This window comes from Pseudoalteromonas sp. NGC95, from assembly GCF_015864705.1.
Lineage (GTDB): Bacteria > Pseudomonadota > Gammaproteobacteria > Enterobacterales > Alteromonadaceae > Pseudoalteromonas > Pseudoalteromonas arctica.
The window spans coordinates 230,687-330,520 of record NZ_JADYWR010000002.1 but is presented as its reverse complement, the minus strand read 5'-3'; the positions used below and the strand labels follow the sequence as shown (position 1 = coordinate 330,520).

Below are 99,834 nucleotides of genomic sequence, written 5' to 3'. Positions count from 1 at the left end.
ATTTGCTATGTGAAAGTAGGACATTACCAGGCTTCAAATTGTAGAAAGCCCGAATCTAACGATTCGGGCTTTTTTACGTCTGCAGAAAAGTGAAATGCGCGTAATTAATACACACTCACATCAACACCTATCACGTAGGTCGGGCGAGCATAGCGACTCCCGACGCTAGAATCACAACAAAATCCCTCAATAACTCAGTCGGCCAATAAATTAGCATTTGCTACGTGACTTTCTACTGCTGTGGGCACTATGACATTACACAAGCTTCAAATTGTAGAAAGCCGAATCTAACGATTCGGGCTTTTTTACGTCTGCAGAAAAGTAAATGCGCGCAATTAATACACACTACATCAACACCTATCACGTAGGGCGAGCGAGCGTAGCAACTCCCGACGCTAAAATCACAACAAAATCCCTGTCGGCCAATAAATTAGCATTTGCTACGTGACTTTCTACTGCTGTGGGCACTACGGCATCCTACTGCGTAGCGCACCGACTTCACATTGTAGAGACCGAATCTAACGATTCGGGCTTTTTTACGTCTGCAAAAAAGTGAAATATGGGTAACTAACATTACGCACTCGATTTCTCTCCAATTTATCTAAATGTACAAGTCGAGCAGAATAGCTCCTTACTTCAGTACTAAAGTTTATAACCAAATCTAAAGACTATTTAAAATAGTCCGTAAGCTTGAGTTTCTTCACTTTCAGATTCTTCTAGTTGTGTTGGTTTAAATATTACGCTTGGATCAATTAATACACTGTGCTTTTGTGAAAGCTTGATTAATCCTCGCATCATATTTTTAGTTTGTGGGTCTAGATCAAAACCAACCTCAGTGAGCTTATCTAGTGGTTTAATGTCTTCTTTTTTATAGTCGATATTATCTTCGACTTTATCTACCAATAACCCTACGTGTGGGTTTAAGCCGTCTTTAGTGGTAAAAACAATAATAGGTTTATAGTCTAAGGTTATTTGCTCTTTAGCTGATTCGAATAAACGCTCTAGCTGAATTAGGTTACTACGCTTAATTTTTTCGAGCAGAGCTGATACTTGTTTATAATCGCTTTGATTATGAGCTGATATAGCTTCTTTTACCGTTTCTAGCAATGATTGGAAAGGTTCGTTAAGTCGAGACATTGTTAGTTTTAAGTCTTCATTATCGGTGTTGAACTCTTTGTAAAAAAGAACAAAATCTTGTAGTTCTGCATCATTGCTTGAAATAGAAGCCGAGCTATTTAGCAAGTTACTTTGAAGGGTATTGAACCAGTTTAATAGTTTTTCTTGCCATGTTCTTAGTTGTTTTAGTACATGCGCATTACTTTGTTCGGTTGAGATATTATTTAAAATAATACCTAAATCAAACACAGGCGTTGGTATATCCATATAATCTTTAACACCAATAAAGCTTTTATTATTGTTGGGTAAAGTTGTTAGATTATTGTCAAAGCGTTCTGTTAATAAAATATCGAGTATTTTAAGTGAGATTGTTTTGCAGCCCACTTTAAAGTTTATTAATTCCATGCCTTTATCTTAATTCACCTGTTAATCCTTTAAGGATAGAACAAATTAAATAAATAGCTTAAAGATGGATAAGATTTAATAGAGATAGGTAACTAGGAGTTATTAGATGGCACTAGTGAGGTTTTTTACGGCACGTTTAAATTGATTCTCAAGCTGCTTTTTTCCTAATAAACCTAAGTGTTGAATCACTTTTTCATTACATTCATTTTGCAGCACTAACTTTATTAAAAGTTGTTTATCAGACTCTGTTAATTGAGACATACAAGAAGGAGACTGATTCACTACCTGCCAGAGAGTCGCAGAGATATTAAATTGAGTGAAGTTACTGTTTACGAGTAAGGCTAATCGTTCGCGAGTCTCGGGGCTTACTAACTCATCGCTAAATCCTTCAATTAAAATACTTACAAGTTGCCAGTCTAGTGTTTTAAAATTTGTTAAAAGAGCATAAAAAAAGTCGTTTTTAAACTGCTTTTTCAAAGGTTGGATAATTGCACTTTTATTGCTTAAGCATTTAACCACAAGCGCTGAATGTTCAGCTGTGCTTTTATCGCGTTGATAACCCAGTTTTACGGTATCAAACCCTTGTTTTTGCCAAAAGTTAAGTAGCTGCGCTGTTGCGCCAAAGCTTGCACCAAACCAACTACATTGGCTTTTTACTTGCGACCCGCAATAGCTAAGTAGCTTTTTACCAAAACCCATATTGTGAGAACTCGGATCAATCGCTATTCGTACAACGCGAGCGCTCAACTGTGTTAAGTAGTCATTATTAAAACTAAGTTGTGAGAGGGTTTGAGCCATTAAATGACCCTGTGGGCGGCGCTCTCCGTTTATAACCTGTAGAGCAAGTTCTTCACTTAAACCACCTTCTATTGCGATTAAACATACACCAACTAATTGATTGTTAATTTTGCTGATGAATATTCGTTGCGATGGTGCGTCTAGTAGTTGGCGTAAATCGTTTACACTACTTTGATAGTGAGCCAATGCAAGCAGGGCAATAACTTGTTGCAGTAAAGGCTCATTGTTTACAAGGGATTGCTGAGTTATTTCGCTATGAACTGGCTGCTCTAATTGCTCACTACTTAACTCTTTATATTGTGCACTGAGTGCAAGCAAGGTGCGAATGTGCTTCTCGAGGGGATCGTGTTTAGCAAAACGCAGTGGCTCATCAAGCGTTACAACTTTAGAGGCTTTATAGTGCGCTTTTATATAGTTACTAAAGCGAATGGTATAACCCCTACCATTGCCCTCATACCCAACCAGTGTACTTGCAAAGACTATACGAGGGTAATGAGCTAGCATTTTTAGCAATAACGGTACAGGGATCGCGGCAGCTTCATCAATGAGTAATAAATCGCACTCAGGTAATGCATTTAATAACGCGTCAGGTGCAACGTAGTGCAAGTTGGCGAGCTGTTTATGTTCAGCGTTGTATTGTAGGTCTAACTCGTTGGCTAAATGTTTAAAGCTACTATGGGTCGCTTTAAACTGAGTGCTGCAAATAATTACTTTTTTATCAGCTAATTTTGCGGCTGCTAAGCCAAGTGCTGCCGACTTGCCTCTACCTCTATCAGCATTAATGAGTAAAGGCCTGTTGGCACGACCATTAGCTATTTTTACTATTTGTTCAACGCAGTTTTGCTGTGGTACATAATCAATTTTATTATGCGTAACAGAGCTGACGAGATTACTAATACAGCCATTTTTTTCACTAAAATGAAAAGCGGGTAATTGCTTAATAATAGCCGCGAAACGTTGATTAAATAAACTGTAGTCAATACTCTGACCGTGTGATTGCACTGTACTTAATGAGGGGTCTTGCCAAGAGGCTAAATCATTTAATTCGGGCAGTAATAAAAACAGTATACCGCCTGCTTTAACGGTGCCGGTAAGTGCTGCAAGTTTATCAGGGTGTAAACCACTAAAACCATCGTAAACAGCATGAGCAAATTCTTGCCCTAACATTTGGTGAGTGCGAGTAGGCCAGTACGAATTTTTAATCGCGCACTGCTTTGATACAACAAGTGTATTGTTTTCATCTATTAATGAGTTAAGTAATTCATAACACCAAGCAGGGCTGCCCGTAATCAACACTAGCTGACGATGATACGCGCCAGCTAGTTGTTGTTCTAACTCATTTAGGTGAGCTTTATACAGCTTGTAATCGTGCATAGGCCGTTACTAACCATTTACTGCCAAGGTCGTCAAAGTTAACTTGTACGCGAGATTGCGCGCCACTGCCTTCGTAATTAAGTACGGTACCAACACCAAACTTAGCATGCAAAACTCGTTGCCCTAAGTTAAAGCCACTGTCTTCAAATGCGGCATGGCTAACTGATGCGCTAAAACGCCCGGCGGCAGGCGGGCGAGAAACCTGTGTTTTAATACGAATTTCTTCAACGCAGTCCTCAGGTATTTCGCGTAAAAAGCGTGATGGGCTATGGTATTTTTCTTGCCCGTATAAACGGCGACTCTCAGCATGGCTAATGTATAACTTATCCATTGCTCGTGTCATGCCTACATAACAAAGGCGGCGCTCTTCTTCCAAACGACCAGACTCTTCGTTACTTTGCTGAGAAGGGAACATGCCTTCTTCTACGCCCACCATAAACACTAACGGAAACTCTAAGCCTTTAGCTGAGTGAAGTGTCATCATTTGCACGGCGTCTTCGTGCTCTTCTGCTTGTCCTTCACCTGACTCAAGTGATGTATGTGCTAAAAAGCCTTGTAAAGGCGAGCTGTATTCTTCGTCTTCAGGAAGTTCGTACTGGTCACATGCGCTAATTAGCTCTTCTAAGTTTTCTACGCGAGCACGGCCTTTTTCACCTTTTTCAGCTTGGTACATTGCCATCAAGCCTGAGGTTTGAATTGTGTACTTGGCTTGCTCATGCAAAGTTAGATCGCTAATTTTATCTTCTATTTGTTCGACTAGTTCTACAAACTTACTTACTGCACCAGAGGCACGACCAGATAAGTGCTGTTGTTCTACAATTGCTTTTGCGGCATACCAAAGCGGTAACGATTCTGCTCGTGCACAATCTCGTATATGGCTCAATGTTTTATCACCAATACCGCGTGCTGGCGTATTAATTACACGCTCAAACGCGGCATCGTCTTGACGATTACCTACTAGGCGTAAATACGAAAGCGCATCTTTAATTTCTTGTCGTTCGAAGAATCGCATACCACCATAAATACGGTATTTTAAGCCTTCTTGCAGCATGGCCTCCTCGAGTACACGAGATTGCGCGTTACTACGGTATAAAATTGCGGCATCTTGTAGGGCATTACCTGCATTTAACCAGCTTCGTAGTTTGCTACTTACAAAGCGTGCTTCGTCTAACTCATTAAATGCTGCATAAATAGAGATTGGCTCGCCGTCGTTACCGTCGGTCCACAAGCTTTTACCCATACGTTCTGAGTTATTTTGAATTAATGCGTTAGACGCTTTCAAAATAGTCGCTGTTGAGCGGTAGTTTTGTTCAAGACGAATGGTTTCTGCGCTAAAGTCAGTTAAAAAACGTTTAATGTTTTCGATTTTAGCACCACGCCAACCATAAATGCTTTGGTCATCGTCGCCTACAATCATAATGCTGTTAGTATCGCCAGCAAGTAATTTTAACCAAGCATATTGAATGGTATTTGTATCTTGGAACTCGTCTACGAGCATATGTGCAAAGCGTTGCTGATAATGACGCAGTAACGTAGGGTTATTTTTTAACACTTCGTAGCTGCGTAGTAATATTTCAGCAAAATCAACTAGGCCCGCTCTATCACAGGCCTCTTGATAGGCGGCATAAACACGCAGCATCATTTGCTCATTAATATCGTATGCTTGAATATCTTTAGGGCGAAGTGCTTCATCTTTTTTGGCGCTTATGTACCAGCCAAATTGCTTAGCGGGCCATTTTTTATCATCAATATTCATCGATTTTAATAAGCGCTTGATCATTCTAAGCTGATCGTCAGAGTCTAAAATTTGAAAGGCTTCTGGTAAATTAGCTTCACGGTGATGAGCACGTAAAATACGATGCGATAAACCATGGAAAGTACCAATCCACATGCCACCTACAGGGGCCTTTAGTGTTTCTTCAACGCGGCCACGCATTTCTTTAGCGGCTTTATTAGTAAAGGTAACTGCAAAAATACTGTAAGCGGAGGCTTGCTCAACTTGCATAAGCCACGCAATACGATGAACTAACACTCGTGTTTTACCAGACCCAGCACCTGCTAATACCAGCATGTTTTGTAGTGGGGCTGCAACGGCATCGCGTTGTTTGTCATTTAAGCCATCGAGTAATTGTGAAACGTCCATCGTTACGCCTTTTTAATCAATATTGTGGCCAGTATAACAGGTGTTTTTGTTAGGCTAAATAAAATACTGTTTTTATAAACAGCTATTTATAAAATAGTGTTCAAAACGAGTAACTTGCTAATTAATTAAGCGAATAAAAAAGTGTAAACGGATAACAATAATTGCTAATTTGACCTAATTTTAGCAAAATTTACTAACTCTCTAAATCTAGACTAATTTAACTATTTGATTTGTAAGCTTTAATAAATTGGCATAAAGTGTGTAAGTAAATAATTATAAAATCAAATAAATACAGAGGTTAGTATGGCAGATCAAGGTTCTGGCGGTAACGTAATCGCAGCATTATGTAATATATTTTTTCCTGGTTTAGGGCAGTTAGTGCAAGGGCGTATTTTAGCGGCTATATTTTTTGCACTCGCTATTATAATAAGTTACGCACTAATTTATGTGCTTGTAGGTTTTGTACTTGTGCCTATTATTTACTTATGGTCGATCATTGACGCAGCGCGTTATAGATCGCGAAGTTAACGGTTTTAAAGTTGAGTAAAATAGCGCCCATGTGGCGCTATTTTATTTTATATGTCCTGTGGTTTACGGGCGTTTACGTATATAATTACGCAATTAAAGATTTACAGGCAAACCCTATGGAATATCAATTTATTCGCGACCCTATTAGTGGGCTACGTATTAAAATAAGCAGTGAACACGCTATTATTGGTCGCTGGCTAAACGAAGAAATAGGCAAAGACAAAGTAGCCATGGTGCAAGCGCTTATTGCATCGGTAAGTTCAAGCTATGAGCCGCTAACGCTAAAAGGCCAAGAAATAGATTTAATATTAACGAAAGACGAAGCATTATTTGAAGCCCATGCACTTCATCAAGACAGTGAAGACCTAATAGCGTATCAAGATGACGATTTAGCGCTTGAAGAAAATGGTTTAAGTAGTGGTTGTGGCTTTGAAGATTTCATTGATTTAATTGATTCATGGCATGAGTTTACGGCGTCACGATAAACATAATTAGCACACTAATAAAAATATACAGCAATGCACAATCAGCATTTTATCTGTATTATTACACCAACGAACATTACGCCAACCAAAACGACAGGAATTGATATGTCTGCCAATTTAAACAAGCTAGTAGTGATGCTAGAAATGCAAAACGCCATGAATACTAAAGTACATGAGCAATGGTTTACTCAAGGGTTTGAATGGTACCGCGCTATTTGGGTTGAGTGTGCTGAAATGCTAGATCATCATGGTTGGAAATGGTGGAAAAAACAAACACCAGATACTGAACAAGTTATTTTAGAGTTGGTTGATATTTTTCATTTTGGTCTATCGCTTAGAATTGACGGCGAAACTAGCTACGAAGACTTAGCAAAGCAACTTGAAACTGAGCTTAGTAATGCTCAACAAGCTGATGACTTTAAACAAACACTAGAGATATTAGCGGCGTCTGCTGTTGCTGATAAAACGTTTAATGCAGGTGCCTTTGCCGGCTGTATGGCGCAAATAGGTATGGATATTGATGATTTATATCGCGGCTACGTAGGTAAAAATACGTTAAACTTTTTCCGCCAAGATCACGGTTACAAAGATGGTAGCTATATTAAAGAATGGAATGGGCAAGAAGATAACGAGCATTTAGTTGAAGTAGTTAAAAGCCTTGATACAGAACATGCAGATTTTGCAAAGTTAGTATATCAAGGGCTAGAAGCGCGTTACCCAAAAATTTAAGTCACGTAAGTTGAGTTAGATAATCTTACGATAGTCGGTAACACTTAGGTAATCGGCTATTTCGTTATGTGGTTGTTGGCTATCTGGGTTAGCAACTGCAAGTAAGTGCTCAATGCCGTATTCTCGCGCGGCATTCAAAACCGGCACACTGTCATCTACAAACAAAGTGCGCTGCTTATTAAATCCTAAGTCTTTTTGTACTTGGTGCCACAAACTTTGTTGCTCTTTACTTACTCCATATTCATGAGTCGACACTACGCCATCTAGGTAGTTATCAATCGCTGTATGCTCAAATTTAAGCATGACACTCTCAGGGTGGGCGTTGGTAAGTAAAATTAACTCTTTGCCTGCTTTTTTAAGCTCAGTTAAAAAATGAGGTACGTCTTCGCGCATTTTAATTAAATGCTGAGACTCTCGTTTAAGCTCCATTATAGGCAAGCTTAATTGCTGCTCCCAATAATCTAAACAATACCACTGTATTTGACCGCTCACAGCTTGATAGCGTTTTAAAATATCTGCTTTAGCTGCATCTAGGCTAATGCCCCTTGCTAATGCGTGTTGCGCAGGAATAACGTTAAGCCAAAAATGACTGTCGTAATGTAAATCGAGTAATGTTCCATCCATGTCGAGCAAAACGGTATCGATTTTTGACCAATTTAACATAGGAATTTCAACTTATAAGGTTTATTATTGAACTAACTGCCATGATAGCAAATTAACGCCAATGACACAGAAAAAGCACCCAACACCACCACAAATCCTCAGTAACAATGTTGTCGCTAAAAGCCGCCTGTTTACTGTGGAGTCTTTAGAGCTAAAGTTTTCTAATAACGAAGAGCGCCAGTATGAGCGAATTCGCGGCGGTGGCCGGGGAGCAGTGATGATTGTTCCGTTAAGTGCAGACAACGAATTACTACTTGTACGTGAATACTGTGCGGGCACAAACGATTACCAGTTAGGTTTTCCTAAAGGCTTAATCGATCCGGGCGAAACGCCAGAGCAAGCTGCTAACAGAGAGCTTAAAGAAGAAATTGGCTTTGGTGCTGAGTATTTTAAACCATTAAGAACAGTAACAATGGCGCCGAGTTACTTTAATGCCACTATGCATATTTTATTTGCTAAGCAATTATACCCACAAGCCCTTATTGGCGACGAACCAGAGCCGCTTGTTGTTGTTAAGTGGCCATTAACTCAGTGGCAGTCATTATTAGACCAAGAAGATTTTACCGAAGCACGCAGTGTTGCAGCTTTGCTATTATTAGATAAGTATTTAGCGTCTGGAGCTGCCGATGAATAAATTAATCGAACCGTGTATTGAATTAGCTGAGCGTGCTGGCGATGCAATTATGGCCATTTATAAAAAAGGCGATATTGGCCAACAAGAGAAATCAGATAATACGCCTGTTACCAAAGCTGACTTAGCAGCAAATGACGTACTGGTTGCTGGATTAAAAGTCTTAGCGCCCGATATCCCAATTATGTCGGAAGAAACACCTATACCTGCACTCGCCGACAGACAGGACTGGCAGCGCTATTGGTTGCTCGATCCGATGGATGGTACAGGCGAATTTATTTTAGAAAGTGGCGACTTTGCAGTAAACATTGCATTGATTGAAAATAATCATCCTGTGCTTGGAGTTATTCATTGGCCTGCAAAAGGTGTGACTTATTTTGCTACAGCTAAAAATGGTGCCTTTAAACGTGAAAACTCAATTGATAAGCAAATATCTGTAGCGCCGCCAGAGAACTTGACGCTTGCAGTGAGCCGCCGCCAAAAAATAGAAGCGGTGAGTCAGTATTTAAATAGTCAGTTTACAACTATTGCTATTGGCTCGTGCTCATTAAAAGCTTGTACTGTTGCAGAAGGCAAAGCAGATTGTTTTTTAAGAATTGGTCCAACGGGAGAGTGGGATACAGGTGCTTCACAAGTTATTGTTGAAGAAGCCGGTGGTTGTATTACCGATGCAGAATTTAACCCGCTAACGTACAACCAACGCGAGAGTACTGAGAACCCTGACTTTATAGTGATGGGGCATCCAGACTGGGAATGGCAAAAAATGATTAATCCGCATCAAAGGTTGAGCGCAGAATAGCAATTTGATTGCTTTTTGTCCGGTTGAACAACTTTAATTAGTTTAGGCCTTGCATTAAATGTTTATTCCTATATAGTAGCGCTCTCTTCAAGGCAGGCTNTATTCCTATATAGTAGCGCTCTCTTCAAGGCAGGCTCGTAAATATTACGAAAATGTTTTAAAGAAATTACAGGCGCGGGATGGAGCAGTCTGGTAGCTCGTCGGGCTCATAACCCGAAGGTCGTCGGTTCAAATCCGGCTCCCGCAACCAATTCTTTATAAGATTTGGTTACTGTAAACTCTAGCTTAAGAGATAAAATAAAGTAGTCGATAGACTTAAAAATTACAGGCGCGGGATGGAGCAGTCTGGTAGCTCGTCGGGCTCATAACCCGAAGGTCGTCGGTTCAAATCCGGCTCCCGCAACCAATTCTTTTATAAAGATTTAGTGCAATAGGTAGTTTTAAAAGGTCGTCGGTTCACTCTTCACCTTCACAGCTCCCGCAATAAATTTTTTAATTGGAAGCCAAGTTGTAATGTAAGCAACTTTAAACAAGTCTACAAATTTCAGGCGCGGGATGGAGCAGTCTGGTAGCTCGTCGGGCTCATAACCCGAAGGTCGTCGGTTCAAATCCGGCTCCCGCAACCACTGAAATAAATAAGAATGAAACGACACGCTTAAAGCGTGTTTTTTTATGCCTGAAATTTGATGAGTGTGGTGATTTAGCTTATAGGTTAAAGATAATCTTCACTGCATGAGGCATTCACTTCTCATAAGCGCAAGCTCCCGCCCCCTGAGATACACTTCAAAAATGTTATAAACTTCTTAAAATAAATCGTTATTACTTAAAACCTTGTTTGGTTTGTGTTAAAACGGCACAAATGTTTTTGGGTTGTTACAAATATGACAGAACTTTATCACTGGTTTGATTTAATAGGCATTGCGGTGTTTGCTGTGTCGGGCACTTTGCTAGCGTACGAAAAAAAAATGGATGGCTTTGGAGTCGTAGTTTTAGCGACGGTAACTGCTATTGGTGGTGGTACAGTGCGAGATCTAATTTTAGATGTTCCTGTGTTTTGGTTACACGATCAAAGTTACTTTTTTGCCATACTAGCTTCAGTATTTGTTACAACACGCCTTATAAATAAACAAAAGCCGATACCTCATTATATTTTACAAACAGCGGATGCGTTTGGTTTAGCTTTTTTTGCAGTAATGGGGGCGCAAAAAGCGCAGCTTGTTGGTATGCCCGATATGACTGCGGTAATTATGGCTGTAATTACAGGCTGCTTTGGTGGGTTAATTCGAGATGTGCTTGCACGCGAGATCCCTATGCTATTAAAAGGTGAGCTTTACGCTATTACCTGTATAGCGGGTGGCACTGTTTATACGCTTGGCATTAGTTTTTCGTTAGTAACCGAAATGGCGATGGTATTAGGTATGTTAATGACCTTATTACTTCGTTTAGCTGCTATAAAATGGCAAATCACATTACACGTTTTTAAATATCCTGACTAAACTGGTGTAATCACACCATTTACTAGGATAAGGAATGTCGTTAGCTCGTATATTTTCTCGTGCTCAAGTGGGTATAAATGCCCCTGAAGTTATTGTAGAAGTTCACCTAGGAAATGGTTTACCCGCTTTTCATATAGTAGGCCTGCCCGAAGCGTCCGTTAAAGAATCAAAAGATAGAGTACGTAGCGCACTCGAAAACTCACAATTTGGTTTTCCCGATCAACGAATAACTGTAAATTTAGCCCCTGCCGATTTGCCAAAAGATGGCGGACGGTTTGATCTTGCTATTGCGGTGGGTATTTTAGTCGCCTCTGGGCAAATAGTGTGTCCTGATATTCATAAGTATGAGTTTTATGGGGAGCTTGCTCTTAATGGTGAGGTGCGTGGTGTAAACGCTATTTTACCTTCGGTACTTGCTGCAAAAGAGCAAGATCGTTGCTGCTTTTTACCTCTTGCAAACGACAGCCTAGCAAGCCTAGTTAATGGCGTTAAACGCAAAGCCGTAAGCTCTATTCAAGAAGTGTGGGGGGATTTACTTAATCAACAACCCTTACCATTAAATATAGAATATCCCGACTGCACACAAGCCCCTGACTTTTTACTTGATTTAAGCGATGTGAAAGGTCAGCCCGGTGCAAAGCGAGTACTCGAAATTGCTGCAGCTGGCGGGCATAATTTACTTAATTGAATGACCTAATAGACCCATAAAATAATACAACCTTCAGAGGCCTCTAATGAAGCTTATTTGTCTTTTATTCTTTACAGCTTTCGCATGTTTAACTCATGGGGGAGATATCCCAACCTCATGGTCTAAAGCTAAGCAAATAATCAGGGATAAGGTGTATTTTGACCATAGGATTACTAAGTATTGTGGCTGTTCTTATGAGGTGAAAGGGGTTAGTGGGGGAGTTATTGATACTTCCTCATGTGGTTACAATGGCTCTGAAATGAAGTATCAAAATGCTATAAATGTTCTTGATTGGGAGCATGTTGTGCCTGCCTCTTTGACACCTGCTAAGGAAATGAATTGTTGGGTTAATGGTAGTCGTAATATATGCGAAAGGACTTCTAAAGAGGCTAAAGCTATCATTTTTGACTTTCATAACCTCGTACCTTCAATAGGGCAAACTAATCGAATCAGGTCTAACTCAAGGTATGGGATTATCGAAGGGGAAGAGCAAAGGCTGGGTTTATGTGATTTTGAGTGGTCTAAAGGTATTACTGAGCCGTCGGAACGAATTCGAGGAGAATTGGCTAGAGTGTGGTTGTATATGAGTTATAGACACAATGTCGTTATACCTGAAGATGAGCGCCTAATGTTTCTTAGGTGGTCTCTTAGTGACCCTCCTGATGAGTGGGAATATACTAGGAATGCTAGGATTAAGGAGCTTCAAGGTAACTCTAATATATTCATCGATATGTTTAAATATTAGTTTAATTGAGCAGTAAATCGTGACGAGTGGCGTTAATAACCTAGCGAGCATTCATTAGATAACTGATTACTTAGTGTTTGTTCGTGTTAGCTGTTAACACCTGAAGAGGCATCTTATACAACACTATACGAGTTTATACAGCAAGCTTATCGAGCATAAGTTTGAATATAATCAGGTTTACTGCATGGTTTGAAAACCCCTGTAGACCTTATATATAAAGACCTGCAGAGGAATTCTTATGTATAACTATAGGATAGGGCTGAACTAGAACGCAGCGATTTCCTTCTCTAGTAGCTTTTTAGCTTCTTTCGCCATTTTGACTCGCTCATGAGGCAGTGTGAAGTCATACTCAATCATTGAGTTGTCACATTGAGTGCCATGTTGAGCCAGTTCTTTAAAAGCTAACGTACCACCAACCTTAAAAAACGTGTCATAGACTCCGTTAGCTAGGCGCTCTATGGTTTGTGGCGGGTGATTTGTAATTGTTTGAGTCACAGGGTATCCAAGCCTCTTTAGCTCTTTAGAAAGTGTCGTTGATATATTTACCCCACTTGATGTGAACTCTGTTAAAGCCCCTCCTTTTTTTTGAGGTATTAAGCAAAACTCAGCAGCTAGTAAAGGTAAGTTGTAACGCTCACGACATATGTCTTTAAAGTTGCTGTCAGTTATGTTTTCACCTTTAAGTACGGACTGTTTAGAGGTAAATGGGAAGGGAAGGTTTGAATGCTCTCTGTTGAGTTTTGCAGGTGCAATCATTAGATTAGAGTATGTGAGTTTACCTACAAGTTCTCCTTCTCCTTTGATTGGGTCGATATGGCATAGGTGGTAATCGTAGGTTTTAGTAACCTCTTGACCATCACTTTTAAATCCGCATGCTTGACGGTAGAATTTCCATAGGTGGAGTAGTGCTCTTAGCTCATTGGTATCACTAGGTATCGAATTAGTGCATTGGCGCTGGAAAGCTCTTCGTAGCCACTGACCGAAAGAGCTACTAAAGAATTTATAGTCGATAGTCTTGGAATGGCAGTCTTGGCATATCTTTATGGTAGAGCGACGTTGCTTACTTGTAATTGGGTTGGTTGTGAGGGCTTTTACCCTGCGTTTACCGCACTCTTTACAAGTAACAACCTGTTGTTTTGACATTAATATAATTCCTTAATTGTCTTTATGTTTGATGCACAAACGAATTAGCGAACGATTCAAACTTACGTACCGCTGTGCTGACTTGATGGTCTTTGAGGAAATGAGCTATTTACTATTCTTAGACTCTTTTATGATGCGGCTTACCGAGCTTACTGCAATATTGTGCTTCGAGGCTGTTTTACGTACTGAAAGGCCGTTGTTGATGTCTCTCATTATCTCTTGTCTATCTATGCTCGCGCTACGACCTTTATAAAGACCTTTCTGCTTTGCTGCTTCAATACCTTCACGCTGTCGCTCTAATATGAGTTCACGTTCAAATTGAGCGACTGCACCCAGCATGGTAAGCATTAAGTTATTCATTGAGTTTTCACCACCAGCGGAAAAGGTTAAGTTTTCCTTTATAAACCTGATGCTTACACCTTTTTCTTTTAGGCTTTCAACAATCTCTAAGAGGTCTTTCGTATTGCGAGCTAGTCTATCCATAGAGTGAACAACAACTACGTCACCCTCACGAACATGCTCTAGCATAGCGTTAAGTTGAGGGCGCTCAGTGCTCTTTGCTGAGGCTTTCTCAATAAATTCCTTGTCATAGCTTACATTCACAAGTTGTCTGTCAGTGGATTGCTGAGAGGACGAGACACGAATATATGCGACTGTTTGATGCTTACTCATTATGAGTATGTTCCTTTATAAGTCTAAGACCCATAAATGATATCGTACCGATAATTATAAATCAACTTTAATGAGAACGGTTTTGTGCTCTTTTGAGTGTACTCATTTAGTATACCCAAACAGGTGCACCTCTAAGTTTAGTCTGTTTGGGTTTTAGGGGGGTGGGCTAAATAGAGGTCAATGAGCCGATAGTCTAATTAAGAGTTTAGTTTTAAGTTGTAGGACTCAATTTGAATAGAAAATAATTGGTTATTATAGTATTCAACAGGATTCTTAATGATTTCTATGTGAGAGGCTCCTCTTGCAGTCACGTCGTAGACTAAATAAATATAATAAGAATCCCCATACTTTTTGGCAGCTTGCCATTCATTTGAGGTAATAGTAAGGCTGTTTATGGTAGAGGTTGAGCTAGCTTTAACTTCTATTCTCATTTTCTCACCATTTTCATTGTAAGAGGATATATCCCAGCCAGGTCTATTTTTTTCAGCCTCTTCATGGACTATTTTATCTAAAAGCTCAGGGTGATTAGCTAGTTTACTTCTCTCAAAAGCTAAAGCAATTTTCTCACCCATATCTCCAACCGCTTTTGCGTCCTTAGACCTTCTTTTGCCATTAAAGGAGGGCTTTGAGGGGTTGTTACTCGCTACTTTTTTAGGTGCACGTATCGAGAAGTTAGTTGCTGCTGGTATGTTGAGCTCAGTATTGAGTGGTGAGTTTTCAATTGTTCTCCCAAGCAATGACTCTACGCTAGGAACTAAGGGGTCAACAGCTATCCTTTGGTAAAGCTCAAGGAATAAACCGTAATCCTCAAGCAATGATGACCCTTCCAGTTTGTCGATATCATATGAAAGGCTGTAAATGGAAGCTTGTTCATATCCTTTCTGGAGTTTATGTTTTGAAGTAGGGGGGAGGGTTGATAAATCAGAAGGTTCTCTGTTGAGTTTGGTTATGAATTCCTGGTGTGGGAAATCATTACAAATACTAGTGGTGGCTTCTTGCATCATTAGAGCTGCATCTCTCATTATTTTATAGGTGTTCTTATTTACACCATAAAACTTCGTAAATTGACCTGTAGCAAAGCCGAGCTCGAGTACAATCTTTTTCATGTCAATAGAGAATAGAAATACTAAATAGTACCCTTCCTCTGCCCTGGTTGTAATTCTTTCATCAAAGGTGGCAAACCACGGCCCAGCAGTTATATTTCCTTGCCCTCCTGAAGAGGCAACCAATAGGTGCTTTTTACCTTCATTAAGAGGGCGTAAGGATTTTGGGAGGGTGTCATGGATAAGTTTGTATGCTTTATTTTTACTGTCTTCCTTGGTAAGTGCATAGTATGACGGCCATAATTCAGATAACTCTTTGATTAGATTTAGCACAACGGTTCCTTTTGTTAAGACTTATTTCAGTACAATAAATAAAAAATGAGTAACTCAATACTACGATTTAAGTTTAGATAAGTATACGACGCAATCGCTAAGCTCATCGCACACCCCGACCTCTCCCCCCTAGGTAAGTAGCGGAAAAAGTATTAGCTTGAACTACAAACCAGACACGCGGTTGTACCAATAACGATATGACTAGAAATCAACAATAATCTAACTAAGTTAAACTAGGTGGGGGAGCTCCCTGTTCCATTTACGCATCATGCGTTTTCGGAACACCCTCATTACTAAAGCCTAGCTCGATTAACGCATAATAGTTTGTTATAAATTAGTTGATTATTACGTCTCAACCTTGAAACTCAGCCCATCACCTGAAGTCCATACCTCAGTAACCTCATCATAGCTTAAATGTATATCATCACCATCTCTCACTAAAATATCAATGGACTTCTTCTGAGGGGATAGCACTATAGTCTTTAGTTGTCTCTTTAGGTGCTGGTGGAGCTTTAGTCGTTCAGATTGCTCATTTATGTTCCCTGTGAGTTCCGTAAGGTCTAAAGGTTCATCATTTACAGCATTAGCTGCTTGTATGTCGGCTAGTTCTCGACTTACCTCACTAATGCGGCTTTCTTTGTTACGAATAGCTTTACTAATGTATGTGCTAAAACCATTCTCATCGATGTCTTGAAGTAGTTCATCTATTTGCTTTTGCAGCGTTATTAATTCACCTTCTAGACTCATGGTTCTAGCGGTGTTCTCAGGCTTTTTAGCATAAGGTGTAAGCAGGTTTTGTAGTGCTATTAGGATAACCCATTGGGTATAGTAATAGCGGTGACTGGTATACTTACAGCCTCCACCATGGCGCGCTAGGCTGCACACTAGGTAATACCCACCTTTGAGTGAGCTACCTTTATTAACGAATTGGACAGACGAGCCACACTCGCATGATATAAAGCCAGAGAAGATATTTCTTGTAATCCCCTTTTTGATTGACCCTGTACTACCTATACGCCTACTCTTAATACCTGCTTGGGATTTATACCATAAGCTTTCATCAATAATAGTAGGGTAGTAGTCTTTAATGACCTCACCAGTAGGTTCACGCTTACCTAAAGTATTGGTTACATGGGGGTGGTATTCACCTAGAGCGGTTCGGCCGTTGAGGACTTTGGTGATATAAGATAAATGCCATTTAGTTGCTCTTGAGCCAATAGGGGAAATACCATCATAGTTAAGTTTTCTGACGATAGCGGCTCTCCCATAACCTTCAGCAGAGAGTAGAAATATGTATTTGATTACAACGGCTTTCTCCATTGAGACCAATATCTCTTTTCTATCATCACTGTAGTGTAACCATGCGGGGAGGGGCGACCCCATTGGTTCTGATATAGCTCTACTTTGTTTTTTATGCCAAGCATCACCTACACGTTTACTCTTTGTTGCAGACTCTTCATGTGCTCGACTCATAGACACGAGGGATATCATTAGGGCTTGCATGTTCATCTCGCCCTTTTTATACACCTGCCTATCCATAAGAGTGACGACCGTTATGCCAAGGTCAACTATAGTCATAAGGAGCATTAGGGAAGTCTCAACGGGCTGTCGACTCATTCGATCGAAGCTCTCAATGAGTAAGTAGCTGCCTTGCTCTATAACACCTTCTTTAACAGCCTCTATAAACTTACCTAACTCACCATCTGATGAGTTTTTACCTTTATAACCACTAACCCCTAAGTCTCTAAATGAGAGGCTCTGAAGGGCTAATCTATTACTATTAGCGTATTCTTCTGCGCTTTCTAGTTGGCGTTTAAGACTTCTTCCTTCAATTTGCCCTTTGGTACTGAAGCGAATGTAACTATATGCTTTGTTCATAATTATTGAATACTTGTAGTTAATATACTTATGGGTCTATTAGGGTATTATAACCTATTTTTAGGTCCTCCAGGTACTGGTAAATCGATGCTGGCCCAGCGAATGGCAACTATAATGCCTACTATGTCGGACGATGAAGCTATTTCGACAGCTGCGCTTTACTCTATTATTGGGCAATCCATAGATTTAACTAATTGGCGACAGCGGCCATTTCGTAATCCACATCATACTTGTTCAGCTGTTGCCTTGGTGGGGGGCTCTTCGAATCCCAAACCTGGTGAAATTTCTCTGGCACATAACGGTGTGCTCTTCTTAGATGAGTTACCGGAATTCGAGCGTAAGGTACTTGATTCACTGCGTGAGCCAATGGAAACCGGCACAGTTACTATTTCACGTGCAGCTAGGCAAATGGAGTTTCCGGCGCAGTTTCAGCTTATTACAGCATTAAATCCAAGCCCAACAGGGAGTCATACAGATAAGCGGGCAACTCCCGATCAAGTTATGCGTTATTTATCGCGTGTGTCGGGGCCTTTTATTGACCGTATTGATTTGCAAATAGAACTACCTCGTTTAACGAGTGTTGAACTACAAAGTACTCAGCCGGAGGAAAGTAGTGCTGAGGTTAGAGCAAGAGTTGAAACGGCTTATTACCTACAACTAAAACGTCAAGGTAAGGTTAATGCGAGGCTTAATAATAAAGAAATGAGTGTGCACTGTGTACTGGCGCCAGCAGAGTTGCAGTTTTTAGCCAGAGCAAGCGAAAAGTTGTCTTTATCGCCACGCTCTTATCATAGAGTGATTAAAGTGGCGCGTACTATTAGTGATTTAAAAGGCGCTGAAAACATTAGTTTAAATGAGCTTAAAGAGGCACTTAATTACCGCGCATTTGAGCGCCTTATTGCGCAATTAACTAAGTATTAAATAGAAAGCATATACCCCTTACCGCGTACGGTAACAATGCGTTTTTGATCTTTTTCGTCATTTAATTTTTTACGTAAACGACCAATCAGCACATCAACAGTACGATCGTTTGGACTCCAATCGGGCTGGCCTATTTCTTCTGATATTTTTTCACGGGATGTGGCTTTACCCGCATTACTAATTAAGCAAATAAGCACTTTATGTTCGGCTTCAGTTAAGCGTGATTCAACGCCTGCAGCAGTAATTAGTGTGCGGTTATCGGGGTGAAGTTTAAAGTCAGCATATTCTATAAATTCTTCGCTTTCGTCGTCTTCTAGGTTAACGGCAACACGCTTATAGAGCGCGCGCATGCGAAGTTCTAACTCAAGTAAATCGACGGGCTTACAAATATAGTCATCAGCACCTTGTGCAAGGCCTGCAATACGATCGGCTTGGGAGTCACGACTCGATAATACAATAACGCCAATATCGGTAAGTGTGTTTAATTCTTTTGCCAGCTGAAGCCCATCACGCTTTGGCAAAACAATGTCAATTATGGCTAATGATATAGCACCGCGCAGGTTTACCCGCTGCCTTACAATGTTAAGTGCATCAGCGCCAGTTGGGTCTACCTCTATTGTAAATTCGGTATCTGCAAAGTGATTTTGGATGCGTTTAACGAGTAGTTCATCGTCTTCAACCAATAAAACATTAATAGCCATAGTACTTTATTTTGAATGCTTATAGCTCTGTATGGTAGCACCATTAGGTAAATGCTGAGAAGGGGGGTTTATTAGTTTTAAGTAACTTAATATTTCAAAGGTGTATAAGACGTTATTAGAGGATGAGGTCAGCACCTTTAAACTAATTAAAAGGTGCTAAATAATTAATACTACTATTAATAAATCTGTATTAAGTCGTTATTTTAAAGGTTCAGGCTCAGTCATTTTTATACATTGAGTCCCACCATTGAGGTTCATCTTTTAGCTTTTTATCAAAGTACGCTAACATGGTATTCCACCAATCAAATCGTTTATCACGTGCAAAAATTTGGTGGTCGGCACCTTTGTACTCAATTAACTCTACATCTTTATTAAGTAATTTAAGCGCAGTGTACATTGTTAAGCTTTCGCCAACGGGTACATTAGTATCGCTATCACCATGAAGAAGTAGCATAGGTGTTGTTACTTTATCGGCATGAAATACTGGGCTATGCTGGCTGTAAAGCTCAGGATTATTCCACGGAAAGCTATTTTTTGATGCTTCGCCAGAATATAAGTAGCCCCACCAACCTTCACCCCAATACGAGGTAATATTAGAAATACCCGCATGAGCTATTGAAGCACTAAATATATCGGTTTTAGTTGCCAATAACATGGTCATGAAGCCACCGTATGATGCCCCTAAATTTCCTACCTTTTCACTATCAACATAGTTGTATTTCTTTAAAAAGGCTTGCGTGCCTTCGATAATATCGTCTGCAGTGTAGTCGCCCCAGGCATTAACATGCTGCGCTGAAAACTTTTGTCCAAACCCTGTTGCGCCAGTAGGCTGTACTACATAAACAATGTAGCCATTTTCTGCCCATAAGTTAAACGGATAACGACCTGTAAAACCACGCGTAACTGGTGAAGTGCCGCCGTAGTAATACACGAGCGCCGGGTGCTTTTTAGTTTTATCTAAATTGCTAGGAATATAAACGCGGCCAGTTATTTCAACCCCATGTTTATTTTTAAAATTAAACTCTTCTAATGTAGGGAGTCGTGTATTTGCATAGCTACTTGGTTTTGAATCCCATATTAAATCTGTTTTATTTTTACTGACGTTAAGGCGCTTTAGCTGTTGTGGCGCTAAAGCGTTAGTGCCACTTAATAAAATTTCGGTATTACGGTCGTGTGAGTAACTAAATTGTTCAACAATATCCAATCCTGTATTTAACTTTTTAAAGCGCTGTTTACTTAAATCAAATAGGTAAAGTGGTTGAGTGTCTTGCTCTGTTACTTTAATGAGCGCATCGCCGTTTTCTAAAACTTGCAGTTGGCCAATAGCAGAATCGAATTGTTTACTAAGTGCTTTTACATTTTTACCACCTTCAGTAAGTAGGTAAAGTTGCCCGTCGTAGTTATTAGCAAGCATTGCTTTTGGTAGAGCTCTGCCTGCGCCATTTTTAAAGTCAGGGCCTGCAACTACATAAATATCTTTATTTGCGTATTTGGCTAAATTAAACGTTTTGAATTTACCAAGCGATGAAAGCTTGTTTGATTTTAAATCGAGTTCGGCTAACTCTGTTTCAGGGTGGGTTGATGCTTGCATTGCCATTACTGGGCGGCTCATTAATATTTTGCCACGGTTACTATTTGAATCTTCAAGGCTGTAAGAAAGAGGACCTTGGCTAAGTGCTTTTGTTAAACCACTTTTAGTATCAAGCATGTAAATTTGGCTGGTGGTACGTGCATACGACCAACGATCTTGTAGACCTTTATAGTGCTTGGTTAAGCTGTTAGTGCTCTCAGGTGATTTAGACCAGCTAAACAAAAGACTGGTGTCGTTATAAAAGGTAAAGCCATTGGCTCCTTCTAAATCGTTTGCTAATGTTTTTATTGAGAAGTTTTTACGGCTAAGTTGTTTAAGTTCACTATTTAACAAATACACTAAATATTGGTTATCTGGACTCCAAATAATGTTACTTGGTTGGCCTGCTTCGAAGCGATAAAGCGTTTGATTATCTGAATCTTTAAGTACAGTAACTGTATTTGCTTGGTTTTGTGTTTTATCGCTATAAGTGCGAGTAGTAGTAACGTACTGCTTAGCATTAGGTGCGAGTGATAATTGGCTGATTGTAGGGGCATCAAACAATTGTTTTGCAGATAAGCGTTTTGTTTTTGAGGCGCTAAGCGTAATTTTATCAATGTCGTTTTTAGGTGCAAAATCAAGCATTACGTCGTGCCAATTAGCTACTTGTTGGGCTACTATTAAAATAGAGTGAGTACTGTTATTTAAAGCTAACTTATAGCTATTTTTATCACCTGTTTGTAGTTCGCCATTAATAAATAACTGACCTTGCTCAATCCCTTTTAAGGTAAGCGTACCTTGTGTAAAGCGGGTTGTTTCAATATTAAATTTTAGTGCCTGTAACCCACCTAAAGTGAGCGCATTGATTTTATTAAACGGCTGCCAGTTTTGTTTTTTCCCAAATACAGAAAAACTATCTGAGTCTGCTTGTAGCTGCGGCAATAGGTTATTAATAATGGCATTGCCATGAGGTGTTTGAAAAGGCTTTAACTGCATGTCTTCGGCAAGTGGGCCGATAAACTGAATTTTTGATTTATCCAATGGTGCAGCTATTGCAGCAAAGCTTAAGCTGCTAAGCGTCAAAAGAGTCGCTGCGTACTTAAATAGCTTATTTTGATGACACCATGGTGCGCTAAATTTCATTATTATGCCTATTATTATTGGAAGTTTGGCCAAATATAGCATGTATTGATACCATGCTCACATATCCAATATAGAGGAGAGAAAGTGACTTTACTGATAGTTTATATGGTAGTGGCGATTGTTATTTCGTTTTTATGTTCTGTGATGGAGGCTGTGTTATTAAGTATTTCGCCCAGCTATGTTGCATCACTTAGGAAAGATCATCCTGAGCTTGCTAAACAGCTCGAAAAACTTAAAAACAATATAGATCAGCCTTTAGCTGCTATTTTAACTTTAAATACGGTTGCCCATACTGCGGGTGCTGCTGGGGTAGGCGCACAGGCAGCTGTCGTGTTTTCCGATGCGGCTGTAGGTATTGCATCAGCCATTATGACATTCCTCGTATTAATTCTTTCTGAAATTATTCCTAAAACCTTGGGGGCTAATTACTGGCGAGCTCTAACGCCAAGTGTTACTTACGCTTTGAGGTTTTTAGTTATATTGCTAAAGCCTTTTGTATGGTTTGCACAAAAGCTAACAAATTTAATGGGTCCAAAGCACGATGAGGCTTACTATATTCGTCAAGAGATAGAGGCAATGGCTGATATAGGTACGGAGTCGGGTGCATTACATCAGGATGAGTCCGAAATAATTCGTAATTTATTGCATTTTAGACATGCAAAATTATGCGACTTAATGACGCCTCGAACTGTAATTTTTAAAATCCACAAAGACTTAACAGTAAATCAGTATTTAAACGATCACGGCTCGTCGTCATTTTCTCGTATATTGGTATTTGATAAAGACAGCGACGATATTGTTGGGTTTGTGCATAAAAACGATATTATGCTGGCATTTCACCGTTTAGGTACCGATTACAAAATTAGCAAATTGATTAAGCCTATTTATACGGTGCCGAGTTCTCAAAATGTATCGTCGTTACTGCAAACTCTTTTAACAAAGCGCACACATATATGCCTAGTTGTAGATGAGTACGGTGACGTGCAAGGTATTGTAACGCTAGAGGATATGATTGAAGCTTTAATGGGGCTAGAGATTGTAGATGAGCGTGACCAATCTACTAATATGCGCGCAGTAGCAAGGCAGCGTTGGCACAAACGTTTAGCAAGCAGTGCGCATATAGTCAGTGAAGAAGATAAACACACTCGGGGTGATAATTAGTTAACCAGCCCCGATTAAATATTAATACCGCTTTAAGCGGGGCTGCCATCAGTTTTCAGCCAATCTTTAGCCCAAGATATAAATTCGTCTTGTGGTTTAGGGCGGCTAAATAAAAAACCTTGTATGGCTAGTTTTCTTCTATAATGCCTTAAATAAACAAGCTCTTCTGGGCGTTCAACGCCTTCTGCTACTAAGTCTAAATTATCTTTACTCGTAATATTAAATAACGAACTTACGACCACTTGAGAAAATAAATCTGTTTCTATATGGCTAATAAGTGAACGGTCTATTTTAATTTCAGTAAAAGGAAGATTTCGAAGCTGATTCATATTAGTAAAACCAACACCAAAATCGTCTAGCGATATACCAAAGCCATGCATTCTTAATCTGTTTAGTGTTTCTAATTGCATGAGGCTTGAGAGTGCATGTTGTTCTGTTATTTCTATAATTATATTACTAGGTGTGAGTTGGTTTAGTTCTAAAATGAGCAGTAATTTATTAGGGCAGTTTAAGTCGTCGAGCTGAGTTGGCGATAAATTAAATGCCATTTTAAAATCATGACCTAGTTGCGCTTTCATATTTTTGAATTCGCTGGTGGCCTTTTCAAAAAGAGAAAATGTAATTTGATTAATTAAGTTGTGTTGTTCGGCAGTGTTTATAAAACGGTTAGGTAAAATAATATTGCAGTCTTTACTTGATAAAATACGTGCTAAGACTTCAACGCTTTCAATTTTATTGTTATCAGCGTTTATTTTTGGTTGGTAAAAAGGCGTTATTTCATCGTTTTTTAATGCATCAATAAGCTCATCTTTTGAAATGGCTGACTCTTTTAATAAAGTGTGGCTGTTTAATTGCGCCACTTTAATAAGTAACCTACTAACCTGAGACAGTTGCACTGGCTTTGAAATATTACCAATGAGGTGAGCGTTATGTTGTTTCGCGAGATTGGCAGCTAAGCTAATAACTTTATGGTCCATTTCAGAAACAATTATAATACCGCCTTGATAATGTAACTCTCCTAAGTGGCGGATTAGTTCCATGCCGTCCATTTCGGGCATATTGAGATCAGTAAAAATAGCATCAAAGTAGTTGATATCCTCTTTAACTTTTTCAAGCGCTTCTTTTGCATTCAGGCACGTAGTTATAGTGTTAGACATACCCAATTCGTTAAGTATAGCTTCCATAACGATCAAAATTGCTTTTGAATCGTCAACAACTAAAATATTAGGCACTATTTTGTCCACTGTTATCCCTTTCAATGTATCGCTTGGAGTTACTATAAAAGTAGTAGTGTTTTTTTATTTTGTCAGTATCAAATACTTTTATTTTGAAAATAGTTACCTAGCACCTTCACTCGTGTTTTTAAGCTGATTAGGTATACTAGCGCCATTATTTTAAACGGTCTTAATTATGATAAGAATAGATCTTACTTTAGCCGAGCAACCATTTTCGCTTATGGTGTCTGGGCAAAGAATTGTGCAGGTATTTCACGCGCAACAAGCCATTACCTTTGATAACCCTCGTGAAAACTATTTTCAATTTACTTACGACAACAAAGTAATAGGTATCGATACAGCGGCGGTGAAAGAGCAAAGCATTTCGCTCTTTGTAGATGATCAATTTGCAACACAACTTGCGTTACCAGCACCTACAAATGGGTCACCTAAAAAAGGCTTTTTAGGTCTGGCTGCATTAGGTTTTAAGCTTTTTAAAAGTGCTAAGGTAATTAAAGTAGTGCTTGCAGGGGCTTCTGTTGCAGGCTATGCGTGGTTATTTAGTATAGAATTTGCATTAATGCTAATTGGGTGTTTAGTTGTACACGAATACGGCCATGTGCGAGCAATGAAATACTTTGGCATAAAAACCAAAGGTATTTACTTAATCCCGTTTGTTGGTGGGCTAGCTGTAAGTGACGATAAAATAACGACTCGTTGGCAAGATGTAGTTATATCGCTAATGGGGCCTGCATTTGGTTTAATTACCTCGGTACTGGGTGTCGTTTTATATTACGCCACCGAGATGGAAATATTTGCAGGTGTGGCAGTTCTTAGTGCGTTATTAAATTTATTTAACTTGTTACCTATTTTACCGCTTGATGGCGGGCATGTATTAAAAAGTATTAGCTTTTCAATGCGTTCATGGATTGGCTTAAGTGTATGTTTACTCGGTGTACTGTTTGGTTTATGGCTGAGCTACACATTTGGCTTAATGTTACTGGTATTCTTTTTGTTTGTAGGTGCGCTGGAAATTGTATTTGAATGGCGAGGCCGACATTACTCGCATTTAATGCCACTAGATAAATATGGCCAAGGCTTTTCAGCGGTAATGTATGCAGTTGTAGTCGCTGGGCATGTAGCTGTAATGATGCACTTTGCCGATTCAGAAAATCCAATATTAAGCCTTCCAATGACTATTTTATCGAGCTAGCATTTATCGTTCTAGGTAAAAGCGGGCTGTAATATTTGTTACAGCCCGTTAAAAATTAATAAAAGCTCAATACCAGCGATATAAAAACCCCAGTCACAAACAACTGCACAACACAAAACCCCATAATATCTTTTGCTTTTAGGCCTGCTATAGCCAATACGGGCAACGCCCAAAAAGGTTGAATTAAATTAGTCCAGGCATCACCCCATGCAACAGCCATTGCAACGCGCGATATATCAGCACCTAGCTCTTGTGCTGCAGGTATTACAATAGGTGCTTGTACAGCCCATTGGCCACCGCCAGAGGGGACAAACATATTAACGAGCCCTGCACTTATAAAACTAAAAAATGGCAAGCTATCAGCATCTGCAACGGCAATAAAACCACGTGATATCTGTTGTGCTAATCCGCTATCAATCATTACCGCCATGATGCCTGCATAAAAAGGAAATTGAATAACAATGCCAGCCCCGCTTGGAATTGCTTGTTGCAGACTGTTAAGTAATTTATGGGGTGTTTGATGCAGCGTAATAGCTAAAAACAAAAATACGGCAATAACGCTATTAAGGTTTAAGTTTCCGCCAGCAATAAAAAAGTAATAACCTAAATATGCCAAACCTAATAAGCCAATTGCCATACCGAGTAGTTTACTTTGTTCCAAATGTTGGGCGGGTCTAGTTATTGTTGTGGGCTTAGGTGTTGTCTCTTGTAAAAGAGCTGGGTCGATATATACGCTTTCTTGCTCGCTTGGCAGCATATAGCGATTAACGAGCGGCATAATAATGAATAAACCAACTAATATGGCTATATTAAAGCCCGCAAATAAAGTGTGCTCTGTACTAATAATTCCAATGCTGGCCTCTGAAAAGTGACCATCGGTTGCGATAGTTAAAGGAATCGAACCGGCTAATCCGCCATGCCATACAACAAAACCTGAGTAAGCGCTGGCTACTAATAATCGATAATCAACACGAGTATGTTTAGCAATTGCCTTGGCAAAAAGGGCACCAATAACTAAGCCAAATCCCCAATTTATCCAGCTCGCTAAAAGCGAAATAAGCGTTACCAATATAATTGCTTTAGGTGCTGTATTTGCGAGTGTTGCTAGTTTTTCTAATAACTTACTTATAGGTGGCGTACTTGCCAACATGTAGCCTGTAATTAACACTAGTAGCATTTGCATAGCAAAACTTAATAAGTTCCAAAACCCACCTCCCCACGCTTGTAATACTTCAATGTTGGTTGCGGTTGTAAATAAGCTCGCACTAATAAGAGTAATTATTGTAAGTAAAATTACAAATATAAAAGGGTCGGGAAGATAGCGCTCTACAATTTTAGTAAAAGGGCGGGCTATTTTATTAAGCATAAGCACAACTGTTTTGGTTATTATTTTAACGCTAATTAATCATGAAAAATCACCATTGGCAAACAGCATTTAGTCTTATATTTGTGGTTAAAAGCTTAAACATTGCTTAAAAGCATCGCTTACAGTAACGTACTGTTTATAGATAATTTACTAACGAAGACTTTGTATTATGCCGGTGATATTTAAAAGGCTAGCGTTACTTGTTCGCGCTCATATAGATCAGTTGAGTTGGCAAGCAGTGGCATTAGCTATTTTGACTCATATGCTATTAACATGGAGCTTACTATTTATAGCGAATGAGAAAGCGTTAACCTCGCTTACTACCTTTTTTTACTATTACACAGTAACAACATCAACAGTGGGATATGGTGACTTTAGTCCAACTACTGATCTTGGTCGTTGGGTGGTTGCATTAATACAAATTCCATTTGGTTTAGCTTTATTTGGTGTTTTGCTAGGAAAAGCAGGACAAACTGTTACTTACTTAATTAGGCGCGCTATGACTGGTGATAAAAACTTTGCCCACAGTAACCACCATATTATTATTTTTGGTTGGCACGACACTCGTACAAAAAAGATGATTGATTACATTTTGGCAGATACGAAACGTACTGACCGTCGTATTTTACTCGCGGTAACAGAGCAAATGGATCATCCTTTTTTAGCTAACGAAAGCGTTGATTTTGCACGTTTAACGAGCTTCACTAATTTAGCTGAACTAGAGCGGGTAGCTATTCGTAGTGCTGACAAAGTGATTATTGATGGTCAAGATGACGATCAGACATTTACAACAGCCCTGCGCATAAGTCGCTTAGTAAAAGATGATTGTCATATAAGTGCTCACTTTTTAGATGAAACCAAAGTTGAGATGATGTTAGAGCATTGCCAAAACGTAGAATGTAGTAGTGCAAAATCAGCTGAGATATTAGTACGCTCAATGCAAGATCCAGGTTCGAGCCGTGTGCAAGAGGAGCTGCTATCTACTTTGCACGGCGATACACAATTTAGCTTGAAAGTACCAAGTGGCTGCAAAGATATGGAGTTTGGTACTTTGTTTCATCATTTTAAGCTTGAGCATGATGCAATACTGTTAGGTGTTGCTCATAATTTAAGTGCGCAAAATATGGATTTAAACCCACCATTAGATTACAAAGTAAGTGAAGGCGATATTTTGCACTATATATCGGTAGATCGAGTATTAAGTAGTGAAGTAGACTGGTCGAGCCTAGAAAAATAATGAATGAAGTTGTATTTTTAATTGTTGTTTTAAGTGCTTACATATTACCTGTCGTTATTGTACTCAACAGTAAGCGTACACAGGGTCATGAAAAGAATGGCTGGCTAATGGGAATCATTATATTTTCTTGGTTAGGTTTAATGATGTACTTTACCATTGTGCCCAAGCATAGGCACAAAAAGAAAAAGGCTAAATAGAGTAGTTAGCCTTTATAGCCGTTTTCGTTGGAATAATTACTCTTCCAACTGTTTGAGTTTATGCTCAATTAGAGGGTCGTCAGGTAGAAGTTGCTGGGCGACTTCTAATAGCTGAATAGCATCATTAGGGTGCTCATCTTGGTGCTTAAGTGCCACATCTATTAATGGCTGAATATCAATTTTTGCTTGATGCTCTTGTACATACACTTCTTTTTCATCAGCTAAAATTTTATGCGCTGTACTCAATAATGCTAAACGATGGGGGGAGCCTGCATTAGCCGTATTGAGACTTTGATAATAATCTTCTTTTAAGCGTAAGGTTTTGGTTTGCAGGCGAAACTGTGCAATATTGATTTGCTGATGTTGAATGAAATCAACGGCTACTTGCTTATAAAACCCAAACTTATTCAAATATGTAGCGTGTGTGCCATGTCCCATACCAAATACTCGCAAGTGAGTTAACTGCTTATAGCGCTTGGCGTGCATTCGGTCTATACGATTAGTAGGATCGTAAATAATATAGCCTTGGGCATCTCCTAAATCTAGATCGTGATAATCTTGTTGCCAGTCAAACTGCTGAGCTATATCGGTACTAGAGCGGTCATCCCAGGGTACTAATTCTTTATTTTTAGTACTTACCGGGTGAAAGAACAGTACTTGGTTTAGCTTTAATAGTTTAGCAAAAGCGCCAACAGCAAATCCGCCACGGCTTAAGCCATAGCCTAATCGACAATTAAACGGCGTAAGTAATGTTGATAATTGCTCGAGAAAAAAGATTAAATTGCGATTACGAAACCAATTACTTTTACCTAAATGCTGAAAAGCGATTACGTTTACGTTTTGTTTTTGAGCCAAGTGATAACCCCATGGTGCAAAATCAGGGTGAAGATCTTGCTCTTGCACGTTAGTGCCTGCGGGTGAAAAGGTAAAAAGCAGGGGCTTATTAACGTCAACAAAATCATACTTAACAAATACATCGCCGAGTAAATCACTACCCGTCATGGGTAATCGAGTTTGTTGCTCATTGCGCGGGAGAGTTAACCATTCATCTAACCAATACAGTAATTTCATTAATCCTCCAGCTATAAGTCAGCGTAGATCATATCAAACTCAATGAAATTAGGTCAAACCGAGAGGGTGTTACTGCGCCATTTTGATTATTTCATCCCAGTCATTTTTAGTAACAGGCATTATTGATAGTCGTCCGCCTTTTTTAAGTGCGATTTCAGTAATATTATTATTGGCTTTAATATCTTTAAGGCTAATTAATTTTTTTAAATGGCTTTGGTAAGTAACCTCAACAACAACCCAGCGTGGTTTGTCGCTGGTGGCTTTTGCATCGTAATAGTCGCTACTTAAATCAAACTGAGTAGGGTCAGGGTAGGCATCGTGTGTCACTTCGGCAATACCCGCTACACCTACGTGTTTACAGCTTGAATGGTAAATCATCACTGAATCACCGAGCTTAACGCCATCACGCATGAAGTTTCGCGCTTGGTAATTACGCACGCCTTCCCAAAGAGTCGTTTGTTTTGGTGCGTTTTTTAAATCATCTAATGAAAACGCATCGGGTTCAGTTTTAAATAGCCAGTAAGCCATAACAGTATTCCTAACAAATATTTACTTCCCACTATTGTATAGTATCATTTGGATACTAGGGTAATGAGGAAGAAGTAATGAGCCAAGTATTAGATGATTTATTGTCGTTGTTAACACTTGAAGAAATTGAGCAAGGTTTATATCGAGGACAAAGCCAAGATTTAGGCTTTGGTGCTGTGTTTGGCGGTCAAGTTATGGGGCAGGCGCTTTCTGCCGCTAAAGAAACTCTACCTGAGGGGCGTATAGTTCACTCATTACATTCTTACTTTTTACGCCCAGGCGATCCAGCTAAACCGATTGTTTATGATGTAGAAACTATTCGCGATGGAAAGAGCTTTAGTACTCGCCGAGTAAAAGCGATTCAGTACGGTAAGCCAATTTTTTATATGACAGCGTCGTTTCAGGGTGAAGAAAATGGTTTGTCGCATCAAGCAACAATGCCTGATGTACCCGCACCTGAAGAGTTACGCTCATCACTTGAGTTTTATCAAGATAACGCTTCTCATATCCCTGAAGTCATCCGTAATAAGTTTACGCGTGAAATGCCAATTGAAATGCGACCAGTAACTTTTCATAACCCGTTTAAACCAGAAGTTATGGAGCCGGTAAAGCATATTTGGTTTAAAGCTAATGGTGAAATGCCAGACGATCAGCGCATCCACAATTACTTATTAGCATACGCCTCTGATTTTGAGTTTTTACCAACAGCATTGCAGCCTCATGGTGTATCGTTTATGCAGCCAAATATGCAAGTAGCTACTATTGATCATGCAATGTGGTTTCATCGGCCATTTAGAATGGATGATTGGATTTTGTATTCAATTGACAGTCCAAGTGCGAGTAATGGGTGTGGTTTGGTACGCGGGCAGTTTTTTGATCGCCAAGGCAACTTGGTTGCCTCAACAATGCAAGAAGGGGTTATGCGTCAGCGCTAACCCCCTTTTATAGATATAGTACTAGGGCGTGTTGAACTTTGGTGGGTGAATTTGCAGCAGTATGTTTGGTTTTTAGGCAAGGCAGAGTCTATGCAGTGTGGTTATTCCCCATAAATAGGCGATAACGCAGCATAAAGACCAAACATGCACTGCCCTTTGGGTTCTTTCTAGGGACGATTAATTCTTTGTTGCTCGGTTTTTACTTAGCCCACTAGGTTACAAACCTCGCGCCGCGATTTAATCGCCCCTAGATTGAACAAATTTCAATCCACAAAGATCAACACGCCCTAGTTACACTGATCTTGTACTATATCGCTGATTGACTGCCAGACGCGTGCTGGCAGTAATGTTTTAAGGTGTGCGTAGGTTTCGCAAAGTTGTGTACTGCCTACTAAGCCTTTATCACCCTCTGTTATTAACGACTCGCCACGTAAGTTCTCGATAAAACTAACAAGTACTTTTTTATCAAAAAATTCAGGTGTTTTAATACCATGCAGTGTGCCTAAACGCTGTGCAAGCACTTGGCTCTCTCGTTCTAATTCTGCTTTTTCAATGCCATCACTTGTTTGAATAAAACCAATCACAATAGCGTAACGTTGTAGAGTAAAACTAAGTGCTCGTCCAAGCATTTCTAGCTTAGCTAAGCAGTCATTACTGTTCGTTATATGAATGTTATCGCCATCAAACTCAATTAAATTTTGATCAGCAAAGTTAGCTAAAATACGTGTTATGTAGCTCTCATCAAGAGGCTGTAAATACCATTCTTTAGCAAATAACGGATAAAACGTTTTTACAAGTTGCTGGCATTGCTCAATAGTTGTGCTGTGTTGTTTAAATAGATGTAGTGCAATTAAGCTTGGTACTGCAAACAAGTGCAAAATGTTGTTTCGGTAGTAATTAAACAGTACTTTTTCTTTATCGCTAATAGTAATAATTTCGCCAAATTCATCACTGATAACTTCAAACTTATTCAGCTTTAATGCATGCGTTAGTAATTGCTCTGGTGTTTCGTCTGGCGCGGTTACTTTATCGCTATAGCTTGCATCGCGCTGTAATTGTAGATAAAAATCAAGTTGTGCTAATAGCTTTGGTTTACTCAATGCTTGTTTATCGTTAACCAGCAATATCATCGCTAGTAAGTTAACCGCATTAAGCGCCGCCGCATTATTAATTTTAACCATTACTTGGTCGGCAAGTTTAGTTACTTGTGGCGCTAACCATTGTGGCTTTTGCACATCGGTAGGGTGTATTGAATCACGCCAATCAGGTTGGTTATCGTTTAAGTATTGGTTAATCGAGATTGGATCACCAAAGTTTAAATTACCACGACCGTAGTTTTTAAGGTTTTTGATTGCCTTAAAAATACCAAATATAGATTCGCCTTTTTTATCTTTTCCATCTAGCTCTTTAAGGTAGGTGTTAATTTCCATTACGTGCTCGTAGCCAATGTACACAGGAACGATAGATATTGGTCTGTCTATTCCGCGCAGCATTGCTTGTAATGTCATAGATAGCATACCTGTTTTAGGTGGAAGTAAGCGCCCAGTTCGGCTTCGACCGCCTTCCGTGTAAAACTTAACAGAGTAACCTTTAATAAACAGTTGGCTTAAATACTCTTTGAATATGGCAGAATAAAGTTTATTGCCTGCAAACGAGCGACGAATAAAGAATGCCCCAGAGCGTCTAAATATGCCACCGGCAGGGAAAAAGTTAAGATTTATACCTGCAGCTATATGTGGTGGAACTAAGCCTAAATGATAAATAGAGTAAGTAAGCAGTAAGTAATCCATATGACTGCGATGACAAGGCATATAGATTATTTCATGGCCTTTATCTGTTAGTTCATGAATTTGTTCTGCGTGTTTAATATCAATACCGTTATAGAGCTTATTCCACAACCAAGTTAAAAATCGCTCGGCCACACGTATCATTGCTTCAGAGTAATTAGCGGCTATCTCATCAAGTAGCTTAAGTGCATTTTGGCGGGCTTCTGTTTGGCTAATGTTTTTAGCTTTAGCTTCATCTTGAATTGCTTTTTTTATTGTAGGTGACGCTAATAATGAATTAAATAATTGTTCACGAGAGGGCATTTTAGGGCCTGTAGCAGCTAGCTTTTGGCGCTTAAAGTGAACACGTGCTACACGTAATAATTTATGTGGTAACTCGCTTACATCGGCTTTTTCATTGACTAAAAGCGATAAGTCGAGTGGTTGGCTAAAGCGAATAAAGTTGTCGCGTCCTGAAAACAACACCACAAAAAACTTTCTAAACCAGCTAGGTGTTAGAGAGTGCGTAATTAAAGTGCGTAGCCCCGGCTTTTCTTTACCCGGGTCGCGACCCCATAAAATAGTAACCGGAACCACTTGTACGTTTTGCTGCCCACTTTGTATTAGGTATTCAATAATTTGTTTACCTTGAGCTAAAGCATTGGTGGGCTTAGCTTCATCACCAAAAAGTGGTGGTGGATTTTTAATACCAATAAAACGGTCTAAATCTTGGTTACCTAATACTTGCTCTTCGGTTGGGCTAGGTAGACCATTTTTTTTACACGCATGTGCGAGAGCCGCTAAATCAAATCGTGAATTTAAACGCACTATATAAAATGTAGGGTACTCAGGGTTTAGATCATACTGTTTAATCGGATTTTCTGGCAGCACTTTGCTTTTTACAAATAAGCGGCTAAATCCAGCAGACATAACATTTAAACAATAATTAAAAATACGCATCGACTCACCATATTGAGAGTATTAAGGGCAAAATTAGCGCAGTAGGATACCATAATATCTAAAAATCCCTTAGTTTGCGTAATTAAGGTGTTAACTTGTTTATTGACTAACAGTAGAGGTATTAGTTCAAGTATAGCTAGTAAGCATGTATGGGTGCTTATTTAATCAAATTTATAGGCATTGTATTGTTTCTAAATAGTTGTTGCATTTATCACCAATACCTCTATAATACGCAGGCTTTCAAAATTCCTCTGGGAACTAGAAAGGATAAATTAAGCTTGGATTTCAAGCTAATAAACAGGAGTTCCGATTTGGAACTCAACGTAGATATAATCAAACAGCCGACATCTTAAGTTTTAAGATTGTTTCGGTCGTTTTTTTATGCTCTTTTATATGCTCTTTATATTGAGGTTAAGAATGTCAAATCAACGCATTCGTATTCGCCTAAAAGCTTTTGACCACCGTTTGATTGACCAATCAACGGCAGAAATCGTGGAAACTGCGAAACGCACTGGCGCACAAGTACGTGGTCCAATCCCACTACCTACACGCTTTGAACGTTTTACTGTACTAACTTCACCGCACGTTAATAAAGATGCGCGTGATCAGTACGAGATCCGCACCCATAAACGTCTGATAGACATCGTAGAACCAACTGACAAGACTGTAGACGCGCTTATGCGTTTAGATCTTGCTGCTGGTGTTGATGTTCAAATCAGCCTGGGTTAATCGAAAGATTAGAGAGGTTTTAGGAAAATGGCATTAGGTCTAGTCGGTCGTAAAGTGGGTATGACACGAATCTTCACTGAAGATGGTGTATCTATCCCTGTGACAGTTATTGAAGCGACACCTAACCGCATTGCTCAGATCAAATCTGACGCAACAGACGGTTATAACGCGCTTCAAGTAACCGCAGGCACTAAAAAAGCAAGTCGTGTAAACAAAGCTAAAGCGGGTCATTTCGCTAAAGCTGGTGTTGAAGCGGGTCGCGGTCTGTGGGAATTCCGCCTTAACGGTGGTGAAGGCGATTTTGAAGTAGGCGCTGAGCTTACTGTTGAATTATTCAACGAAATCAACAAGGTTGACGTAACCGGTACTTCTAAAGGTAAAGGTTTCCAAGGTGGTGTTAAGCGCTGGAATTTCAGCATGCAAGACGCTACACATGGTAACTCTCTATCTCACCGTGCTCCTGGTTCAATCGGTCAAAACCAATCACCTGGTAAGGTGTTTAAAGGTAAGAAAATGGCCGGTCATATGGGTGCTGAGCGTGTAACGACTCAAAACTTAGAACTAGTTCGCGTTGACGCTGAGCGTAATTTGCTTTTAGTTAAGGGTGCAGTACCTGGAGCTATTGGCGGTGACGTTATCGTTAAACCAGCTGTTAAAGCATAAGTCCTGGAGATTTAGTGATGGAATTAGCAATTAAAGACGCTTCTGGCGGTCTTGAAGTTTCTGAAGCTACTTTTGGACGTGAGTTTAACGAAGCATTAGTACATCAAGTAGTTGTTGCATACGCAGCAGGTGCTCGTCAAGGTACTCGTGCTCAGAAGACACGTTCTGAAGTAAGCGGTGGTGGTAAAAAACCATGGGCTCAAAAAGGTACTGGCCGTGCACGTGCCGGTACAATCCGTAGCCCAATTTGGCGTTCAGGTGGCGTTAGCTTTGCAGCTAAACCACAAGACCACAGCCAAAAAGTAAACCGTAAAATGTACCGTGGTGCGATTAAAAGCATCTTATCTGAATTAGTTCGTCAAGAGCGTTTAATCGTTGTTGAAAGTTTTGCTCTAGCAGCACCAAAAACTAAAGAACTAGTTGCTAAGCTTAAAGAACTTGAGCTTAAAGATGTTCTTATCGTGACTGAAGAAGTAGATGAAAATCTTTTCTTATCGGCACGTAACCTTTATAAGGTTGACACACGTGATGTAGCTGGTATCGATCCTGTAAGCTTAATTGCTTTCGATAAGGTACTTATTACAGCCGCTGCTGTTAAGCAACTTGAGGAGGCGCTAGCATGATTCGCGAAGAACGTCTTTTAAAAGTGATCCTTGCTCCACATATCTCTGAAAAAAGCACAATTGCTGCTGAAGAAAACAATACTATTGTTTTTAAAGTAGTAAATGACGCAACTAAAGCTGAAATTAAAGTAGCAGTTGAGAAGCTTTTTGAAGTAGAAGTAACTGGTGTTCGCACACTTAACGTTAAGGGTAAAACAAAACGTACTGGCGCACGTTTCGGTCGTCGTAGCGACTGGAAGAAAGCTTACGTTACTCTTAAAGAAGGCAGCGAGCTAGACTTTGTCGGCGGCGCCGAGTAATAAGGGGATAGAATTATGGCACTTCAAAAGTGTAAGCCTACTTCTGCGGGCCGTCGTCACCTAGTTAAAGTGGTTAACTCTGATCTACATAAGGGTAAGCCATACGCACCACTTTTAGAGAAAAACTCTAAATCAGGTGGTCGTAATAACAATGGTCGTATTACGGTTCGTCATATCGGTGGTGGTCATAAACAACACTACCGTTTAATCGATTTTAAACGTACTAAAGATGGCATTCCAGCTACTGTTGAACGTTTAGAATACGATCCAAATCGTAGCGCAAACATCGCTCTTGTATTATATGCAGACGGTGAGCGTCGTTACATTATCGCACCTAAAGGCTTAAAAGCTGGCGATGCAATCCAGTCTGGTGTTGATGCACCAATCAAGCCTGGTAATGCATTACCAATGCGTAATATGCCTGTAGGTTCGACTGTTCACAACGTAGAATTAAAACCAGGTAAAGGTGCTCAAATCGCACGTTCTGCTGGTGCATACGTTCAAATCCTTGCTCGTGATGGTCAGTATGTAACATTACGTCTTCGTTCAGGCGAAGTTCGTAAAGTTGAATCTGATTGTCGTGCGACTCTAGGTGAAGTAGGCAATGCTGAGCATATGCTTCGTTCACTTGGTAAAGCAGGTGCAAATCGCTGGCGTGGTATTCGTCCGACAGTTCGTGGTGTTGCCATGAACCCGGTAGATCACCCACACGGTGGTGGTGAAGGTCGTACATCTGGTGGTCGTCATCCTGTGTCTCCATGGGGTAAACCGACTAAAGGTGCGAAGACGCGTAAGAACAAGCGTACGGATAAATTTATAGTACGTCGTCGTACTAAGTAATATTGAGGAATAGCCATGCCACGCTCTCTCAAGAAGGGTCCTTTTATAGACCTACACTTGCTGAAGAAGGTAGAGAAAGCTTTGGAAAGCGGTGAGAAAAAGCCAATTAAAACTTGGAGCCGTCGTTCAATGATCATACCTAACATGATCGGATTGACCATTGCTGTCCATAATGGTCGCCAGCACGTACCAGTTTTCGTTTCTGACGAAATGATCGGTCACAAACTAGGTGAATTTGCACCAACTCGCACTTACCGTGGCCATGCTGCGGATAAGAAAGCGAAGAAACGATAAGAGGGGAAGATAAATGCAAGCATTAGCTAAACATAAATTCGCCTCTGGTTCGGCGCAAAAAGCACGTCTAGTTGCAGATCAGATCCGCGGGTTACCTGTAGATCGCGCACTAGAAATCCTGGCGTACAGCCCGAAGAAAGCGGCTGTATTAGTTAAGAAAGTACTTGAGTCTGCTATTGCTAACGCAGAGCATAACGAAGGTGCTGACATTGATGAGCTTCGTATAACAACGATCTTTGTGGACGATGGTCCTACAATGAAACGTATTATGCCTCGTGCTAAAGGACGCGCAGACCGCATCCTTAAGCGTACAAGCCATATCACTGTTATGGTTTCAGATAGCTAGGAGTATAAGTAATGGGACAAAAAGTTCATCCTACTGGTATTCGCCTAGGTATATCTAAACCTTGGGTTTCTACCTGGTACGCGAGTTCAAAAGATTTCTCTGCACAGCTTTTTGGCGATCACAAAGTTCGTACATTCCTTACTAAGGAATTGAAAACGGCTTCTGTGTCTAAAATCGTTATTGAGCGTCCAGCAAAATCAATCCGTGTAACAATTCATACGGCTCGTCCGGGTGTTGTTATCGGTAAAAAAGGCGAAGACGTAGAAAAATTACGTCAAGCGGTAACTAAAATCGCTGGTGTACCTGCTCAGATTAATATCTCTGAAGTACGTAAACCAGAACTAGATGCACAACTAGTAGCAGACGGCATTGCCTCTCAACTAGAACGTCGTGTTATGTTCCGTCGCGCTATGAAGCGTTCGGTACAAAATGCAATGCGCATCGGTTCTAAAGGGATTAAAGTTGAAGTTAGCGGTCGTCTTGGCGGCGCTGAAATCGCACGTTCAGAATGGTATCGTGAAGGTCGTGTACCTCTACATACTCTTCGTGCTGATATCGATTACGCAACTTCTGAAGCCTTAACCACTTATGGTATCATTGGTGTTAAAGTTTGGATCTTCAAAGGCGAAGTTATTGGTGGTTTACCACTAGTACAAGAGCAAGAGAAGCCAGCTAAACGCGCACCAAAGAAAGCCAAGAAAAGTGCTAAGTAGAGGTAGCGACTAATGTTACAGCCAAAACGTACAAAATTCCGTAAAATGCACAAAGGCCGCAACCGCGGTTTAGCGCAAAACGGTAACAAAGTAAGCTTCGGTACTTTCGGATTGAAAGCAACTGGCCGTGGCCGTATGACTGCTCGTCAAATCGAAGCAGCTCGTCGTGCTATGACGCGTCACGTGAAACGTCAAGGTAAAATCTGGATTCGTGTCTTCCCTGACAAACCGATTACAGAAAAACCTCTTGAAGTTCGTATGGGTAAAGGTAAAGGTTCTGTTGAATATTGGGTTGCTGAAATTCAGCCTGGTAAAGTACTTTACGAAATGGAAGGTGTTTCAGAAGAGCTTGCTCGTGAAGCATTCGACCTTGCTGCTCGTAAATTGCCATTCAAAACAACTTTCGTAACTCGGACGGTAATGTGATGAAAGCTAGCGAACTAAAAGACAAAAGCGTAGAAGAGCTTAATGCTGAACTTCTAGGACTACTTCGTGAGCAATTTAATATGCGCATGCAAGCTAGCACTGGTCAGTTAGCTCAGACACACACGCTAAGAACAGTACGCCGCGATATCGCGCGTGTAAAAACAGTTATTAACCAGAAGGCAGGTCAATAATGAGCGATAAAATTCGTACTCTTCAAGGCCGTGTAATCAGCGACAAGATGGAAAAATCTTTCACTATCGCTATCGCACGTTACGTGAAGCACCCAATCTATGGGAAATTCATTAAACGTACGACTAAGTTACACGTACATGACGAAAATAACACAGCAAAAGCGGGTGACGTAGTTACTATCCGTGAATGCGCACCAATTTCTAAGAATAAATCTTGGACTTTAGTAGACGTTATTTCTAGTCCAAAACAAGCTTAATTTTTTAATTAAGTTAGTTTTGTAAAAAAGCCCCGGCATTAGCTGGGGCTTTTTGTTTTTAAAGCACCTGCAAACAGTAAACTAGGATGAGCGGGTCACCTGGATTAGTCTTTTATCTGAAAATATAAAGTTATCTTGGGGAATAGTTGAGAGTTTCATTTACCAGTTACTTTTTTGCTAGCAGAACCATCTGCTGAATCAGAAGAAGTTAGATAATAAACTTACATATCTCAGTTAATTTAATGCCAACATGGGGTCATCTAATTCGTGGTGTTACTTTTCTTTTACTATCTTTTAGTCTGAGAACTCACTTACCTTACCTTATTTTATTACAATGATACAGCTTCAAAGTATCGAAAATAGACATCCATACACAATTTTCATTATCAGCTTATCTGGTTTTTTTATGTCTAAAACCTCAATTTATCGCCTTAAATTAATATTCTGGTATGATTAGCAAATATGCGCTTTTGGATGAATTTTTGAGGTAGTAATGACGCGTAGTTTTGAATTTCATTTGACTGATGAAGTAGCCACGGTCGCAATGGGTAATTGCGTTGCTGATATTATAGAGCAAGGTGCGGTTATTTATTTACATGGTGATTTAGGCGCTGGTAAAACAACGTTTACTCGAGGTGTAGTGCAAGGCTTTGGACATACAGGCAAAGTTAAAAGCCCAACGTATACACTTGTTGAACCTTATGAACTCGAGCGCGCAAATGTTTATCATTTTGATTTATACCGCTTAGGTGACCCTGAAGAACTAGAATACATGGGAATACGCGATTATTTTTCACCAGATGCAATTTGCGTTGTTGAGTGGCCAGAAAAAGGTGGTGAATTTATTCCTGTGCCTGATTTAGATATTACTCTAAGCTATATGGGTAACGAACGTAAAATTGTTATTAATAGCGCCAGTGAGCGTGGTGTAGCAATTGTCGAAAAACTAAATAACAAATAATAATATAGTTAAGGCAGTAATTATCAAATGAGCCGAGGTGTAGTTAAACTCTTTATTTACCTTATGGTTATTACCATAAGCTTGCCGCTGTGGGCCAAAAATACAATTAATAGTGTACGCGTATGGCCGTCCCCTGATAGTACGCGTGTGGTATTTGATTTAAATGATAAGCCTGACTTTAGCTATTTCATGCTTAAAAACCCAAGCCGCTTAGTAATTGATTTAGAAAACACTAACGAGTTAAAAATACTACCAGGTGTACCACCAAAACATCAAATAGTGAGCAAGCTACGCTACTCAAAACCTAAAAATAAGCACAGTGTTCGGTTAGTGTTTGAATTAAACGCACCAGTAAAGCCAGTTGTATTTGCTTTAGCGCCTACAGGCCCTTATAAAAACAGGCTCGTTGTTGATTTATACAATAAAAGCCAAGCTGCCACAGTTGTTTCTCCTGCTCAAACAGCAGCTAAAAATCGCCAGTTAAGCCAAGAACGCGATATTGTAATTGCAATTGATGCGGGTCATGGCGGCGAAGATCCAGGTTCAATTGGTCCATCTGGCACGTACGAAAAAACAGTAACACTGCAAATTGCAAAACGTTTAGAGCGCATGATTGATGGCGAACGTGGGATGATTTCGCGCATGGTACGAAGCGGTGACTACTTTGTAAAACTTAATACGCGTACCAATCGTGCTCGTGAAAAAAAGGCCGACTTTTTTGTCTCTATTCATGCTGATGCATTTACGAGCCCGGGACCAAATGGTGCCTCTGTTTGGGTGTTGTCGTTAAGGCGTGCTAATTCAGAGATAGGTAAATGGATAGAAGATAAAGAAAAGCACTCTGAGCTTTTAGGTGGCGCTGCGGATGTAATGAAAGATGCCGCTAACGAAAAATACTTAGCGCAAGCATTACTTGATATGTCGATGGATCACTCTATGAAAACCGGCTTAAACGTAGCTGACGAAGTGGTTAAAGAGCTACGTAAAGTTGCTAAGTTGCATAAGAAAGATCCCCAACATGCGAGTCTTGCTGTACTTAAATCACCAGATATCCCATCAATTTTAGTAGAAACAGGGTTTATATCTAACCCACGAGAAGAAAAGCTGCTTAAAAGTGCTAACCATCAAGAGCGTTTGGCTAAAGCTATATTTACTTCAATTAAAAATTACTATTTAAAAAATCCACCTGATGACTCTTTATTTGCTAAATTAAAGTCGCAATATCCAACAAAGCACAAGGTACGCCCGGGTGAATCTTTAAGTATGTTGGCGAGTCGCTATGGCATTACAGTCACTGAATTAAAACAAGTTAATAAGCTTAGCTCTAATACTTTGTTTATTGGGCAAGAGCTCGATATACCACAAAGTTAGTCATTATTATTAGCGCAATGCTTGCTAGGAAATCTCATGAATATTGAAATATTACCCGCGCGTTTAGCTAACCAAATTGCCGCAGGCGAAGTGGTTGAGCGCCCAGCGTCGGTAGTAAAAGAGCTAGTCGAAAACAGTTTAGATGCTGGCGCTACACGTATTCAGATAGATATAGAGCGTGGCGGTCATAAGCTTATTCGTATACGTGATAACGGTTCAGGGATAAGTAAAGATGAGCTAACGCTCGCGCTTTCTCGTCACGCTACGAGTAAATTAAAATCTCTAGATGACCTTGAAAATATTTGTTCACTTGGTTTTAGGGGAGAAGCGCTTGCGTCAATTAGCTCTGTATCGCGTTTAACGCTGAGCTCAAAACCAAAAGATCAAGAAGCTGCTTGGCAAGCATTTGCAGAAGGTCGCGATATGGCCGTGCAAGTAAAGCCAGTAGCGCACCCTGATGGCACAACCATTGAAGTAAAAGATTTATTTTTTAACACCCCAGCTCGTCGTAAATTCTTGCGTACCGAAAAAACTGAATTTAGCCATATTGATGAGTTGATAAAGCGTATTGCGCTTAGTCGCTTTGATGTCTCTATTACACTAACTCACAACGAAAAAGTAGTAAGGCAGTATCGTGCGAAGACAGATACCTCTCAGGCTATTACACGTGTAGCGCAAGTTGCAGGTAAGGCTTTTGCTGAGCAAGGTTTGCATATTCAATCAGGAGAGGGTGGCTTACAGCTGCATGGTTGGGTGCTACCTGTAGGGTCAGCTAATACGACTCAGTATACTTATGTTAATAATCGTATGATGCGCGATAAACTTATTCTGCATGCTATACGCCAGGCATTTGAAGAAGTAAGCGGAACACAAGAATTACCCGGTTTTGTCATTTATATTGATATAGACCCTCGGCAGGTTGATGTAAATGTTCATCCAGCTAAGCATGAAGTGCGTTTTCATCAAGGGCGCTTAATTCATGACTTTATATTACAGGCTATTAAGCAAGTGGTAGTGCCGCTGCAAGGTGAGTTTACGAATGAACCACTTAGCTCTGAGGTGGAATCTGCGCCTGTGTTTATGGGGTCAGCGCATAGTAGTTCTAATGATACAAAAGCGGATGGAGTATTTGATTACCCTAAATCGCAATTACAGCCCTCTTACTATGGAAGTGCTGGTAGTTCGTCATCAGGTACTAGAAGTGTTGGCGGTGGCGGGGCATACCGTGCTACACCAAGTACAAGCCATCATGATGTAAACGCGTTTTATCAAGGTGTGAGTGAGCAACACGCTGCGCATTTTGATAATGTAGCAAACATACCTGTAGCACAACACCAGTTAGAGTCTGCGCATAATGTTTTAAAGACAGTTTCAATCATCAGTGTTAATGAAGGTGCGTGTGTATTTAGTGTTGAGCAGCAATTGTATTGCTCACATTTCAAATATGCATTGGTAGATGATTGGCATAATCAAATTAAAGAGTCCGGAAGTTTAGAAGGGAAAGCTCTTTTGCTGCCCGTAAGAGTAAACTTATCAAAAGAAGATTGCTTACTTATAGAAGCTCAGCAATCGTGGTTTACTTTACTTGGTTTTGAACTCGTAATAGAAAAACAATTTGTAATGGTTAAAAAATTGCCAGCGTGCTTATATTTACTTGATGTAAGTACAGCGATAGGTGAGCTACTCGATGGGTGTAAAGCAGGGCTTGAAAATATAGAGAATTGGTTAGAGTGGCAGATAAAATGTGTACCTCCCCGGTTTTATTTAAGCAATGTGTTTTTAGCGCAACAAATGCGCTTACAAAATAATCCGCAAACTATTGAACGCTTACGCGAAAAAGCAGTTAAAATAGAGCTAAATCACTATTTAATGCAATTAGATTAAGGTATCAGTGTTGAGTAATTTACCAGTCATATTTTTAATGGGTCCAACTGCTGCTGGTAAAACAGCATTGGCAATCTCACTGTGCGAGCATTTAAATACAGAAATAATCAGCGTTGATTCAGCGTTAGTGTATAAAGATATGAACATTGGTACTGCAAAACCCGATGCAGAAGAACTTGCTAAAGCTCCGCATCATCTGATCGACTTACTTGACCCGAGTGAAACATATTCAGTTGCTGATTTTAGGCGCGATGCAGTACAAAAAATTGACGAATTTCATAGACAAGGTAAAGTACCTGTATTGGTTGGAGGTACAATGTTGTACTTCAAATCTTTAATTGATGGTTTATCGCCTTTGCCTGAAGCAGATACAGTAATAAGATCAGAGCTAGAAGCACAAGCTAAAGAATTTGGCTGGCCTCATTTATATAAAGAATTAGTTAAAGTTGACCCAAAAGCAGCCGAAAAAATAAGTGAGAATGACTCACAAAGAATTAATCGAGCTTTAGAGGTTTACAGGTTAACTGGTAAGACCATGACTGAGTTGCAAAAGCAAAAACAGCCGGCTTTACCCTATACTTTTCATCAATTTGCGATTGCACCGCAAGAACGTAGCGAATTACATCGCCGAATTGAAGAAAGGTTTAAAATAATGATTGATCAGGGGTTTGAAAATGAAGTTTCGACCCTATATCTACGTAAGGATTTACACCCCAATATGCCTTCTATTCGTTGTGTTGGTTATAGACAAATGTGGGATTACCTTGCGGGTGAAACAAGCCATGATGAAATGGTTTTTCGTGGCATCGCAGCAACACGTCAATTGGCAAAACGTCAGTTAACGTGGCTTCGTAGCTGGCCTGATGTTACTTGGTTAACAACGGGTGACGAAGAAAACTTGCATCGTGTAGTAAGTTCGCTAAGCTAGTAGTAGTTGAATATTGTTTTTTATCAAATAAGTTCAGCCACTTAATTATAATAACACCTAGAACGAAGGAACAATAACATGGCAAAAGGCCAATCGTTACAAGACCCATTTTTGAATGCACTACGACGTGAGCGCATTCCAGTATCAATCTTTTTGGTAAATGGCATAAAATTACAAGGCAAAATTCAGTCATTTGACCAATTTGTTATTTTACTAGAGAACACCGTAAATCAAATGGTTTATAAGCATGCAATTTCAACAGTTGTCCCTGCTCGCGCAGTTAACTTCCAAGCAGTTCAAGGGAGTGAAGACACTGAAGAACCAGAAGCTGGTAACTTTTAATTAGGAGCATAATGTTTGTTTGACCGCTATGAATCCGGCGAACAGGCAATTTTAGTTCATATCGACTTACCTAAAGAAGGGGATCGTGAAGATCTTCATGAATTAGAAATGTTGGTATCTTCTGCTGGTGTTAGTAGTTTGGCGGTTGTGCAAGGCAGCCGTCAAGCACCACATCCGAAACTATTCGTCGGTACCGGTAAAGCAGAAGAAATAGCTGAGATTGTCAAAATCCACAATGCAGATGTCGTAATTTTCAATCATCAACTCAGGCCGTCACAAGAGCGTAATTTAGAGCGTGTTTGTCAGTGTCGTGTGCTTGATAGAACGACGCTAATTCTTGATATTTTTGCCCAACGTGCACGTACCCATGAGGGTAAGCTGCAGGTTGAATTGGCACAACTTCGCCATATGTCGACTCGATTAATTCGGGGCTGGACCCATCTTGAACGCCAAAAAGGCGGGATTGGTTTACGTGGACCTGGTGAAACCCAACTTGAAACAGATAGACGATTACTTCGTGCCCGAATTCAAAATATCCGTGCGCGTTTAGCTAAAGTAGCAGTGCAACGCGAACAAGGTAGGCGAGCTCGTACTCGTAACGAAATACCTACGGTATCGTTAGTTGGCTATACCAATGCGGGTAAATCTACATTATTTAATCGAATTACGAATTCAGATGTATACGCGGCCGATCAGTTGTTTGCAACGCTTGACCCGACTCTACGTAAGCTTGAATTAGGTGATGTTGGTCCTGTTATCTTAGCTGATACAGTGGGCTTTATTCGTCATTTACCGCACGACTTAGTTGCTGCTTTTAAAGCAACGCTAACTGAAACTCGTGAAGCTGATTTACAGTTACATGTAATTGACGCAGCAGACTCTCGTCTTCAAGAAAATATTGAACAAGTACAATCGGTGCTTAAAGAAATTGAAGCCGATGAAGTACCACAGCTATTAATTTATAATAAAATTGATGCGCTGGATAACGTAAGCCCACGTATTGATCGAGATGACGAAGGCCAACCTATAAGAGTATGGCTTAGCGCTCAGACTGGTGAAGGGTGTGAATTACTTAGTGAGGCTATTAGTGAACTGCTTGCTAAGAAGATGTTTAACGAAACATTATTTCTTACGCCATTGTATGGTCGCCTAAGGGCTGCATTGTTTAGTTTAAATGCAGTACATGAAGAACGCTTTGATGAGCAAGGTAATTGGCTGTTAGATGTTAGAATACCAATGGTTGAGTGGAATCGTTTAATTAAAGAATTTGGTCCTGAAATTGCTGGTTTTATCAACCGTAATTAAAAATTGACGTTTTAATGTCGGTTTTTGTATGAGAAACGCGGTAGATTTGTTAGATTTAACACAATTTCCTAATTTATTTAGATAACAATGGAGTATAGCTATGGCCTGGAATGAACCGGGTAATAATGGCAATGACAAAGATCCGTGGAATAATAAAGGCGGACGTGATCAAGGCCCACCTGATTTAGACGAGGTGTTCCGCAAGTTTAGTAACAAGTTCGGCGGCTTATTTGGCGGGAAAAAATCCGGCAATGGTAGCGGCGGTGGACTTGGCGGAGCCGGTATTTCATTTATACTTATTATCGCCGTTATTGTATGGGCGTTAAGTGGTATTTATACGGTTAAAGAAGCCGAGCGTGGTGTGGTTCTTCAATTTGGTAAATATGACCGAATTGCTGATCCTGGTCTGCGTTGGAAAATGACGTTTATTGAAACGGTAATCCCAGTAGATATTGAAGCAGTTCGTTCATTATCGGCTTCTGGTTTTATGCTTACTGAAGACGAAAACGTAGTGAGCGTTGAGTTTCAGGTGCAATACCGTGTTATTGACCCATACCTTTATGAATTTAGCGTAACTAACGCTGATAGTAGCTTAGAAGAAGCACTAGATAGTGCACTACGTTACGTTGTGGGCCATGCAAAAATGGACCAAGTATTAACTAATGGCCGTGAGGTTGTTCGTCAAAATACATGGGATGAGCTTAATAAGATTATCGAACCATATAACTTAGGTTTAATTGTTACTGACGTGAACTTTAAAGACTCTCGTCCGCCAACTGAAGTTAAAGATGCATTTGATGATGCGATTGCTGCACAAGAAGATGAAGAACGTTTCATTCGTGAAGCAGAAGCATATGCTCGTGAAATTGAACCGCGTGCTCGTGGTCAAGTAACGCGTATGACTCAAGAAGCGGAAGGTTACCAAGAGCGTATTACATTAGAAGCACAAGGTGAAGTAGCTCGTTTTGAAAAGCTATTACCTGAATATCAAGCAGCTAAAGAAGTTACTCGTGAGCGCTTATACATTGATGCAATGGAAGAAGTGTTAGGGAGTAGTTCTAAAATATTGGTTGATGTTAAAGGCGGTAATAATATGCTTTATTTACCACTTGATAAGATCATGGATAAGCAAGGGACAGCAACACGTGTTGCACTTCCAAGCTCTAGTGATATTCAAGATTTACGCAATAAAGTAAATACGTCGCGCAATAGCTCTGTTAATAGTGGCAATGACCGCTTTAACAACGACCGCTTCAATGATGGGAGATAATCATAATGAAAAACTTTAGTTTAGTAATACTATTAGCTGCCATTGTTATGTCTTTTTCATCGGTATTTGTTGTACCTGAAGGGCAAAAAGCAATTGTAATGTTATTCAGTAAAGTACAAAAAGACAGCGACGATCAAGCGATTGTATATGGCCCAGGCCTACAATTTAAGGTGCCATTTTTTAGCCAAGTACGTCGTATTGATGCACGTATTCAAACGCTAGATGGTGCGCCGGACCGCTTTGTTACTAGTGAGAAAAAAGACTTAATTGTTGATTCGTTTGTAAAATGGCGTGTTAATGACTTTAGCGCTTTTTACTTACGTGCCCGTGGCGATAAGCAATATGCTGAAACGCTACTTAAACAAAAAGTAAATAATGGTCTTCGTACAAACTTTGGTACACGTACAATTCGCGAAATTGTATCGGGTGAGCGTAGCGAGTTGATGGAAGAAGCGTTAGTACAAGCTTCTGAAAGTGCACGTGAGCTTGGTATTGAGGTGCTAGACGTACGTGTTAAGCAAATTAACCTACCACAAGAAGTGAGTAGCTCTATTTACCAACGTATGCGCGCTGAGCGTACTGCTGTTGCAAAAGAGCATCGTTCTGAAGGTCAGGAAAAAGCCGAGACTATTCGTGCGGGTGTTGACCGTCGTGTAACAGTAATGCTTGCCGATGCAGAGCGTAATGCGCGTTCTGTACGTGGTCAAGGCGATGCTGATGCCGCAGGCATCTATGCAAGCGCGTATAACAAAGACCCTGAGTTCTTTAGTTTTGTGCGTTCGCTTGAGGCTTACAAAAAGACTTTTAAAAATAAGCAAGACGTTATGGTGCTTTCACCAGATAGCGACTTCTTCCAATATATGAAAGGCGCTAAAGCTCAATAGGTTTTACGTTAATTATTTAGAAGTTAAAAAGCCTCGCATTTGCGGGGCTTTTTGTTAAACACAGTCTAGTGCTTTAAATCACTGTTATTTATGTGGTTATTAGCTAATATTTGGATATAACAAATGCGCGCAGAAAAAATAAGCTGAACAGGGGTGATCTTTACTTTAGTTTTCTGGTAAAATCTCGTCCTAATTTTCTCTAAGTGAATTTACGATGGGTAAAAACGTTGTTGTATTAGGCACCCAATGGGGTGACGAAGGAAAGGGTAAGGTAGTTGATCTCCTTACAGACAAAGCATCTTTAGTAGTTCGTTATCAAGGTGGCCACAATGCGGGTCATACTTTAGTTATCGAAGGTGAAAAGACGGTTCTACACCTTATTCCATCGGGTGTATTACGTGACAATGTTAAATGTGTGATTGGTAATGGTGTAGTTTTATCACCAGAAGCGCTAATGAGAGAAATTGGCATGCTTGAAGAACGCGGCGTACCTGTACGTGAGCGTCTTTTAATAAGTGAAGCATGTCCGCTAATCTTGCCTTTCCATGTTGCATTAGATGTAGCCCGCGAAACTGCTCGTGGCGATAAGCCAATTGGTACAACTGGCCGTGGTATCGGTCCTGCGTACGAAGATAAAGTGGCTCGCCGTGGTTTACGCGTAGGCGATTTATTTAATCCTGAATTATTTGCAGCTAAATTAAAAGAAGTTCTTGAATACCATAACTTCACTTTAGTTAACTACTACAAAGTAGACGCTGTAGATTTCCAAAAAACGTTTGATGATGCAATGGCTGTTGCTGATATCTTAAAAGCAATGGTTGTAGATGTAACTGAGCTTTTAGATCAAACGCGTTTAGCAGGCGAAAACATTTTATTTGAAGGTGCACAAGGTACGTTACTTGATATCGATCACGGTACTTACCCTTATGTAACATCTTCAAATACTACAGCTGGTGGCGTTGCTACTGGTGCAGGTTTTGGTCCATTAAACCTTGATTACGTTTTAGGTATTATTAAAGCGTACACTACACGTGTTGGTTCAGGTCCTTTCCCTACAGAGCTTTACGACGGTCTTGAGAAACAAGATCCAGTTGGTAAGCACTTAGGTGATAAAGGCCATGAGTTTGGCGCTACAACAGGTCGACTTCGTCGTACTGGTTGGTTAGATGCAGTGGCTATGCGCCGTGCGGTTCAAATCAACAGTATTTCAGGTTTTTGTTTAACTAAGCTTGATGTTTTAGATGGCTTAGAAACGCTTAAAATCTGTATTGGTTACAAGCTTGAAGATGGCACAGTTACTAACGTAACACCATTAGCAGCTGAAGGTTATGATAAAGTAACGCCAGTATACGAAGAAATGCCAGGTTGGTCAGAAAACACTGTTGGTGTAACGAGTCTTGACGGTTTACCAAAAGCTGCGATTGACTACATCAAGCGTATTGAAGAAATTACGGGTGTTCCAATTGATATTATTTCTACAGGTCCAGACCGCGTAGAAACTATGGTACTTCGCAACCCGTTTGCGTAATTACCATTAGATTAAAAAAAGCTGCCTAGTGCAGCTTTTTTTGTATCTAAAATTCACCTTGGAACGATCTTTGTATATATTTTAATAAGTTTATTTTTATAAGTGGTGAGCATGCGTTTATTTTACCGTAATTGCGTATTAAGGCTTTCATTAATTCCGCTGTCTTTATTTATAGCAACCAACAGCTTAGCTACAGAAAGCCCTGCTGCTGTACCGCTGTATACAGAATCTGAGCTAATTGCGTTAATAAATAAAAATACGCATTTAGCGCGGGTAAAGGCAGATGATTGCCAGTTAGTGCAAGATATAGAAGCACGAGCCAATAAAATGGCATTGCCGTCTTATCAATTTTTATACGGCGATATGCTGGCTTATAACGTGTGCGTGGATCGTAATGTAGAGTTAGGTGTGTATTACATGCGAAAAGCGGCTGAACAAGGCTTAGCGGCAGCGCTAGAGCAGTTAGGGCGTTACTACGACACCGGGCGTTTAGTTCAGCAAGATAAAGCAATGGCAATTACGTATTTGCGTGAAGCGTCGTCGCAAGGCAATTTAAAAGCACAACTACGTTTGGTTAAATTATTTAATGATGGCTATGGCAGCCCGCGTGATTTTGAAGATGCATACCGTTGGCTATTTAATTCTATGGTCGCAGATAAAGCGACTCATAAAAAAATTGAGCGAGCGCTGACTAAGTTAGCGCAAAAAATGCCAGATAGTGTGGTTGCGCGAGCTCGCCTTCCTATTTAATGGCTCTTAAAAAACAAAACCCTAACTCTTTAAGTTAGGGTTTTTGAGTTTTTACAGGTAGTAAAAGTGTTTAACTTTCTTCTTTAGCCTTTGTTTGCGGGTCTTTTAAGACCGACATTTTAGGCGGCTGTAATGCAACAACACGCTCGCCTTCTTGCGGCGGTTTTTCCATGTTGATTGTAAACGGTCTTAGCTTAATTGGCGTATCGTCGTCGCTGTCTTTATCACCTTTAAGAATAAACAAAGGGATAGCCTCAGGGTTCATTTCTAGATATTGCTCCCAGCTAAACTCATCCGAGATGCGTGTTGAACTAACCTTACCGCCTTTAGCTATAATACTGCTTAAACGTGCATACGAGCCTTCGTCTCCAAACAATATTTGTCTAGATAAAAACGTTGCGCTGTCTTTATTTGCTTTAGCATGCGACGTTGATGAGCGAAGCGAAAATACATTTTTTTCATTAAGTAAATGCGAAAAGTATTGAACGCCTAGCGCATTATGATGACGGTTTGGCGATAGCGCTAAGACACTACGAATAGTTGTTAGAGGTAAGTAGCGTTCAGCATGCTCTGATTGCGGGTTACCATAATAACAAGCTAAGCCATCCATACGTGCCATTCTGCAGTTTTCCCATGCAGGATCTGAAAGGTGAACCGGAATATTCTGCTCTTGTAAGCCACGTCCAATTGCACGCGATACATGGTTTGCACCAATAATTAATATTGTATTTGGTGATGGTTGGCGTACGCCTAATAGCTTAGCAACAGGAATGGCTGTTAAGCTTTGCAGCACAACCGTAATGATGATCACCGTAAATATAAGTGGCACCATTTTTTCAGCATCAGCAACGCCAGCTTCCATCATACTTAGTGCAAATACTGACCCAACGGCTGCGGCAACTATACCGCGTGGAGCAATCCAGGCAAGTACCAAGCGAGACTTCATTGGTAAGTCAGTACCAAAGGTCGAAATAGCAATACACAGTGGGCGTGCAACAAAAAGCACAATAGCTAAAAATATAAATACATCGCTGTCGAGCATCATCAAATCAGAAAGCTGTAAGCGTGCTGCAAGTAAAATAAATAGCGTCGATATTAATATCATCGACAAGTCTTCTTTAAACTCAAGTACAGAATCTATTTCTAAATCGTCTTGGTTCGCAAGCCAAATACCAAATACAGTTACTGCTAATAAGCCTGATTCATGGCTTAAATAGTTTGATACAGAAAAACTAATAAGGACTAGTGCTAAAATCCCAAACTTATGTAATTCAAATGGCAGCCACTCGCGACGCATTAATAGGGTTGTTAGCCAACCTGCAGCAACACCAATACTTAAACCAACACCCAGGGTTTTAACTAAAGCAATAATAGTATGACTAAATACTTCGCCTTGGCCTACAAGCATTACAGCTTCAAATACCAATACAGCAAATAATGCGCCAATAGGATCTATTACAATACCTTCCCAGCGAAGTATGCGGTCTATGTCTTGTGTTGGACGCATTGAGTTTAATAGCGGTGCTATAACTGTAGGGCCAGTAACAACGAGTACTGCGCCTAGTACCGCAGCAACACGCCAATTGAGCTCAAGCAACCAGTAGGCGCTTAAGCTAATAATAATGCAGGTAGTAAGCATACCGATTGAGCAGAGATTCCTTACAACTTTTCCTATCCCTTTTAATTCTCTGAAATGCAGAGTTAAGGAACCTTCAAATAAAATGATGGCAACGCTTAGTGATACTACTGGAAACAGTAAATCACCTAAAAGTGCATCAGGGTCTAAAACACCACTAAATGGTCCAAGTAAAAGACCAGTAAGCAATAAAAAAAGAATAGCGGGTACTCTAAAAGCCCACGCGACCCATTGGGCAAGCACAGAGCAAAGTGCGATACCGGCTATGTAAATTGCTGACATAGATTAAGAATTCCTTATTTATGACGATATGTTTAGAAAGTATAACTTTTGTTAATTATTAATACAGGGGTATACACCGGAAACTCAAATATTACTAATCAATTTTAGCTGCTTATAAAAGATTAGTAGGCTTAAATTATTTAGCGAGAACTTAGCCACCTTATTTTAAAGTGTATTAATTGTTTAATTTATTGAATTTTAATAACAATATAAAGGGTATGAGTGTTTCGTATTAACTTAGTTCGAATTTTAACCTTGATTTTAAAGGGGTATTTGGTGTATTATACTTCGTGTTCTAATAATTAGTCATCTAACGAAGTTTATTGAAGATAAAACAGGCTTGTTAATCTTAACGTCATTTTTAATCTTTATAATCATGTGTTAGTGATGTTTCTAGTATTTGAGCATTACAAAATATCATTTGCCGAATTCTTGGTATGGTTTTGCCAAACAAGTTTATTTAATTATTTAAGTAAATAAAGGTTTGAGTTGAACTATTACTTTCAATATTTAGCCCCCCATCGTGGCGGTTAAATCTCGGTCCTTTGGTCTTCACCCTATCTGTTGGTGTATCAGACTTTAGAGGCTCTATGTATGTTGTTAATAAAAAAGCCACACACAGCTTTTTACAGCGATGCATAAACAACACTTTTAAATTTTTTGATTAGTGCTGCTCAATATTTTTGGGTTGTTGCTACTTTTACTTGACCTCAAATCTAAGCTTCTTGTTTTAGATATGGTTTTTGCGTGTGTGTAAAAAAGTGTTGCCTAAATGAAAAGAAAAATTCGAAGCTATGTTTTAAACCTAGCTACTTAGTTTTAGCTCGTCTAATTAAGATGAGCGCAGATAAAATGGAAAGTTGAGCATTTATGCAAAAGTTAAATTGGCGACGTATCGTACTTAAAGTAGGTAGTGCATTAATTGCACCAGATCAAGATGGCTGCCGTTCGCGTTACATATTAACCATCGCACAGTTCATTGTTCGTTGTCGTGCCCGTGGAATCGAGGTGATTTTAGTATCATCGGGTTCTGTAGCGGCTGGAGCGCATTTATTCCCATCAGACAAACCTCGCTCTGTGGTGATGAAAAAAGCAATGGCAGCAGCAGGCCAAACAGAAATGATCGCCATGTGGGACCGCTTTTTTGACTTTCCATCTGCGCAACTATTATTAACGCACGGCGATTTACGTGACCGCGAGCGTTACCAAAGTATTCGCGAAACAGTGTTTACTTTGCTTGAGCATGGTGTTTTTCCTATCATTAATGAAAATGATGCTGTAACTACCGACGACTTAAGAGTGGGTGATAACGACAACTTATCAGCAATGGTCGCAGCAGCAGCCGATGCCGATGCGTTATTAATATTCTCAGACGTTGATGGGTTATATGATAAAAACCCTAACTTACATGATGATGCGGTGTTACTGCCTGAAATAAAATCAATTGATGAATCTATTTATGCTATGGCAGGATGTGCTACAAGTGCTGTTGGTACTGGTGGCATGAAAACCAAAATAGAAGCGGCAGAAAAAGCAACGTCACACGGTATCGCGACTTATATTATAAACGGCTTTAAAGAAGAAACATTTACGAAACTGCTAGCTGGGGAAAATCCTGGTAGCGTATTTTTACCGTACGAAAAGCCGATGCAAGATTCTGTACATTGGATGACACACACAGCAAATGAGCAAGGTGAAGTTGTTGTTGATGGATCATTTGATGAATCCCTTGAAGGTGAAAGTGGATGTATTCGCGGTGATGAAATCATGGAAGTCCATGGTGAATTTGCTGTTGGTGATACCATTTTAGTACGTAGTGAAGACGGTACGCGTTTAGCTAAAGCGACCGCAAATTATAGTAGCTGTTTGTTAAACTTTATTGCAGACAACGAACAGAGTGAATTCAGCGAAAAAATGCAGGATTCAATTGGACCAGTTATATCTGAAAAACATATCGCATTATTGGAGAAGTCATGAGTTTAATTACGGACATTTCACGCCAGACAGCTAAAGCTGCCCATACACTTGCTTTACTCGATACCGAGACTAAAAATCAAGTACTAGTTGAAATGGCAGCGGCACTAAGAGAGCAAAAAGCATTTATAATCAAAGAAAACGAAAGTGACCTAAGCGCAGCACGCGACAATAACTTAGCAGCCTCAATGATCGACCGCTTAACGCTAAACGATGAGCGTATTGAAGCAATGGCAGAAGGCATTGAAGTAATCGTAAGCCTGGACGATCCTGTTGGTCAGCTACGTGATATCACAGAGCGTCCAAATGGCATTAAAATTCGTAAAATGCGCGTACCTCTTGGCGTTGTATGTATGATTTACGAAGCACGCCCAAATGTAACAGCAGATGCTGGCGCATTATGTTTTAAATCAGGTAATGGCGTAATTTTACGTGGCGGTAAAGAAGCACTTAAAAGTTCGCAAGCTATCGCAAGTGTAATGCACAGCGTACTTGAAAAGCATAACTTACCAGTATCACTTATTTCAGTGATTCCAGATCCAGATCGTGCACTATTAATGGAATTAATGCAGCAACGTGAAAGCATTGACTTAATAATTCCACGTGGCGGTGAAGGCTTAATTAACTTTGTTACTGAAAACAGTACGATCCCAGTAATTCAGCATTACAAAGGCGTTTGTCATCTATATGTAGATAAAGATGCAGACCTAGAAATTGCGCTTAACTTACTACTTAACGGTAAAACGCAGCGTACCGGTGTTTGTAATGCACTTGAGGGCTTAGTAGTTCATCAAGATGTTGCAGATGAGTTTTTAAATCTGTGCGCAGTTGTATTACGCCAAGAAGGTGTAAAAATAAATGCTGACAGCTTTGCAGCTAAATACTTTGATAATGCAACTGTGTTAGCCGATAACGAATTTGGTGAAGAATATCTAGACCTAGAAATCGCTATTCGTGTTGTACCAAACTTTACGGCAGCGGTTGAACACATTGCACAGTTTGGTTCAAACCACACTGAAGTAATTTGCACTAAAAACGCAGCCGCTGCAGAGTTATTCCAGCGTAGTGTTGATGCCTCTGTAGTGATGGTTAATACATCATCTCGCTTTTCTGATGGCTCACAGCTGGGTCTAGGCGCAGAGATTGGTATAGCAACTTCTAAGCTTCATGCATACGGACCTATGGGACTTGAGTCACTTACTACTGAGAAGTACTTAGTGAATGGTGAAGGCCAAGTTCGCGAGTAACCGCTAAAGCTTAATTTCATTAAAAAGCCGAGTATGGAAATACTCGGCTTTTTTTTTTCAGACTACTCTGTAATTAATTTAGTTTTTCAAGCCAGTCGCTTGCAGGTTCAGGCCTGTGTAAATAATAGCCTTGAAGAATAACTTCTGGATATTCTTGCAATAAATCAAAGTGGGACTGGTTCTCTACACCTTCAGCAACTATCTCGAGTTCAAATAAACGGCCTAAGCTTACAATCATATCAATAATCAACTTATCGTTATTATCAGTCGGTGCTTCCAATACAAAAGAACGGTCAATTTTTAGTTCTTGTATGGGTAATTGTTTAAGGTAAGTTAAACTCGAATATCCAGTACCAAAGTCATCAATTGATACCCTAATACCTAGCTTCTTGAGAAAGTGAACAGCCTCAATAGCCGCTTCCATGTGGTTAAGCAATGTACCTTCAATTATCTCAATAGTGAGTTGCTGAGGATTAATGCTATGTTGCTTTATTTGTTGGCTAATAAAGCTTAAAAAACGCGCTTCATGAAAGTGCCTGCCACTTACATTAATTGATAGGTTTAACTCAGGGTGAGTTTTACTAAGTTGCGTTAATATTTCAAGTGCATTTGAAGTTACCCAGCAATCTAAGTCATAAATTATATCTGACTCTTCGGCTATAGATATAAACTCACCAGGGCTAATGAAGCCTTTTTGAGGATGCTCCCACCTTAATAAAACCTCAGCCCCTTTAAGGGTTTGGCTTCGGTCAAATTGGGATTGTAAATATAGGGATAACTCATTATTTGAGATTGCTTTACGTAAATCTTGCTCGATTTCAAAACGGCGTTTTGCTTGCTCGCCAAACGAAGTATCAAAAAAGGTAACTCTATTACCGCCTTTTTCTTTTGCTTTGTAACAAGCCGCCTCACAGTTACGGATTGTTTCTATAGCACTTTCCCACTGATCTTCCCGAGGAAAAATATACGTGCCAATACTTACTGTTAAGCTAACGTCTTGTTCATCAACGACAAAGGGGTGGTTTACACTTATGATCAGTTCTTGGGCTTTATTTTCAGCCATAGCTTGGGCTCTGATCCTGCCAACGCCTTTTTCAACTGTACACAGTACTGCAAATTCATCACTGCCTAAGCGAGCAATAACATCTTTTTTATTCACCTTAGAATGAATTCGTTTAGTTAATTCTTTTAAAATGTTATCGCCAGCGAGTAGGCCTAATCCATCATTTATTGAGTGGAAGCTGTCTATGTCAATAATATAAATATAGGCATAACTATTTTCGGTACTACAAACCTGAAGTTGCTGCTCCAACTGCTTTAAAAAACCATTTCGGTTGGGCAAACCTGTAAGTTCATCATGCCATGTGAGGTAGTGAATTCTTTCTTGCGTTATCTTAACGCTAGAAATATCACTAAATACACCAATATAGTGCACGTTGGTATCTTGCTCGCCTCTTACCATACTAAGAGTTAATAACTCAGGATAAAGCTCGCCATTTTTTCGTCTGGTTACTAGCTCTCCACTCCAATATCCTGCTTGGTTTGCATGATGCCATACTTGATCAAAGCTAATACTAGGGTGGTTATTTTGTTTAATATCGTGCAACTGCATTTGCAGGGAGTCAGATTCAGAGTAACCTGTAATCCGGCAAAATGAAGGGTTTACGGCAATGATTTTTCCGTTACTGTCGGTAATAACAACACCATCGGCAGTTCCCGTTAGGGCTTGATAAAATAATTTTTGTTTTGATGAGAGCTCTTTTAATTCTTCTTCTCGCTGGCTTAGCTCTTGTATTAGTGATTCTATTTCAAGTAGCTTGTCGTGCAGGTCAAAGTTTTTTTCGATAAGCCTATCTAGCATGCCTTGAGCGGTAATATGAGTGCGAATGCGTGCTCTAACGAGCGCTAGCTTGTAAGGTTTGTGTATGTAGTCAATTGCGCCCATAGCAAAGCCTTTTTCTTCAGACTCTTCCTCGGTAAGCGCAGTTACAAATATGACGGGGATGCCTTTGGTATTTTGTTTCGCTTTGAGTATATTACATACTTCGTAGCCGTCCATGCCAGGCATCATTATGTCTAATAAAATCAAGTCAGGCCGAGTTGACTCAATAAAGATCAAAGCCTGCTCACCACTAGTAGAAATACGTACATCGTAGTCAGTTAAAAGTCCTTCTACTAATACGTGTAAATTACTAGGTTCGTCATCAACAATAAGAATTAAAGGTTTATGTTTTTTCTCTGTGGTTAATCCATTACTGTTTGCGAGGTAATTTGAATGCACTATCTGTCCTTCTCTGCGTTCTTTACAATATTAAATCTAGTTCAGGTTAGTGGTTATGCCTAATTTTTATTATCGTTTCTATACTTATCAATAAGCTCAATTACTAACGCGTAGTTAAAATGATCAATTGCTTCTTTGAGCTTAAATAGAGAGTGGCCTCTATCATATTGATTCATTTCTAGCTGTCTAACCAAACTGCTAGGTACGGGGCGAGCCGTTAATGCTAATGAGTATATATTATCAATAACCGAGTCTTCGTTTTCTAGTTCATGTTGCTGTATATGTTCTTTTTTGAAGCTATCAGCTATCAAAAATTGTTTTACAGCAAAAAGTGTAAGTATTAATTGCTCATTAAAATGAGATAAATTAATACTTTTCTTATCTATTAAGCTTTTCTCAACACTTTGCGCACTTTGTTGCAGTAGCTCAAAGCCTAATGTGCCGGCCAAGCCTTTGAGTGTATGTACTAGTCGAATTAAGCTTTCTAACTCTCCATTTTTGATTAATATATCAGCTTTAATCGAAAAGTCATTGTAATCGTTGACAAACTGAGTAAATAATTTAGCTAACAATTCGTCATTGTTTTCTAGGTTTTCTTTTGCTAAAGGCAGGTTTATAGTGCTCAGAGATTCGCTACTTTGCAGATGCTTTTCTATACTTTCGTAAAGCGCATCAAAAATAATCGGTTTTACTAAAAAGTCATCCATACCCGCTCTAAACGCTGCTTTTTTATCATTAGGATCTGCGGCTGCCGTAATGGCAATTATGGGAGTTTTGTAGCCTCTCTCTCTTAATATGCTTGTTGCTTCAAGCCCATCCATAACTGGCATTTGAACATCCATAAAAATAATATCGATGTCATTTATCTCTACTTTATCTAATGCATCATGTCCATTATCAGCAATGATCACGGTCATATCTAATTTTGCTAAAAGGGCGGAGGCTATTTCTTGGTTAATTCTATTATCATCAACAACTAATGCATTAAAACCCGAGAATTTAGGGTGAGGCTTTAATTGCTTTTCTTTAAAATTATTTGGTGAAAGCTTTCTTAAAATTTCAACTTCACTATTTTTATTACCAATAATTATAATGTCTATATTTTCATTTCTTGCAATTGGCTCAGGAGACTCTTCATCGGTAATTAATAAAATCAGTGTCAATTTTTCATTAACGTTTTTATTTTGAGCGTACAGTTGTTGTAAAATAAAGTTATCGTTGAGCTCTTTTTTTTCTATCGACATTATTACAATACTAAATGGGCTACTAGGCTGAGACATTTTTGCAATGGCCCTTAATGGTTCTTGTGTTGTTTCTGTCGTTATATTTATATCACTTAGTAAGTCCATTAATTTTTTAATTTGCTCATTATCGGGGCTAATTAATAAGGCGTGTTTTTTAAGCTTTTGTTGCTCAGATAAAGTAAAGGGTAGAGTAAAGAAAAACTCGCTACCTTGATTAATCGTGCTCCTTACTTGTATATCTCCGCCCAGCAATTTAGTTAATTGTTTGCTTATAGTGAGTCCTAAACCGGTCCCACCATACTTTCTTGTTGTGCTTGAATCACCTTGCGAGAAAGACTGAAATATAATTTTTGATTGCTCTTCAGTCATCCCAATACCCGTGTCTTTTATACTAAAGCGTAGGTTTATTGTTTTTTCGTGTTGAGATGTCGCTTCTATAATTAATGATATTTCACCATGCTCTGTAAACTTAATTGCGTTACCTACACAATTATTTATTATTTGGCTTAAGTGCATTGGGTCGCCAATAAGTTCAAGTCCTGCATCAACGTGTAAAGTGAAATTTAGTAGCAAGCCTTTTTGCTTGGCATTTGTTGAGAATAAATTTTGAACGTTAGAAACAATAGTATGTAAAGTAAAAGGGATTTGCTCTAACTGGACTTTTTCCGATTCTAGTTTAGAAAAATCTAGAATATTATTTAAAATCTGCAATAAATTTTGAGCACTTGAAAAAGCTTTATCTGCATAATGTTTTTGTCTTGAGGGAAGCTCACTGCTTTGTAAAAGCTGCAGCATACCTAATATGCCATTCATTGGGGTGCGAAGTTCATGACTCATATTGGCTACAAAATCTATTTTTGTTTTATTGGCTTTATCGGTTTGCTCCATAGCACTCGTCAGGTCGGCATTCATTGCTTCCATTTGGGAATTTAATACGCGGGTTTCATTGAGTAGCTCTTTGGTTTGCTTATTTTTTAAATATAAAGCGTTTGCTGCTTTTATTACCGATGCTATTTCAGTTTGATTTTGGCTGTTATTTGAAATAGTTACTGGCTTTTCGCTATTCATATCTTTAAGTAATAAAGTGAGCTGAGTAATTGGTTTTATAACCGATCTAAAAATAAAATAGCTTAATAATAAAATGATTAACATAATTAAAACGGCAAATATATTTGCCTGTTCTGTATTTTTTGCTAAGTGGCTACTTAGTAGCTCTTCTGTGTCGGTTAGTTTATTTTTTTCTATATTTTTAATTTCATTAGTTAAATACAGCAATTCGTTTTCTATGCCTGTAAGCACTACATTTACAGAAAAAGTGTAGCTACGGGTGAGTAATACAAGTTGGTTATAAGCTTGTTTTAAGCTTGTTGTTTTATTGGAGAGGGATTCATTTATTACAGAGGTGCTCGTTAGTTTTTTATGTAAGTGATTTAAGTTTTGTTTTACATTTTGTGCTTCATCAAAATTAGGTTTATAGAGATAGCTTATAATTGCGTGTTTTAAATTACTTATTGTGAGTAAAACATCGTTAAAAATAACTTTATTATCATTGTTTGAAGACCCTTCTAAATCACTAATTGTTACCTGTAGGTCATCAATTGGCTGTTTGAACTGAGTAGTGTAAAGGTGTTCGCGTTTTTGTCTGTTTACGACAACTTGGCCAAATGTATCTTGGTAATTATTTAGATACTCGCCAAGGCGTATTAGTGAGTTTTGATACTCAGAGGTCTGGTTTTGAGTGTTTGTTTTTAGCTGCTCGAGATTTAGATTTGCCTTATTTAAATAAAAATTAAATTTGGTAATTGTATTTTCATTTGCATTGTCAATAAATGAAACTGCATGCCCTTGCAGGGAAATAATATCGTTTTCTAAGTGATTCACAGCTTCACTTTGAATAAGCGCGTTATGCTGCGACTTTTGCAAGTTAAGTAAGGACGTTTGCGAATAGTTAAACAAATAGCTTTGTAAAAGAAGTAATCCAATCAGCGAACACAAAGCTAATATTATTTTTGATTTAATTGAATTTATTATCATTATCGGCTAATCAACTCATACCATTTTTGCAGGCTGTAGTCATAGGTTGGCATAACTGTATTCCATACTGCTACATTGCTAAAGCGTTTATGGTAACTACCGCCATTACGTTGTCCACCTGCTTTTACTGCTACGTCGCCATTTGTATTTAATAAATCTATACTTGTTACTTTTCCACCGTACCAGTAATCCCATTCGGCTGGCGATAAGAGTAGTTTAGAGCGTTGTGGGTTACTAATGTAATAACCTTGGCGAGCAATAAATGCACCAGGCCAGCCTGAAAGCCACCAATTCATATAATCGTAAGCTGCATCTTTTACGCTACTTTGTGTTTGTGACGATAAACACATAACACCATGCCAGCCTCGGTAGCCTTCTTTTGGCGCGGCAAAACGAACATTAATATTTTGGCTGTTTAACGCAGAGACGGCAGGCGAAAACATACTTTCTATATGGGCTCGCTTACTTCTCATAAATTCAATCGACTCAGGAACCGAGTTCCAATAGCCACTAAAGTGACCTTGGCGTTTAAAGTCGAGTAATATACTAAATAATCTATCAAGTTCTGGGCGAGTCATCGCACCTATATTGTTAAATTTTATAAGCCCTTTACTTTGCGCTGCTAGGGCTAGGTCAAAGAGTCCAATGGTAGGCGCATTTACGATAGCTACTTTACCTCTGTTCTCGTCATCAAGCAGCCAACTCCAGCTTTCTGTTTCGTATGCTATACCGGGCTTAATAAAATCGGTGTTGTAACCAAAAGAGTCAACATTATGCACATAAGGTAAAAAGCTAATATGATCGCTTTCTTGTGCGCTTAATGTGCCATCGGGTTGAACATTTAATAATTTATAGGGAGCATCACCTGCACCAATACTTGCAGTTTCGGTTAATTTTCCCGTTTTAGTAAGTGGATTTATCTCGTTAAAGTAGGTGAGTCGTTTTTTTTCTATTGGCTGTATAGAACCTGCATCCCAAAGCACATTAATGCTGTTTGACCATTGTTCGTATAAATCAAAGGAGCTAGGGTCCATTGATGCCTTTTGCAAAACGGCAGCGCTGCCTGCGGGAGTAAATTCTATATTAATACCCAAGTCACTCATCGCTTGTTTGCGGATAGCCTCTTGGAGTGTTACATGCGTACCAAGCACTCTTAATGTGACTTTTTTTCGGGCAAAAACATAAGGCGCATGTGTTATTGCACCAGCTGTTAAACCTATAGCAGCTAGCTTTTTTAGCGTCGAACGCTTAGGGTTGTCCATGTTAAGCCTAAAGTACTAATGTGTGACATTATGTATAGCTAAGAACTTGTAAAGACACAAGTTGAATGGATAAATTTAAAATTATATATAATGAGAAATTAAAATAGTAGGGTATCAAAAAATAATAAAACAATGGAAAAATAGAAGAGTAGAGCGAATTTGAAAAGGAGTAGGAAAGTGGTGGAGCTAAGCAGGATCGAACTGCTGACCTCCTGCGTGCAAGGCAGGCGCTCTCCCAGCTGAGCTATAGCCCCACATTCCTAAGTTACATATAATGTAACTGCTTGACTGCTGAGTTCCAAGCGGGACGAACTTTAAGTTTTTTTATAAAATTGGTCAAGTATTTTTTCGTAAATTTTCACTGTTTACGTCAATTTTTGTTAGACTCGGCTTAATTCAAAACTAAAACGATAAAAAACAATGAAAAAATGTGTTCTAGCGCTTATGGTTTTACTCGCTGGCTGTGCCTCAAATGATGAGCCGCCTTTTGAAATAAATAATAAACAGTTTCACGAAAAGCAAGATGAGCAAGGCAATAAGCTTTTTGCTTATGTTGTTTCGGTAAAAGCTAAGCATCGTGAAAACTTTAACCTAGACCGTGGTCCTAACAATAGACCAAGCCGTGGTGAGGTTAAGCAGTATATAGAGAAAGAGCATTTTGAAGAATCGAGCATTCTAAAGTTACAGCTAGAAGACCAAGCAGTTGAATTATTGAACCAAGAGCTAAAAGAGCGTAAATACTGCGATAACAAACATGAAGTTAATGATGTTTTATGGCGAGATTTGAGTGTACAGCTAAGAGGGCGTTGTTTGTAATATGTTGGCTGATAAAACTAAGTTAGCAGAGCTTTTGGCGCACCTAGATATTAACTATGATGTAATAGAGGATCCGCCGCTACATACTAGCTTAGCGGCTGATGAGTTTATGATTGAGCGCCCAGGTACTCGTCTTAAAAACCTGTTTTTACGCGATAACGAAGGCAAGCGACACTTTTTAGCCATTACAGCGCACAATAAGCAACTCGATTTAAAGGCACTATCAAAGCAACAAGGGCTTTCGCGTTTAGGGTTTGCATCGAGTGAACGCTTAGCAACGTATTTAAAAGTGGCTCCTGGGTGTGTATCTATGTTGGCTCTTTTAAATGATAAGCAAAACGAAGTGAGCTTATGGGTTGATCAAGATATTTGGGGTGGTGATTTGTTTCATTGTCATCCGTTTGAAAACACCCAAACATGGTTGCTTAGTAAAGCTGATTTAGAAACATTTTTTTATCACACAAAGCATCAACCGCGCGTTGTATTTTTACCCTCAAAATAAGCCCACATAATTAACGATAAACCGCATAAGCAAACCGCGAGCAGCGTAAACATAAACGCTGTTTGCCCATGATGTTGGTATACCACACCGGGTAATAACGACCCCAATGCCCCACCACTGTAATAAAACGATACATATCCGCCATTGGTTACGCTTGGCGGGGCTTTACTTATTTTATTAACGAGCGGTGCGGCAGTTGAATGAATCACAAACATAGCACCACAAAACAAAGTAAATGCGATTAAAAATAAGCTAAGCTGGTGGCTCATTAATAAAATAATACTCACACTATAAAAACTAAATACCGCAGTTAATAAATGCCAAGGCGAAGGGACTTTTTTAAGTAACCAAGGTGCAGCAATAGAGGCGAGGGCACCAACTAAATAACCACTGTAAACTAAACCTATGTCACGAGTATTGGTAATTAAAAACGTGTTTTGTAATATAAACGGTAAGTAATTAAGTAATTAAGTAATGCAGCAAAACAAAAAAACATACAAAAGACGGCACCGTACACTTTAAGGATAGCGCCTTCTTTAAGTTGTTTAATGTAATCCAGAGGGGAGAGCTGCGACGGTGTAGCTGGGTTTGTAAAGCGAGAATGCTTAATTGTCAAAGCTAAGCAAATAAGCATAAAAGCAATTACGTAATAAAAGCTCTGCCAATTCCATAAGTCGCTAAACAAAGCTGCGAGCACACGACCAAAGTAACCACCAACTATACTGCTACCAATATATAGGGTCATGTTTTTTTGAAGTGTATCAGCGCTATAGCTCATACCTATATAGCTAGTCATTGCTGTTAAAGCTGCGGGGAGCGTTAAACCTTGTAAAAATCTGACTAATAATAAAAGCTCAAAGCTAGGTACATAAATAAAAAGTAAGCAGCTAAGGCCTAAAAGCACCATTGCAATACGTAATATAAGTAGTGGATTTATTTTTGCTAAAAATAAACCATAAACGAGCGGGGCAATGGCTAAGGGCAGCATAGTTGCAGTCATTAAGCTGCCAGCTACCGCAGGTGCTACATTAAATTCGCTCGCAAAAAGGCTAAGTAGGGGTTGGGGTGCATAAAGCACAAAAAATATAAATACCGAGCAAACGAGTAGATGAGGTAAACGCATTATATGGCTCGTGCATTTGCTGATTGGTTGCGTGGTATTGTATTAAAAATTGCTTTTAATTCATAATTAAAACCATAGTCATTGCGCTATATCATGGTTTGTTTTAACTAGTTTGCTAGATTAATGTCGATAGCGCTGTTATTTGAACTCGTTGGTGATTAAAATAGCGATAATATTAGTTTTTAGTGGAACAAAGCCATGGGTTCATTACAAGACCAATTGCTTCAAGCAGGATTAACAACATCGCATAATGCTAAAGTTGCTAAATCAGAAAAGCGTAAGCAACAAAAAAAGCAAAAGAAAGGGGCTACTAGCAACCCAAGTGATCTGCAAAAGCATATTCAACAAACCAAGCTAGAACAGCAAAAAAAAGCTGAAGAGCTTAACCAAACACGCCAAGTGAGCTTAAAGCAGCGCGAGCAAGAAGCGCGTGTTAAACAAATTTTAGAGCACCACAACCAAGACGCTATTCGTGGTGAGCGCACATTTAATTTTACTTATCAAAATAAAGTAAAAAATATCGACGTAAACGAGAAAACGCAAAAAGCGTTATCGGGCGGTCGTTTAGCTATTTGTGTACTAGAAGGGCAATTTTACGTATTAGACGACGAACCAGCACGCAAAGTGGCTGAAGTTGACGAAAAGTATATTGTTTTTCATGTAGAGCCAGAAAACAAACCAAAAGATGAAGATGACCCGTACGCAGACTTTGAAGTACCAGATGATATAGTGTGGTAATAGTCCATTAAGGGTAAGCTCATTTTTATTTGATAAAGTATATAAAAGTGAGACAGAAACGAGTTAGCGGTTTTTGGTTAAGTTGATCGTCTAGCGTCGTTTCGTACGTATGCTTTTTATTTGATTGTTTACTACAATCAATAGAACAGTTTTTCTAACCGTCAAAAAAGAAGAGTAAATACAATGAGCAAGATGAAAACACTACTATTAGGCGCGGGCATTACTTTAGCCGCAAGCTTCTCGTTTAATGCAGCTGCTGCCGATGGCGCTGCACTTTATACCGCTAAGAATTGTCAAACTTGTCATGGCGCTGAAGGTAAAGCACCAATTATGGGTATGTACCCTAAACTAAACGGTCAAAACAAAGACTACTTAGTAGCGCAAATGAAAGACATCAAATCAGGTGCACGTAATAACGGTATGACCATGGCTATGAAAGCAATGGTTGCAACGGTAACTGATGAAGAGTTTGAAGCAATTGCAGATTACCTAGCTAACGTAAAATAATTTACGCAGCTATACCATTTTAATGCAATTGGTATTTTAGTTTTATAAACAGCCACACAATAGTGTGGCTGTTTTGTTTGGTGTTTGCTATAAAATAGAGACTGCTTTAGACTTCTAAACATCTGTTCGTACAGGTTAATAATGTACGTTTTTAAAAGGCTTATTATGTTTGATTTACCCCAACTCGATTTAAAAAATAAAGTATCGGCACAAGAGTGGCAACTGCGTATTGATTTAGCCGCGTGTTATAGGCTGGTAGAGCACTTTCGTTGGGGGGATTTAATCTATACGCATTTATCAGCACGTTTGCCTGGCACCGATCATTACTTAGTGAATGCCTTTGGTTTAACCTTTGATGAAGTAACTGCGTCTAATTTAGTAAAGGTCGACTTAGACGGTAACATTATTGACGATACGCCATTTAGTATTAATCCAGCTGGTTTTACTATTCACAGTGCGATTCATGAGGTACGCGAAGACGCTCATTGTGTTATTCACCTTCATACTAAAGAAACAATCGCAGTCGCTACACAAAAAAATGGTTTATTACCGCTTAGCCAGTATTCAATGTTTTCACTGCCATCGCTTTCTTATCATGGCTACGAAGGGCTTGCAGTAAACGACGACGAGCGAAAAGTGCTGCAAGATGATTTGGGCAGTACTAACCATATGTTATTGGTAAATCATGGTGGCTTAACAGTAGGGCCAACGGTAGGCGATGCGTTTATGCGCTTTTATGATTTACAGCGAGCGTGTGAAATCCAATTAGCGCTACAATCAAGCTCGCAAGAGGTGATTGAAGTACCGCAACCTATAATCGACAATATTTATAATCAAGCAAACGTAGTACACAGTGGCAGCACTGGCGGGCAACTTGCGTGGCCTGCGATGTTACGTAAAGCGTATCGACTTGACCCTAGTTTTGCAAAATAACCCATAGCGGTTAATAAGGAATTTTAATGAAAGTAAATCGCGTTGAAGTATTTGATATTCACTGTCCTGATAGACCTTCTTGGACACCTGTGTTTGTACGTATTCATACTGACGAAGGTATTAGTGGTGTTGGCGAAGCGGGCCTTGCATACGATTTAGGTCACAGTGCTGCAGCGGCTATGATTAAAGAAATGGCCGACGCCTTTTTAATCGGCCACGACCCTTTTCAAACAGAAAAACTATGGTCACGTATGTTACGTGAGAGCTTTTGGGGTTTAGGCGGCGGACCAGTTGTATATGCTGCAATGAGCGCAATTGATACCGCACTTTGGGATATAAAAGGTAAAGCGCTTGGTTTGCCTGTATATCAATTATTAGGCGGTAAGGTTAACGACAAACTACGTACGTACGCTTCGCAATTACAGTTTGACTGGGATAGCGAATTTAAAGCGCTAGTACAACCGCAAGAATATGCAGAAGCGGCTTTAAAGGCGATGGCCGAAGGTTACGATGCAGTAAAAGTAGATCCAATTCAGTACGATAAAGACGGCAATACTTATTACGACCGTACAAAAATAATCTCACGTACTGAAATGAAGCTATACCGTGCGCGTATGCAAGCTATTCGCGAAGCAGTAGGCGACGAAGTAGACATTATTTTTGAATGCCACAGTTTACCGGGTGTTACAACCGCCATTCAGTTGGGTGAAATTGCAGAAGAATTTGACTGTATGTACTTTGAAGAGCCAGTTAACTATTTAAACCATTCATTACACGCAAAAGTAGCAGATAAAGTTAATGTGCCTATTGCTGGTGGTGAACGTTTGTATAATCGCTGGGGTGTACGTCCGTATTTAGAAGATCAAAGTATTGATGTACTACAGCCAGATATTGGTTTGTGTGGTGGTTTTACCGAAACCAAAAAAGTATGTGATTACGCTGATATTTTTGATGTGCGTATTCAAGCTCACGTATGTGGCGGGCCTGTTGCAACAGCAGCATCACTGCACTTAGAAACGGCTATCCCTAACTTTTTGATTCATGAGCACCATACTTATGCGATTAAAAAGTGGAACCGCGAGTTATGTTTACAAGACCCACAACCTAAAAATGGTTTCTTTGAAGTGTCAGAAGAGCCTGGGTTAGGTATTGAATTAAACGATGAGATTGTTATGCGTTCTCAACGCGTAGAAATAAAATAATAGCCTTTTAACCTAACTTTAGGTTATGCATTAAAAAGCCGGTAAGTGATTAGTCACTTACCGGCTTTTACTTGTTTGGGGGAGGTAAAGCTTGTTATAACTCGTTGATTTTACATTCTACGTCTTTAAGTTCAATAGTTGCTTTACTATCAAGGTGGCGTATATAGCATTGCTTGCCTTTTATCATCAATTCAAACTGATCGGGTGTATTGCGACTTTGCGTGTCGATAATATTATTACCATCTACATTACTAAGGGTTACTGTGCTGCTGGTAGTAAATACATCATCAGCTAATTGAGTCTCTTGCATATGTACAAGTGTTTTAATTGCTCTGCTAACGGCTGTTTTATTTGGCTTTGCCAGTAGGGCATGTTGCAGCTTAGGTGTCGGGTCCGGGTTTTGAGATATGCAGCCATTGAGAAGAAGCGCTGAAAATACAACGATTAGTAAAAAGTACATTTTCATAAATTGGCCGTATTATCATAAAAAGAGAGTTTAATATAACTAGTTTTACTTACACTTGGTAGTAGTGCTTAGCGTTTATATAGCTAAGGTCATGCCATGTCTTATCGTTTGAGCATAACGCCTTATGGCAGTGCCATAGGTTGTTGTAGCTTGTATTTATTTGGCACACAGGGAAGTTGCTAGCAAACATAATACGCTGCTTGCCAAAGTGATTAAAAAGAAAACTAAAACACGCTGCTTGTTGCTCGCTGGTGAGCCTAAGTAATTCAAAACCAGAGAATTTAATTGCTATGTTGTCATGCTGAGCAAGTAACTCAACACCTTGTCGCCAATCATTTAAATTACTTGGCAGTCCTGCATGATTAATTATAATTTGAAGCTGCGGTAGCTGTTTAGCGTAGTAAGCTATTTGTTTGGTTATTTCGCTATTTTCAATATCAAATTGAGCTTCAAAATGCAGTTGGGTATCTGATAATATTGTTAGGTTTTTAAAACTATTAGCATCTAATAAACGCTTTGCGTCAGTACCTTCGGTTATATCTCTAATGCCACACAAACTCAGATGAGCTAAAGCTTCTAACGAGTTTATAAACTGATCAGCCGATGAGTCAATTTGGTTGTAACTAATAGCCTTAAATGAAAGGCTTTTTAAATGCGAGCTTAGCCAGTTTAGCTCGTTAATAGGGGAGGTGTTATCAAACCCTGCTTCTATATGAACAAGCCCTACTAGCTCAAAGTCAGTACTTTTAACAAGTTGCTGTGCACTTACTGGCTGTTTTATTTTTTCTAAATTTGGCCACGCTGGTGGGTTAGCGCCTTGTAACCATGAGTATTGACCTTCTACTAAATTAAAAAAGTGTACGTGTGGGTCAATAATTTTTAGGCTCATTGCACATTACTCATTGGGCAGTGTAGCCACCGTCAATGCTTTGTAGGCTGCCAGTAATAAAGCTGGCATCGTCGCTTGCTAAAAAGCTCACAAGGGCAGCAACCTCATCGGCTTGACCTAATCGGTTAAGCGGTTGAAGACTTGCTTCCTCGGCAACTATTTCAGCTTTGTTTGCGCCACTTTTTGCGCAGTACGCATCTATCGCGTTATGAAAAAGCGGGGTTTCTATTGTGCCAGGGCATACCGCATTTGCTCTAATATTAAAACCCGCGTAATCAAGCGCTGTTGTTTTAGCCATTGAGGCAAGGGCATGTTTTGTTAGGTTATACGCAAAAGAGTTTTGCTTACCTATAATTGCCTGATCGGAAGCGACTAATATAATAGCGCCGCCATTTTGCGCTTTCATGCTTGGCAATACGCTTTGTATTGCGGCATAAGCGCCTTTAACATTAAGCGCAAAAAGTGCATCGAGAGTTTGCTCGTCGGTGCTTTCTATATTTGCGCTTAAGTGTTTTCCAGCATTAGAAACAAGTACATCAATACGTTTGCTTTGTTCACAGATAGCGTTGATACAGCTTTGTACCGCCGATACATCACTTACATCACACTGATGAAATATACCGATTTCGCTCAGCTCTATATCAAGGTTATGTACTTCATAGCCGTTGTTTAGCAAACGCTTAACTACGGCTAAGCCAATACCTTTTGTACCACCTGTAACGACTGCAACTTTAGACATACTTACTTCCTTTATTGCTAACTAGTGAGAGTGACCACAGCCGCCTTCAGCGTGCACGTGTCCGTGAGAAACTTCTTCACTTGTTGCTTCACGTACTGATATAACTTCAACGTCAAACGTTAGCGTTTTACCAGCAAATGGGTGGTTTAAATCACAATCTGCGTTAAAACGACCAACCTTAACAATAGTAACCTGATGACGACCTTGGTTAGAGCTAACCATTGCTGTCATACCTGGTTTCCATACTTTAACGTCGCCTTGTAGGTGCTTAAGCGGAATACGTTGAATTAAGTCATCAACACGCTCGCCGTATGATTCACTTGGCTCTAGAGTTACACTAAATTTTTCGCCAGCTTCTTTGCCTTCAAGTGCTTTTTCTAAACCAGGAAGCATGCCTTCACTGCCATGAATGTAAGTAAGTGGCGCTTCGTTTGTGCTACTTTCAATTTGCTCGCCCGCTTCGCTAAGGGTGTAATGAAATTCAACTGCTGAATTTTTGCTAATTTGCATGCTTGTCTCTTCAAATAATAACTATGTTAGGGCGCAATTTTACGCGAAATATACTTGTTTATAAACTTAACGTGGCTGATTTAGTGTTTTTTGTAAATTTAGCAGAAAATCTTTTTTTGTTGGGGCTGCTTTTTGCTTTTCAGCCTGTGGTATAAACAGCACTAATTGAGTACCAGGCTTTAAAATGCTAGATGCAGAGAGTTTGTTCCATTTTGCCAAGTCGCTATGAGGTACATCGTAAAGCTGACTTATACTCCAAAGGCTATCGCCCGACTTAACTTCGTAATCTATTTCAATGGTGGGAATCGCAATCTCTTGGTGTTCTAAATAAGGGCTAATTTTGTAATCAACTGTTAATGTGCTTGGCAGGGTTTTAGGTTGTCCAACTAATAACTTTTCTCCAACGCCTATTAAATTATTATTTTTGTTATTAAGTTGTTTTAAAGCTTTTACCGACATACTAAAACGTTTAGCAATACCGTAAAGCGTGTCGTTTTGTTTAACGATGTACTCTCCAGCAAAGTTTGATTTAAAAAACTGACTTTTTAATAAAGCCTCTTGTCCTATAGGAAGCAGTAAAGTATGCGGCCCGTTAGGTGAGCTTTGATTTTTTAAATATCCCTGATTAATCGCGTGTAACTGCTTTGAACCTATACCAGAGAGCTTAGCGATGACTGAAAAGTCGAACTGCTGGCCTATATTCATCTGTGTTGTAAATGGCTTATATGCAAGCTTTGGGCGTTTTATGCCCTTTTGTGGGTGCTTAACTAAATAGCTTAAAGCGAGTAACTTGGGTACGTAGTCGGCGGTTTCTTTTGGCAGACTGAGTGACCAGTAATCGGTGCTTTTACCGCGTTTTTTATTTTTTTCGATTGCGCGTTTAACGCGGCCCTCACCACTGTTATAAGCGGCCAAAGCATGTAGCCAATTACCATCAAAGCGTTTATGTAAGTAGCTTAAGTAATCAAGTGCTGCATCGGTTGAAGCAAGTACGTCTTGGCGACCGTCGTACCATTGGTCTGACTTAACTCCAAAGTGATGCGCTGTTGCGCCAACTAACTGCCAAACACCAACAGCTTGCTGTGATGAGGCTATCGTTGGTCTAAAATCGCTTTCTACAAATGGTAGTAAAGCGAGCTCCATAGGTAGTTGCTTTTGCTCAATTTTTTTTACGATATGATACAGGTAAGGCGCTGCGCGTTTACTCACAGTTTGTAAGTAGTTAGGTTGCTTTGCGTACCAGCTGATACGCTTTTTTAACGCGCGATTTTGATAAACCGTAAAGTGTAGATTGTTGGCTATATGCACCCACAGATCGGTGGTTTTTGGTGGGCGCTTTTTTACGATTGTTTTTTTGAATTGAAGTGACGTAACGTGCTCACTAACTTGGGGCGTTTGAGCTACTTCATCATCAGTATCATAAGTATAGTCAGGCTCAAAATGAGTAAATATTTGTGGAGCTTCTTGTGGTTCTTGCTCCGTTGATTGACAACCAAATAACAAAATACCCAAACAACATAAAACCAAACTGCGCATAGTGATCACTTTTGTAAATTCCTTTTGTTATTTTAACACAATCCGTTGTGTTGAGTTATTCTGCGCTTTTTGCGCGATTTAGGCCAGCTTGTAAAAAGAAGTTACTCGATTTTATATTAAGCGCTTCTTGTTTATAAGGCTCAATAACTGATTCAGGAAACGATAGCATTAACTGCTCAATACTTTGATCTTTATTGTTTTTAACGTGCTCTATTATGGCTGTTAAAAATGATAGAGGCTGTTTCAGCTGCTCTTTTGTTAATGTGCCGCCGTGCCCAGGTAAAATAATAGTGAGCTTTTCGTCGTTAATATATTGCTTAAGCAACGTTTGCCAACTTTTAAGTTCACCGTGTCCAGGATAAGGAAGCCAGTCAACGATATCGCCACCAATCAGCACACTGCCATTATTAGTAGTAATAGTTAAATCGCCGTTAGTATGGGCTTGTTGCGGCTCAAGCGTTACCTCAAAATCACCAAGGTCGATAACTTTACGACTATCAATTACTATTTCGGGTTTGCTAAGCTGATACTCCTGCCAGCGAAAAAGTCGTTTTTTTGCAAGCTCTAACTTATTTCGCCATTTAGCTTGCTCTTCTTTGGGCACATTCGCTAATCGTTGGTAGCTCAGCTCAATGCTCTTTTCATACGTGTCTAGTTTGTCGGTATATGCTGTTTGATAAAGGTTAAAATTTTTATTTACCTGCTGATGAACAATGAGCTTAGCATCAGGGTAAAAATTTTGCATAACCGCCATGCCCAGCAAGTGATCGTCATGGTAGTGGGTAGCCACTAAATAGCATAAAGGTGTTTTAAGGCGTTTCTTTAAATCTTCAGCAAGTTGTTCAACTGCGGCAAAATTGGCGCTCGTATCAACAAGTAGGGCACATTTTTCGCCTTCAATTAATACTTGGTTAGAGTCGTAAAAGCGAAGCTTGTCTTGTTGCTTTAAAAACTGAATATGAGGGTTTATTGTATTCCAAGTGACGGCAGCATAGGTGCTAGGTACTATTGATAATAAAGTGCATGCTAATAGTAAGTGCTTACATGAAGAGGCTATGTTTGAAAGTTTTAATTTCATTTATTATCTCTACGCTGATGTTTAATTACTTTAATAATAAACAAAAAGCGCAGTATGCGCTTTTTATTTTTTGTGTTTGGGGTCATTTGCCAAATGCTGACTGAGTTTATCAATCATTTGGTCTTGATGCTGTTGCTCAACTGTAGCCTGTGTTTTTGCTTCTAGCAATTCGTGGCTTAAGTTTAATGCTGCCATTAGTAGGGCTTTTTGATCGTTTCTAACGGTTGAGCGTTGCTTCATTTGCTCAACTAAGTCATTTAGATTTTTAGCTGCTGCTATTAATGCATCTTCCTGCCCTTCAGGGCAAGCAAATTGCTGCTCTTTACCTAGCAACTCAACAGTGACCCGCTGGTTTTGCAGCTCAGACATTAGCTAGCCTGTTGTGCGCTTTGTAACTTATCAAGAAGACCAGATAAAGTAGTGCTGGCATCTTTTTGCTTTTCTTCATTTTCTAAAGCTTCAAGTTGTAGCAATTCGTTGTCATCGCTTAGTTTAGTGTTCTGTTCTTTTAAAGTAACAACATCTGTTTGTAATTGGTTATTACGTTCGATTAAAGAATCGATCAGTTGTTCGAGTTGTTGAAGAGTAGTGTTATTCATAAAGGCGCTCATATAACTGTAATTAATGTCATGCAAATGTAAAGCAAAGTGTGTTGATTTGCCAGCATTTACGGTGGTTTTAGCTGATTTTTCTTTTGCGTTAAGGGATAATTCAGCATATGGGCTTTTTCATTCAGAAATGGTTCACTTAAACACTCTCTTATCTTGGTGTAAGTTGCCAAAGCCTAGTGCTTATGGTTCACTTACGATATTAAATTGCGTATGGCGAAAATAAATAATGCTTAGTTACAGACACTCATTTCATGCGGGTAATCCTGCCGATGTACTTAAACACTTAGTACTGGCACAAGTGCTAAATTATCAAACAATTAAAGATAAACCGCTTGATTATATAGACACACATTCAGGTGCTGGCTTTTTTGAACTTGCAGCTGCCGATGCGCAAAAAACGCAAGAGTATCAAGATGGTATTGAAAAACTTTGGCATCATAAAAGTGAGCATGCTGAGCTTAATGAATACATTGAATTAATTAAGTCATTTAACGACACTGACGAACTTGCGTTTTATCCAGGTTCACCAAAAATTGCAGAGCACTACTTACGCCGCCAAGATAAGGGTTGGTTTTTTGAACTGCACCCTCGCGATTTATTATTACTTGAAGAAAACATGCAAGGTAAGCGATCTATTCGTGTACGTGGAGAGGATGGTTTTGCAGGTTTAGTTGGTTTATTACCACCAGCATCTCGCAGAGCGTGTGTGTTAATTGACCCTCCATACGAAATTAAAGATGACTACGAAACGGTTGTAAAAACCTTAGTTAAAGCTCATCAGCGTTTTGCTACAGGTACTTACATGATTTGGTATCCGGTTGTAGATAGAGAGCGGATTGATAATATGGAGCAGGGCTTAATTGATTCAGGAATGCGCAACATTCAGTTATTTGAATTAGGCACTGAAGCGGATACTGACGTACACGGTATGACAGCATCGGGCATGATTGTAATTAATCCTCCATGGAAGCTAAAGCAAACAATGGATGCAATAATGCCTGAACTTGTTAGTTTGTTAAGTGAGCCAAGTGGTTTTTACAGAAGTGAACAACTCGTTGATGAGTAACTTTAAATAGCGCTTATAACGAATAATAAAATGCCCAGCTTTGCTGGGCATTTTATTTAAAATCAATACGAATGTGTTAGGTAATATATATAAGGGAGCTAAATATTAATTAAAATAAACCGCACTAAAAGTAGCAAGCGTATTACCGCGACTGTTTTTAAGTTTTAGTGATTCACCTGTTATTTCCCACTTTGAAGTTTTGCTAAGTACGTCAGACATAGCCGCTTCTTGGCTCATATTATCCGAGCACATCTTTTTTGTACTTGCTAGCTGACTAAGTGCAATTGTTTGCTGCTCGGTACTATAGCTTCCGCTAAAATTATTACAGCCTAAAAAGCCATTAACGCGGTGGTCTTTATTGAACTGAATGAATGGTTCTTTAGTTGTAACATTCACAGTTTGAGCATTTATTGTTATTGCTTTCCAGTAAGTATTTGTGAGTGTTACATCGGGTTTTTGAGTCGACACTTTTGAAAGCTCAATTTTATAGGGGGTAGTTAACTGTGATTCTGCAAACGGGTCATGATTTGTTGTACTTGTGTAAAGCACTTTGTCTTTATTTATAATTCTGGCGCTTAGGCTATAGCGATGTTTATCGCTAATTTTGCTGGCATCATAAATTAGCTCAACGGTAAATGGCGGGGCTTGGGTTACATCAATCACTTCTTGTGTGATTATATCGGCTTTTACATCCATTTTAGATACATTGGAAAGCGTAACTATTAATTGCGAGCCAGGGCGAAGCATACTGCGATCTTTGTAGCTAGCTTGAATAGTTAGGCTGGTTATTGCTTCTGCAATTTCTGTGTTTTCAGTCGATTTAGTTTGCTCACCGCAGCCAGTTACTGCAAAAGCGCTAAGCGCCAATAAGCCAATCCCTGCAACTGCCTTTTTACGCGAAGATACTGCTTGATGCTTTTCCATGTTGGTTATCCTTACTCAATATTATGTCCTTAGTGTATTACCTAGTTACTTAATCATTCCTTAACTTATTTTAAACATAAAAAAAGGCGCATTAGCGCCTTTAATAATTAAAAACAAACGATTATTTTTTAACAAACTTAGTTAAAATAACAATGCGCTGGCCGTCAACTCGCCCTTCAATATGTTCAGGGTTGCTGGTTAGGCCAATATTACGAACAGCTGTTCCACGTTTAGCGGTAAGGCTACTGCCTTTAACGTCTAAGTCTTTAATTAGGGTAACAGTATCGCCTGCTTGAAGTACTACACCGTTGCTATCTACATGCTTTAAATCGTCATCTTCGGCAAGTGCTTTTTTAGCCCAGATTAGCGTGTCTTCTTCAAGGTAAATCATGTCTAGCGCATCTTGTGCCCAGCCATTATCAGGCGCTAAACGCGAAAGCATTCTGTAAGCTACAACTTGTACTGCAGGAGTTTGGCTCCACATGCTATCGTTTAAACAGTGCCAATGTGTAGGCGTTATTTCGCTGTTATTCTCGATTTGATCTTTACATGTTTGACACGTGTAAATACATTTATCTGAGTGGGTTTCAGTTACCGGTGGTACTTCATAAACAGATAAGTTCTCGGTGGCTGCACACAATTCACATTGATTATTACTACGTTCGATTAAGGCTTTTTCAATACTCATGGGGCTCTTTCTGATTCTGGTCGAGTTAACATTTGCTGCTATTATACTCCAAAACACGAGCTCTGCGCCATTAGTCCCTTAATTTTGTGTGGGTATATTACTCATATACTTATCTTCAATACTTTTTATATATCCTTGAGCGTGAAGGTTTTTAATTGCTAGGTTTATTTGGGGCAATAACCCTTTATGTTTGCTCAATAAACGAATTCTTAAAAAACCATGGGAATGCTGTGCGCCAAAGGCAATGTTTATCTCTAATTGCTTTGCCCAATAGAGTGCAGTTAACTTACCTACTAGTGCTGCTTCTACACGGTTTCTTGATAGAGCGGTCATAAGTTCTTTCTCGGATGGAAAGTCAACACGCTCAAAGGTGTTATCATTAAAGTAATAGTAACCTAGTACCGTTCCTATATTTTTGCCCTTTAAGCTATCAGCGCTTTGCCAGTTCCGGGCATTTTGAGGCAAGGTAACAATCATTTCTGTGGCATAAATAAGGGGCTCTGAAAAAACATAACGAGAGTCATTTCTCTCATCCTTTGGAAGCCATTCTAATGAAATAACATCAAAATCGATTATTTCATCTTGTAAATATTTGGTAATACGCTTTGTGGGTAGGTCGATATGAGAAGCTGCAACATTTGCATCATCGAGTGCTTTTTCAATAATTTCGGGTAATACACCAGGCTTTTCTGGATCATTTGTATAATATGGATAATGACTACCTGACGCGCTAACATTGTATTTGAGGGGAGTAGGGTTAATGCTGGCATAGCTAAAAGATACAAATAGTAGAGGGCTCAGTACTAATAACCGAATAAAGTTAGCCAAATCTCCACCTTTTATATTAATATTTTTATATTAGTGTTGTGTAATTTTAACATTTTTGCAATGACGACTATGTTTATCTTATGCGAGTTGCATTAAAGTACACATATTATTGGCTGTTTTGCCATCTCTTATTTATAGGTTTAGAGCCAAGTGAAATTAAATAACATACCTGATGAGGTACAAAAAATAACTCAGTTTGTCGCGCGGCAACCTATTTTTGATATAGACCAGAATGTTTTCTCGTACGAACTGCTTTATCGAGACTCAGCCAACAATGCGTTTCCTGTGGGCACTTCTGATGTGCATGCGACAAGCCGCCTATTTTTTAATGCATTAATGTTGGTAGGTTTAGATAGACTTACCGCGCATCATTTAGCTTTTATAAACTTGTCATCAGAAACTATTCTCGATAACTTTCCCAAACTTTTATTGCCAGAAAATAGTGTTATTGAAATAGTAGAGCGCACGGGCAATATTCCTGCGGTTGCTGAGCGTGTGCAAGAACTTAAAAAAGAAGGGTATGTTTTTGCACTTGATGATTACGATGGCGATCCAAAATGGGAGCCACTATTAGCACATGTTGATTACATAAAAATTGAGATAGATGATCCGGTTATTAAAACCAATATGCGCATTAAAAAAATAAAACGCGCAAATCCACATGCAAAAATAATTGTTGAACGAATAGAGACGCATGAACAATTTAATATATTAAAATTGGCAGGCTGTGATTTATTTCAGGGGTTCTTTTTCTCTCGCCCAGAAATGATTACGTATAAAGGTGTAGAGCCTTCAAAGTTAACTGTTTTTGATCTATTGCGTTTTACAGCAAAACAAAAACTTTGCTTTAAAGAAGTTCATCAACGAGTGGCCAGAGATGTAGCCATAACAGCCAGGGTTTTAAAGCTGGCTAACGCGCGTTCAGGAAAAGCAAATTTAGTTATTACTTCTATTTCACAAGCGGTTATTTATTTAGGTGAAGATACAATAAGGCAATTTGTTCGTGTATTAGCAATTAGTGAGTTGGGGGTCGAAAAACCAACCGAATTAACTAAGCTTGCTTTAACGCGGGCTCAATTTATGTCGCTTATTTTAGAGCAAAATAATAAAGAGCTGACCGAGCAAGGGTATCTAGTGGGTTTGTTTTCTGTGCTTGATGCCATTTTAGATGGCGATTTAAAAGACATAGTTAAAGAGTTTACTTTAGATGCTGCAATATCTGATGCGTTACTACTTGAAAAAGGCACTTTAGGTGAGTGTTTATCGCTAATAAAAGAGTTTGAAGTAGATAATATTGATAAGGCGATGGTTCAACTAGCTAAAATAAATCCCGAACAACATGTTGGGCATATATTTAATTTTTTACTGGATGCTGTTTTATACAGTGACGACATTATTGAGGCAATAGCAGAATAAATATGCGTAATTGGTTGTCGGTTATAAGTGTAGTGGTTGCTCTTTGTTTATTGTTTCCTGGTATTACAAAACCAGTATTAACAATAGAGGGCAACATAGATAAATCAAAACTAGCGCAAGCGGGTATTGAAATGCTGGCTGAAGAGGGGGATGGTCGAACTCGCAGTATGCTAATGATGTTCTCGAACATGCTAGGGCTTGATAAGTTAGAAGGTGAGATTAGCGCCTATAACAAAACACAAAGTATTTTAGGCACAGTTAAAGAGCTTGCTAGCAATAATAATTTATTTGTAGCCGCTTTAGTGGGGTTGTTTTCTATTGTTATTCCAAGCTTGAAGCTGCTATTACAATTGCTTTATTGTTGCCTACCTTTGAATGGGTTTAAGCAAAGGCTCGGTCTGGTTATTTGTGCATTAAGTAAGTGGAGCATGGTTGATGTATTTGTTATTGCATTAATAGTGACTTACTTAGCAGGTAACGCCCATGGTAAAAGTGGTGAGCTACTTGTTATGAATGCACAATTTGGTGAAGGGTTTTGGTATTTTAGCGCATATTGTATATTTGCAATTATCGCGAGTAACTTAATTAAAACACCTGCTAAACCGCAGTCTACATAATTAAAGTATTTGTGGTTGCCGTTAGGTTACCTTACAATCATTTTAAAGTTTATTAAAAGGCATAATGTTGCAACGTTTTTACTCTAGTTTACTCATGATAACTTTACTGCTCACTTTTGTGGGTCAGGCAGTTGCGTCTGTAGCTATGGTATGCGAAATGCCACATATGCCAACTAAGACAGCAACGCATGCCCAAATGCCAATGACACAAAGTAGTGATGCAACAGCTGTCGTTAGCATGTCTGAAAATATGATGCAGATGGATTGTTGCGACGACGAAAGTACGCCACAAAATGACTGTAAATGCCCTATGAGTGGCTGCGCTGCTAACTCAATGCTTAATGTTGATACTTTATTTAGCGTTACTTTACTTGAATCTGAAAAAGTAAATGTACGTGTATTTACTACACAAATTAATATACCTCGTTCACTCTACCGCCCTCCTATGTCTGCTTAATAGCAGGATAGGTGTATGTAAAAATTGCGGTAACCCCGTTTATTGGTAACTCCTAAACACCTTTTTTGCTTCCTAATTTAAGATTTTCTTTTATTTTTAGATGGAGCAGGTGATGAACCACGCTGTAAGTATTAAAGTCGTATTATGTAGTGTTGTGTTATTTAGCACAGCTGTTAATGCGCAAAACAATCAAAATAACCTAAATACCGAAACACTAAAGCAAACTAGTAATGAGCAAACGCTTAGCTTAACGCAAGCGCTTAATTATGCGCTAACGCATGAGCCATGGCTAAAAGCGAGTGGCTACCAAGAAGATGCAGCAATAGCGCAAAGCATTGCCGCTGGCACCTTACCCGATCCTGTTTTAACGGTTGGCTTACTCAACTTACCTACTAACGGTTATGCGTTTGATCAAGAAGGGATGACGCAGCTTAAAGTTGATTTGAGCCAAAAGTTTAGCCGAGGGAATAGTTTAGCGCTTAAACAAAAAGCATTAGCACAGTCTGCTCAACAATACCCTTGGCAGCGCGCCGATCGCTTGGCACAAGTAAAAGCAATTGTGATTGAGTCGTGGTTAAACGCGTATCGTGCTCAGCGAAGTATTGCTTTAATTGAGCAAGATAGAGGGCTATTTACTCAACTTATTGACATTACCGAAGCAAGCTACGCAAGCACCTTAGGTAAAACACGTCAGCAAGATATTATTCGTGCGCAATTAGAGCTCACTCGCCTTGAAGATAAGCTGGTTATGCTTGAGCAACAATTTGAAAGTGCTAAAAACCGTTTAGCACAGTGGTTACCTATAAATATGCTGATGCAGCCTTTAAATACTGAGTTTACTAAAACTGCGGGGCTGGTTGATTTTGCGAACCTTGAATTTAATGAATTAATACAATTACTTATGGCGCATCCCGCAATTATTGCGATAGAGAAAACCGTAACGGCAAAGCAAACCGAAGTTGCGCTCGCCAAGCAAAGTTACAAACCTCAAATGGGCGTTAATGTGGGTTATGGTTACCGAGATGATACGCCTATGGGGGAGTCGCGAGCTGATTTACTTTCAGTAGGATTTAGCATTGATTTGCCATTGTTTACTGATAACAGACAAGATCAACAGGTTAAATCGGCGATTGCTAGTGCAGAAGCTACTAAAACACAAAAGCTGGTGGCGCTTCAAAAACTCAAAGGCATGTACTTTAAGGAGTTTAGTCAACTCGCTCGTTTGCAAAAACGCGATGCGCTTTATCAAAATACGTTATTACCGCAAATGTCAGAGCAATCTCAAGCAACACTTAATGCTTATACACGCGACGACGGGGATTTTTCTGATGTGATGCGCGCGCGCATTAGTGAACTTAATGCCAAAATTGATGCACTGAATATTCAAGTAGATCAACATATTATTACCGCCCGCCTTAATTATTATGCAAGTAGCTTAGACCCCCAAGTAATGAGCGAGCAAACTGGAGAATTACACAATGAATACTAATTTAAAGTTACTTGTTGCCGCCTTAGTTGGCGCAGGCGCCTTTGGGTTAATAGGCGGCTTAGTAATGCAGTTTTTACCTAGCAACTCGGCAATGAATGAACAACAAATCGCTGACAAACAGCCCTTATATTGGGTAGCCCCTATGGATAGTAATTACAGGCGTGACGCGCCAGGGCTTTCGCCAATGGGAATGGATTTAGTACCTGTGTATGAAAACGCTAGCAAAGCTCAGGATGGACCAGGTGCTGTAACTATTTCGCCTGCAGTAGTTAATAACTTTGGTGTAAGGACTGCCAAAGTAGAGCTTAAAACACTTCACAGCGATATAAATACTGTGGGTTATGTGCAATATAACCAAGACCAACTTATTCACATTCATCCGCGTGTAGAAGGCTGGATTGAAAGTTTATATGTTAAAGCACAAGGCGCAGAAGTTAAAGCCGGTGAGCCTTTATATACATTGTATTCACCACAATTGGTGAACGCACAGGAAGAGCTTTTATTGGCAGTTAATCGTAATAATACCGTGTTAATTCGCGCTGCAAAGGCGCGTTTAGAGTCGTTAAATGTGTCTGATGGATTTATCGAGCGCTTACAAAAAAATAAAAAGATAATGCAAAATATTACTTTTTACGCAAAGCAAAGTGGTGTGGTAGATGAGCTAACAGTACGAGAAGGCTTTTACGTTAAACCAGGCACATCCATGATGAGTATTGCCCAGCTTGATGAAATTTGGGTAGAGGCGGAAGTGTTCGAGCGCCAATCAGAACAAGTGAGTGTTGGGTTGCCCGTTACAATGACGCTTGATTACTTAAAAGGTCAAAAGTGGGAAGGTAAGGTTGATTACATTTACCCCGCGCTTGATGCTAAAAACCGGACTCTGCGTGTAAGGCTTAGGTTTGAAAATGCAGATCATCGGTTAAAACCAAATATGTTTGCACAAGTGAGCATTCACGCTAAAGCGAGTAAGGCGCAATTTACAGTCCCTAAAGAAGCGGTAATCCGCACGCAGCATCAAAACCGTGTGGTTATTGCATTAGGTGAGGGTCGTTTTAAATCAATAGAAGTTGAAGTTGGGCAAATTAATAGTAATGAAGCGGTCATTTTGTCAGGTGTAATGACAGGTGACACGGTAGTGACTTCAGCGCAATTTTTAATAGACTCTGAATCGAGTAAGAGCTCTGACTTTAAACGAATGGAAATGCCTAGTTCTGGTATTAGCTCAGGTATGAGTTCTGTTTCAGGCTCGAATATGAACATGGATATGCAGCTACAAAACGCCACGGTTAACGGCACTATTAATGCCATAGATACACAAAATCGCATTATTAATATTAGCCGAGAAGCCATTGAAAAATGGAATCGAGAACCCGCAACAATGGACTTTGTATTAGCGCCAGATATTGATATTAGTCAGTTTGAAAATGCCCAGTATATTAATTTTACTTTTAGCATTATTAACGATGAATTTGTAATTACTAAAGCGCAAAACGCAGAGCCGATTGATCATTCTACTATGCAACATAGTTCTCACTAGGAGCCATTATGATAACTGCCATTATTCGCTGGTCTGTTAGCAATCGCTTTTTTGTGTTGTTGCTTACATTAATTTTACTGGGTGGAGGGTTGTTTGCTGTAAAAAATACTCCAGTGGATGCCTTGCCTGACTTATCTGATGTTCAGGTCATTATAAAAACCACTTACCCGGGGCAAGCGCCGCAAGTAGTGCAAGACCAAGTTACATTTCCGCTCACCACAGCAATGCTTTCTGTGCCGGGTGCACAAACTGTAAGGGGTTTTTCGTTTTTTGGAGACTCGTACGTTTACGTTATTTTTGACGAAAAAACCGATTTGTATTGGGCGCGTAGCCGAGTACAAGAATACCTAAGCCAAGTAGCGAGTAGATTACCCGATAGCGCTACGCCAGAGCTTGGCCCTGATGCAACAGGCGTAGGTTGGATTTACTTATACGCACTAATTGATAAAACAAATAAACACGATATTAGTCAGCTACGAAGCTTACAAGATTGGTTTTTAAAGTTTGAACTACAAACTGTGCCCGGTGTATCTGAAGTGGCTGCTGTTGGTGGCATGGTTAAGCAATACCAAGTCAATGTAGAGCCCGATAAATTACGCGCATATGGTATTCCGCTTAGCCTCATTCAAACCGCTATTCAACAAGGCAACCAAGAGATGGGCGCCTCAGTAGTTGAAATGGCTGAAGCAGAATACATGGTAACAAGCACAGGCTACATTAAGAGTGTTGCCGACTTGGAAGCTATTCCGCTTGGTGTAAACGCCAACGGTACTGCGCTGCAATTACGTGATGTAGCCGATATTAGAGTCGGACCGCAAATGCGCCGTGGTATTGCAGAGCTAAATGGTGAAGGCGAGGTAACCGGCGGCATTGTTATTATGCGCTATGGCGAAAATGCACAAAAAACCATTGAGCTTGTAAAAGCAAAATTAGAATCGCTTAAAAAGGGATTGCCAGAGGGCGTTGAAATAGTCCCTGTGTACGATCGCTCCAACTTAATAAATAACGCGGTAGATAATTTAACAAGTAAGCTAATTGAAGAGCTTATTGTAGTTGCCTTAGTGTGTGTGGTGTTTTTGTTTCATGTGCGCTCATCGCTGGTGGCGATTATTACATTACCGCTTGGAATTTTAACGGCATTTATAATTATGTATTGGCAGGGGATTAACGCCAATATTATGTCTTTAGGAGGAATTGCAATAGCGATAGGCGCAATGACTGATGGCGCTATCGTCATGATTGAAAATATGCACAAACATATGGAAAAAACGCCTCTTACCAACGAAAACCGCTGGGAAGTTGTGGCTAAATCGGCGAGTGAAGTGGGTCCTGCATTATTTTTTAGTTTATTAATTATTACCGTCAGCTTTATGCCGGTATTTATTTTAGAAGCGCAAGAAGGACGTATGTTTGCGCCACTCGCTTACACTAAAACCTATGCTATGGCAGCGTCTGCTGGGCTTGCGATTACCTTAGTGCCGGTATTGATGGGTTACTTTATTAGAGGTAAAGTTATTTCGGAGCAAAAAAATCCAGTTAACCGATTACTCGTCGCAGCGTATCGACCACTACTTAACTGGGTGCTTAAATTTCCAAAAATGACACTGGTACTCGCGGTGGTTGTTTCTGTTATTGGCTTTTACCCGGTAAATAAAATAGGCAGTGAATTTATTCCGCCACTCGATGAGGGCGATTTAATGTATATGCCCACAACGTATCCGGGTTTATCGGTAGGTAAAGCGCGCGAAATACTACAGCAAACCGACAAGTTAATTGCCACAGTACCCGAGGTTAAAACAGTATTTGGTAAAGTTGGGCGAGCAGAAACTGCAACAGATCCTGCGCCGCTTACAATGATAGAGACGTTTATTCAGTTAAAACCAAAAGACGAATGGCGCGAGGGTATGACTCTTGAAAAACTTAAAAAAGAACTCGACGGTTTGGTTAAGTTTCCGGGGCTAACTAATGCGTGGGTAATGCCAATTAAAACACGCATTGATATGCTCGCAACCGGTATTAAAACTCCCGTGGGCATTAAAGTTGCGGGACCAAAGTTGAGTGAAATTCAAAAAATTGGTCAGCAAATAGAAGTGCTATTAAAAGATGTGCAAGGCACCGCATCGGTTTACTCAGAGCGAGTAGCCGGTGGACGTTATATAAAAGTAGATATAAATCGTGAAAAAGCCGCGCGTTATAGCTTAAACATTAGCGACGTACAGCAAGTTGTATCTACTGCAATAGGTGGTACAAACGTAACACAAACGGTAGAAGGGCAAGAGCGTTATCCTGTTAATTTACGTTATCCGCAAGCATACAGAGACTCGCCAGAAGAGTTAATGTTGTTACCTATTGTAACTCCTACAGGGCAGCGTATAGCACTTGGTGATGTAGCCGATGTATTTATTGAAGATGGACCGCCTGGTATAAAAAGCGAAAATGCACGTTTAAACGGTTGGAGTTTTATTGATATAGATGGCGTTGATATTGGTACTTACGTTGAGCACGCTCAGCAAGTGCTCGATAAAGACCTAATACTACCTGCTGGCTACTCAATTACGTGGGCTGGGCAGTATGAATACATGCAGCGCGCTAAAGAAAAACTGACTTATGTATTACCACTTACATTAGCGATTATTATTGTATTGCTTTACCTTAATTTTAGAAGCTTTGCTGAGGTCACTATTATTATGGCTACGTTGCCACTGGCAATGATTGGTGGCGTATGGCTAATGTATTTAGAGGGCTTTAACTTTTCAGTTGCAGTAGGTGTAGGCTTTATTGCCTTAGCTGGGGTAGCGGTAGAAATTGGGGTCATTATGTTGGTGTATTTAAACCAAGCCTATCAAGAAAAGTGCCTCGAAGCAGAGCAAGCAGGTAAGCCACTTAGCTTAGTGCAATTACAGCAAGCTATTATTGAAGGAGCAGGGCTTCGAGTACGCCCGGTTATGATGACTGTCGCGACAATTATTATCGGTTTATTACCTGTACTTTATGGCACGGGCACCGGAAGCGAAGTAATGAGCCGAATAGCAGCGCCTATGGTTGGCGGTATGGGCAGTGCAATTGTACTCACCTTACTTGTTATTCCTGCGGTTTACTTGCTGTGGCGCAAACAAGGACTTAAATAATATAAAACAACAAGACGATAGAGCAATGCTGTTACTACTCACGCATTGCTCTATAAAAATTACCTATAATTTGTAAGTTGTTCTATTAAATAGCGAGTTATTACTCATGTTTAAATTAACTAACTGTTTTTAAATAGCTTTTTAATTGGCACGCTTTACGCAGTGTATTACCTATACAGTCAACTAAGTAAGGAATGCACATGCAAGTTAAAACAATTAAAGAGGTATACGATTGGACCGTTTTGTTTCATACGCAAATGGCGGCTAATTTTTATAGCGTAAAGGATTTACTCGATGAACATAATGCAATGCTGGTGGACTACTACCTAAATTACGAAAAAAAACTCGCCGAAGATTTAGTCGGGTTTAAAGCGATAACTGAAATAAATACGCTCGATACGTACAGTTATGAATACTTTGCTAAAAATCCTGAGCTAATTACTTTTGAAGACATTAGTAAAGATCAGCAATTCGATGAAGAAGTCATTCAAGGCTATTTAGCACAGCAACATCAAAAAGTGATTGAGTTATATGAATACTTACTTGAACGCGCCGAAACCGAAAGTGGGCAAGAAAAGCTTCAACAAATACTAGAGCTTGAAAAGCAAGGTATAAAGCAAATGATGCAAAGTACTAATCGTCATATGGATATGTAGCTTTACAAAAGAGCGGGATTACTGAGTTTATCTCGCTCTTATTAGCTTTAAGGTGATTATTTAAAATAGCTGATGTTTACATCGGCTTATTTTATGTCTGCGTTAAATAACCTGCAGAGCATTTTGATGAGACTAAAATAACATGCGTGTCAGTTGTATGACACGCACAAAGTGAGGTTAAACTTCGTCTGTATCTACAATCAAATCACTTGTAATTGATTCCAATGCTTCAATGACTTCGTCTTTATCCATACCATTTGGCAAAGTAACGGTAGCTACAGCGCTAAAAATAGGCACTCCCCAATTAGGTGCACTTTGTTGTCTTGAATTTAAGTGAGTAATATTAGCGCCTTTATGACGTATTACACTTGCCAGTTCCTGAACAATACCAGGACGGTCGTTACCTGTTATAACTAGATTAATTTGCTCTAGTGTTGATGGTTCAATCTCTGTGTTTCCGGTTTCAATACGAACGTCTAACTTAGGTAACTTATTTAAAGCACTTTGTAATGATTGAAAATGCTCCTCAGCAACTTCAAGTTGAATAATACCTGCAAAATGACCTAATAAATGGCTTAAGTTACTACTAAGCCAGTTGCCATGATTTTGTAATACGACTGATGAGATGCTCTCTACTAAACCAGGGCGATCTTTCCCTAAAATAGTTATAACCAACTGCTTCATAAATAATTCTCTTTTTAAGCCCAAAGAAAGTAAATGCATAGGCATTAAGTATGTTGTCTAATTTAAATTGTGTGTTGTTTCACTTTTTTATAAATCTTTGATTATAAATTAAAAAAATGAATATAGTTGTGTTGACTATACGCAGTATTAATAGTCATTATTATTTACTAAGTACTCTTTTAGTATTGACCTCGATAAATACTTTGTCCAATTATTTTATAATTTAGTTCACTTATAAATCATCGATTTGAAGTTAATTTAGACATTTATCTCCCTAGTATTATTTAAAACCGTTTTAAAGTGCTTATTGTTACCGTTGTAACAATACTGTCATCTTGATGAAATATAATTTATGCAACGTTAAGATTTAAGGGTGTTTTGATGACTTCAAATCCGAATAAGCCGACTTTTAATACGGATCGAAGCCGTCTATTTAAAGATCGGTTTGCTAAATTTGGGATAACCGCAGGTGGGATAATGGTATTGGTAGCGCTGCTATTAATATTCTTTTACCTTCTTTATGTAGTACAGCCAATTTTTGAATCAGCAAAAGTAGAAAAGCGCGATAGCTTTCATGTTGCTAATTCACAGCAAATAGTAGGTTTAGGCGTAGAAGAGCAAACTGAAGTAGCTTATTTACTAAGTCAGCAGGGTCAGGTTGATTTTTACAGTGTTGAGTCAGGTAGTTTTGGTAAAAAACTCAAAACACTTAATGCAGATTTACCAAGTGATGCAACAAGCTTTGCAACAAGCGCGCCTTTTCAAGGGCATTATGCGTTTGGTTTAGAAGATGGCACCGTAATGGTTGTTGCACCTAAATTTTTAGTTACCTTTCCAAATAACGAGCGTAAATTAACACCTCGCTTAGGTTTTCCTCTAGGGGAAATGGCTTTAGAAGTAGATGAACAAGGTGCAGCTATTAAACGCTTTGCATTTAGTCACTATGAAGACAAAACAGCGGTTGTAGCTCTTACAGAAGATAAGCGTGTATTATTTAGCAGCTTTATTGCTGAAGAGAATATGTTTACCGGTGAAGTAGAGTGGGTTGTTGAGCGTACAGAACTTGATGTTAATGGACGTGTAGACGAGTTATTAATGTCGCCAGATACAACACGTACTTTTGTACGTTCTGCTAATCAAGTGTATGTATACGATACGCGTGACCCAAGTGATGTAGAGCAAATTCAGTTGCTTTCGGCTAACGAAGAAAATGCAAATATTGTATCTGCACAACTGCTAGCGGGCGCAAACTCACTCATGCTTGCTAATGATAACGGTGAGATTTCGCAGTGGTTTGAAGTAAACACTGACACAGGTCGTGAATATCAAAAGATTCGCTCATTTGAAACAACTAAGCAAAGTAAATTAAGTGTATTTACTGAGTTTTACCGTCGTACTTTTTTTACTACCGGCAATAATGGTGAGCTAGGTGTGTACTACACAACCAGCGAAGCAAAACTTTGGCAGGGAAAAGTAAGTGAAGGCGCAATAGAAAACTTTGCAATTGCACCACGTTCAAATGCTGCGTTAATTTTAGCGGATAATAAGCTAACAGTGTTAGATATTCATAACGAGCACCCAGAAGTTACTTGGTCAGCACTTTGGCAAGAAGTGTGGTACGAAGGTTACCCAGAGCCAGGTTATATTTGGCAGTCAACATCAGCCAGTGACGACTTTGAATCTAAGTTTTCACTTGTGCCAATTTCGTTCGGTACATTAAAAGCAGCACTTTATGCGATGTTGTTTGCTGTACCAATCGCGCTTTCGGCGGCTATTTACACGGCATACTTTATGTCGAGCAAATTACGTAAAGTGGTTAAGCCTACCGTTGAAATCATGGAAGCATTACCAACCGTTATTTTAGGTTTTTTAGCGGGTCTTTGGTTAGCCCCATTAATAGAAGAGCACTTACCTGCCATTGTTGGGTTACTCATATTATTACCTTTAGGTATGTTAGCGACAGGTTTAGCCTGGACTAAATTACCAACAAAAATACGCCATAGAATTCCTGATGGTTCGCATTCAATCATCCTTATTCCGGTCGTTTTACTTATTGGTTGGTTTTCGTTTGCTATGAGCGAATTTGTTGAACTTTGGATGTTTGACGGCAATGTACGTCAGTACTTAACAAATGAGCTAGGTATGACATTCGATCAACGTAACTCGCTTGTTGTAGGTATTGCGATGGGTTTTGCGGTTATTCCTACTATATTCTCAATTGCAGAAGACGCGGTATTTAGTGTTCCAAAGCATTTATCAAATGGCTCATTAGCATTAGGTGCGACGCAGTGGCAAACACTAATACGTGTTGTATTACTAACAGCAAGTCCAGGTATTTTCTCTGCGGTAATGATGGGACTTGGCCGAGCAGTTGGTGAAACCATGATTGTACTTATGGCAACCGGTAATACACCGATTATGGATTGGAGCATTTTCCAGGGTATGCGTACGCTTGCAGCAAATATTGCAGTTGAAATGCCAGAGTCAGAAGTAGGTAGTTCGCACTATAGAATATTATTCTTAGCAGCCTTTGTATTATTCATATTCACATTCATTTTTAACACAGTCGCTGAGTTTGTTCGCCAGCAACTGCGTGAAAAATACAGCTCAATGTAAGCGGAGAGACATGACATGGTAAAGCAGTGGTTTAAGTCTGGTTCTCCTTGGATTTGGATGACCGGTGGTGCAGTGAGCATCAGTTTGATTTCAGTTTTAGGCTTATTGGCAATGATAGCCTGGAAAGGGTTAAGCTTTTTCTGGCCTTCAGAAGTTGTACAGTTTGAACTTGAAGGGTCGATTGCAAAGCAAACCGTTATTGGCGAAGTTTACGACCGTGAATTAGTACCAAAAACGCGTTTAGCCGCGACAGGTATTGATGTTAGCGGGTTTGAAAAAGAAGAAATAGAGCGCTTACTTATTAAAACAGGTAACCGCGAATATGTAGATTTAGATTTTCGTTGGATATTAGAAACCGACATAACAAATAAAACAGCACCAGCGGCGCTTGCAGTATTTGAGCGTAGTAAAAACGGTAACTTTTATGGTTATGTGCAAAACGTTATTAAAGACGGTCAACCGGTTAATGGCGATAAAATAGAAGCGCTACATGAGCTTGTTGAGCGTGCAGTTGATTTAAATGACGAAGCACTTGATTTGCAAAATGGCGACATTGGGCATATTAACTACGCACTTGAACGCCTTCGTTTAGAAGAAAAAGGCTACTTACTCGATAATGCACTTACTGATGAGCGTGTTGCTGAGCTTGCTCAAGCACGTGCTGAATTACGTGCAGAGTATGGTGTACTTGAAAAAGATTTATTTGCACTACGCAAACAAGCTAAACGTGACCACGTAACTGTAAAAGATATGCGCGGTGAAGTTGTTACAATTCCTATGTATCAAGTACTTGATGTTTGGTTTCCAAACGATATGGGCTTTTTTGCAAAGCTAGGCCACTACTTTGTGCAACTAGGTAAGTTTGTATCCGATGATCCACGTGAAGCAAATACAGAAGGCGGTGTTTTCCCTGCTATATTTGGTACTGTATTTATGGTTATGCTGATGGCTGTAATTGTGACGCCGTTTGGCGTTGTTGCTGCAATTTACTTACACGAGTACGCCGCAAAAAATGCAATCACTAAAATGATTCGTATCGCAGTGATTAACTTGGCCGGTGTTCCTTCAATTGTATACGGTGTATTTGGCCTCGGCTTTTTTGTATACATGTTAGGTGGTAGCTTAGACCAATTATTTTATCCAGAATCGTCGCCAACGCCAGTATTTGGTACGCCAGGTGTAATGTGGTCTGCATTAACGCTCGCCATACTAACGCTGCCAGTTGTTATTGTATCGACTGAAGAAGGTTTATCTCGTATTCCAAGTACCGTACGTGATGGTTCACTAGCGCTTGGCGCAACAAAAGTTGAAACGTTATGGCGCATAATTATTCCAATGGCAAGCCCTGCAATTATGACAGGTTTAATACTGGCAGTTGCACGTGCTGCAGGTGAAGTTGCACCGTTAATGCTAGTAGGTGTTGTAAAAATGGCCCCTACATTACCACTTGATGGCAACTTCCCGTATTTTCACTTAGATAGAAAGTTCATGCACTTAGGCTTTCATATATACGATGTTGGCTTCCAAAGCCCTAATGTTGAAGCGGCACGCCCGCTGGTATACGCAACGGCCTTTTTATTGGTGTCGGTGATTATTACCCTAAACATAACGGCCATTGGTATACGTAACCATTTACGTGAAAAGTACAGATCGCTTGAACACTAATTAGTAAAGATTTTATAGGTAACAAAAATGATTACAGTCGCTCCAAAAGTAAACCAAGCTAATATAGGCCAGAAGTTAGACCTAGAAAATTTAACGGATGACCAAAAAGCGCTAGAGATTAAAGATCTCGATCTTTACTACGGTGATAAGCAAGCGCTTAATAAAGTAAATATGAACATTCCAAAAGGCCAAGTAACTGCGTTTATTGGACCATCGGGCTGTGGTAAATCAACTCTATTACGTTGTATTAACCGCATGAACGATTTGGTTGATATTTGTCGTATTGAAGGTGAAATATTACTTCACGGTCAAAATATTTACGATAAGAGCGTAGATGTAGCAGCACTTCGTCGTAATGTAGGTATGGTGTTTCAGCGTCCTAACCCATTTCCTAAATCAATTTATGAAAATGTGGTTTATGGCCTACGCTTACAAGGCATTAAAGAGAAGCGAAAGTTAGACGAAGTGGTAGAGCAATCACTTCGTGGTGCTGCTTTATGGGATGAAGTAAAAGATAGATTACACGATAGCGCGTTTGGCTTATCGGGTGGTCAGCAACAGCGTTTAGTTATTGCTCGCTCAATTGCAATTGAGCCAGAAGTTCTTTTATTAGATGAACCTACATCAGCACTTGACCCTATTTCTACTTTGGTAATCGAAGAGCTAATAAACGATTTAAAAAACCAATTTACCGTTGTTATTGTTACACATAACATGCAACAAGCAGCACGTGTATCTGATCAAACAGCCTTTATGTATATGGGCGAATTGATTGAGTACTCAGACACAAATACCTTATTTACTACACCAACGAAGAAAAAGACCGAAGATTATATTACCGGTCGTTACGGTTAATTAGCCCGTTGTAGCGTGTTGTGCAAGATTAAGAGAGAAGGTAACTATGGAACATAATATTAATAAACATATTTCTGGGCGTTTTAACCAAGAACTAGAAAATGTACGTAATCATGTATTAAGTATGGGTGGCTTAGTTGAGCAGCAGTTAAATAGTGCGCTTGATGCGGTGAGTCGTAACGATGCAGAGCTTGCTCAAAAGGTACGTCAGAACGATTATAAAGTGAATGCAATGGAAGTAAGCATTGATGAAGAGTGTACGCGTATTATTGCTCGTCGTCAGCCTGCAGCAAGTGACCTGCGTTTAGTGATTGCAATTGCTAAAACAATCGCTGATTTAGAGCGTATTGGCGATGAAGCTGAGCGAATTGCTAAAGTTGCACTAGACTCATTTACCAAAGATCAGCAAGATTTATTAGTAAATATTGAAAATATGGGCCGCCAGGTTTTAAAAATGCTACACGACGTACTAGATGCATTTGCGCGTATGGATGTGCAACGTGCATTTCAAGTACATAAAGAAGATGCAAAAGTTGACCGCGAATATGAAGCCATCACACGTCAAATAATGACTTACATGATGGAAGATCCACGCTCAATACCTAAAATCATGGACTTAGTCTGGTCTGTTCGCTCATTAGAGCGTATTGGTGATCGTTGTCAGAACATTGCTGAATACATTATTTATTTTGTTAATGGCAAAGATATTCGCCATACATCTCAAGAAGATATAGAAAAATCACTATGATTTTTTACCCATCATGCTTTTCTATTAAAGCGGCTTAGTGTCGCTTTGTGTATTGCAAGCTTTAGTGAAGTAATAAAAAGCGTTCACAATCTTGGTTAATACTGTAAAATTCATGCTGCAAAGCATATCAATTTGATTAAAGGGTCAGTTATGCCTACAAACGCGTTTTTAGGAGTATTTGCAAAATCTCCTATCAAACCAATGGAAGAACACATCAAGAAGGTTCATCAAGCAAGTAAAGCTTTGATACCTTTTTTTAATCACGTATTTAAAGAAGAGTGGGTACAAGCAGAAGAGCTTCGCATCACTATTCGCAATTTAGAACGTGAAGCTGATGATATGAAAAGAGATATACGTTTACAATTACCGCGTGGTTTATTCATGCCGGTAGAGCGTACAGATCTTCTCGAATTAGTAACCCAACAAGATAAGATCGCCAATAAAGCAAAAGATATTGCAGGGCGAGTGATTGGTCGTGAAATGACCATTCCAAAAGTTATGCAAGCTGATTTCTTAGCTTACTTAACCCGTTGTGTAGATGCGACTAAACAAGCATCTAAAGCAATTAACGAATTAGAAGAATTGCTAGAAACGGGTTTTAAAGGTCGAGAAGTCACCTTAGTAGAAAAAATGTTAGTTGAATTGGATGCCATAGAACAAGACACGGACGAAATGCAGATAAAAGTACGCCGCCAGCTACGTGATGTAGAGGGTGAGTTAAATCCAATTGATGTTATGTTTTTATACAAAATCATTGAATGGGTTGGCGAGCTTGCAGATATTGCAGAGCGCGTAGGGTCACGTCTTGAGCTGATGTTAGCTCGTTAATTTAAAATCAGTTCAAACACGAAAGATTAAGGTTTTACAATGGATATCATTGCATCTTACGGCACGGTATTAATTTTAATTGCCGCAGCAGTCGGCTTTTTTATGGCTTATGGTATTGGCGCGAACGACGTAGCGAACGCCATGGGCACATCTGTAGGTTCAAAAGCGCTAACAATCAAACAAGCTATTTTTATAGCGATGATTTTTGAATTTGCAGGCGCTTACTTAGCAGGTGGTGAGGTTACATCAACAATTCGTAAAGGAATTATCGATGCCGCACCATTTGCAGACATTCCTGAACTTATGGTTCTGGGTATGATTTCGTCTTTATTTGCAGCGGGTGCTTGGTTATTAATGGCCTCGTTCTTGGGTTGGCCAGTATCAACGACTCACTCAATCATTGGTGCAATCATTGGTTTTGCGTTAGTTGCTGTTGGTACTGAGGCGATTCAATGGGATAAAGTAGGTGGTATTGTTGGTAGTTGGATTATAACGCCCGCCATATCAGGCTTTATTGCATACTTAATATTTATGAGTGCACAAAAACTTATTTTTAATACAGATGCACCACTAAAAAATGCTAAACGCTATGTACCACTTTATATGGGTTTAGCAGGTTTTATAATGGCCTTGGTCACAATTAAAAAAGGCTTAAAGCATGTTGGTGTTGATTTAGGTGCAGCCGAAGGGTACGCCTTAGCAATAGCTGTAGCAGTTGTCGTTGCTATAATTGGTAAAATTGCTATTTCTCGTTTAAATATCGATCCAAAAGCAGATAAACAAATGCAATTCAACAATGTTGAAAAAGTGTTTGCTGTTCTTATGGTATTAACAGCATGTTGTATGGCCTTTGCACATGGTTCTAACGATGTTGCTAATGCAATCGGTCCACTAGCTGCTGTTGTAAATATTGTTGAAAACAATGGTGAAATTGCTAAAAAAGCGGCTATTGCTTGGTGGATTCTACCTCTAGGTGGTTTTGGTATTGTTGCGGGTCTTGCTATTTTGGGCAAAAAAGTAATTAAAACGATTGGTGAAGGCATTACACATTTAACGCCTAGCCGTGGTTTTGCTGCTGAACTAGCCGCTGCTTCTACCGTTGTTATTGCATCAGGTACTGGTATGCCAATCTCTACTACTCAAACCTTAGTGGGTGCGGTATTAGGTGTAGGTATGGCACGTGGAATTGGTGCACTTAACATGGGTGTTATCAGAAACATTGTAGTTTCTTGGGTAATTACATTGCCAGTTGGCGCTGCCCTTGCTATTGTTATTTTCTACGTACTAAGAACCGCATTTGGGGTTTAACAAAAAAGTACTCAAAGACTTTTAGCTTGAAAAGATCTCAATGCCCTAGGTGTTGGGGTCTTTTTATTTGTGGAAAGAAAAAATGACCAATCTTCCAAGTATCAAACAGCTACAGTATTTATTAGCTGTTCATCAACATCAGCACTTTGGCAGAGCTGCCAGTGCCTGTTTTATAGGGCAATCTACTTTAAGCAGTGCTATTCAAAATCTTGAAGAAACGTTGGGTTGCCAGCTTATTGAACGCGAAAATCGCAGCCTTATGTTTACCAGTATTGGTGAAGAAGTTGTTGAGCGCTCTCGTAAAATAATTAACGATACAATTAGTTTAAAAGAGCTCACTAAAAGCTTTTTAACACCACTGAATGGTAAATTAACAGTGGGTGTTATACCTACAATTGCTAGCTTTATAGCGGCTCCTCTGTATCACTTTTGTAAAGAAACCTTTTGTGATTTAGAGCTGGTATTAATAGAAGATACGAGTGACAAGCTACTGGATAAGCTTGAACATGGGCATATTGATTTAGCGCTACTTGCACTGCCATACGAAACCGATAAATTTCATACACAAGTATTGGCAAAAGATCAGTTTAGTTTAGTGCACCATAAGGACTACAGCGCTGCAAAGGGCGTAGTCGACTTTAATCTATTACCAGAGGCTAGCGTATTCTTACTCGAGCGTGAGCACTGTATGACAGGCCATGCGCTTAGTGCATGTCATTTAAACCGTGCTAGTTGTATTAACCCATTTGAAGCAGCAAGCTTGCATACATTATTGAGTATGGTTGAGCATCAGCTCGGGGTGACTTTTTTACCACAAATGGCGATTAACGCCGGAATTTTAGATAATAAAAATATGGTGGCAACACCATCACAAAGCGATGCATATAGAGATATTGGCATATTGTGGCGGAAAACTACGGGGCGGATCCGCGACTTTAAGTTATTTAGTCAACAGCTTGAGATATTTTTAAAGCGCCAATGTAGTTTAGATTTTTCTAAATAAGAATAGGAAATGAATGAAAGCAGCCTATAAAGGCTGCTTTTGATTTTGAAGATGGCTTTCAAAGGGCTCAAGTTCGGGTAAAAATAGTAAATAAATCCATACCACCAAGTTAAAGTAAGGCACGCAACCTAATACAGTAAAAACCTTAACTGGGTAGCCTTTAATATTTGCGTAACGATAACACTGATACGCGATTGCAAAATGTATAATCAGTAATAACATAACTAGCTGTGTCATACCTTTCTCCTTAAAAGCTTAAATAGCTTTGAAACCCACTATAAATATCAGTACTACGTCGCCAAAAGGTAATGTCATGTTTTTAAAGTGAAATACATCAAAAGGCACGACATTTTTTATTTGATACTGAAAGTATAGGCAAGAAAGGTAATATTGGTAGTAACAAATTGTTTAATTTTGTTTATTTTGGGCTAGCTTGTTGTTGGTAAAACGTTTTATTTTTTGAAATTTTTTCAAGTTCATCTTTTACTTTTTCAACAGGTACTGGGCGTGCAATAAAGTAGCCTTGTCCATAATCAACACCTATCTCTTTTAGTGCAAAAAATATCTCTTCGTTTTCAACGTACTCAGCTACAGAGCGCTTATCGAGAGACCGACTAATATCATTTATTGCTTTTACTAACGCTAAGTCTATAGGGTCATTAAGCATGTCGCTTACAAATGAGCCATCAATTTTTACATGTTGTGCTGGAAGCTGCTTTAAATAGTTAAATGTACTAAAGCCAGTTCCAAAATCGTCAATAGAAAAATGACAGCCTAAGCTATTAAGCTTCTCAATCATTTTACGAGTCGCTTTTAAGTTGTTAATACTTGCTGATTCAGTTATTTCAAAAATTATCCGCGAAGGGGGCACGTTATACTTTTCAAGGTTTGATTCAATTAATGGCAATAAGCGTTCATCTAAGAATGATTGTGCTGACAAATTAATAGCAACTTGGTTTAACTCTGGGTGCTTAGACACACAAGCAACGGCATTACGTATAACGCATTGATCCATCAAAAATGTGTCGTTAAGCATCTCTAAAGAGGGAATAAATTGATTTGGGTACACAAGTTTACCTTTGAGTTTTAAGCGTAAGAGCGCTTCAAAATAAGCAACTTTACACTCTTTAAAATCCCAAATAGGTTGGTAATGCAGTTCAATATTATCTTGCTGCAATGCTTGGCGAATTTCGTGACCCCATTCAAGCCCAGTTTGAAGCGTATTGTTTTGAGCGTCCTCTTTTGAGTAGCAATGTACTAAGTTACGCCCTAAATTTTTGGCAATATACAAAGCAATATCGGCTTGTTTTAAACATTCATTAGGATCATTGTTTTGTGTCGTAATTTGAGTTAAACCGATAGAGCAGCTAATTGTGTATATCTGATCTTCTGATTTAAAAGCATGTTTTTCTATTGCGCTGCACACACCTTCAGCAATAAGGTGTGCATCCAGTAAATTCATATTGGTAAGTATGACTGCAAACTCATCGCCGCCTATTCGGCACACCAAATGGTCTTCGCCAATATTTGCTTTAAATAATTGCGCCACTTCTTTTAATACTATGTCACCTTGGTGGTGACCTTTGCTGTCGTTTATTATTTTAAAGTGATCGAGGTCAATATAAATAACAGCATGCTCTATACCATCATACGTGTATTTATCTTGGCATATTTTATTAAGCTGTTGATCAAAGTAATAACGGTTATGTAAACCAGTTAGTGGGTCATGGTGTGCTAAATGACGTAGTTGGATCTCTGCTTGTTTACGTTCATGTATGTTGTCGATAGTGGCAGTTATGGTCGCGTTATTACGACTATTTTTGATTAGCTGTAATCTGCATTCGACCCAAATTAAATTGCCATTTTTATGGGTGAGCTTTACTTCTATTTGTTGCTGTTGCTCGCCACCATGTAAAATGTCATTAATAGTATAATTTAGTCTTCCTTTATCTTCGTTATTACAATAAGCGCTTAATGGGGTTTGTAGCGATGATTTAACACCAAAACCGCTCAATGCCTCCCATGCAGGGTTAATAAAACGAATATGCCCTTGCTGATCAAGCTCTAAAACAACCGTATTCAAATGCAATAAAATACGCTGATGAGCCGAAAATAACTCTTTGTAACGCACTTCGCTCACGCTTAGCTGCTCTACTTTGTAAGCAAATTCAGCATAACTCACCATAAAATCTTCACGTCGTGCGGCGTGGTCACACACTTTATTTAAAAATGAAGGGTCGTATGGGGCTCTAATAAAATCGGTAACACCAGACAGCAAAAGCTGCTCAGCGTAATCAGCATCATCACTTTCTATAATCGTAACAATAGCTTGTTTAGAATTGTGCTGTAGGATTTCTTCAACGAGTACACTCGAGCTCTCTGCACTTGATGTAGTGGCATCGAGTAGCACAATTGAAAACTGCTGTTGGTTGTAAGCGTTTAGTGCTGCTTTGGCTGAGGTAACGTGAGTAATAGCAAAGTTTAACTTTAACTGTTCACTAATTTTGTCGGCCGTATTTTGAAGCGGCTCTAATAGCAATAAATTTAGTCGGCTACTTTTTTCTAAGTGCGTAGATAAAACATTCGCAAGCACTTGAGGAAGCATGTCTTTATGTTCAAACGGCAGTACAGCATCTATTCCGTAGCTTCTGGCTGTTGTTTCGGCAATACGCTCACAGTAAATTGGCGGAATAAGTAAAATTGGGGTGTTTTTTGGTGTTTTTAATAATCCTGAGCGGATCATCCTCGAAAAGCGCCAGCCGTCAATTTTCCCAACATTAATGCCCGTTATTATAATATCAACAGGGTGTTGTTTTAAAAGCTTTAAAGCTTGTTGGCTATCTTGCGCATCAATAAAGGTAAATACATTTAAGCTATCTAAAGTGCCCTTAATCGCGCGACGTTCAGCACTACTTGCGTTTAATATTAGCAATTTAAGCTGGTTTGGCACGTGTTGAACACCCCTAATGTAACTTATAATAATTCAGCCGAACAAGAATAGTGACATTTAACCATAAGAACAAGAAAATTTAATGAGAAACACGCAAACAAGATATTATAAGTTTGGCTGATTTCTTGAGCTTAATATCCGATACATATACACTTGGCGCGATTTTAAATGATGTGGATTACTAATTATGCGCGTGGCTGACTTTAGCTTTGACTTACCTGATGAATTAATAGCTCGTTTTCCTAAAGCGGACAGAACTAGCAGCCGTTTACTTACTTTAGATGGCCCAAGCGGAACTCTAGAACATAAAGTGTTTAGCGACATACTTGATTTAGTAAACGAAGGCGATTTGTTAGTCTTTAACAATACACGCGTTATTCCAGCACGTATGTTTGGTCAAAAAGCCTCTGGCGGCAAAGTTGAAGTGCTTGTAGAGCGAGTGCTAGATGAACATCGCGTACTTGCGCACGTACGGGCAAGTAAGTCGCTTAAGGTTGGTAACGAA

General features: G+C 39.4%; 90 protein-coding genes, 4 tRNA genes and 3 pseudogenes (1 of these 97 running past the window's edge). 62 read left to right on the top strand and 35 right to left on the bottom strand.

Annotation, left to right across the window (positions count from 1 at the left end; translation table 11 throughout):
- Nucleotides 1-672 precede the first annotated feature (672 nt).
- The 3 genes from I6E70_RS03890 to uvrD all read right to left on the bottom strand — a co-directional run bounded on the left by I6E70_RS03890 (nucleotide 673) and on the right by uvrD (nucleotide 5,836).
- On the bottom strand, nucleotides 673-1,521 hold the full coding sequence (locus I6E70_RS03890; RefSeq protein WP_007586559.1) for a hypothetical protein: 849 nt from the start codon (nucleotides 1,519-1,521) through the stop codon (nucleotides 673-675).
- A gap of 102 nt (nucleotides 1,522-1,623) precedes the next feature.
- Nucleotides 1,624-3,693, bottom strand: coding sequence for a GNAT family N-acetyltransferase (locus tag I6E70_RS03885; RefSeq protein ID WP_197188054.1), 2,070 nt, complete (start codon nucleotides 3,691-3,693; stop codon nucleotides 1,624-1,626).
- Entirely contained in the window at nucleotides 3,671-5,836 is a 2,166-nt protein-coding gene (uvrD, locus tag I6E70_RS03880; protein ID WP_007586555.1) for a DNA helicase II, read from the bottom strand. The genes I6E70_RS03885 and uvrD overlap by 23 nt, the downstream gene beginning before the upstream one ends.
- A gap of 303 nt (nucleotides 5,837-6,139) precedes the next feature.
- Here uvrD and I6E70_RS03875 point away from each other — a divergent pair, with 303 nt between their 5' ends.
- The 3 genes from I6E70_RS03875 (at nucleotide 6,140) to I6E70_RS03865 (ending at nucleotide 7,578) form a co-directional block, all read left to right on the top strand.
- Nucleotides 6,140-6,364, top strand: coding sequence for a hypothetical protein (locus I6E70_RS03875; RefSeq protein WP_002963009.1), 225 nt, complete (start codon nucleotides 6,140-6,142; stop codon nucleotides 6,362-6,364).
- 116 nt (nucleotides 6,365-6,480) lie between these two features.
- On the top strand, nucleotides 6,481-6,849 hold the full coding sequence (locus I6E70_RS03870; RefSeq protein WP_197188053.1) for a YacL family protein: 369 nt from the start codon (nucleotides 6,481-6,483) through the stop codon (nucleotides 6,847-6,849).
- 105 nt (nucleotides 6,850-6,954) lie between these two features.
- Nucleotides 6,955-7,578, top strand: a complete 624-nt coding sequence (locus I6E70_RS03865; protein ID WP_165726845.1) for a dUTP diphosphatase — start codon at nucleotides 6,955-6,957, stop codon at nucleotides 7,576-7,578.
- A gap of 15 nt (nucleotides 7,579-7,593) precedes the next feature.
- Here I6E70_RS03865 and yrfG read toward each other — a convergent pair whose 3' ends face one another.
- Nucleotides 7,594-8,241, bottom strand: a complete 648-nt coding sequence (yrfG, locus tag I6E70_RS03860; protein ID WP_007378908.1) for a GMP/IMP nucleotidase — start codon at nucleotides 8,239-8,241, stop codon at nucleotides 7,594-7,596.
- A 61-nt stretch (nucleotides 8,242-8,302) separates the two neighbouring features.
- On the opposite strand from yrfG, the gene nudE reads away from it, so the two are divergent.
- From nudE to I6E70_RS03820, 8 genes and pseudogenes are all read left to right on the top strand, one after another.
- Entirely contained in the window at nucleotides 8,303-8,875 is a 573-nt protein-coding gene (nudE, locus tag I6E70_RS03855; protein ID WP_197188052.1) for an ADP compounds hydrolase NudE, read from the top strand.
- The gene (gene cysQ / locus I6E70_RS03850; protein WP_007586545.1) at nucleotides 8,868-9,671 is read left to right on the top strand and encodes a 3'(2'),5'-bisphosphate nucleotidase CysQ; all 804 of its coding nucleotides are present in this window, start codon (nucleotides 8,868-8,870) and stop codon (nucleotides 9,669-9,671) included. The genes nudE and cysQ overlap by 8 nt, the downstream gene beginning before the upstream one ends.
- Before the next feature lie 173 nt (nucleotides 9,672-9,844).
- Nucleotides 9,845-9,921 (top strand) — tRNA-Met (locus tag I6E70_RS03845).
- Between the two features lie 79 nt (nucleotides 9,922-10,000).
- Nucleotides 10,001-10,077: transfer RNA gene (locus I6E70_RS03840), tRNA-Met, on the top strand.
- A gap of 143 nt (nucleotides 10,078-10,220) precedes the next feature.
- Nucleotides 10,221-10,297 (top strand) — tRNA-Met (locus I6E70_RS03835).
- A gap of 255 nt (nucleotides 10,298-10,552) precedes the next feature.
- Complete coding sequence (locus I6E70_RS03830) at nucleotides 10,553-11,167, top strand: trimeric intracellular cation channel family protein (protein WP_007587018.1); 615 nt, start codon at nucleotides 10,553-10,555, stop codon at nucleotides 11,165-11,167.
- Between the two features lie 34 nt (nucleotides 11,168-11,201).
- Nucleotides 11,202-11,849 (top strand): annotated as a pseudogene (locus tag I6E70_RS03825) (magnesium chelatase domain-containing protein); the annotation flags it as partial.
- A 52-nt stretch (nucleotides 11,850-11,901) separates the two neighbouring features.
- Nucleotides 11,902-12,600 carry an endonuclease gene (locus tag I6E70_RS03820; RefSeq protein WP_231620041.1) on the top strand — a complete coding sequence of 233 codons (699 nt, stop codon included), beginning with the start codon at nucleotides 11,902-11,904 and terminating at the stop codon, nucleotides 12,598-12,600.
- A gap of 264 nt (nucleotides 12,601-12,864) precedes the next feature.
- Here I6E70_RS03820 and I6E70_RS03815 read toward each other — a convergent pair whose 3' ends face one another.
- The 4 genes from I6E70_RS03815 to I6E70_RS03800 all read right to left on the bottom strand — a co-directional run bounded on the left by I6E70_RS03815 (nucleotide 12,865) and on the right by I6E70_RS03800 (nucleotide 17,669).
- Nucleotides 12,865-13,743: a hypothetical protein gene (locus tag I6E70_RS03815; RefSeq protein ID WP_197188050.1), complete on the bottom strand. Its 879-nt coding sequence runs from the start codon at nucleotides 13,741-13,743 to the stop codon at nucleotides 12,865-12,867.
- A 105-nt stretch (nucleotides 13,744-13,848) separates the two neighbouring features.
- On the bottom strand, nucleotides 13,849-14,415 hold the full coding sequence (locus tag I6E70_RS03810; protein WP_197188049.1) for a recombinase family protein: 567 nt from the start codon (nucleotides 14,413-14,415) through the stop codon (nucleotides 13,849-13,851).
- 197 nt (nucleotides 14,416-14,612) lie between these two features.
- Complete coding sequence (locus tag I6E70_RS20850) at nucleotides 14,613-15,791, bottom strand: MrcB family domain-containing protein (RefSeq protein ID WP_197188048.1); 1,179 nt, start codon at nucleotides 15,789-15,791, stop codon at nucleotides 14,613-14,615.
- A 345-nt stretch (nucleotides 15,792-16,136) separates the two neighbouring features.
- Nucleotides 16,137-17,669: a recombinase family protein gene (locus I6E70_RS03800; RefSeq protein ID WP_197188047.1), complete on the bottom strand. Its 1,533-nt coding sequence runs from the start codon at nucleotides 17,667-17,669 to the stop codon at nucleotides 16,137-16,139.
- 42 nt (nucleotides 17,670-17,711) lie between these two features.
- Here I6E70_RS03800 and I6E70_RS03795 point away from each other — a divergent pair.
- A pseudogene (locus I6E70_RS03795) lies at nucleotides 17,712-18,590 on the top strand (YifB family Mg chelatase-like AAA ATPase); the annotation flags it as partial.
- On the opposite strand, the gene I6E70_RS03790 reads toward I6E70_RS03795, so the two are convergent.
- Entirely contained in the window at nucleotides 18,587-19,291 is a 705-nt protein-coding gene (locus I6E70_RS03790) for a response regulator transcription factor (protein ID WP_002957913.1), read from the bottom strand. The pseudogene I6E70_RS03795 and the gene I6E70_RS03790 overlap by 4 nt on opposite strands.
- A 217-nt stretch (nucleotides 19,292-19,508) precedes the next feature.
- Nucleotides 19,509-22,004 carry an alpha/beta hydrolase family protein gene (locus I6E70_RS03785; protein WP_197188046.1) on the bottom strand — a complete coding sequence of 832 codons (2,496 nt, stop codon included), beginning with the start codon at nucleotides 22,002-22,004 and terminating at the stop codon, nucleotides 19,509-19,511.
- Nucleotides 22,005-22,088: 84 nt separating this feature from the next.
- Between I6E70_RS03785 and I6E70_RS03780 the strand changes: the two genes are divergently transcribed.
- A complete protein-coding gene (locus I6E70_RS03780; RefSeq protein ID WP_007587021.1) occupies nucleotides 22,089-23,165 on the top strand; it encodes a hemolysin family protein in 1,077 nt (358 codons plus the stop codon).
- A gap of 32 nt (nucleotides 23,166-23,197) precedes the next feature.
- Here the strand turns inward: I6E70_RS03780 and I6E70_RS03775 are convergent, their stop codons facing one another.
- A complete protein-coding gene (locus I6E70_RS03775) occupies nucleotides 23,198-24,409 on the bottom strand; it encodes an EAL domain-containing response regulator (RefSeq protein ID WP_197188045.1) in 1,212 nt (403 codons plus the stop codon).
- A gap of 166 nt (nucleotides 24,410-24,575) precedes the next feature.
- Between I6E70_RS03775 and I6E70_RS03770 the strand changes: the two genes are divergently transcribed.
- Entirely contained in the window at nucleotides 24,576-25,592 is a 1,017-nt protein-coding gene (locus I6E70_RS03770; protein WP_182712007.1) for a metalloprotease, read from the top strand.
- A gap of 55 nt (nucleotides 25,593-25,647) precedes the next feature.
- Here I6E70_RS03770 and I6E70_RS03765 read toward each other — a convergent pair whose 3' ends face one another.
- A complete protein-coding gene (locus I6E70_RS03765; RefSeq protein WP_197102041.1) occupies nucleotides 25,648-26,958 on the bottom strand; it encodes a short-chain fatty acid transporter in 1,311 nt (436 codons plus the stop codon).
- A gap of 169 nt (nucleotides 26,959-27,127) precedes the next feature.
- On the opposite strand from I6E70_RS03765, the gene I6E70_RS03760 reads away from it, so the two are divergent.
- Together I6E70_RS03760 and I6E70_RS03755 are read left to right on the top strand one after the other, a co-directional pair.
- Nucleotides 27,128-28,195, top strand: coding sequence for a potassium channel family protein (locus I6E70_RS03760; protein WP_007587041.1), 1,068 nt, complete (start codon nucleotides 27,128-27,130; stop codon nucleotides 28,193-28,195).
- Entirely contained in the window at nucleotides 28,195-28,392 is a 198-nt protein-coding gene (locus I6E70_RS03755) for a PLDc N-terminal domain-containing protein (RefSeq protein ID WP_007587044.1), read from the top strand. Before I6E70_RS03760 ends, I6E70_RS03755 begins: the two co-directional genes overlap by 1 nt.
- Before the next feature lie 36 nt (nucleotides 28,393-28,428).
- On the opposite strand, the gene I6E70_RS03750 is transcribed toward I6E70_RS03755, so the two are convergent.
- On the bottom strand, nucleotides 28,429-29,463 hold the full coding sequence (locus I6E70_RS03750; RefSeq protein WP_197188044.1) for a cytosolic protein: 1,035 nt from the start codon (nucleotides 29,461-29,463) through the stop codon (nucleotides 28,429-28,431).
- Between the two features lie 69 nt (nucleotides 29,464-29,532).
- Nucleotides 29,533-29,991 carry an EVE domain-containing protein gene (locus I6E70_RS03745; RefSeq protein WP_007587049.1) on the bottom strand — a complete coding sequence of 153 codons (459 nt, stop codon included), beginning with the start codon at nucleotides 29,989-29,991 and terminating at the stop codon, nucleotides 29,533-29,535.
- 77 nt (nucleotides 29,992-30,068) lie between these two features.
- Here I6E70_RS03745 and tesB point away from each other — a divergent pair, with 77 nt between their 5' ends.
- Complete coding sequence (gene tesB, locus I6E70_RS03740) at nucleotides 30,069-30,926, top strand: acyl-CoA thioesterase II (RefSeq protein ID WP_002957902.1); 858 nt, start codon at nucleotides 30,069-30,071, stop codon at nucleotides 30,924-30,926.
- A gap of 287 nt (nucleotides 30,927-31,213) precedes the next feature.
- Here the strand turns inward: tesB and plsB are convergent, their stop codons facing one another.
- Nucleotides 31,214-33,652 (bottom strand): glycerol-3-phosphate 1-O-acyltransferase PlsB, encoded by a 2,439-nt coding sequence (gene plsB / locus I6E70_RS03735; RefSeq protein WP_197188043.1) that lies wholly within the window; start codon nucleotides 33,650-33,652, stop codon nucleotides 31,214-31,216.
- A gap of 417 nt (nucleotides 33,653-34,069) precedes the next feature.
- Here plsB and rpsJ point away from each other — a divergent pair, with 417 nt between their 5' ends.
- From rpsJ to I6E70_RS03630, 21 genes are all read left to right on the top strand, one after another.
- Complete coding sequence (gene rpsJ / locus I6E70_RS03730; RefSeq protein ID WP_002957900.1) at nucleotides 34,070-34,381, top strand: 30S ribosomal protein S10; 312 nt, start codon at nucleotides 34,070-34,072, stop codon at nucleotides 34,379-34,381.
- A gap of 27 nt (nucleotides 34,382-34,408) precedes the next feature.
- A complete protein-coding gene (gene rplC / locus I6E70_RS03725) occupies nucleotides 34,409-35,044 on the top strand; it encodes a 50S ribosomal protein L3 (RefSeq protein WP_002957898.1) in 636 nt (211 codons plus the stop codon).
- 17 nt (nucleotides 35,045-35,061) lie between these two features.
- Nucleotides 35,062-35,667 (top strand): 50S ribosomal protein L4, encoded by a 606-nt coding sequence (gene rplD / locus I6E70_RS03720; protein ID WP_002957897.1) that lies wholly within the window; start codon nucleotides 35,062-35,064, stop codon nucleotides 35,665-35,667.
- Nucleotides 35,664-35,966 (top strand): 50S ribosomal protein L23, encoded by a 303-nt coding sequence (gene rplW, locus I6E70_RS03715; protein ID WP_002957896.1) that lies wholly within the window; start codon nucleotides 35,664-35,666, stop codon nucleotides 35,964-35,966. Before rplD ends, rplW begins: the two co-directional genes overlap by 4 nt.
- Nucleotides 35,967-35,981: 15 nt before the next feature.
- Nucleotides 35,982-36,806 carry a 50S ribosomal protein L2 gene (rplB, locus tag I6E70_RS03710; RefSeq protein ID WP_002957895.1) on the top strand — a complete coding sequence of 275 codons (825 nt, stop codon included), beginning with the start codon at nucleotides 35,982-35,984 and terminating at the stop codon, nucleotides 36,804-36,806.
- A gap of 15 nt (nucleotides 36,807-36,821) precedes the next feature.
- On the top strand, nucleotides 36,822-37,100 hold the full coding sequence (gene rpsS, locus I6E70_RS03705) for a 30S ribosomal protein S19 (protein WP_004588689.1): 279 nt from the start codon (nucleotides 36,822-36,824) through the stop codon (nucleotides 37,098-37,100).
- A 13-nt stretch (nucleotides 37,101-37,113) separates the two neighbouring features.
- The gene (rplV, locus tag I6E70_RS03700) at nucleotides 37,114-37,446 is read left to right on the top strand and encodes a 50S ribosomal protein L22 (protein WP_002957892.1); all 333 of its coding nucleotides are present in this window, start codon (nucleotides 37,114-37,116) and stop codon (nucleotides 37,444-37,446) included.
- Between the two features lie 11 nt (nucleotides 37,447-37,457).
- A complete protein-coding gene (gene rpsC / locus I6E70_RS03695; protein WP_002957891.1) occupies nucleotides 37,458-38,159 on the top strand; it encodes a 30S ribosomal protein S3 in 702 nt (233 codons plus the stop codon).
- Nucleotides 38,160-38,171: 12 nt separating this feature from the next.
- A complete protein-coding gene (gene rplP, locus I6E70_RS03690) occupies nucleotides 38,172-38,585 on the top strand; it encodes a 50S ribosomal protein L16 (RefSeq protein WP_002957890.1) in 414 nt (137 codons plus the stop codon).
- On the top strand, nucleotides 38,585-38,776 hold the full coding sequence (gene rpmC, locus I6E70_RS03685; protein WP_002957889.1) for a 50S ribosomal protein L29: 192 nt from the start codon (nucleotides 38,585-38,587) through the stop codon (nucleotides 38,774-38,776). The genes rplP and rpmC overlap by 1 nt, the downstream gene beginning before the upstream one ends.
- Nucleotides 38,776-39,033 (top strand): 30S ribosomal protein S17, encoded by a 258-nt coding sequence (gene rpsQ / locus I6E70_RS03680; protein WP_002957888.1) that lies wholly within the window; start codon nucleotides 38,776-38,778, stop codon nucleotides 39,031-39,033. The genes rpmC and rpsQ overlap by 1 nt, the downstream gene beginning before the upstream one ends.
- 493 nt (nucleotides 39,034-39,526) lie before the next feature.
- Nucleotides 39,527-39,994, top strand: a complete 468-nt coding sequence (tsaE, locus tag I6E70_RS03675; protein ID WP_007586392.1) for a tRNA (adenosine(37)-N6)-threonylcarbamoyltransferase complex ATPase subunit type 1 TsaE — start codon at nucleotides 39,527-39,529, stop codon at nucleotides 39,992-39,994.
- Nucleotides 39,995-40,021: 27 nt separating this feature from the next.
- Nucleotides 40,022-41,365 carry an N-acetylmuramoyl-L-alanine amidase gene (locus I6E70_RS03670; RefSeq protein WP_007586394.1) on the top strand — a complete coding sequence of 448 codons (1,344 nt, stop codon included), beginning with the start codon at nucleotides 40,022-40,024 and terminating at the stop codon, nucleotides 41,363-41,365.
- A gap of 36 nt (nucleotides 41,366-41,401) precedes the next feature.
- Nucleotides 41,402-43,249: a DNA mismatch repair endonuclease MutL gene (gene mutL / locus I6E70_RS03665; protein WP_197188042.1), complete on the top strand. Its 1,848-nt coding sequence runs from the start codon at nucleotides 41,402-41,404 to the stop codon at nucleotides 43,247-43,249.
- Nucleotides 43,250-43,259: 10 nt separating this feature from the next.
- Complete coding sequence (gene miaA, locus I6E70_RS03660; RefSeq protein ID WP_007586400.1) at nucleotides 43,260-44,177, top strand: tRNA (adenosine(37)-N6)-dimethylallyltransferase MiaA; 918 nt, start codon at nucleotides 43,260-43,262, stop codon at nucleotides 44,175-44,177.
- Between the two features lie 78 nt (nucleotides 44,178-44,255).
- The gene (gene hfq / locus I6E70_RS03655) at nucleotides 44,256-44,519 is read left to right on the top strand and encodes an RNA chaperone Hfq (RefSeq protein WP_007586402.1); all 264 of its coding nucleotides are present in this window, start codon (nucleotides 44,256-44,258) and stop codon (nucleotides 44,517-44,519) included.
- Nucleotides 44,520-44,534: 15 nt separating this feature from the next.
- Nucleotides 44,535-45,824, top strand: a complete 1,290-nt coding sequence (gene hflX / locus I6E70_RS03650) for a ribosome rescue GTPase HflX (RefSeq protein WP_197188041.1) — start codon at nucleotides 44,535-44,537, stop codon at nucleotides 45,822-45,824.
- A gap of 100 nt (nucleotides 45,825-45,924) precedes the next feature.
- Complete coding sequence (hflK, locus tag I6E70_RS03645) at nucleotides 45,925-47,094, top strand: FtsH protease activity modulator HflK (RefSeq protein ID WP_010554352.1); 1,170 nt, start codon at nucleotides 45,925-45,927, stop codon at nucleotides 47,092-47,094.
- A gap of 5 nt (nucleotides 47,095-47,099) precedes the next feature.
- A complete protein-coding gene (gene hflC, locus I6E70_RS03640) occupies nucleotides 47,100-47,978 on the top strand; it encodes a protease modulator HflC (protein ID WP_010554353.1) in 879 nt (292 codons plus the stop codon).
- 214 nt (nucleotides 47,979-48,192) lie between these two features.
- Nucleotides 48,193-49,506 carry an adenylosuccinate synthase gene (locus I6E70_RS03635; RefSeq protein WP_010554354.1) on the top strand — a complete coding sequence of 438 codons (1,314 nt, stop codon included), beginning with the start codon at nucleotides 48,193-48,195 and terminating at the stop codon, nucleotides 49,504-49,506.
- Nucleotides 49,507-49,617: 111 nt separating this feature from the next.
- Nucleotides 49,618-50,256, top strand: a complete 639-nt coding sequence (locus I6E70_RS03630) for a tetratricopeptide repeat protein (protein ID WP_007586412.1) — start codon at nucleotides 49,618-49,620, stop codon at nucleotides 50,254-50,256.
- Between the two features lie 70 nt (nucleotides 50,257-50,326).
- Here the strand turns inward: I6E70_RS03630 and I6E70_RS03625 are convergent, their stop codons facing one another.
- Complete coding sequence (locus I6E70_RS03625; protein WP_007586413.1) at nucleotides 50,327-52,174, bottom strand: cation:proton antiporter; 1,848 nt, start codon at nucleotides 52,172-52,174, stop codon at nucleotides 50,327-50,329.
- An 870-nt stretch (nucleotides 52,175-53,044) separates the two neighbouring features.
- On the opposite strand from I6E70_RS03625, the gene proB reads away from it, so the two are divergent.
- Both proB and I6E70_RS03615 read left to right on the top strand, forming a co-directional pair.
- Nucleotides 53,045-54,151 carry a glutamate 5-kinase gene (gene proB, locus I6E70_RS03620; protein WP_010554355.1) on the top strand — a complete coding sequence of 369 codons (1,107 nt, stop codon included), beginning with the start codon at nucleotides 53,045-53,047 and terminating at the stop codon, nucleotides 54,149-54,151.
- Nucleotides 54,148-55,395, top strand: coding sequence for a glutamate-5-semialdehyde dehydrogenase (locus I6E70_RS03615; RefSeq protein WP_007586417.1), 1,248 nt, complete (start codon nucleotides 54,148-54,150; stop codon nucleotides 55,393-55,395). Before proB ends, I6E70_RS03615 begins: the two co-directional genes overlap by 4 nt.
- A 73-nt stretch (nucleotides 55,396-55,468) precedes the next feature.
- Here I6E70_RS03615 and I6E70_RS03610 read toward each other — a convergent pair whose 3' ends face one another.
- The 4 genes from I6E70_RS03610 to I6E70_RS03595 form a co-directional block, all read right to left on the bottom strand.
- Complete coding sequence (locus I6E70_RS03610) at nucleotides 55,469-57,676, bottom strand: two-component system response regulator (protein WP_007586418.1); 2,208 nt, start codon at nucleotides 57,674-57,676, stop codon at nucleotides 55,469-55,471.
- A 59-nt stretch (nucleotides 57,677-57,735) separates the two neighbouring features.
- On the bottom strand, nucleotides 57,736-60,954 hold the full coding sequence (locus I6E70_RS03605; protein WP_197188040.1) for an ATP-binding protein: 3,219 nt from the start codon (nucleotides 60,952-60,954) through the stop codon (nucleotides 57,736-57,738).
- The gene (locus I6E70_RS03600) at nucleotides 60,954-62,216 is read right to left on the bottom strand and encodes an ABC transporter substrate-binding protein (RefSeq protein ID WP_197188039.1); all 1,263 of its coding nucleotides are present in this window, start codon (nucleotides 62,214-62,216) and stop codon (nucleotides 60,954-60,956) included. Before I6E70_RS03600 ends, I6E70_RS03605 begins: the two co-directional genes overlap by 1 nt.
- A gap of 178 nt (nucleotides 62,217-62,394) precedes the next feature.
- Nucleotides 62,395-62,470, bottom strand: a tRNA-Ala gene (locus I6E70_RS03595).
- A gap of 166 nt (nucleotides 62,471-62,636) precedes the next feature.
- On the opposite strand from I6E70_RS03595, the gene I6E70_RS03590 reads away from it, so the two are divergent.
- Entirely contained in the window at nucleotides 62,637-63,032 is a 396-nt protein-coding gene (locus I6E70_RS03590) for a hypothetical protein (RefSeq protein ID WP_024592478.1), read from the top strand.
- A 1-nt stretch (nucleotide 63,033) separates the two neighbouring features.
- Nucleotides 63,034-63,534 carry a prolyl-tRNA synthetase associated domain-containing protein gene (locus tag I6E70_RS03585; RefSeq protein ID WP_197188038.1) on the top strand — a complete coding sequence of 167 codons (501 nt, stop codon included), beginning with the start codon at nucleotides 63,034-63,036 and terminating at the stop codon, nucleotides 63,532-63,534.
- Here the strand turns inward: I6E70_RS03585 and I6E70_RS03580 are convergent.
- Nucleotides 63,501-64,657, bottom strand: a pseudogene (locus I6E70_RS03580) (MFS transporter). The gene I6E70_RS03585 and the pseudogene I6E70_RS03580 sit on opposite strands and share 34 nt — an antisense overlap.
- Nucleotides 64,658-64,855: 198 nt before the next feature.
- Between I6E70_RS03580 and I6E70_RS03575 the strand changes: the two are divergent.
- The 4 genes from I6E70_RS03575 (at nucleotide 64,856) to I6E70_RS03560 (ending at nucleotide 68,037) form a co-directional block, all read left to right on the top strand.
- Entirely contained in the window at nucleotides 64,856-65,395 is a 540-nt protein-coding gene (locus I6E70_RS03575) for a DUF2058 domain-containing protein (protein WP_002957867.1), read from the top strand.
- 183 nt (nucleotides 65,396-65,578) lie between these two features.
- On the top strand, nucleotides 65,579-65,902 hold the full coding sequence (locus I6E70_RS03570) for a c-type cytochrome (protein WP_002957866.1): 324 nt from the start codon (nucleotides 65,579-65,581) through the stop codon (nucleotides 65,900-65,902).
- Between the two features lie 165 nt (nucleotides 65,903-66,067).
- Nucleotides 66,068-66,835 (top strand): class II aldolase/adducin family protein, encoded by a 768-nt coding sequence (locus I6E70_RS03565; RefSeq protein WP_121953742.1) that lies wholly within the window; start codon nucleotides 66,068-66,070, stop codon nucleotides 66,833-66,835.
- A 26-nt stretch (nucleotides 66,836-66,861) separates the two neighbouring features.
- Nucleotides 66,862-68,037 (top strand): mandelate racemase/muconate lactonizing enzyme family protein, encoded by a 1,176-nt coding sequence (locus I6E70_RS03560; protein ID WP_007375956.1) that lies wholly within the window; start codon nucleotides 66,862-66,864, stop codon nucleotides 68,035-68,037.
- Between the two features lie 94 nt (nucleotides 68,038-68,131).
- On the opposite strand, the gene I6E70_RS03555 is transcribed toward I6E70_RS03560, so the two are convergent.
- The 8 genes from I6E70_RS03555 to I6E70_RS03520 all read right to left on the bottom strand — a co-directional run bounded on the left by I6E70_RS03555 (nucleotide 68,132) and on the right by I6E70_RS03520 (nucleotide 73,854).
- Nucleotides 68,132-68,503, bottom strand: coding sequence for a hypothetical protein (locus I6E70_RS03555; RefSeq protein WP_197188037.1), 372 nt, complete (start codon nucleotides 68,501-68,503; stop codon nucleotides 68,132-68,134).
- A 49-nt stretch (nucleotides 68,504-68,552) separates the two neighbouring features.
- Nucleotides 68,553-69,392 carry an amidohydrolase family protein gene (locus I6E70_RS03550; protein ID WP_197188036.1) on the bottom strand — a complete coding sequence of 280 codons (840 nt, stop codon included), beginning with the start codon at nucleotides 69,390-69,392 and terminating at the stop codon, nucleotides 68,553-68,555.
- A gap of 10 nt (nucleotides 69,393-69,402) precedes the next feature.
- The gene (locus tag I6E70_RS03545; protein ID WP_010554366.1) at nucleotides 69,403-70,131 is read right to left on the bottom strand and encodes an SDR family NAD(P)-dependent oxidoreductase; all 729 of its coding nucleotides are present in this window, start codon (nucleotides 70,129-70,131) and stop codon (nucleotides 69,403-69,405) included.
- Between the two features lie 21 nt (nucleotides 70,132-70,152).
- Nucleotides 70,153-70,641, bottom strand: a complete 489-nt coding sequence (locus tag I6E70_RS03540) for an FKBP-type peptidyl-prolyl cis-trans isomerase (protein ID WP_007586440.1) — start codon at nucleotides 70,639-70,641, stop codon at nucleotides 70,153-70,155.
- Nucleotides 70,642-70,707: 66 nt separating this feature from the next.
- Complete coding sequence (locus tag I6E70_RS03535) at nucleotides 70,708-72,177, bottom strand: LysM peptidoglycan-binding domain-containing protein (RefSeq protein ID WP_197188035.1); 1,470 nt, start codon at nucleotides 72,175-72,177, stop codon at nucleotides 70,708-70,710.
- A 55-nt stretch (nucleotides 72,178-72,232) separates the two neighbouring features.
- Nucleotides 72,233-73,255 carry an MBL fold metallo-hydrolase gene (locus I6E70_RS03530; RefSeq protein ID WP_024592487.1) on the bottom strand — a complete coding sequence of 341 codons (1,023 nt, stop codon included), beginning with the start codon at nucleotides 73,253-73,255 and terminating at the stop codon, nucleotides 72,233-72,235.
- Nucleotides 73,256-73,318: 63 nt separating this feature from the next.
- Nucleotides 73,319-73,624, bottom strand: a complete 306-nt coding sequence (locus tag I6E70_RS03525) for a cell division protein ZapA (protein ID WP_197188034.1) — start codon at nucleotides 73,622-73,624, stop codon at nucleotides 73,319-73,321.
- A complete protein-coding gene (locus tag I6E70_RS03520) occupies nucleotides 73,624-73,854 on the bottom strand; it encodes a hypothetical protein (RefSeq protein WP_007586448.1) in 231 nt (76 codons plus the stop codon). Before I6E70_RS03520 ends, I6E70_RS03525 begins: the two co-directional genes overlap by 1 nt.
- Before the next feature lie 238 nt (nucleotides 73,855-74,092).
- Between I6E70_RS03520 and I6E70_RS03515 the strand changes: the two genes are divergently transcribed.
- Nucleotides 74,093-74,932 carry a 23S rRNA (adenine(2030)-N(6))-methyltransferase RlmJ gene (locus tag I6E70_RS03515; RefSeq protein WP_007586449.1) on the top strand — a complete coding sequence of 280 codons (840 nt, stop codon included), beginning with the start codon at nucleotides 74,093-74,095 and terminating at the stop codon, nucleotides 74,930-74,932.
- Nucleotides 74,933-75,037: 105 nt separating this feature from the next.
- Here the strand turns inward: I6E70_RS03515 and I6E70_RS03510 are convergent, their stop codons facing one another.
- From I6E70_RS03510 to I6E70_RS03500, 3 genes are all read right to left on the bottom strand, one after another.
- Nucleotides 75,038-75,856 carry an META domain-containing protein gene (locus tag I6E70_RS03510; RefSeq protein WP_197188033.1) on the bottom strand — a complete coding sequence of 273 codons (819 nt, stop codon included), beginning with the start codon at nucleotides 75,854-75,856 and terminating at the stop codon, nucleotides 75,038-75,040.
- Between the two features lie 121 nt (nucleotides 75,857-75,977).
- On the bottom strand, nucleotides 75,978-76,544 hold the full coding sequence (locus I6E70_RS03505; protein WP_197188032.1) for a PhnA domain-containing protein: 567 nt from the start codon (nucleotides 76,542-76,544) through the stop codon (nucleotides 75,978-75,980).
- 78 nt (nucleotides 76,545-76,622) lie between these two features.
- Entirely contained in the window at nucleotides 76,623-77,372 is a 750-nt protein-coding gene (locus I6E70_RS03500) for a substrate-binding periplasmic protein (protein WP_197188031.1), read from the bottom strand.
- A 150-nt stretch (nucleotides 77,373-77,522) separates the two neighbouring features.
- Here I6E70_RS03500 and I6E70_RS03495 point away from each other — a divergent pair, with 150 nt between their 5' ends.
- From I6E70_RS03495 to I6E70_RS03465, 7 genes are all read left to right on the top strand, one after another.
- Nucleotides 77,523-78,788: an EAL and HDOD domain-containing protein gene (locus I6E70_RS03495; RefSeq protein WP_197188030.1), complete on the top strand. Its 1,266-nt coding sequence runs from the start codon at nucleotides 77,523-77,525 to the stop codon at nucleotides 78,786-78,788.
- Between the two features lie 2 nt (nucleotides 78,789-78,790).
- The gene (locus tag I6E70_RS03490; RefSeq protein ID WP_197188029.1) at nucleotides 78,791-79,405 is read left to right on the top strand and encodes a paraquat-inducible protein A; all 615 of its coding nucleotides are present in this window, start codon (nucleotides 78,791-78,793) and stop codon (nucleotides 79,403-79,405) included.
- A gap of 94 nt (nucleotides 79,406-79,499) precedes the next feature.
- Nucleotides 79,500-79,862 (top strand): hypothetical protein, encoded by a 363-nt coding sequence (locus I6E70_RS03485; RefSeq protein ID WP_225913250.1) that lies wholly within the window; start codon nucleotides 79,500-79,502, stop codon nucleotides 79,860-79,862.
- A 112-nt stretch (nucleotides 79,863-79,974) separates the two neighbouring features.
- Complete coding sequence (locus tag I6E70_RS03480; RefSeq protein ID WP_197188028.1) at nucleotides 79,975-81,351, top strand: TolC family protein; 1,377 nt, start codon at nucleotides 79,975-79,977, stop codon at nucleotides 81,349-81,351.
- Entirely contained in the window at nucleotides 81,341-82,888 is a 1,548-nt protein-coding gene (locus I6E70_RS03475; protein ID WP_197188027.1) for an efflux RND transporter periplasmic adaptor subunit, read from the top strand. The genes I6E70_RS03480 and I6E70_RS03475 overlap by 11 nt, the downstream gene beginning before the upstream one ends.
- A gap of 8 nt (nucleotides 82,889-82,896) precedes the next feature.
- The gene (locus I6E70_RS03470; RefSeq protein ID WP_024590588.1) at nucleotides 82,897-86,016 is read left to right on the top strand and encodes an efflux RND transporter permease subunit; all 3,120 of its coding nucleotides are present in this window, start codon (nucleotides 82,897-82,899) and stop codon (nucleotides 86,014-86,016) included.
- A gap of 200 nt (nucleotides 86,017-86,216) precedes the next feature.
- The gene (locus I6E70_RS03465; protein WP_007586459.1) at nucleotides 86,217-86,672 is read left to right on the top strand and encodes a hypothetical protein; all 456 of its coding nucleotides are present in this window, start codon (nucleotides 86,217-86,219) and stop codon (nucleotides 86,670-86,672) included.
- 177 nt (nucleotides 86,673-86,849) lie between these two features.
- Here the strand turns inward: I6E70_RS03465 and I6E70_RS03460 are convergent, their stop codons facing one another.
- Nucleotides 86,850-87,356 carry a glycine cleavage system protein R gene (locus tag I6E70_RS03460; protein WP_197188026.1) on the bottom strand — a complete coding sequence of 169 codons (507 nt, stop codon included), beginning with the start codon at nucleotides 87,354-87,356 and terminating at the stop codon, nucleotides 86,850-86,852.
- Nucleotides 87,357-87,737: 381 nt separating this feature from the next.
- On the opposite strand from I6E70_RS03460, the gene I6E70_RS03455 reads away from it, so the two are divergent.
- The 7 genes from I6E70_RS03455 (at nucleotide 87,738) to I6E70_RS03425 (ending at nucleotide 96,379) form a co-directional block, all read left to right on the top strand.
- Nucleotides 87,738-89,972, top strand: coding sequence for an ABC transporter permease subunit (locus tag I6E70_RS03455; RefSeq protein ID WP_197188025.1), 2,235 nt, complete (start codon nucleotides 87,738-87,740; stop codon nucleotides 89,970-89,972).
- 15 nt (nucleotides 89,973-89,987) lie between these two features.
- Nucleotides 89,988-91,637 carry a phosphate ABC transporter permease PstA gene (pstA, locus tag I6E70_RS03450; protein ID WP_197188024.1) on the top strand — a complete coding sequence of 550 codons (1,650 nt, stop codon included), beginning with the start codon at nucleotides 89,988-89,990 and terminating at the stop codon, nucleotides 91,635-91,637.
- A gap of 27 nt (nucleotides 91,638-91,664) precedes the next feature.
- Nucleotides 91,665-92,492, top strand: coding sequence for a phosphate ABC transporter ATP-binding protein PstB (gene pstB, locus I6E70_RS03445; protein WP_007586464.1), 828 nt, complete (start codon nucleotides 91,665-91,667; stop codon nucleotides 92,490-92,492).
- A gap of 46 nt (nucleotides 92,493-92,538) precedes the next feature.
- Nucleotides 92,539-93,240, top strand: a complete 702-nt coding sequence (gene phoU / locus I6E70_RS03440; protein WP_007586465.1) for a phosphate signaling complex protein PhoU — start codon at nucleotides 92,539-92,541, stop codon at nucleotides 93,238-93,240.
- A gap of 150 nt (nucleotides 93,241-93,390) precedes the next feature.
- The gene (locus tag I6E70_RS03435; protein WP_002957838.1) at nucleotides 93,391-94,068 is read left to right on the top strand and encodes a TIGR00153 family protein; all 678 of its coding nucleotides are present in this window, start codon (nucleotides 93,391-93,393) and stop codon (nucleotides 94,066-94,068) included.
- A gap of 39 nt (nucleotides 94,069-94,107) precedes the next feature.
- Complete coding sequence (locus I6E70_RS03430) at nucleotides 94,108-95,376, top strand: inorganic phosphate transporter (RefSeq protein ID WP_007586466.1); 1,269 nt, start codon at nucleotides 94,108-94,110, stop codon at nucleotides 95,374-95,376.
- Between the two features lie 82 nt (nucleotides 95,377-95,458).
- Nucleotides 95,459-96,379 (top strand): hydrogen peroxide-inducible genes activator, encoded by a 921-nt coding sequence (locus I6E70_RS03425; protein ID WP_197188023.1) that lies wholly within the window; start codon nucleotides 95,459-95,461, stop codon nucleotides 96,377-96,379.
- Between the two features lie 24 nt (nucleotides 96,380-96,403).
- Here I6E70_RS03425 and I6E70_RS03420 read toward each other — a convergent pair whose 3' ends face one another.
- Both I6E70_RS03420 and I6E70_RS03415 read right to left on the bottom strand, forming a co-directional pair.
- A complete protein-coding gene (locus I6E70_RS03420) occupies nucleotides 96,404-96,616 on the bottom strand; it encodes a hypothetical protein (RefSeq protein WP_002957835.1) in 213 nt (70 codons plus the stop codon).
- Between the two features lie 181 nt (nucleotides 96,617-96,797).
- The gene (locus I6E70_RS03415) at nucleotides 96,798-99,329 is read right to left on the bottom strand and encodes a two-component system response regulator (RefSeq protein ID WP_197188022.1); all 2,532 of its coding nucleotides are present in this window, start codon (nucleotides 99,327-99,329) and stop codon (nucleotides 96,798-96,800) included.
- A 187-nt stretch (nucleotides 99,330-99,516) separates the two neighbouring features.
- On the opposite strand from I6E70_RS03415, the gene queA reads away from it, so the two are divergent.
- Nucleotides 99,517-99,834, top strand: the 5' end (the start) of a protein-coding gene (queA, locus tag I6E70_RS03410) for a tRNA preQ1(34) S-adenosylmethionine ribosyltransferase-isomerase QueA (RefSeq protein WP_010554380.1). The gene runs 714 nt beyond the window's last position; 318 of the gene's 1,032 nt are visible here — the first part of the coding sequence; the start codon lies at nucleotides 99,517-99,519; its stop codon lies beyond the right edge, outside the window.

Bases quoted from the DNA above. Each gene is read 5' to 3' on its own strand.
- I6E70_RS03890 (WP_007586559.1), bottom strand. From the start codon at position 1,521: ATGGAATTAATAAACTTTAAAGTGGGCTGCAAAACAATCTCACTTAAA.
- I6E70_RS03885 (WP_197188054.1), bottom strand. From the start codon at position 3,693: ATGCACGATTACAAGCTGTATAAAGCTCACCTAAATGAGTTAGAACAA.
- uvrD (WP_007586555.1), bottom strand. From the start codon at position 5,836: ATGGACGTTTCACAATTACTCGATGGCTTAAATGACAAACAACGCGAT.
- I6E70_RS03875 (WP_002963009.1), top strand. From the start codon at position 6,140: ATGGCAGATCAAGGTTCTGGCGGTAACGTAATCGCAGCATTATGTAAT.
- I6E70_RS03870 (WP_197188053.1), top strand. From the start codon at position 6,481: ATGGAATATCAATTTATTCGCGACCCTATTAGTGGGCTACGTATTAAA.
- I6E70_RS03865 (WP_165726845.1), top strand. From the start codon at position 6,955: ATGTCTGCCAATTTAAACAAGCTAGTAGTGATGCTAGAAATGCAAAAC.
- yrfG (WP_007378908.1), bottom strand. From the start codon at position 8,241: ATGTTAAATTGGTCAAAAATCGATACCGTTTTGCTCGACATGGATGGA.
- nudE (WP_197188052.1), top strand. From the start codon at position 8,303: ATGACACAGAAAAAGCACCCAACACCACCACAAATCCTCAGTAACAAT.
- cysQ (WP_007586545.1), top strand. From the start codon at position 8,868: ATGAATAAATTAATCGAACCGTGTATTGAATTAGCTGAGCGTGCTGGC.
- I6E70_RS03830 (WP_007587018.1), top strand. From the start codon at position 10,553: ATGACAGAACTTTATCACTGGTTTGATTTAATAGGCATTGCGGTGTTT.
- I6E70_RS03820 (WP_231620041.1), top strand. From the start codon at position 11,902: ATGAAGCTTATTTGTCTTTTATTCTTTACAGCTTTCGCATGTTTAACT.
- I6E70_RS03815 (WP_197188050.1), bottom strand. From the start codon at position 13,743: ATGTCAAAACAACAGGTTGTTACTTGTAAAGAGTGCGGTAAACGCAGG.
- I6E70_RS03810 (WP_197188049.1), bottom strand. From the start codon at position 14,415: ATGAGTAAGCATCAAACAGTCGCATATATTCGTGTCTCGTCCTCTCAG.
- I6E70_RS03800 (WP_197188047.1), bottom strand. From the start codon at position 17,669: ATGAACAAAGCATATAGTTACATTCGCTTCAGTACCAAAGGGCAAATT.
- I6E70_RS03790 (WP_002957913.1), bottom strand. From the start codon at position 19,291: ATGGCTATTAATGTTTTATTGGTTGAAGACGATGAACTACTCGTTAAA.
- I6E70_RS03785 (WP_197188046.1), bottom strand. From the start codon at position 22,004: ATGAAATTTAGCGCACCATGGTGTCATCAAAATAAGCTATTTAAGTAC.
- I6E70_RS03770 (WP_182712007.1), top strand. From the start codon at position 24,576: ATGATAAGAATAGATCTTACTTTAGCCGAGCAACCATTTTCGCTTATG.
- I6E70_RS03765 (WP_197102041.1), bottom strand. From the start codon at position 26,958: ATGCTTAATAAAATAGCCCGCCCTTTTACTAAAATTGTAGAGCGCTAT.
- I6E70_RS03760 (WP_007587041.1), top strand. From the start codon at position 27,128: ATGCCGGTGATATTTAAAAGGCTAGCGTTACTTGTTCGCGCTCATATA.
- I6E70_RS03755 (WP_007587044.1), top strand. From the start codon at position 28,195: ATGAATGAAGTTGTATTTTTAATTGTTGTTTTAAGTGCTTACATATTA.
- I6E70_RS03750 (WP_197188044.1), bottom strand. From the start codon at position 29,463: ATGAAATTACTGTATTGGTTAGATGAATGGTTAACTCTCCCGCGCAAT.
- I6E70_RS03745 (WP_007587049.1), bottom strand. From the start codon at position 29,991: ATGGCTTACTGGCTATTTAAAACTGAACCCGATGCGTTTTCATTAGAT.
- tesB (WP_002957902.1), top strand. From the start codon at position 30,069: ATGAGCCAAGTATTAGATGATTTATTGTCGTTGTTAACACTTGAAGAA.
- plsB (WP_197188043.1), bottom strand. From the start codon at position 33,652: ATGCGTATTTTTAATTATTGTTTAAATGTTATGTCTGCTGGATTTAGC.
- rpsJ (WP_002957900.1), top strand. From the start codon at position 34,070: ATGTCAAATCAACGCATTCGTATTCGCCTAAAAGCTTTTGACCACCGT.
- rplC (WP_002957898.1), top strand. From the start codon at position 34,409: ATGGCATTAGGTCTAGTCGGTCGTAAAGTGGGTATGACACGAATCTTC.
- rplD (WP_002957897.1), top strand. From the start codon at position 35,062: ATGGAATTAGCAATTAAAGACGCTTCTGGCGGTCTTGAAGTTTCTGAA.
- rplW (WP_002957896.1), top strand. From the start codon at position 35,664: ATGATTCGCGAAGAACGTCTTTTAAAAGTGATCCTTGCTCCACATATC.
- rplB (WP_002957895.1), top strand. From the start codon at position 35,982: ATGGCACTTCAAAAGTGTAAGCCTACTTCTGCGGGCCGTCGTCACCTA.
- rpsS (WP_004588689.1), top strand. From the start codon at position 36,822: ATGCCACGCTCTCTCAAGAAGGGTCCTTTTATAGACCTACACTTGCTG.
- rplV (WP_002957892.1), top strand. From the start codon at position 37,114: ATGCAAGCATTAGCTAAACATAAATTCGCCTCTGGTTCGGCGCAAAAA.
- rpsC (WP_002957891.1), top strand. From the start codon at position 37,458: ATGGGACAAAAAGTTCATCCTACTGGTATTCGCCTAGGTATATCTAAA.
- rplP (WP_002957890.1), top strand. From the start codon at position 38,172: ATGTTACAGCCAAAACGTACAAAATTCCGTAAAATGCACAAAGGCCGC.
- rpmC (WP_002957889.1), top strand. From the start codon at position 38,585: ATGAAAGCTAGCGAACTAAAAGACAAAAGCGTAGAAGAGCTTAATGCT.
- rpsQ (WP_002957888.1), top strand. From the start codon at position 38,776: ATGAGCGATAAAATTCGTACTCTTCAAGGCCGTGTAATCAGCGACAAG.
- tsaE (WP_007586392.1), top strand. From the start codon at position 39,527: ATGACGCGTAGTTTTGAATTTCATTTGACTGATGAAGTAGCCACGGTC.
- I6E70_RS03670 (WP_007586394.1), top strand. From the start codon at position 40,022: ATGAGCCGAGGTGTAGTTAAACTCTTTATTTACCTTATGGTTATTACC.
- mutL (WP_197188042.1), top strand. From the start codon at position 41,402: ATGAATATTGAAATATTACCCGCGCGTTTAGCTAACCAAATTGCCGCA.
- hfq (WP_007586402.1), top strand. From the start codon at position 44,256: ATGGCAAAAGGCCAATCGTTACAAGACCCATTTTTGAATGCACTACGA.
- hflK (WP_010554352.1), top strand. From the start codon at position 45,925: ATGGCCTGGAATGAACCGGGTAATAATGGCAATGACAAAGATCCGTGG.
- hflC (WP_010554353.1), top strand. From the start codon at position 47,100: ATGAAAAACTTTAGTTTAGTAATACTATTAGCTGCCATTGTTATGTCT.
- I6E70_RS03635 (WP_010554354.1), top strand. From the start codon at position 48,193: ATGGGTAAAAACGTTGTTGTATTAGGCACCCAATGGGGTGACGAAGGA.
- I6E70_RS03630 (WP_007586412.1), top strand. From the start codon at position 49,618: ATGCGTTTATTTTACCGTAATTGCGTATTAAGGCTTTCATTAATTCCG.
- I6E70_RS03625 (WP_007586413.1), bottom strand. From the start codon at position 52,174: ATGTCAGCAATTTACATAGCCGGTATCGCACTTTGCTCTGTGCTTGCC.
- proB (WP_010554355.1), top strand. From the start codon at position 53,045: ATGCAAAAGTTAAATTGGCGACGTATCGTACTTAAAGTAGGTAGTGCA.
- I6E70_RS03615 (WP_007586417.1), top strand. From the start codon at position 54,148: ATGAGTTTAATTACGGACATTTCACGCCAGACAGCTAAAGCTGCCCAT.
- I6E70_RS03605 (WP_197188040.1), bottom strand. From the start codon at position 60,954: ATGATAATAAATTCAATTAAATCAAAAATAATATTAGCTTTGTGTTCG.
- I6E70_RS03600 (WP_197188039.1), bottom strand. From the start codon at position 62,216: ATGGACAACCCTAAGCGTTCGACGCTAAAAAAGCTAGCTGCTATAGGT.
- I6E70_RS03590 (WP_024592478.1), top strand. From the start codon at position 62,637: ATGAAAAAATGTGTTCTAGCGCTTATGGTTTTACTCGCTGGCTGTGCC.
- I6E70_RS03585 (WP_197188038.1), top strand. From the start codon at position 63,034: ATGTTGGCTGATAAAACTAAGTTAGCAGAGCTTTTGGCGCACCTAGAT.
- I6E70_RS03575 (WP_002957867.1), top strand. From the start codon at position 64,856: ATGGGTTCATTACAAGACCAATTGCTTCAAGCAGGATTAACAACATCG.
- I6E70_RS03570 (WP_002957866.1), top strand. From the start codon at position 65,579: ATGAGCAAGATGAAAACACTACTATTAGGCGCGGGCATTACTTTAGCC.
- I6E70_RS03565 (WP_121953742.1), top strand. From the start codon at position 66,068: ATGTTTGATTTACCCCAACTCGATTTAAAAAATAAAGTATCGGCACAA.
- I6E70_RS03560 (WP_007375956.1), top strand. From the start codon at position 66,862: ATGAAAGTAAATCGCGTTGAAGTATTTGATATTCACTGTCCTGATAGA.
- I6E70_RS03555 (WP_197188037.1), bottom strand. From the start codon at position 68,503: ATGAAAATGTACTTTTTACTAATCGTTGTATTTTCAGCGCTTCTTCTC.
- I6E70_RS03550 (WP_197188036.1), bottom strand. From the start codon at position 69,392: ATGAGCCTAAAAATTATTGACCCACACGTACACTTTTTTAATTTAGTA.
- I6E70_RS03545 (WP_010554366.1), bottom strand. From the start codon at position 70,131: ATGTCTAAAGTTGCAGTCGTTACAGGTGGTACAAAAGGTATTGGCTTA.
- I6E70_RS03540 (WP_007586440.1), bottom strand. From the start codon at position 70,641: ATGCAAATTAGCAAAAATTCAGCAGTTGAATTTCATTACACCCTTAGC.
- I6E70_RS03535 (WP_197188035.1), bottom strand. From the start codon at position 72,177: ATGCGCAGTTTGGTTTTATGTTGTTTGGGTATTTTGTTATTTGGTTGT.
- I6E70_RS03530 (WP_024592487.1), bottom strand. From the start codon at position 73,255: ATGAAATTAAAACTTTCAAACATAGCCTCTTCATGTAAGCACTTACTA.
- I6E70_RS03525 (WP_197188034.1), bottom strand. From the start codon at position 73,624: ATGTCTGAGCTGCAAAACCAGCGGGTCACTGTTGAGTTGCTAGGTAAA.
- I6E70_RS03520 (WP_007586448.1), bottom strand. From the start codon at position 73,854: ATGAATAACACTACTCTTCAACAACTCGAACAACTGATCGATTCTTTA.
- I6E70_RS03515 (WP_007586449.1), top strand. From the start codon at position 74,093: ATGCTTAGTTACAGACACTCATTTCATGCGGGTAATCCTGCCGATGTA.
- I6E70_RS03510 (WP_197188033.1), bottom strand. From the start codon at position 75,856: ATGGAAAAGCATCAAGCAGTATCTTCGCGTAAAAAGGCAGTTGCAGGG.
- I6E70_RS03505 (WP_197188032.1), bottom strand. From the start codon at position 76,544: ATGAGTATTGAAAAAGCCTTAATCGAACGTAGTAATAATCAATGTGAA.
- I6E70_RS03490 (WP_197188029.1), top strand. From the start codon at position 78,791: ATGCGTAATTGGTTGTCGGTTATAAGTGTAGTGGTTGCTCTTTGTTTA.
- I6E70_RS03485 (WP_225913250.1), top strand. From the start codon at position 79,500: ATGATAACTTTACTGCTCACTTTTGTGGGTCAGGCAGTTGCGTCTGTA.
- I6E70_RS03480 (WP_197188028.1), top strand. From the start codon at position 79,975: ATGAACCACGCTGTAAGTATTAAAGTCGTATTATGTAGTGTTGTGTTA.
- I6E70_RS03475 (WP_197188027.1), top strand. From the start codon at position 81,341: ATGAATACTAATTTAAAGTTACTTGTTGCCGCCTTAGTTGGCGCAGGC.
- I6E70_RS03470 (WP_024590588.1), top strand. From the start codon at position 82,897: ATGATAACTGCCATTATTCGCTGGTCTGTTAGCAATCGCTTTTTTGTG.
- I6E70_RS03465 (WP_007586459.1), top strand. From the start codon at position 86,217: ATGCAAGTTAAAACAATTAAAGAGGTATACGATTGGACCGTTTTGTTT.
- I6E70_RS03460 (WP_197188026.1), bottom strand. From the start codon at position 87,356: ATGAAGCAGTTGGTTATAACTATTTTAGGGAAAGATCGCCCTGGTTTA.
- I6E70_RS03455 (WP_197188025.1), top strand. From the start codon at position 87,738: ATGACTTCAAATCCGAATAAGCCGACTTTTAATACGGATCGAAGCCGT.
- pstA (WP_197188024.1), top strand. From the start codon at position 89,988: ATGGTAAAGCAGTGGTTTAAGTCTGGTTCTCCTTGGATTTGGATGACC.
- pstB (WP_007586464.1), top strand. From the start codon at position 91,665: ATGATTACAGTCGCTCCAAAAGTAAACCAAGCTAATATAGGCCAGAAG.
- phoU (WP_007586465.1), top strand. From the start codon at position 92,539: ATGGAACATAATATTAATAAACATATTTCTGGGCGTTTTAACCAAGAA.
- I6E70_RS03435 (WP_002957838.1), top strand. From the start codon at position 93,391: ATGCCTACAAACGCGTTTTTAGGAGTATTTGCAAAATCTCCTATCAAA.
- I6E70_RS03430 (WP_007586466.1), top strand. From the start codon at position 94,108: ATGGATATCATTGCATCTTACGGCACGGTATTAATTTTAATTGCCGCA.
- I6E70_RS03425 (WP_197188023.1), top strand. From the start codon at position 95,459: ATGACCAATCTTCCAAGTATCAAACAGCTACAGTATTTATTAGCTGTT.
- I6E70_RS03420 (WP_002957835.1), bottom strand. From the start codon at position 96,616: ATGACACAGCTAGTTATGTTATTACTGATTATACATTTTGCAATCGCG.